We start from the raw sequence: 98064 nt of genomic DNA on the forward strand, positions 1-98064 counted from the left end.
CGTGCCGCCGTATGTGCCGCATCAGGAGATCAATGCGAGTACGGATGAGCCGCTGGAGTGTGTGCTCGTGCGGAGTGGGAGTGAGGCTGTTGTCGTGAATCTGGATATTGAGCCGGTGGAGCGGCCGGACACCGTTTACTGGGTCGATCCGCTCCACCGGGATCCCACCGGGGATCAGTGAGAACGTTGCCTCTGCCCGGTGGATCAGACCGCCGTGGCGGACTTCGTCGCCTCGACTGCTTCGCCGATCCAGGGCAGGACTGCGTCGCGAACTTGAATCACCTGGGGCAGTAGGCCATTCGCCGCCAGAAGGTCCGCGGCGTGCTGTTGTTCGTCTAGGAAATCCTCGGTGACCGCGTTGATGCCGAAGGGGCGGCCGCGGAGGGCGGCTTCCCAGGCGTCGAGGTCTGCCTTGCCGCCGCGGGCGATGACGTCGGCTACGAAGTACTGGGCTGCTTCGCGGGGGTTGGCGGTGATCCAGGCGTCGGATTCCTGCAGCGACGCGATGATCGCTTCCAGTGCGGGGCGGTTGTTTTCGGCTACGTCACGGCGGGTGAACCATAGGGACGGGTGGCTGAAGACGGATTCGGTGTCGACCAGGGTGTGCAGGTCGGTGGTTGCTTCGATGGCGGTCAGGCCGGGGTAGGCGCCGACCCAGGCGTCGAGGTCGCCGGCCAGGAGGGCGTCGCCGCCGTCGCGGACGTCGGTGTCGATGGGCTCGACGTCGGACCAGGTGAGGCCGGCCTTCTCCAGGGCGAAGAGCAGGAGGGTGGTCTGCCAGGAGCCGTGGGCGATGCCTACGCGCTTGCCCTTCAGGTCGGCGGCGGTGCGAATTCCGCTGTCGGACTTGGTGACCAGGCGGCCGTTCTCCACGCGCGGGCCCGAGATGCCGACGTAGACCAGGTCGCGGCCGTTCGCGAGACCGGTGACCGGCGGGGTGAAGCCGGTGCCGATGAAGTCGTAACCGCCCTCGGTGAACAGCCAATCCGAGTGCAGCGAAGGCAAACCCGTCTTGGGGTCGACCCGCTCGGTTTGCGGGAGGGCGCGCAGGTCGACCCATTCCACATCGGGCAGCCGGGTTTCCAGAATGCCACGGTGGCGCAGGACGAACAGGGAGTTGTTGTGCGGGAAGTAGCCGACACGAAGGGACATGAATGCTCCTGGGATCGAGGGGGTCAACGGGAGAAGGACAGTGCTGCTTCGGAAGTCGGCACGGTGAGCCGGGAGCGGCCCAGTAGCGGCAGGACCTCCTCGCCGACTCGATACGCCTCCTCGAGGTGCGGGTTGCCCGCGAGAATGAAGGCGTCGACGCCGAGGTCGATCAGTTCGTCGAGGCGCTCGGCGACCTGCTCGTAACTGCCGACCAGGCCGAAGGCGGGGCCACCGCGAATGAGGCTGAAGCCGCACCACATATTCGGCTGCACTTCGAGATCGCGGTAGCCGGTGATGGTTTCGGGCACCCAGCCCTTGATACGGGCCGCACCGACGGAGTCGCCCTGGGCGGCCCGATTCGCGGCGTCCCGGTCGACGAAGGCCCAGCCCTTTTCGATTTCCGCCCAGGCCGCTTCCTCGGTGTGCCGGGCGACGATATCGATGCGCACCGCGAACTTCGGTGTGCGGCCCGAGGTTTCGGCATGGGCACGGACACCGTCGAATTTCGCGCGCAGATCGGCATAGGGTTCGAGCCAGGACAGGTAGTAGTCGGAGTGGCGGCCCGCAGCCTGCACGGCGGCACCCGACGAGCCGGAGAAGTACACCTCGGGGAACGGCTGACCGGCCAATCCCGGTGGGAGCGCCGCGCCTTCGGTATGGAAGAACCGGCCGTCGTAGTCGTACGGTTCGCCGTCCCACACGCCGCGCAACACATCCAGGAACTCACTGGTACGCGCATACCGGTCATCGTGGGAAACCTTGTCGCCCCACCACAATTGGGCAGGACCGCCGCCCCCGCTGATGATGTTGTAGACCAACCTGCCCCCGGTGGCCCGCTGCAGGCTCGCCGACATGCGCGCCGCCTGCACCGGATGCAGGAAGCCGGGCTGGAACGCGACCATGAACCGGTAGGTGGTGGTTTCCCGCGCCAGCGCGGCGGCCACCGCCCACGGGTCGTCGGTGACCGGGAACGACGGCAGCAAACCGCCGAGAAATCCCGCAGACTCCGAAGCCTTTGCGACAGCGGCCATATGGTCGATATAGCCGTACCCGTCGAGTTCGCCGTCACGGATGGCCGGGGCGATATTGCCGGGGCCGTAACCGCCTGCATGGCCGCGGTTGGCACGGCGCGGGGTGCGCAGCGACGCGTGGTCGCCCTCCATGCCGATGCGCCAGTAGATATCGATGGTCATGCCGTGGCCTCCTGGGCGGCCAGGGTGCGCCCGGCCGGGTCGACGAGATACAGCAGGTGTTCGCCGGTGCGGTGTACTTCCTCGATATGCGGGTGACCGACGAGCACGAAGGATTCGATTCCGGCGTCGATGTAGGCCGAGAGCCGCTGCGCCACTTGCTCATAGCTCCCGACCAGACCCACCGGCTGGGAGTAGCCGAGCTCGGCGAATCCCGCCCAGCGGCCGTCGCCGAGATCCAAGGCGTTCGAAGGGTCTTCTGGGTGCACCTCGCGCCACTGGCGGTGCGCTCGCGCCCACGCTTCCTGCTCGGTTTCCCTGGCTATGATCGGGATCTCGAGCCCCGCCCGCACGGTCCGGCCCGCAGCCACCGCACGTTCACGCAGCTCTGTCACCGATGCCGTGATGCCGTCCGGTGTTTCGGTGAACACGTGAACGTCACCGTGCCGAGCCGAGAGTTCCAGCGCCTGCGCCGAAGTGCCGGAGAGATACACCGTGGGGAACGGCAGCCCGGACAGAATGCCGCGGAAGCCACCGTCGATCACGTCATAGTGTTCGCCGTCGAATTCGAAGCCGGTGCCCTTGAATCCTGCTCCGGGGACAGGCGTTTCGTTCCACACGCCCCGCGCCACGGTCAGAAACTCCGCGGCGCGTGCGTAGCGCTCGTCGCCGGTGACCCGATCGCCCCGCGCGCGGGCATCGGCTTCGCCGGTCTCCACAGCGATCCGCCACGACAACCTCCCCCGGGAAATCTGCTGCAACGTCGCCGATACCTTCGCCGCATAGACCGGAGTCCCGAAGGCAGGCTGGAATTCGACGATCACTCGAGCGTGCCGGGTGGCGCGCAGGGCCCCGCCCGCCACGATCCACGATTCCTCGCCGAGCGGATCATAGGGAGCCAGCACGCCGTCGAGTCCGGAAAGCTCTGCGGCATTGACGATCTGGTGCAGGTCATCGAACGGCCCGAACTGCCCCGGCCGCACATCGGTGGCCGGGGTGACCCGCGATGGCCCACCGAAACCGCCGCGATTACGCGCCGCCGGCCCGGCATGCCTGCCATCACCCTGGGTGGGCAGCCGCCACAGGAACTCGGTCACGCCGGCGCCTTCCCCGACTCGACGAGCTCACGAGCCCGTTCCAAAGGTTCACGGGCGACCCAGGATTCGAGATCGAAGCCTGTGGCCAGGAATCCGTGGGTGTACAGGAACTGCTGCTGGATCCCGATCAGCTCGACGCGTTCATCCGACAGTGACGGATGCAGGTCCTTGTGGAAGTTCTCGCCATAGGCCGCAACGACCCCTTCGGGCCCGGAAAGAGTTTCGCGCTGCAGCACCTCACGGACAGCATCGAGATTGCCCGCTGCCCAATCGGCCGCGCGCAAGCTCTGCGCGAGGAATCCGATCACGACCTCGGGTCGCGACTCCAGCAGGTCCGCGTGCACGGTAATGGGGCGCGGAGTGCCATTGTTGACCCGCAGCCGCTTGCTCTCGGTAGCGTCCAGATCCACCGCGACCCGGAGCCCGTGCTCCCGCGCGACCTCCTGTGCCCGTGCGCCCTTGACGTAGATGGCGTCCACCTCACCGCGCAGCAGTTCCTCGACGCCCCACGTCGTGATGCGGCCCTCGGCGCGGGCTTGGGTGCGCACCTGCGGGTTCCGCTCGGTACCGACCTCCACGGCGGTCACATCGGCGAGGGTGAGCCCGCCGAGTCGCAGCGCGCTGGAAAAACCGTGCAGTGCCATCGCGCGTGGAAAGCTGCGGGCCTGATCCTGTGCCCACGCGGGGATTCCCACGCGCAGCCCGGCGAGTTCGGCCGGACCGGCGACCTCCGCATCGGGTCCGACGAGAATGGCCTGCGCCTCGTCGATCCAGGTCAGTCCGATCAGCCGGGTCGGTGAGCCCTGCGCGCGAGCCGCGAGTGCGGGCACATTGCCGCCCTCCCGGACCAGGCCGGACAGATCGTGCAGAAAGTGGTGCGCGGCCAGTTCCGGCCCGGTGTCCTGCAGGACACCGAACTCCAGCCCGGCCGCACTGGCGGTCTCACCCAGCCAGCCGAGGCTGTTCGCGAGACCGCTGGCCGTGGGGACGGGGCAGCGGGTGTACCAAAGGGTTTCGGTCATGAGCGCTCCTGATGAGGCGAAGGTGTCAGCGGCCGGTCTCAGTGGACGCCGAGCTGATCGAGGAATTCGGTTCGGTAGCGGATGGTTTCGGCCGCTGCGCGGTCCCGGGGATGCGGGAGATCGATGGTGACATCGACGGCGAAGCGACCACGGTCGAGAATCAGCACCCGGTCGGCCAGGCGAATTGCCTCGTCGACATCGTGAGTCACCATCAGCACCGCCGGACGGTGCCGGGCGACCAGGTCACCCACGAGGTCCTGCATCTGCAATCGCGTGAGTGCGTCCAGCGCCGCGAAAGGCTCGTCCAGCAGCAGCAATTCGGGTTCACGGACCAGCGCGCGGGCCAGGGCTGCGCGCTGCGCCTCACCGCCCGAGAGGGTGGCAGGCCACTGCCGGGCCTTGCCGTCGAGATTCACCTCGGCAAGCGCCCGCAGCCCCGCTTCACGATTCTCGCGAGAATGACGTTGGCCGACAACAACATTGGCCAGCACCCGCTTCGACGGGATGAGACGCGGCTCCTGATAGACGGTGGTGCGCCGCGCCGGCACCAGCACCTCCCCCGCATCCGGGACTTCGAGTCCGGTGAGCAGGCGCAGCAGTGTCGTCTTACCGGTGCCGCTGGGCCCCAGCAGCACCACGAACTCACCGCTATGAATGGTGAGATCGACACTGTCGAGAACGGTCTTGTCGCCGAACGACTTCCGCAGCCCGGTGATCGATACGGCGGTGGTCATCGAATCGCCACCTGCTTGCGCCACGGCATCGAGAACTTCTCGATGACCCGCACCACAACATCGAAGATCAAGCCCAGCACCGCGTAGAGCACCACGCACAGCACCATGTAGTCGGTGCGGTTGTACTCCTGCGCCAGGGTCACCAGGTAGCCGACACCCTCCCGGGTACCGACCTGTTCGGCCGCGATGAGCCCGGTAATGCTGATGGACAAGCACACGCGCAGCGCCATCAGAATGCCCGGCAGCGCCGATGGCAGGATCACCTCGAGCACCAGCCGCGGCCCGCGCAAGCCGAAACTCCGTGCCGCCTCGACCATTTTGCGATCCACATTGCGGACCCCGAGATAGGTATAGGCGTACATCGGCGCGATGGTGGCGACCGCGATCAGCAGCACCTTGTACAGCTCGTCGATGCCGAACCAGGCGATGAACAGCGGCGCCAGCGCCAGGAAGGGCACGGCCCGCACAATCTGCATGGTCGAATCGACCAATTCCTCACCGAGACTGGCCAATCCGGCCAGCAGGCCGAGCACCAGCCCGGCGGTAACCCCGATTCCGACCCCGGCGGCCGCGCGAACAAGTGAGGCCATCGCGAAGTCCACCAGTTGACCGCTGGAGGCCAACTCGGTGAAGGCCGTCCACACCTTGGGCGGTCCGGCGAGAACCTGCGGCGAGACCGTGCCGGTCGCCGAGGCGATCCACCAGGCGGCGAAGATCAGCGCGGGCAGTAGGAATCGCAGCGGTACGGAAAGCCATGCGGGCCTGCGCCGTTCGACCCGGCTACGGGGCGGGGCCAGGACCGGATCGGTGAGGACGGGCTCAGCGCGCACGGGGTCGGTGACCACTCCCGAGATCACTGCCATATCAGCTGCCCACCTTGACCGCCGCCAGTTGCTCCGGCGTCAGCTTGGCCTTCAGGTCGTAGAAGATATCGCCGGCGGTGATCTGGCGGGTGATGACACCATTGCCGAAGAACGTATTCACCACATCGCCCAGATCCGTCGCATCGGCGGCGGACGGCAGTCGCGGCACGGTCGCCTCACTACCGACACGCACGGCATCCGCCAGCCGCGCACCGGAGAGCGCGGTCGGGCCGGTCTTCTCGAAGACGTTCTCGAAGTCGGCCGGATTGGCCCGCTGCTTGGCTGTAAGTCCCTGCAGCACTTCGAGATACTTGGCCGCGATCTCGGGATGCTGGTCCAGCACCTCGGTGCGGAACACCACGACGCTATTGTCCTTCGAGCCGATGCTCTTCTCGGTCGCGATCTCGACGCCGCCGTTGGCCTTGGCCTCCTGGTACGGAATCAGGAACGACGCCCAGGCGTCGATCTTCCCGGAAGCGAAGGCGGACGCGGCATCCTTCTGCTGCAACGGAACTCGCGTCACCTTGTCGGCCGGAATGCCCGCCTGCGCCAACGCCTCGAGCAGGATGTACTCGCCCTTGGCGGCAGGATTCACCGCTACCCGCTTACCAACCAGATCGGCGACCGAGTGAATCCCGGAGCCCGGCGAGGCGATAATGCCGCTCTGATCCTGACCGGCCGGGTCCTGCACCGCCACGATCCGAACGCCGACATCCTTGGACAACGCGCCGACCACCGGGCTGAAGGCCGCCCCGGACACGTCAAGTTCCTTGGTATTGAACAACTTCAGCATGGAGCTGAAACCCGGTGTGGTGGGCACCCATTGGATCTTCACGCCGAGCGGAGCGAGCGCGGCATCGAAGGTGCCGTCCCGCTTTCCGACCGCGATCGGCCCCTCGTTGCCCGGGTCGACCACCTTGAGCACGATGGACGAATTGCCGCCACCACCGGAACCGGAGCTACACCCGGCGACGAGTGCGGCGATGGGGACGATCGCGATTGCGATACGCATGAGGGCTCGCCTGCGGGACATCGTGGAGGCTCCTGTTCCGGATTGTCGATCAATGCCTCCGCAGAGTAGGGACGACGGTGGGGTGACGGCCAGGTAATGCTTTCCGTGGATTGGAAGGCTTGACAGCGCGATAAACCCTGCTATTGGCCCGCTCGGCGAATAGCTTTCCATCTATCGGAAAGCTCAACAGCCGCTGCGGGTCCGCCGCTGTGTTAGCGTCGGCCCTGTGGAAGCTTCCGGCGTACAGACCGTCGCCCGCGCCCTGTCCGTCCTGGACTGTTTCCGAGGGGGCGAGGAGCGCGGCGTCTCGGAGATCGCACGGCAGCAGGGGCTCGCCGTCAGCACCACCCATCGTCTGCTGGCCGCACTGGTGCAGGCCGGCTTTCTGGAGAAGGACACCGTTTCCAGCCGCTACCGCATGGGCGGCGCGCTCGCCGAGTACGGGCAGATCGCCTACCGCCAGCACCGCATCTATCTGGCGGAGCCGCATCTCGAACAGCTCGCGAACACCACCGGAGCCAGTGCGTCGGTGGCGACGCGGCACAATATCCACGCCGTACTGCTCGGCACCAGCCACTGGCGGGAAACCGACGGCCACGCACTACAGGGCGTGCGATTGCCCCTGCACGCGAGCGCCCTCGGCAAGGCGCTGCTCGCCTGGTCGGCGACCACCGATGACGAATTGCGCAGCCTTCCTTATGAAGAAGGCACCGAGCGATCCGTCTCCGGACCCGCCGAACTCCGCCGCGAACTGATCACCACCCGCGAACGCGGATACGCCTACAACGACGAGGAACTCGATCCCGGGTTCCGCACCATCGGGCTGCCCATCCTCGATCCCCGCGACAGCGCCGCCCCGTGCCGCTTCGCGCTCGGGCTGCGCGGTCCGACCACGCTGATGATTCCCGAACGAGTGCCGTTCTTCGTCGAGCTGGCGAAGGTGACCGCACAGGAGATCGCGGCCAAGTTCGCCACCGCGCACAGCTGACCGGGCCGTATCCCACAGGGTTCGGATCACGCTGACGCCAACCGTGGCGGCGGCCGCCAAGTTCGACGATCGTCGAACTTATGGCCAGCGAAAGCGCAGTCCGGAAGAGCCTGTTCGCGTTGGGAATCGAGCTCGACGGCGAGGGATACCACCCGAGAGCGTGGCGTCGCGCCGGGCACGAACCCACCCGGTTCCTCAGTCCGCGCAGGCTGCGCGCGCAGGTGGCCGCGGCCGAGAACGCGGGATTCACCTTCGCGACCTTCGACGATTCCATCGTCCCCGCCGGTGAGATCGCGGGCCGGATCGACGCGATCGGCCGCGCCTCGTTCGTGGCGGCCACCACCAGCACCCTCGGGCTGGTGCCCGTTGTCGCCGCCACGTATGCCGAACCGTTCCATATCTCCTCGCAGCTGGCGACTTTGGACTACGCCTCACGAGGCCGCGCGGGCTGGCTGGCCGCCGATGACCCGGAGACCGCGCGCACCTGGGGTGCGACGCCGCGGGTCACCGAAACCGAAATTCGGCGCGAGCGTGACGATTCCGTCGAGGTCGCACGGCGGCTGTGGGACTCGTGGGAAGACGACGCGGTGGTCCGGGACTATGCCGCCGGCAAGTTCCTGAACCGGGATCGGCTGCACCACATCGATTTCATCGGAGAGACATTCTCGGTGAAGGGGCCGTCCATCGTGCCGCGCCCACCACAGGGTCAGGTGGTGGTATTCGGTTACGGCACAGCGCAATCCGGTATCGATGTGGCGCTGGTCAGTGGGGCGCACACGCCGGATGCGGTGGCGGCGGTACAGCGCGCGAGGGAGTCCGGCGCGGCGCGCGGGCTCGTCGATCTGACGGTCGCGCTGGATACACCCACCGAGACCGCGGCAGAGCGACTCGCCGATCTCGGCGCCGACGCCCTCCCGAATCACCCCGAACGGCTGCACTTTTCGGGCAGTCCCGACAACCTCGTCGCCTTGCTGACCGATCTTTCCGCACATGCCGACGGCGTCCGCCTGCACCCCGCGGTCCTCGACGAGGACCTCACCGTTCTCGCCCGCTACGTCCTGCCCGCCCTGCTGCGTGCGGGCATCGCACACCGCCCCGTTCCCGGTTCGACGCTCCGCGCGAATCTCGGACTGTCCCGGCCTGCCGACCGTTACGCCAAGGAGCTCACGCGATGACCGAGGTCCCGTTCCCCGATGCCCGAGTGCATTTCGGAGTCTTCTTCCAGGGCGTCAACCACAGCACCGTCTGGTCCGATCCGAGCAGCGGCTCGCAGATCGACTTCGAGACCTTCCGCCGGGTGGCCACCACCGCCGAGCGCGGGCTCTTCGACGCCTTCTTCCTCGGTGAGGGCCTGCGCCTGCGCGAACAGGACGGGCAATTGCTCGACACCGATATCGCGGGACGCCCGGACGCGATCGCCCAACTGGCGGCGCTGGCGGGGATCACCGATCGAATCGGCCTGGTAGCCACGCAGAACACCACCTACAACGAGCCCGCAGACCTGGCGCGGCGACTGTCCGGGCTCGATCTGCTCTCCGAAGGCCGGGCGGGCTGGAATGTCGTCACCACCGACAATGCGTGGACCGGCGAGAACTTCCGGCGCGGCGGCTTTCTCGACCACGCGCACCGCTACGAGCGCGCCACCGAATTCCTGACGATCGCCCGCGAGATCTGGGATTCCTGGTCCGACAAGGCGATTGCCCCGTCCCGGCGCAGCTCGTCCTGGCTGACACCGGGCGCGGTGCAGGCTGTGGAGCGCGATACCGAGCATTTCCAGGTTGCCATCACGCCCACCCTGCCGCGCAGTCCGCAGGGTCATCCGGTGATCTTCCAGGCCGGCGTCTCCCCGCAGGGCCGCGATTTCGCGGCAGGCCATGCCGAAGTCATCTTCTCCCCCTTCGGAACCAACTTCGACCCGGCCCGCGAATTCGCCGACGATATTCGGGCCCGACTGGTCGCGGCGGGCCGCCCGGCCGACGATATTCGCATTCTGCCGGGCACCCAGATCGTGCTGGCCGAACGGGAATCGGAGGTCGAGGAGAAGAAGCGCTGGGTACTCGAGCAGCAGATCACCGGTGCGACCGCGTTGTCACTGGTCGGTCAGGTCTGGGGCAAAGACCTCTCGCACCTGGATCCCGACGGCCCGCTTCCTGCGGAAGACCCTGAGCAGTCGGTGATTTCGGGTACTCGCGGCTCCCAGCGCGACGGCCAGGACCCGGTCGCCATTGCCGGGCAATGGCGCGCACTGGCCGAATCGCGCGGCCTCAGCCTGCGTCAGGTGGCCATCGAGACCACCGCGCGCTTCGGTTTCGCGGGCACTCCCGGACAGGTCGCGGATGAGCTGACCCACTGGGTGCGGCACGGTGCGAGCCACGGCTTCAATATCACTCCGTATCTGGTGCCGACCGGCTTGGACGACATTGTCGACTGGCTGGTTCCGGAACTGCAGGAACGCGGCTCCTATCCCACCGCCTATGCGGGCACCACGCTCCGCGAACACCTCGGCCTGCGCCCGCCGCTCACCCGACGCTGACCGCCCGGCACCGCGAAACCAGCGCGCTGCCGGGCAAATCCCCAGGTCACAGCGCCCGATTCGGCTCGGATGCCCGCGTAACTGGAGATTAACGCCAACTCCTTGTCGCGTAACATGCCGCGCGGGCACAGTACAGACATGCAGCCCAGTGACCAGCGGCCCAGCCGAGTCGACAGCAACGATCTCGCACTGGAACGCACCCGATTCCGCGTTCAGGTGCAGGAGTGTCTCCCGGGCTCCGCACAGCTGCTTGCCCGGCGGTTGCACGATCTGCTGCGCGCCGCCCTGCGCGACGGCACCTTCGGCTCGGGCAAACTGCCGAGCGAGGCCGAACTGATGAATCAGTACCAGGCCTCGCGTGATGTCGTCCGCGAGGCACTGGACCTGCTGCGCAATGACGGACTCATCGAGCGACGGCGCGGAGTGGGCACCGTACCGGTCCGCGCCGAACGCCTCGTCTCGGGAGCGCTTCCACCGGAAGGCCGTTCGCTCGAGGAGCACCTCGCGCTGGGACGTATCTCGCCGCGACTGCTGCACTGGGCGTGGGTTCCGGCGCCACAGGTGATCGCCGACCATCTCGACGGTATCGCCCTCGGCGACGATTGCCTGTGCATCGAGTACGTCCTGCTGCTCGATCAGCGGCCGATGGCCCTGTTCACCAACTACTTACGCACTCCCGAAGCAGCTCGAGTCGATCTGAGCACATTCCGGGACGACTTCTACTCACTGCTGCACGCGGGCGGCATCAACTTCACGTCCTTCGATGTGGGCCTGCAGGCGGCGCTGGCCGACGAGTATGCGGCGGCACTGCTGCATGTGCTGCCCGGCGAGCCGGTGCTGCTGATGGAACAGACCATTCGCGATCGCGACGGCCAGGCGATCGACTACGCGCTGGGCACCTGCCGCAGCGAAATGCAACTGCGCATCGGCGCGATCCCACGCATCGATCTGACCGGCACGCTCCCCCGCTGACCGAGGAATAATCATGACAACAACAGTCCCCGTTGCCTTTTCGACTCTCATCGACGCTGCCGCCGCACTTCGATCCGGCGCGGTATCCGCGGTCGAGTTGGTCGGCCAGGCCCTTGCCACCGCCGACGCAGTCGACAGCACCCTCGGCGTCTTCCTGGCCCGATTCGACGAACGCGCGCGAGCGCAAGCCGAACACGTCGACGCCAAGATCGCAGCCGGTCAGGAATTAGCGCCGCTGGACGGAATACCGTTGGGCGTCAAGGATATTCTCGCCCACGCCCATGCTTCCACCACCGCGCAGAGTCTTGTGCTCGCGCCGGAATGGGGTACCGCCACCGGCGACTGCGCCGTGGTATCCCGGTTGGAACAGGCCGGGGCGATTGTCACCGGCAAGACCACCACCATGGAATTCGCGATCGGTGTTCCCGATCCGGAGAAGCCGTTCCCGGTGCCGCGCAATGCCTGGGACCCCGAACGCTGGGCCGGCGGTTCCAGTTCCGGATCCGGCAGCGGCGTGGCGGCGGGCCTGTTCCTGGGCGCCATCGGCACCGATACCGCGGGCAGTATCCGAATTCCCGCCGCGTTCAACGGAATCACCGGTTTGAAGCCCACCTTCGGCCGGGTGCCCAAATCGGGTGTTGTCCCCCTGGGTTATACCCTCGACCATGTCGGGCCGATGGCTCGTTCGGCGGCGGATTGCGCCCTGCTGCTCTCGGTGATCGCCGGGCACGAGGCCGCCGACCCGTACAGCTCGTCCGTCGCAGTCGACGATTACTCCGGTGCACTCACCGGCGATCTGCGCGGAATCACCATCGGCGTAGACGATCTCGACCGCTACGCCAATGCGGGCATCGACCCGGCCCAGCCGCAACTGTTCACCGAGGCGCTCGACGCGCTGCGCGAGGCCGGAGCAACCATCGTTCCGGTGGAGATCCCGATGTATCCGGAGGTGACCGCGATCGATGTCGTGGTCATGCTCGCCGAGGCGCACACCTACCATCGGGACGACCTGCGTACCCGCTGGACCGACTACGGTCGCGGCACCCGCATCATCCTCGCCGCCGGAGATGCGCTCAGCGCCTCGGATTACATTCAGGCCCAGCGGGTTCGGCGCATCGCCCAGCAGCAGATGGCCGAACTGTTCACCGAGGTCGACCTCGTCCTCACTCCGACCGGCCACCTCGGCGCCCCGCCGCTGTCCGCCATCGACCAGATGCAACCGCTGAATGTGCTTGCCTCCCTGCACACTCCGTACTGGAATCCGCTCGGCAATCCGACCCTCGCCGTCCCGATCGGCTTGTCGAGCGAGCACACACCGCTCTCGATGTCCCTCAGCGGCAGACCCTTCGCCGAAGCCACCGTGCTGCGGGCCGGCGATGCCTATCAGCGCCTGACCGACCACCACCTCCGCACACCCACCACCCTGAAAGGGCTGTCATGACCGAATCCTGGTCCACCGATCCGGCGGAGAACGCCGCCGTCACCGCTCTCGGTCAAGTGCTGCAAGCCATGGCGGCCATGCTGCACGGTGTCGAGGACACCCACCACACCAATCCCAGCGGCGGATTCGTCCTCGGCTGAGGGGTGTAGAGAGTACTGGAACAGCGGCCGCATCACCATCCATCGCACCGATCAGTGGGACGACCATCCGCTGTGAGGGCGGTCACCGTTAACTTCGAGAGGCACCTCGCCGCTTGGCGGGGTTGGTTCTCGCTAGTGGTTCGGAGGTGCGGGCATGTCGCACAGCGTTGTTCATCGGGTGGCAGAGATTTCCGGGCAGTTGGCGGAGACCGCGGCGGAGACCGAGCAGGCGGGCAAGCTCTCCGATAAGAGTGTCGCGCTGATCCGGCAGGCCGGGGTGATGCGCATGCTGCAGCCCACCGACTTCGGCGGATTCGCGGCGCATCCGAGGGACTTCGCCGAGGCGGTCATGGCGGTATCCGCGGCCTGCGGGTCGACGGGATGGGTATGCGGTGTTGGCGGAGTGCATCCGTGGGAGATGGCGCTCATGGATCGCCGTCTGCAGGAGGAGGTTTGGGGCGCGGATCCGGATACCTGGATCGCCTCGCCCTATGCGCCGCAGGGTATCGCCACGCCAGCCGACGGCGGTTACATCCTGAAGGGCCGGTGGAGTTTCTCCTCCGGGACCGACCACTGCGACTGGATCTTCCTGGGCGCCTTGGTCGGCGACGCCGAGGGTAAGCCCGTGATGCCGCCCCGGACCATGCACGTGGTGCTGCCGCGCGCGGACTACACCATTGTCGACGACTCCTGGGATGTCATCGGACTGTGCGGCACCGGCAGCAAGGATGTGATCGTCGACGGTGCGTTCATCCCCGCGTATCGCACCATCGATTCGGAGGAGGTCGCCTCCGGGACCATTGCCGCCGACCGGGCCGGGCGCACCGAAACCGTGTACCGGCTGCCGTTCTGGGCCATGTTCCCGCTCGGCATCACCGCGGCGGTCATCGGTATCGCGGAGGGTGCGCTGGCCGCGCATCTGGACTATCAGCGCGGCCGGATCACCGCCATGGGCACCGCGATCAAGGATGATCCGTACGTGCTGTACGCCATCTCGGAGGCGGCCTCCGAGATCGCGGCATCGCGAGCCCAGCTGCTGGACGGCATCAGCCGGCTCTACGATCTGGCCGACGCGGGCTCGCCGATCACCTTCGCGGATCGATCCGTGGTGCGCCGCAACCAAGTTCGCTCCGCCTGGCGCGCGGTAGCGGCGGTCGACGAGATCTTCGCCCGGTCCGGTGGCAATGCCGTGCGCAAGGGTCATGTGCTGCAACGCTTCTGGCGGGACGCGCACGTGGGCTTGCAGCACGCCATTCACATTCCGGGATCGATCTACCATTCCGACGCCCTGACCTCGATGGGCATCGAACCGGAGGGCATGCTGCGGGCACTCATCTGAACGACCCCCCGGTCCGTCTCGAAATATGCGGTACGGCGTGTCGTGCTGCTCGGGAATCCGCCGTGCGCAACGGTGAGCATCGGATTCGGGATCGACCAGACGGAGGTTTGACGATGAGCGCCGACGATGCGGGCGTCGACCGTGCCACCGAGAAGAGGTATGAGCGGCTCAGTCCGTTCGAACTGAAGAACGAGCTCATCGATCTGGCCGATGACACCCTGAAGAAGACCGCACACTCGATGATCGATGCGGGACGCGGAAATCCGAATTGGACCTCCCTCGTTCCGCGAGAGGCGTTCTATCTGCTCGGGCAGTTCGCAGTCACCGAGGCCAGACGGGATTGGAGCGAATTCGCCGAGCTCGCCGGTATGCCGCAGCAGGACGGCAGCGCCGGTCGACTCGACCGATTCCTCACCGCGCACCAGGAGAGCCCCGCCGTGGCACTGCTGCGTGGCGCCGTCGAATACGGCGTCACCCGGCTGGGTTTCGACGCGGATTCCTGGGTGGGCGAGCTCGCCGATGCCATCCATGGCGACCACTACCCGCTTCCGGACCGCATGCTGACCCGTATCGAGCGGGTCGTGCACGACTATCTGGATCTCGCCATGGGCGGAGCGCCGGAAGGCGGCTGGGATCTGTTCGCCACCGAGGGTGGCACCGCGGCCATGTGCTATCTGTTCGACAGCTGTGTGCTCAACGGCCTGCTGTCGCCGGGTGATCGGATCGCGATCATGACGCCGATCTTCACGCCGTACCTGGAGATTCCCCAGCTGGATCGCTTCCATTTCGATGTTGTCGAACTGGAAGCAGTCACCGAGACCAGTACAGGTGTGCACACCTGGCAGTACCCCGCCGCGGAAATCGAGAAGCTGACCGATCCTGCGATCAAGGCGCTGTTCCTGGTCAATCCGTCGAACCCGCCCTCGGTGATGTTGGACCACAGCACGATCGAGCGCGTTGCGGCAATCGCCGAGCACGAGAATCCGAACCTCACGATCATTACCGATGATGTGTACGGGACCTTCGTCGAGGGCTTTCGATCATTGATGTCCATCGCAGCCGCCAACACCATCGGCGTGTATTCGTTCAGCAAGTATTTCGGGTGCACCGGCTGGCGGTTGGGGGTCATCGCCGTCGCGAAGGACAATGTCTTCGACAGGCGACTCGCGGCCTTGCCCGAGGCGGAAAGGGATCGGCTGGCACAGCGATACTCCGCAATCGCTGTGGACCCGGCGCGGCTCACCTTCATCGATCGCATGGTCGCCGACTCACGAGATGTGGCGCTCAACCACACTGCGGGATTGTCTACACCGCAGCAGGTGCAGATGGCGCTGTTCGCGCTAGCAGATCTGCTGGACACCAACTTCCAGCACCGCAAGGACTGCGAGACGATCGTCGCCCGCAGGCTGAAGGCGCTGTGCGACGGTTTCGGTATACCGATACCGGTCGATCCGAACGCCGCCAACTACTACGCCGAGGTCGATCTCATCTTCTGGGTGAAACAGCGGTGGAGCGACGGGTTCGCCGAGTGGTTGCAAACCGCGTACGAGCCTGTCGACCCGGTATTCCGATTGGCCGAGCAGGGGTCGGTGGTGTTGCTCAATGGTGGCGGATTCGGCGGACCCGAATGGTCGGTACGGGTGTCACTGGCCAATCTCGCCGAGGACAGCTATCGCAAGATCGGTCAGTGGCTGACCGAAATCATGGACGAATACCACCGGGAGTTCCAGCGCCGCACGGTGTGACGGCTCGGGGCAGTTCGACAGTGAAAGTGCCACTGCGACCGGGCTCCTGATCAACCCACACCGCACCGGCGTGCTCGGCGACTATCGACTGAACCACGGCCAGCCCCAGGCCGGCATCAACCCTGTCCGCCGTAGTCGCCGGACCATTCGTCGTGACTTCGACACGAACCACGCGGTCGTCGGCAATGATTCGCACCGAGAACGCGGCGCCTGGCTCAGCGGCGGCCACCGCGCACGCGATCAGGTTCGACAGTGCCAGCCGGAGGCGGATTCGGTCCCCCACCACCTCGATGGCATCGGAACCCTCGATTGTCAACGCCGCCAGGCGATTATGCGCCTCCGGGACATGGACGTCGCGCAGCACCAGATCGGCCAGGACGCCCATATCCACGGGCTGCCACTCGAATGGATACAGCACATCCATTCTAGTGAGGGTCAGTAACTCGTCGAGCATCCGGCGCATGCGCACCGACTCCTGCGCGATCCGGTCGATCACCAGATCGCCGTCGGATTCCGCGCCCTGCCGATACCGATCGACGAGGTCGCCGATCTCGGTCAGCGGCGCGCGCAGGTCATCGTTCGCCTCGATCAGCAACTGACCCATTCGGTTCTCGGTTCGAATGATGCCGGGCATAAATCGCCCGGGTCGAAGGGAGAAAATCGGGTCCGTCGCATTCATGATGCGCTGTCCCTTCTGACCGAGGGTCGAGGTGCGGCCGAGCCGAAATAATACGGAACCATGGCGTCTCGCAACGGCCCAACCATATGACTCCAGATATCTGCTGGCAACCGCAGGCAGTGTGATCCGAACCACTCGGTCTGCTTTAAAAGCGCCGTAGACCGGCACTCAGTGATTGCGGTGCGTAATCAGATCCGCGAGCAGGCGCAGATCCTGAGCGCCTTCGGAATCCGCGCCCGCGCGTTGCAGGCACGCCAGCGCGGCGGCAATCTCACGCTCCGCCTCGACGCTCGCCCATCTGCGCGCACCCGCCCGCTCGATCAGCTCGGTGAAACGAACGACCGCGGGATCGTCCACCGGCTCGTCGCGGTAGTACAGGCGGCCGAGTTGCGCACCGGCCGCTGTGCCGGACGACAGCGCCGCCATGACCGGGAGCGACTTCTTGTGACTGCGCAGATCCGAACCGACGGGCTTTCCGGTCGCCTTCGGGTCACCCCAGATGCCGAGCAGATCATCCACCAGTTGGAAGGCGGTGCCGAGATGCCTTCCGAAGGAGCGCATCTCACCGATCTGCCGCGGTGCCGCGCCGACCGCGATCGCACCGAGTTCGCACGCACAGCCCAGCAGCGCAGCGGTTTTGCCCGCCGCCATGGTCAGGCATTCGTCCAGGGTGACGTCGGTGCGGCCCTCGAACGAGATATCGGCGGACTGGCCGGCACACAGTTCCAGCACCGTCGCGGTGAGTACGCGCAATGCGGGACCCGGCGTCGCCAGTTCGGCCAGCACGTCAATCGATAACGCCTGCAGGGCATCACCGGCCAGAATCGCCTGGCCGACGCCGAATACCGACCATGCCGACGGGCGGTGCCTGCGGGTCAGGTCGTGGTCCATGACGTCGTCGTGCAGCAGCGAAAAGTCGTGCACGAGTTCGACAGCCACCGCGGCAGGCACCGCAGCCTCTACGAGCAGATCGCCCAGTGAGCCGCCGACCGCCCGCGCAGCAGCCAGCACCAACGCCGGTCGCACCGCCTTGCCCGTTTCCGCGCAGGCGGTGCCGTCGGCATTCCACCAGCCGGCGTGATACCCGGCGATGTGCCGCAAGGATTCGGGCAGCCGGTCCACCGCGGCGCGATGCGCTGGTTCCACCAGTTCCCGGGTATGCGCCAGTACCTGTGCGACGGTTTTGGTTCCAGGCGCGAACGGACCAGCAGTCATTCGACCTCCAGGCTCAAAGGATGTAGCGCGAGGGGTACCGCAGGATGACGCGGGGGAAATGACCTGGGATGCAATCCAATTGCGCACTGTAGCGGACGATTCCGACAAAATCCCTTGTGCGGCAACCTTGTCGCTATCAAAGTTCTATATCGATTCGAACCCAGGTTATTGAGCAAGCGTCCACTTGATCCAGGTACGCCGCACAGAACACCTTTCACGCAAGTCCGACACAAATGGGTTGCAGGCCTTGGATTCAATCGATTCGCCTGCTGAATCGTCTTCTGGCAGATATCGTCTCGCAACGGCCGCCACGTACTACACCCGAAAAGATGAGATGCCGGTTCCACCGCAGCACAGGGCGGCACGAACTCAGCGACCAAGGCCGCCGGCTTCGGCTACGTAAAACAATCCACCACAACCGACCTCACCCCCACCTCGGCAGTCTCCCTCACCGCCTCGGTAGTAACCGCAGCAGAACAACCCGACGGCCGCTGGCTCGTCAGCGACGTAAAACTCATCTCCACCTAACGGATCGAGTACGCCGTGGACTCAATGACAGGGTGCGGCTCAGAGGTCTTGGGAGAGGATCGAATTGCACCAGATTCGGATGCGGTCGACGGGCATGTCGTCGGATTGGTCGCAGTATCTGGAGAATTCGCGGCGGCCGGTGATGGCGGGCTGTTCGGTGAGGTTGAGGGCGTCGGCCCATTGGAGGGCTAGGAGTTCGGCGGCGACCGAGTCGTAGTCGGCGGGGACTGCGCCGAGGGCCTCGGTGAGGATGCCGAGGCCGCATTCGTCGGCTGGTTCGGTGTGCAGGCTCCACTCCAGCGGTTCCAGATTCATCCAGTCGAGGATGCTGGCGATTCGGGCCGACATCCGGTCGATCTCCGTCTGGTGGTGCGGGTCCACCCCCATTGGTGGCCCTCCTTCCCGTGGATTCCCATTTCCCCGAGCACTGATACTTCACCTCGACAACGCAAATCACCAGCGAACTATCTGCGCTGGAAGCATACGATGCCCCACTCAGTGTGCCCTCACCAGGTGCTTTTCGTCGCGCATCGGCAGGACTCGGCTACGAGGGCACCGCCGAACGCCCTGCGCCCCAGACCTGACCGAAACTCGGAAAGCTCTGGGGCGCAGGGGAATACACAGCTGAGAAGCACCGCCGATCAGGAGATCGGAAGTATTACCGCAGCCGCACCTCGATAGCCTCGATGATGCGGGGGCGCAGTTCGGCGGCGCGGACGATGGCATCGACCGAACCGACCTCGACGGCACGCGGAATATTGTGCACGCGGTCGAATTCCGCTGCGACATCACCGAGCTTCTCCACGCGCACCGAGGCCCGGATCTCGTCGCGTTCCGCGATCAGAGCCGCGCGATCCATGCCGGTGGAATTCGCGGCGCGCTCCTCCAGGTCCCGCACCCGCGCATCCGCGGCCGTGCGTGCATTGACCTCATTCGAGAACACCACTGCCGCAGCGGGAGCCCCACCGAGCACCGAGGCGAACGATCCTTCGATCGCCAGCACCGTCATATTCGGGTTCAGCGCCTTCGAGAACACGACGAACGCGCCACCGTGATACCGGGAGATCACGCAGAACACAATGGGCCCTTGGAAGTTCACGATCGCACGGCCGATCTCGGCGCCGTACTCGAGCTGCAACTTCCGCATGGACTCCGGCGAACCGTCGAAGCCGGACAGGTTCGCCAGCACGACCAGCGGCCGATTGCCACTGGCAGCGTTGATCGCCCGCGCGGCCTTCTTCGACGACCTCGGGAAGAACGTGCCGGCCGTATAGGTATCCGGCCCGTCGGTGGACGGGAAGCCGCGGCGCGGCACCCCCCGCGACTCGATACCCAGCAGGCACACCGGAATACCGCCCAGGTGCGCGTCCTGCACCACGGCGGTCTCGGCATCGGCCATACCCGCCCAGCGCTCCAGCACCGGGTGGTCCTGATCCGACACCGCCCGCATCACCGTTCGAATATCGAAGGGCTTCTTGCGATCCGGATTCGCGGCGGCGGAGAAGATCTCCCCGACGGTGGTGAAATCGCTGTCCGCCACCACATGCGGGTAGTCGGAGACGTCGCGGTCGATCGGGTCAGTGGTCTGCGCCCGCCGCGGCGACTGCTCGCCCGGCGCCACATAGGTGTGGTCGTAGTGCGCCATCAGCACATCCCGCGCGGCCTGCAGGTCCGGCGCCCAATACTGCGCCTGGCCATTGGGACCCATCACCCGGTCGTAGCCGCCGATACCGAAATTGTCCTCGGCCGACACACCACCGGAGAAGTCCAGCGCCTGCTTGCCGGTGAGCACCATCGCCGAATCCGGTGTCATGACCAGAATGCCCTTGGTGTGCATGAGCATGGTCGCCTCGGCGTTCCAGTACGGCTGCGCACCGACATTGATGCCCGCGACGACAATATTGATCTCGCCGCCGTCCTGGGTGAACTCGACGATCCGCTTGAGCGCCGCGGCCACCCAGTCCATATTCTCGGTGCCCGACTCCATCGAGATCCGGGCGCCGGAGGACAGTGCGAACCACTCCAGCGGCACCTGCATCCGCTCGGCCAGATCCAGTGCGCCGATCACCCGGCGGCATTCCGGTTCCGACAGTGCGCCAAGCGATTTTGTCGGATCACCGAGCAGCACCACGCGGGTGACACCCTCCGGATACTGCGTGGTCGGCGTGCTGACCACACCCGCCACGATCGCGGCCTTGTTCCGGCCCTTGGGCCGGTCCACGGGCACCAGCGCGTGGTTCGCGTCGAGGTCGTACTCGGCGAAATCGCCGAGCATGCCGGTCAATTCGTAGGGGTACACGGTATTGCGGCTGCTGGCCCGCAGCACCTTCTGCCGGTACTCGTCCAGCGGCTCCACCGGATCATCGGACCGCTCACCGATAATGACCTCGGTGCCGCCGGTGGCGCCGAAGAGGACGCGCACCGCGACCTTCTTCAGCTCATCGGTCTTCGGATCCCGATGCCGCGCAATGATCAGGATCTCCTCCAACCCCGCGCCTGCGGTGGTCGGCTGCACGCGGGCGGCGATCGTCTCCAGCTCGGCGCGGGTGATATCGACCGGCGGCCAGATGTACATGACAATGCGGTTGGTGTGCAGGCGTTTTGCCGACGGCCGCAGGGTCTGCGCCCGGCGGATCGAATCGAGGCAGGTGGCGATGGTGATCTCGGCGGTCGGCAGCGCGAGCAACCGGCCGTCGTGCTCCCGCAGTGCCGCCAGGTCACGTACCTGCGCGAACGCGACGAGTCGCTCGTCCGACGGGTTTTCCTTTGCCACACACCGGAACAGGTAGATCTCCTCGTCATCCGAGGACGGCAGCCGAGTGAGGTCGAACTTGTGCAGCCGCTTCATCTGCATCCGCTGCGCGATGTACGGGTGCAGACCGCGGATCAGCCGCTCCTCGGCCAGACCGGTAGCGGACGGGCGGAACGTGAAGTGGTGGTGCATGACCGCACCGCCGCTGCCCGCGACCGTGGCGGTGATCCGGTGCACCTGGTGCGGCAGCGGTTGCGCATTGAGCGCTTCCTGCAGGGCCGCCGCCATGGCGTCGAAGTCCTCGGGCTGCTTCTCCCAGCTGAGATAGATATCGGCTTCGATAGAGGCAGCGCCACTGGCCAATTCGCTCAGACCGCGCAGCACGGTGTCGAGCGCGTCGAAACTCACCGCGGCCGATACCAGGGTCAGACCCCGGCGCTCGGCGATGACGAAGGTGCAGTCGTCCGCCTCATGGGTGCGAACATCGACCAGCCCCTTGTTGCCGTAGTACCGGCGGGTCAGCACCTCCAGCATGGCCGTGTTGTCGGCATGGCCGCGCACCAGCCGCTGGCCCAGCAGTCGCACCAGCGGCTCGGTGCTGCGCACCATATCGGAGATGTGCTCGGCGCGATCGGGGGTATCCGGATGCGTATCGAGGTGGCGCAGGTACTTGCGGACATTGGTGTAGACGCGAGCACGGTTGCGCCGCAACAGCGGCTGGCCGTACCAGGCGTACACCACGCCGCGGGTGAGGTCCGCGATCGCGGGGAAGCGCACCTGCGTCGCCGCCACCAGGCGCTCCAGCGCCAGACCGGCCGGCTCGCGCAGCGCACGGTCCGGCACCGACTCGCGCAGCCACTCACGCAGGAGCGTGGTGATCACCGTGATGGTGTCGGCCGGACGCTGCTGGGCCAGGAAGATACGGAAGACCGCGCCTTCGAGATCGGGAGTCCGATCCAGATCGGTGACGCCGTAGTGCCCGAGCGCCTTGGCGAGCTTGGCCCGGTAGGTCTCCGGCAGCCCGGCCCGCTCGACATCGAGGCTCTGCAAATAGGTGTGGAAATGCTCACGGGCACTGTGGACGTGGCTGTGACCGCCGTCCTCGTCCCACGAGCGGTTGTGCGTCAGCTCGGCGAGATCGGCGAACACCTCGATGAGTTCGAGCTCCTCGGCCAGCGGCCGGCGGTTGTCCAGGATGGCTTCCCGGCGCGAGACCAGGTAGTCCTCGACCACCCGGCGCTCGTCGTGCGGATCGACATCGAAGCCGAGCAGCATGCCGCGCAGGTCCTGCTGACCGCGGGCCAGCCGCTCGTGCGGCAGCACCGCCGTGAATTCGACGGGCAGATCCAGCTCGCCCACCGTGACCGCCGCGGCCTCCGCGTCGTCATCGGCGAGCGGCTCCAGCCGCATCAGCGGCGCGCCGGTCTCCACCTGGGAGCCGACGGAAACAGTGCATTCCTTCAATCGCGCCCGGAACGGCGCGCGCAGCACCGTTTCCATCTTCATGCTCTCGAGCACCAGCAGCGGCGCGCCCGCCTCGACCTCGGCGCCGATCTCCAGCGGCGTGGCGACCACCAGCGCGGGAGCCGGTGAGCGAACCACACCGCCCTCGTCACGACTGATGCGATGGGTGACACCGTCGACATCGACCACGTGAATCGGGCCGTGCGTGCCGGTCGTCAATCGGTACCGGGTGCCGTTGACGACGATCTGCCCGGTGTGGTGATCGAAACGCTCGAGATCGACATCGGCGGTGCGAATATCGCTGCCCGCCTCGACCGCGATACGGAACCGGTGCGCACCGATGCGCGCGACGCGCACCCGGTAGCCGGCGCCGCGCAGCTTGAGATCGCGCGGGCGGCCACTCTCGTGCTGCACCTGCGGGCGTCCGCCGGAAGCCGTGGACAGCAACCGGTTTCGCTCGACCCGCTCTTCCTCTTCATAGGCATCGATCGCGGCGGCGGCCAAGGCGACCGTGGAGTTGAGGTGCGAGACCAGCCGGCCCTCACCGCGCACGCGGTCGATCCAGCCGGTGTCGGCGCTGCCGTCGATCACCTCGGGCTGGATCAGCAGGTCGAGCACAAAGCTCTTGTTCGTGGCGCCACCCTCGATGACCACGCGGGTCTGCGCCACGGCCCGGCGCAACCGGCCCAGCGCCTCGTCGCGGTTACGGCCGTAGGCAATGATCTTGGCGATCATCGAGTCGAAGTCGGCGGGAATCGTATCGCCCTCGCTGACACCGGTATCCACGCGAATTCCGGGTCCGGCCGGCAGGTCCAGTCGCGCGATGCGGCCCGGGGCGGGCGCGAAGTCGCGATCGGGGTCTTCGGCATTGAGCCGAGCCTCGATGGCGTGGCCGCGCTCGGCCGGGGGCTCGCCCTCGAGCCGGCCGCCGGAGGCCACCAGCAGCTGCGCCCGCACCAGATCGAAACCGGTGGTGGACTCGGTGATCGGATGTTCCACCTGCAGGCGGGTGTTCACCTCGAGGAAGGCGAAAAGCCGCTCACCCGGGTGGTAGAGGAATTCGACGGTCGCCGCGCCGCAGTACCCGACCGCAACCGCGAGCCGCTCGGCCGAGGCCTTGAGCTCGGCTGCCTGCTCGGGGCTCAGCACCGGTGAGGCCGACTCCTCGATGACCTTCTGATTGCGCCGCTGCACCGAGCAGTCGCGCACACCCAGCGCCCACGCGGTCCCGTGACTGTCGGCGATCACCTGGACCTCGACGTGCCGGGCGCCCGTGACCAGACGCTCCAGGAAGACCACACCACTGCCGAAGGCACGCGCGGCTTCCTGACGAGTGCGTTCATAGGCATCGACAAGTTCGGCGTCGTTCGACACCATCCGGATGCCGCGCCCGCCGCCGCCGGCGGTGGCCTTCAGCATGAGCGGATAACCGATATCGGCCGCGGCCGACAGGGCGTCGTCGGCGGTCTCGACCGCCCCGCGGCTCCACGGCGCGACCGGCACACCGACTTCCTCGGCGATCAGCTTCGCGCCGATCTTGTCGCCGAGCTTGCGCATGGCGTCCGGGCTGGGCCCGATGAAGGTGACGCCGATCTGCTCGCACAGCTCCGCGAATGCCGGGTCCTCTGCGACGAAACCCCAACCGACCCAAGCGGAATCGGCTCCGGTTGCGAGCAGGGCGCGCTCGAGCACCTTCAGATCGAGATACGGGCGGGCGGAGGCCGGACCCAGGTCGTAGGCGATGTCAGCCTCGCGCACGAATGTCGCATTACGGTCGACATCGGTGTGCAGAGCGACGGTTTCGATCGGTATTCCGGTCTCCGCGGCCAGATCTCGGGCGGCATGGATGAGGCGCATAGCGGCCTCTCCCCGGTTCACGATGGCGATGCGGCTGAACAACTCGCCGACTCCTTTCCACAGCACTGGCCCGGTAGGGCAATGGTGATTACTCCCGGTTCCGCTTAGTGTGCACTCCGCTTCGAGCAGATGCACAGCGTCACGGGGTTACCCGTCCGTATTGCGGGACTCGGCCCCTGACGCGGGTAGAACCCGCCGCGATAGCGGAGATCGACAGTGATGTCGGTGCCCGCTGCCAGACTCGGGGATATGAGATGGGCGGTGGCGGAAACTGGCGAGGGGGGTGCGCGGCTGTGCCCATTGGGTCCGGACGGCCGCCCGGCCGGGCCGGTGCTGCACGAGCCCTCGCTCGCCGAGGCGGTGCGCTCACGTCCGGAGGTCGAGCGGTGGGTCTGGCGCTCGACCTCCGAGATATATCGGCATCTGCTTGCAGCGGGAGTGCGGGTCGAGCGCTGCTACGACGTGGAGGCCGCCGAATCGCTGTTGATCGGTCATGAGCAGGGCCAGTCGGGGCAGGCTCGCTCATTGGCCGCGTCCTGGGCGCGATTGCACAATCTGCCGGTCCCGCCGGACGCGCCCGCACGGGCCGCCGAGACCCAGCCGTCTCTGTTCGAGTCGGGTCCGGTGCCGCTACCGCCCGGTACGGACGAGTTCACCGCACTGCTGGAGGTTTACGCGGCACAGGTGGCCCGCACGGCCGAGACCGAATATCCCGAACGCATGCGCCTGCTGCTCGCCGCCGAATCAGCGGGCATGCTGGTGGCCGCGGAAATGTACCGAGCCGGAATTCCCTGGCACGCGGACGTGCACCGGGAGTTACTCGAAAGCCTGCTGGGGGAACGTATTTCGGGCGGGACGGAACCGCGCCGGATGGCAGAGCTGGCCGAGGAGGTGTCGCGGGCCTTCGGGGCGGGCGTGCGGGTCCGGCCCGACCTGCCGCAGGACATCATCAGGGCCTTCGGCCGCGTCGGGATCCTGTTGTCCTCCACCCGGAAATGGGAACTGCAGGAGGTCGATCACCCCGCGGTGGCGCCGCTGCTGGCCTACAAATCGCTCTACCGCCTGTACACCGCCCACGGCTGGTCCTGGCTCGAGCAGTGGGTGCACGACGGCCGGTTTCGTCCCGAATATGTGCCGGGCGGCACGGTGACCGGCCGGTGGACCACCAATGGCGGTGGCGCCCTGCAGATTCCGAAGGTGATCCGGCAAGCGATACGGGCCGACCCGGGATGGCGGCTGGTGGTCGCCGACGCCGACCAGATGGAACCACGGGTGCTGGCCGCGATCTCGCGCGATCCGGGGCTGATGGAGGTGGCCGGTCGCGGTGAAGATCTCTATGCGGATCTGGCGGCCCGGGCCTTCGGCGGCGATCGCGCCCAGGCCAAAATCGCGATGCTGGGGGCTATTTACGGCCAGACCTCCGGAGATGCCCTCACCCATATGGCCGAACTCCGCCGCCGCTATCCGGCCGCGGTGGCGTATGTCGACAATGCGGCCAGTGCCGGCGAGGAAGGCCGTCTGGTGCGCACCTGGTTCGGCCGCACCTGTACGCCGGTCGCCGCGGCCTCCGATCAGGTAGATCACTCGCAGGACAATCCCGGGCGGTTCGGCAGTACACCCAGCGCGCGTGCGCGAGGCCGCTTCACCCGAAACTTCGTGGTGCAGGGCAGCGCCGCCGACTGGACACTGCTGGTGTTGGCGGGGCTGCGTCATGCGCTGACCCACGCGGGACTGCGCGCCGAATTGGTCTTCTTCCAGCACGATGAGGTCATCGTGCATTGTCCGGAGGACGAGGCCGAGACGGTCGCCGCGGCAATCGCCACCGCAGCGGCGAACGCAGGCCGAATCGCCTTCGGGCCCACACCGGTTCGGTTCCCCTTCACGACGGCGGTGGTGGAGTGCTATGGGGACGCGAAGTAGCCTCGGCAACTGAGATATGTGCGGGGTTTACGTTCGGAGTGACCGGCACATCCGTGGGAAGGAAAGTTCGCCATGCATGACGACGATCTGCGGAACGCTCTGCAGCGCCACTGGGCTGCATCCGACGCCAACGATTTCGCGACGGAGCACGAAATCTACCGAGCCGACGCAGTTCTCGAATATCCGCAATCAGGCGAGCGTATCCGCGGCCGGGACAATATTCAGGCATCGCGGACCGCCCAGCCGAACGCGAAACGCTTCACCGTGCGCCGCATCCTCGGCGGCGGAGCTCTGTGGATCACCGAACTCGTCATCCAGTACGACGGGCAACCCTCGTACGTCGTCAGCATCATGGAATTCGAAGGGGCCGAAGTAGTCCGCGAGGCTCAGTACTTCGGCGACGCATTCGCGCCGGGGCCATCGCGCGCTCAGTGGGCCGAACCAATGCCACATGACGGAGAAGGGCTCGCGGACAAGGACATCGAACGAATCGAAGTGTCCCGCCTGATTCCCGCCCCCGCCGATGCCATCTTCGCGGTCCTCACCGACCCGAAGGGCCACGTCGATATCGACGCGTCAGGAATGCTCCTCGATGCCGAAGGCAAAACGGTCGAACAGGCCGGTGATCGGTTCCTGGTCCACATGGACCGCGAAGCGCTCGGGGACGTACCCCTGGGCAAGTACGACGTCGAGGTCGTCATCACGAAGCTCACCCCGAACGAGGAGATCGCCTGGACCGTCGAGGGCCGGTTCCGCCCTCATGTCCGCCACGCCTACGGCTACCGCCTGGAGCCGGCCGAAAACGGCACCCTCGTCACGTCCTACTACGACTGGTCCGAGGTCGGCGAGAAGTGGCGGAACCGCATCGTCTTCCCGGTAGTCCCCGAGTCGGCCCTCAAATCCACCCTCGGAATCCTCGAGCGCACCGTCCGCCGCAGGACCACCTGAACTCTCGCCGGGATCGATTCCCTGCGTCACGCGACGGGCAACGGTAACGTCAAACGGCACGACATGAAGGAGGCGTCGTGCCCGAATCGATTGAACACGATGACTTGGAAATGCCGGATGGGGTCGAGAAGTCCGCTGCCGAAGCGCATCTCGGAAAACCTGTGGCGACCTACCCGTGGCGAATGCCGCCGATTCCCTGGCGCGGCTACTTGGCTTGGGGCGCCGTCGTACTCGTTCTCTGCGGAGCGTGGGGATATCTGGCCGGAGCCGCCGCGGGCGTGGGCTGGGCGGCATTGTGGATCCTCGTTCTGGCCATACCGCCCGTGCTTCGCCGACGGTCGCGCTTCATCGACAAGAATGCACACTTGGCGCTCTACGAGCACGGGCTCGTCGCGGTGGGCGCCGATGGGATGATCCGAATCGCGCGCTATGACAGCACGCTCGCATACCTGTACGCCGGCCAATACCAGGCTGATGCCTTCCGGCGCAAGGACGGTCGGCCGAAGGAGTACACCGGCGGCCTCACCGATATTGCGGGACAACGCTTTCCGCTCAACGGATACTTCGAGACCGACTTCTGGCAACGCGGCGGGTACACCGACCCGCAACAGTGGGCTCCAACAATCCATGACCGCATCGTCGCCGCCCGCTTCGAGGCCGCCGCGGCAGCACTCGACGCGGGCGAAACCCTCGACTTCGGCCCGATCCACATCTCCGCCACCGATATTTCCGCCAGCGGCGCTGCCGTCGCATGGCCCGCCGTCGAGGAGATCAGTGTCGACGACGGGCGGGTCGGCATAACGGTCGGCGGAGTACGGCAGACACTGAAAGGCGCAGAGCTCGTATTGATTCCGAACTACCGGCTGTTCGACGCACTCACGAACCGGTGCCGCCGACCGAAGCCGGTTGAACCGGAGACCGACAGGGCGGGCGGGCCGGAGACCGACTGAGCGGGCCGGGATTCCACCACGAACTCCCGGTTCAGCACGCGGCACAGCAGCGGAACGAACAGACCGGCGCATCGCCGAGGACGTCCAGACATTGCGGGCAACAAGCATCGCCGATGCGATCGCGGTCTTCGCGACGGTGCACCGCGTATTCGCCGTAGCGATCGCCATCGTCGAGGGCACCATCGAGGAGGCCTATCGCAATGCCCCGCGCAATGAATGGATCGTCAGCCAGGGACGCATGATCCTGCAGCTCTACCTCGAAGCCCACTGCGGCTGAGCCCGTTCGAGTCGTATGGTCGGTTAGTGACCACCGACACGAAGATCTCGCTGTCCGCTGGAGACGCCGGACTGACCATCGATCCCGAGAACGGCTGCCGTGTGACGAGCCTTCGGCTCTGGGACACCGAACTACTCCGGCAGGGGGCCAAATTCGGCATGTTTCCCATGGTGCCCTGGTGCGGCCGGATCGCATTGGGGCAGTTGCGCTCTGGCGGGGAGCGCTATCAGATGCCCATCAACAGTGCCCCGCATGCCATCCACGGGACCGGTCGCAATACCGCGTGGACCGTCGTCCGCAGCGACAAACGTTCCGCCGCATTGACTTACGACCTCGTCGAGCCCTGGCCGTTCCCCGGTCGTGTCACGCAGACGATCGAGCTGGACGAGAACTCCCTGACCCTCACCATGGGGGTCGAGGCCACCGCGGACTCGTTCCCGGCACAGGCCGGCTGGCATCCGTGGTTCCAGCGAAACCTCGCCCGCGGCAAGGATGTCGAGCTTGCCTTCGAACCCGCATGGCAGGAGGAGCGCGGTGCGGACTATCTGCCCACCGGCCGGCGCATCACCCCGCTACCGGGCCCGTGGGATGACTGCTTCGGCATGCCCGACGGCGTGGACGTCACCCTCACCTGGCCGGGTGCGGTGGAACTGCGGATCACCAGCCGGGCCGAATGGGCAGTGATCTACGACGAGCAGGCAGAAGCGGTCTGTGTGGAGGCGCAGTCCGGTCCACCGAACGGACTCAACACATTGCCGCGCCTGGTCACGCCGACAGATCCGCTGGAGATCTCCGCGACATGGACCTGGCAGCCTTTGGCTTAGCTGCCGCCGGATTCGCTCAATCGCCGGCTGATGCGCCCGAGGCCATCGGCAATCGCAGTGAGTTGCGCCGGAGTCAGCATGTCGATGAACAGCTCCCGAACGGCCGCGACATGCCCCGGCGCGGCTTGTTCGAGTTTCTCCCGGCCCACATCGGTGAGCACGGCATAGACCGCCCGCATATCGGCCGGACACGAGCGGCGGCGCACGAGACCGGCCTTCTCCAACTGGTCGATCTGATACGAGAGCTTGCTCTTCGAATTGAACATGGCCGTGGCGAGTTCGCTCATACGCAGCTCGTTCCCGGGTGCGTCATCGAGCCGGACGAGGATCTCGTACTGCGGATGCGAGAGCCCGGCATCGTGCTCGAGCTGCTGATCCAGCCGCCGATTCAGCAGGGTCGCGGTGGTGACAAAAGCGAGCCAGACCCGGCGTTCCTCGCCGTTCAGCCACCGCGAATGACCCATAGTCCCAGGTTACAGCGATCGTTCGAATTGGAATAAGCAGCTGACCACCGAGGTTCAAATTTGAACAGAACAGGTCCTCGGAACACCGGAGCAGTTATGGACACCACCACCGCAGTGGGTGCGAGTATTCGCACCCGAGTGACGATCCCGCTGACCTTCGGGGACGGGTACTCGACCGTCGCGGAGGCCGTCACCTTTGACGGCCTCGCCGACGGCAAGGAACACCTCGCCCTGGTGCTCGGCGACCAGCGGTCGGCGCGGACCCCACTGGTCCGCCTGCACTCGGAATGCCTGACCGGAGACGTCTTCGGCTCGGCGCGCTGCGATTGCGGACCTCAGCTGCGCGAGGCCGCCGAACGCATTACCGACGCCGGCGGAGTGCTGCTCTACCTGCGTCAAGAGGGCCGCGATATCGGCCTGTACAACAAGCTCGACGCCTACGCGCTGCAGGATCTGGGCCTGGACACCTACGCGGCCAATACCGCGCTCGGACTGCCCGAGGACGCCCGGGACTACACCGCCGCCGCGCAGATGCTCGCCGCACTGGGCATTACGGAAGTGGATCTGCTGACCAATAATCCGGACAAGTCACGCCAACTCGGTGCGCTCGGAGTGGGTGTGCGGACCCTCGTGCCGACGGCCGTCCACGCCACCTCGAGCAACCTGCACTACCTGCGCGCCAAGGTCGAGCACACCGGCCACACCATCAGCCTGAGCTGAGTGCGGTGTCGCCGACCCCGAGCCCGCTGCCGAGTCCGGTCCGGGCCAATTGCGCGAGGGGCAACTGAATTCCGAGCCGGTCGCCTAGTTCCAGGGCGAGACTCAGATCCTTCTCCCCGAGGTCGCGGACATGCCCGAGGATGGGGTACCAGAAGTCGGCGGGGTCGATCTGTGCCGTGGTGTCGCGCAACATGATCGCGCCCGGTCCGCCGGTAATGGCATCGGAATGCCGGACGACTTTGCCGAGCGCGGCGATATCGAGCCCGGCAGCCTCCGCCAGGCGCTGCGCCTCGGCGGCGGCGGTGAAGGCGACGAAGTGCAACAGGTTGCGCGCCAGCTTCATTCGCGTGCCCGCGCCCACCGCGCCCGCGTGCACGATCAGGTCGGAAAAGCAGCCGAACGGCGCGCGAATGCGTTCCACCGCAGCAGCACTGCCACCGACCATGACCGCGAGCGCACCTCGTGCGGCGCCGGGCGCGCCACCGCTCACCGGCGCATCGACGAACTCGACCTCGTGCTCGGCGCACACCGCCGCGAGCTGCTCCGCCGTCTCATCGCTGATCGTCGAGTGCACGGCGACAACGGTTCCCGGAGCCGCGGTACGCAGAATGCCCGCCGGGCCGGTGAGCACGTCGCGTACCTGTTCGTCATTGACGACGGTCACGCAGATCACCGCCGACTCGGCTGCCAAAGCCGCGGGATCGGTTGCCGCCCGCGCGCCCGCCTCGGTGAACGGCAGGGTCGCGGCCGAATTCACATCGCACACCGTGAGCCCGCCCGGCCAATCCAGCAGCCGTTTCGCCATGGGCGCGCCCATATTGCCCAGGCCGATGAAACCGACAGGGACACTGGAGGATTCGACGCTCATCGGATGATCTGCCCGCCGTCGACATTGAGAATATGGCCGGTGACCCAGCTCGCCTCATCGGAGAGCAGGTAGAGGCAGGCGCCCACCAGATCCTGCGGCGTACCCATCCGCTTGATCGGAAGGCGCGAGACCATATCCTTCACAATGCTTCCCGGTGTCACCGTCAAGGTGGCCTCGGTATCGATGGGCCCCGGAGCGATGGCATTCACCCGGATCTTTGAGCCACCGAGCTCGACCGCGAGTTGCTGGGTCAGGCCATTGATACCGACCTTGGCCAGACCGTAGAAGCCGGAGTACACCCACGCCGCGGTGGAGGACTGATTGACGATGGAACCGCCGCCGCCCGCGGCCATCTGCTGCCACACCGCACGCGTCACGTTCAGTGCGCCATCGAGATTCACGCCCATGAATTTCTTGTAGTAGTCCCACGGCACGGTGAGCAGCAGATCCAGCTTCATCTCGCCGTAGATGGCGGCATTGTTGACCAGGTGGTCGATGCCGCCGAACTGCGCGACGGTGAATTCCGCCAGCGCGGCGGCGGATTCGGGATCCGCGACATCGACTCGGCAGAAGGCAGCGGTGCCGCCGTCGGCCGTGATCTGCTTCGCGACTTCCTCGCCGCGCTCGACATTCAGGTCGGCGACAACAACTTTCGCACCTTCGGCGGCAAGTGCGCGGGCGTAGACCTCGCCGATGCCCTGTGCGGCGCCGGTGACAATTGCCGACCGATCGGTAAAACGGGCCATGGAAGCTCCTAAATATTGTGCGGTACAGCGTGTTTCAAAATGCTTGATCAGGCGGGAGTGGCGATCAGCTTGGTCTCCAGGTATTCCTCGAACCCGGCCACGCCCATTTCGCGGCCGATGCCGGACTGCTTGTAGCCGCCGAACGGTGCATCGGCGGCGTACCAGAGACCGCCGTTCACGCTCAGCGTCCCGGTGCGCACTCCGGCGACCACGGCACCGATCCGATCGGGGTCACTCCCCCAGACCGAACCCGAAAGGCCGTAGGGCGATTCATTGGCCAGCCGGACCGCATCGGCGTCACCGTCGTGCGGAATGATCACCAGCACCGGACCGAAGATCTCCTCCTGGGCGATGGTCGCGGTATTGGGGACATCGGCAATGAGCGTCGGCTCGACGAAGAACCCGCGTTCCTGAGCGGCGGGCCGACCGCCGCCGACCACAATGCGGCCGCCCTCGGCGCGCGCGATATCGAGATAGCGTTGGACACGGTCCCGCTGGCGTGCGGAAATCAGTGGGCCGCAGACGGTTCCGGCCTTCGCCGGGTCTCCCGGGCGAATTCCACGCAGGGTGGCGGCGGTCGCAGCAACGGCCTCGTCGTAGGAGGCACGCGGCACCAGCAGCCGGGTGGTCAAGGCGCAGCCCTGCCCGGCGTGCACGGTCACCGAGAATGCGGTGTAGCTGCACGCGGTCGCGATATCGGCGTCGTCGAGCACGATGGCTGCCGATTTGCCGCCGAGTTCGAGGAAGGTGCGCTTGAGGGTGGCGGACGCACCGGCCATGACCGATCGGCCCGTCTGTGTGGATCCGGTGAAGGTGATCATGTCGACCCGCGGATCGGCGACCAGCCGGGCGCCGAGTTCGTGATCGTCGGAGGTGACGATATTGACTGCGCCCGCCGGGATATCGGTGTGCTCGGCGATGAGCGAGCCGAGTACGGCGGCGCACCACGGGGTGTCCGGAGCGGGCTTGAGCACCACCGTATTTCCCGCCGCCAGCGCCGGGCCGAGCTTGGCCAGATTGATCTGATGCGGGAAGTTCCACGGGGTGATGGCGCCGACAACCCCGACCGCCTCGCGCTGAATCCGCCGCCGGCTGGTGATCCCCATGGTCACCCCGAGCCCGAGATCGGTGTCCCAGCCGTAGTTTTCGGCCAGATCGGCAGCGAACCCGAGATCGGTGATCGGACCTTCCAATTGCGGCCCGCTCGTCAGCATGCGCGGCGCACCCGCTTCGGCAATGGTGATCTCGCGCAGTTCGTCGAGATGATCGCGCAGGACCTCGCGCAGCTGGCGCAGGCAGTGTGCGCGGAAGGTGTGATCGCGGGACCAGTCGGTGTCGTCGAAGGCGCTGCGGGCCGCACCGATCGCGGCGTCCATATCCTCGGCCGACGCATTGGCGGCATGGCCGAGCACCTCCTCGGTGGCGGGATTGATCGTCGCGAAGACGCCGGCCCCGCCGGGGACCAATTTGCCGCCAATCAGCAGGGGCGTGCCGCCGACGGGAACAAGGCCGTTCATGGGTGGCTCCGATACATGTCTGGACAGGTGCTCGGAATATAGTTCGAAGATTCGGCCGGGCACAAGGATGGAATGCCGGTGCGCAGGTCCGGGCCTTCTCCAATCTCATAATGCCGCAATCGGATACCTGTTCACGTCCGATTCGAGTCTTGTCGCGAGACTGCAATCGTAGTACCGTCCGGACACGTGTCCGGCACGTGTCCGGGCAGCTATTCCGGGAAGGACTTCCAATGACACTGGTCAAGCCGCGACGGGTCTCGGGAGGCGAACACGAACACGGCCATCTCGAGGAGTTCCGGACCGATCCGATCGCCCTGATGCATCGTGTCCGCGCCGAATGCGGCGATGTCGGAGCCTTCGAGCTCGCGGGGCGCGATGTGATCATGCTGTCCGGCGCTCAGGCCAATGAGTTCTTCTTCCGCTCCGGCGACGAGGACCTCGACCAGAGCGCGGCCTACCCGTTCATGAAGCCGATTTTCGGCGAGGGCGTGGTGTTCGACGCCAGTCCGGAACGCCGTCGCGAAATGCTGCACAATCAGGCGCTGCGCGCGGACTACATGCGCGGGCATGCCGCCACCATCGCGCACGAGGTGGACCGGATGGCCGCCCGCCTGGACGACGAGGGCGAGATCGATCTGCTCGATTTCTTCGCCGAGCTGACCATCTACACCTCGTCCGCCTGCCTGATCGGCGTGAAGTTCCGCAATCAACTCGACGGGCGGTTCGCGCACCTCTACCACGAACTCGAGCAGGGCACCGATGCCCTCGCCTACGTGGATCCGTACGCACCGATCGACAGCTTCCGGCGACGCGACGAGGCGCGCGTCCAGCTGGTCGAACTGGTGCAGGACATCATGATTCAGCGCGAGGCCACGCCCGCCGGCAAGGACGACCGCGATATGCTCGACATCCTGATCTCGGTCAAGGATGAGCACGGCGGACCGCGATTCTCGGCCAGCGAGATCACCGGGATGTTCATCTCCATGATGTTCGCCGGGCACCACACCACCTCCGGCACCGCGGCATGGACGGTCATCGAACTGCTGCGGCATCCGGAGCTGCTGCAGACCGTCATCGCCGAATTGGACGAGCTGTACGCGGACGGCTCCGACGTCAGTCACAATGCGCTGCGCCAGATTCCGAATCTGGAGGCGACGCTGAAGGAGACGCTGCGGCTGCATCCGCCGCTCATCATTCTGATGCGGGTGGCGCGCGACGAGTTCGAGGTGTGCGGAAACCGGATTGCCCCGGGCGATCTCGTGGCCGCGACCCCGGCCATCTCCAATCGGATTCCGGAGGACTTCCCGAATCCCGATGCCTTCGATCCGGACCGCTACCTGGATCCGCGCCAGGAGGACATTCTCAACCGCTGGACCTGGATTCCCTTCGGCGCCGGACGGCATCGCTGCGTCGGGGCCGCGTTCGCGCTCATGCAGCTGAAGGCGATCTTCTCGATTCTGCTGCGGGACTGGGAATTCGAGATGGTGCAGCCGTCGGATACCTACCGCAATGATCATTCCAAGATGGTGGTGCAGCTGCAGCAGCCGTGCCGTGTCCGCTACCGCCGCCGCCAGCGGTGACTCCGGACCACAACGACGTGACTTTCCAGGAGGCAGCTGTGCCGTCCATGCCCGCCGGATTCGACTTCACCAATCCGGCACTGTGGGAAACCCGTAATCCGGTAACGGAATTCGCTGAATTACGCCGCACGGCCCCGGTGTGGTGGAACGCGCAATCGGACGAGACCTCCGGCGGCTTCCGCGACGGCGGTTACTGGGTGGTGAGCAAGCTCGAGGACATCAAGGAGATCTCCCGCAAACCGGAGCTCTTCTCCTCACAGCAGAAGGGCTCCATCATCCGGCTGCCCGGCGAGGTCACGCCCGAGCAGATCGAACTCACCGGCGCCCTGCTGGTGAATATGGATCCGCCCAAGCACACCAAGACCCGCCGCATCATCTCGAAAGGCTTCAGCCCCCGCGCGATCGAGGGGCTGCGCGCGGCGCTGACGGAGCGCGCGGCGGCCGTCGTGCACGCCGCCAAACAGCAGGGCAGCGGCGATTTTGTCGAACAGGTGGCCTGCGAGCTGCCGCTGCAGGCCATAGCGGAACTGATCGGCGTGCCGCAGGCCGATCGCCGCAAGCTCTTCGACTGGTCCAATCAGATGCTCAACTATGACGACCCGGAATTCGGTGATGCGACGACCACCGATTCCTCAACCAATGCCTCGGTCGAAATCCTCGGCTACGCCTGGAATTTGGCGGAGCAGCGGCGCGCCTGCCCGGTGGATGACATCGTCTCGCAGTTGGTGACCGCCGATCTCGACGGTGAGGCGCTGGGCTCGGACGAGTTCGGCTTCTTCGTCATTCTGCTCGCGGTCGCCGGTAACGAGACCACTCGCAATGCCATCACCCACGGCATGAAGGCGTTCATCGACAATCCGGAGCAGTGGGAGCGCTACAAGCGGCAGCGCCCGCGCACCGCACCCGACGAGATCGTGCGCTGGGCTACGCCGGTCACCGCCTTCCAGCGCACGGCGACCGCGGATACCGAGGTCGGCGGACAGCTCATCCGCAAGGGTGATCGGGTCGGATTGTTCTACAGCTCAGCCAATTTCGACGAGGAGGCCTTCGAGGACCCGTTCACCTTCGACGTGTTCCGCGAGGTCAATCCGCACGTCGGATTCGGCGGCACCGGTACGCACTACTGTGTCGGCGCGAATCTGGCTCGGCTGGAGATCGACCTGATGTTCAATGCCATCGCCGACGTCATGCCCGACCTGTCCCAGGTATCCGAGCCGGAGCGGCTGCGGTCGGGCTGGATCAATGGGATCAAACGCTGGCAGGTCCGGTACGAGTAGCCGCCCTTCGACCATGAGCCGCCTGGACAATACCTCTGAAGCAGAGGTATTGTCGGGTTATGCCAGCTCCTTCCCCTGATGCCGAACCAGGCCTCCGCCCGGTCCAGCACGACGGTGTCGAGCCCGCACAGATGTTCTCCCTGCTGTTCGGCGCGATGGGCCGCCTGCGCCGGCAGCTCGGCAGGATCGCCGGGCGGTCGTTCGACGGGCCCGACCTCTCCGCCGCACAGGCGGAATTCCTGCGCCTGGTCGGCCGCCAGCCCGGCGTTTCCGTGAAGGCTGCGGCGGCCGAACTGGGTTTGGCCGCCAATAGCGTGTCCACCTTTGTCACCGCCCTGGTCAAGGCCGGACTTGTGGTGCGCGAACCCGATCTGCTCGATCGCCGGATGATGCGCCTGTCACTGACCGCCGATGCCCAGCAGCTCGCCGACAGCACCCGGCTGCGCAGGCAGGAACTGGTCTCGTGGGCCGTCGATCAATTGACCGCCGACCAGCGCGCCGATCTGCGACGCGGCCTGGATGTCATAACCACGCTGACCGATCTGCTCCATGAGCACGAGCAGCGGGAGAAGGGCGAAACTCGATGAATCCATCGCCACCTGCCGTCGAATGCCGCGATCTCACGCACCGCTACGGCGCGAATACCGTGGTCGACAGCCTGAACCTGACCATCGACCGGGGCGAGATCTTCGGCCTGCTCGGTCCCAACGGCGCGGGCAAGTCCACCACGATCCGGCTCATCAATACGCTGATTCCGGTGCAGCACGGCACCGTTCGGGTGCTCGGACTCGATGTCACCAAACAGGCCACCGATGTCCGCTACAACCTCGGCTATGTGCCGCAACAACTCTCGATCGAGGCCGGACTCACCGCCCGGCAGAACGTGACCTGGTTCGCGCGACTGTTCGATGTGCCGCGCCGCGAACGCACGGAACGGGTCGATGAGGCGCTCGAGGCAATGCATCTGCTCGATGTCGCCGAACAGATGGCAGGCACCTTCTCCGGCGGCATGATTCGCCGTCTCGAGCTGGCGCAGGCGCTGGTGAACCGGCCCGCGATTCTGGTGCTCGACGAGCCGACCGTGGGCCTGGATCCGATCGCCCGCGACAGCGTGTGGGAGCGGGTCGCGGAAATGCGGCGGGCCTACGGCATGACGGTGCTGCTCACCACGCACTACATGATCGAGGCCGATGAACTGTGCGACCGAGTTGCCTTGCTGCACAAGGGTGTACTGCGAGCCGTCGGCTCACCGACCGCGCTGAAGAACGAGATCGGCCCCGCCGCGACTCTCGAAGATGTGTTCCGGCACTACGCCGGCGAAAGTCTCGACGACGACAAGACGGAAGCGGGGATGCGCAGTGTCCGAACTACTCGCCGTTCAGCCCAACGAATGGGCTGAACCCACCCGAGCCCCACAGGGCTGGGCCCGCATTCCCGCGCTGATCTCTCGCATCGGGACCTTCGCCCTGGTCGAGATTCAGAAGCTGCGGCACGATCAGACCGAAATCCTCACCAGGGCAGTACAACCCGTGCTCTGGATGGTGATATTCGGTTCCACCTTCTCGCGGCTGCGCTCGATTCCGACCGGCAAGGTGCCGTATCTGGATTTCCTGGCGCCCGGCATCATTGCGCAGTCTGCACTGTTCATTTCGATCTTCTACGGCATTCAGATCATCTGGGATCGTGACGCCGGCATCCTCAATAAGCTGCTGGTGACTCCGACGCCGCGGTCCGCGCTGATCGCCGGAAAGTGCTTCGCCGCGGGTGTGCGCGCCATTGCGCAGATTGTCGTGGTTGTCATCGTCTCGCTGCTCATGGGTGTCGGGATGACGATGAACCCGCTGCGGATCGCGGCGACCATACCGGCGGTGTTCCTCGGCACGGCGTTCTTCGCCTGCCTGTCGATGACCATCGCGGGGATCGTGCAGGCCCGGGACCGGCTGATGGGCATCGGCCAAGCCATCACGATGCCACTGTTTTTCGCGTCCAATGCGCTCTATCCGATCGATCTGATGCCCGGGTGGCTTCAGGTGATCAGTCGCATCAATCCACTCAGTTATGAAGTCGACGCACTCCGCGGCCTACTGGTAGGCACCCCCGCCAATCTGTGGCTCGACTTCCTGGTCCTCACCGGTGCGGCCATCCTCGGCGTCATCTCGGCATCGTCCTTGCTCGGCCGATTGGTCCGCTAGGTACGGGCAAGTTCCGCAGCGCTCAGTCGACTACCCACCGGCCCAGCTGCGGCACCGCCTCGCCCGGATGTTTGGCCTGGAAGCCGTCGCCGAGCGCCTGCATCTTCCAATCGCCGTCGGCCCGGTACAGCTTGGCCATGGCCAAGGCGGTGAAAGCCATACCGCCGGAGAGCGTGAAGCGCGCCAGCTCGGTGCCGGTGGTGCCATCCACCAAGCGGCAGAAGGCATTCCGCACCTGTTCGAAGGTGTGCCCCTGGTAGGACGTCACGACGAACAGCAGCGTGTCGACGCGCGGCGATACCCGGGTGAGGTCGACCTGGATCACCTCGTCGTCACCCTGGCCGCCGCCGACCAGATTGTCGCCCTGGTGCCGGATCGAGCCGTCCTTGGAAGTCAGCTGCCCGTAGTAGGCGACATCAACAAGATTGCGGCCCGCGAACATGGCGACCCAGGCGTCGAGATCGATATCGACGGCACGGCTGCCGAAGAAGCCCTTCTTGACCGGATCCCAGCCCAAACCCATTCGCACAGCGGTCAATGCGACGCCGCCGTCCTTGCGGAGGGTGACACGCTGCCCCTTCGCCAGGCTGACCGGACGGTCCTTGGACAGGCTGACCTCGCCCGAGGAGTGCGGGGCCGGGGGTGGAGGCGGGGTTGCCCAAGATTGAGGGGCGGGCGGAGCAGCGGGATAGGAGGCTGCCGGCGGGGCGATCGGCGGCCGCGAGGGGACAAAAGGCGGCGGGGGCGGAGCAACGGGGGACTGTGTCGGGGCAACGGGCGACTGGGGCGGAGCAGCGGGCGGCAGCGGTGCGGGCGGAGGCTGCGTGGGATACGGCGACGCGGCGGGCATGCTCGTGCGCGGCGCATCGTCCACTGACACACCATGATCGGTGACCAGCGCCGCGAATCCGCCCGCATACCCCTGCCCGACCGCACGCACCTTCCAGCTGCCCTGACGGCGGTACAACTCGACGGCGACCACAATCGACTCAGCGCTCAAATCAGCGATCTGATACTCGTACAACCGATTCCCGGCCGCATCCGAGACGATCGCGGTCGGCGGAGCGATCTGCCCGAAATTGCTACCCGCATTCTCGAGGGTGATCACCGCTCGAATCTGCGCGATCTCGGCGGGGACCTGCACGAACGACACCGCCACGGAAGGCGGTTGCCCGGGTTGCAACCGCACCCCCGGACCCGAAGGCTGGTTGTAGAACACGAAATCCGCGTCCGAACGCACCTTGCCCTGCTCGGTCACCAGCAGTGCGGACAACTCCGCAGGCGCCGCGACCTGTACGGATACCACGACATCATGGGCAGTCAGCGCCGCGTTCTGCCCCTTCACCAGTGTCGCCACCACACGCACCCCTCGAGTCGGTAATCCTCCCCCGCCACTCTACGACCGGGCACCGTCGCCGACATGCTTCCCGGGTATCGCGATTGTCGGCTGTGCGAATTCAGCCGAGGAAGCCGACGAGGGCGTCGACAACCGCCTGCGGCTGCTCTTCCGGGATGTAGTGACCACACTCGGCCACTTCGACCACGCGGACATCACTCCCCTTGGCGGGCATCAGGTTTCGCAGGTACTCGTAGTTGCTTCGATCCCCGCCCAGCGCCAGAATCGGCGCGGCGACCTTGCCGTAGGCGCGTTCATCGAGGATGTCCTGATTGAAGGTGCGGTACCAGGCATTACCTGCTCGGATGGCATCCGGCGTCGAGTACGCCTCGGCGTACACGCAGCGCGAGAACTCGTCGATGCTACCCGGATCAGCGGCCTGCCGACCGAACAACCAGTCCACCAGTAGCCGAATCCTGCCCTCCAGCAATAGCTCCGGCAGCTCCGCGACCTGGTTGAAGGCGAACCACCACAGATATGAACGGGCGCCGGACTCGATAACCGAGTCGGCATGCTGGTCGGGCTCGGGCAGCAATCCGAAATCCGACCAACCGCCGTCGGGATGCGGCACATCGAGCAGGCTGATCTTGTCGGTGGCTTCGGGATAGTTCGCCGCATAGGAGTAGGCGACCATCGCGCCGATATCGTGCCCGGCAATGCTGACCGATTCCAGGCCCAATTGCTCGACGAGTTCAAGGATATCGCCGGCCATCGTCTTCTTGTCGTACCCGTCGGAAGGCTTGCCGGACCCGCCCATCCCGCGCAGGTCCACCGCGATCACCCGGTACCGCTCGGCCAGGGCAGGCATCACCTTGTGCCACTGCCACCAGGTCTGCGGCCAGCCGCCCAGCAGGAGTAGCGGCCGCCCGATCCCGCCCTCGACATAGTGCAACCGCGTTCCGTTGACGTCTGCGTATCGGCTGACGAACTCGCCTTCCAGTGAGTCGGCCAGCGCCGCGTCGGACAGGGCTTCGGTCGTGGTGGTGTTCATACGTCCCTCGCTATATCGCCGAGTAGTACGAACATCTCGTACTATTACTGTACGAGATGTTCGTACAGTGAGCGAGTCCCGTCAAGTGTCAGTACGAAATACCCGTACAGTGAGGATCCGTGGACGACCTACCCCACCCCGCGACCGACGAGATCCAACTCGTCAATGTGTTCGCCGCCCTCGGCCACCCGGTCCGCCTCGAAATCATCCGAGCCCTGACCTCCGGCGAGGAGCGCTTCTGCGGCGAAATCCTGCCCGACGAGCCGAAATCCAGCATGACCCACCACTGGCGCGCCCTCCGCGAAAGCGGCCTCATCCATCAGCGCCGCGAAGGCCGGAAGTTCTACCTGACGCTCCGCCGCGACGACCTCGAATCCCGGTTTCCGGGGTTGATCGACATCGCCCTCGCCGACGTCACGTCGACGAGATCGGGTTCGCCTGCGCCACAAGTTGTTCGAAAGCGTCCAGCACCTCGACGTACGCAGTAGGCACGTCGATGCGCATCACCGTTTCGGAGCCGTCCTCGGTGAAGGCGAAGGTGAAGAACGAGCAGCAGCCGCTCTCTCGTGCGGCCAAGTCCCGGGCGGTGGAATCGGCGCCGGCAGCTAGTGCGAGATCCAGTCTGGTTGGTGCCGTACGTGTGGCTGCTTGGACTGACTCGGCAAAGAAGGTCGCGAACTCGGCTACGCGGAACGGCTGCTCTGCCGTCGGCAAGGTGCACGAGTCCGGCACCCAGCCCGCAGGTTCGATATCGATCATGGATCCACGGTATGCCTGCGTGAAGGGGTCCAGGGGTTCAAAGAACAAGAACGCGAAAGAGTCTGGACGGTCCGCCAGTCTGAATATCCTTATATCACAACGTCTTTCGCCTTTCCGGGTCAGTTCTGTGGCGGTAGAATAGAAACATGAATCCGGGGGGAGAAACCACAATCGTATCGAGTGCACACGCACTCGATACCGCGGTCGAATCACTCCTGGACGCCTCCCTCACGCCACTGCTCGACGACGAATTCATCGCAGTGATGCGGGACGTCGAGACCAGCATGCGGAAGCTCGAAGCGGTCAAGCACCGCTTCGTCACCGAAACCAGCACCCGATCTTTGGCGGCGCGCGCCGGATCGGCGTCGCCAGTGAAGTTCCTGGAACAGACCCTGCGGTTGAGCCACGCGGACGCGGCCTCCCGGGTGAACGCGGCGAAGCAGTTGAGCCCGCAACCCGCCCTCGGTGGGGAACTGGACCCGGAACTGGCGTATGTCGCCGAAGCTCAACGCGACGGGGACATTTCGGTCGATCATGTACGCAGGATCGCGCAGATCATCAAGCGGATCCCGTGCGCGATCGATCCGGGTCAGAGGGAACTGGCCGAGGAAGTGCTGACCACCTACGCGCGGACCGGGAGCCCGGACAAGCTGCTCGATCTCGGAGAGACCATCCTGGCGCACATCGACCCGGACGGCACCCTCACCCAGGACACCGACCGCGAACGCATGCGCGGGCTCACCCTCGGACGCAAACGCGCCGACGGCATGTCGGCACTGAACGGAGAACTCACCGCGCCACTGCGGGAAGTGCTCGAGCCGTTGTTCGCCAAGTTCGCCCGCCCCGGCATGTGCAACCCCGAGGACCCGGACAGCCCGAAGGTCGCCGACCGGACCCTCAACCTGAAGAAGCTGCAAGCGGCGGCCGAGCGTGACACCCGTAGTGTGGCGCAACGCAATCATGATGCGCTGCTGGCAGTGCTGCGTTTCGAGATCGACCGCAAAAAGCTCGGCTCGCACCGGGGGTTGCCGGTCGAGGCGATCATCACCATGCGCTTGGAAGACGTCGAACGCGGCACCGGGATCGCCACGACCGCTACCGGTGGCACCTTGTCCATCCCGGAAGCCCTCGCGCTCGCGGCCGGAACCCGCCCGCTGCTCGCGGTGCTCAATAGGGCGGGGATGCCGTTGTATCTGGGTCGGGGTCGGCACCGGTTGGCCAGCCCTGCACAGCGACTGGCGTTGATCGCCTCGGAGAAGGGGTGCACCCGACCCGGGTGCAGTGCCCCGGCGTCGGTGTCGGCGGTACACCATGTCACCGAATGGGCGAACGACGGGCGCACCGATATCGACAACCTCACCCTCGCCTGCGACGGCTGCCACGCCATGATCCACGACGGGCCCGGCGGCTGGAAAACCGTTGTGATGGGGGACGATTCGCCTTACCCGGGCCGGATCGGGTGGATCGCCCCGACGCATATCGATCCGACCGGGACCCCGCAGGTCAATCACCTGCACCACACCGATGAGCTGATGGCCGACACCATCACCACGATCCGGGCGCGCGACCGATCGCAGCGTGAGCAGCGGCAAGCGTGGCTCGATGCCCGCAAAACCACCCGCTCCTCGACCCCCACCCGCCAATAGCGGGTCCACCCCCTGTAGACACCGTCAGGCTGGTCCTGACGGTGCTACAAGGCGTTGCCCACCGAGGTTTTCGTGGCCGTCGACACCGATCAACCAGATCCGAGCCCAGCCCCAGGCCCAGCGACCACAACGGCAGGCGTGCCTCGATGCCCGCAAACCGACCACACCTCGACCCCGACCCCGACCCGCGAATAGCGAGTCCCACCCCTGTAGACACCGTCAGGTTGATCCTGGCGGTGCCACAGGCCGTTGCCCGACTTGGTGTTTCAGGTCTTGGTCTTTGAATCTTTGTCTTTTCGTGTTGTATCTCTGAAACCGGACCACAGCCGGTCTTCCGGCTGGTACCGCAGGTCAGCTCCTGACCGCGGAAGGTAAATCGGGTACCCCACCCGACGCCACCAGCACGGCCATCTCGAGCCTTGCTCGCACCCGGAACCCCGACACCTTCTTTCGACGCAAGGAACCCAGGTGCACCGGCTTCTCGCGGCCTCGAAACCACCCCGAAGCGGGCACCACACAGCACTTCTCCCGGACCGCACAGCCCGTATCCGCACCGTACAGACCCGATAACCGTTGTGCCGCCGAGACACCCGCTGTGCGATCCCCGACGCCCGACGGGTTCTATGCCGAAACGGTCGGTGCACCGGGGTTTCTTGCATCCCGAGCGGTTTTGCGCCCCCGGGTGCGAGCAGAGCTCGAGATGGCCGTGCTGGGCACGTCGGGAGAGGTATCCGATCCTTCCGCAGTTGGGAGAGATTACCTGCGGTACCAGCACGGTCGACCGGCTGTGGTCCGGTTCTCGAGAACAAGACCCCAAAGACAAAGACTTGCTTTCGCTCTTATGGGGGTCTTCCCTGAGTTGCGTGTGCCGGTCTTTCGGTAACTTCGGAATGGTGCAGCAGCCGCCGACAACTCGTGCCTTGACCAGATTCGGACTCCCGGGCCATCGATGTGCGATGCGGGTGTCCGCAGTGAGCAGCTACGCCTGAGATGCGCTGGCTCCGGATTGCGGTAGTGGTGCTCGGCGGTTGGCTGTGCATGATCGGGCTCGTCGGCGGGGCGGTGGCGCACGCCGATGGCGGGGTGGCTGGAAGCGATCTCATGGTGGCTCAGTCGCTGGGCGACCGAGAGTTGACGGTTGTCATCCGGCGAGCGGAACCGGTGCCGGGGCCGCTGCGGGTGGACATCATTACGCATACCGGTTCTGCGGCAGGCACTCTCGCGCTGGGTGTCACGCCTTCGGATCGAGGCGGGGACGGGTCATCCGGCAACGTTGTTCTGGGCGATCGGGCCGGTGTCTATTCGGCGACGCTGCACGTGGACCATGCGGGGCCGTGGGAGCTGGTGGTCGGGGATGGCGATCAGGTGGCGCATATACCGTTTCTGGTGGCGGCTACGGTCGTAACACCGTGGGAGCGAGCGGCTTACGGCGGATTCTTCGGGGCCGGTGTGCTGCTGCTCGTTTCGATCGGCACGGCGATGGTGTCCAAGCGCGGGTGGCCGACGCTATTGCCCGCGGGCGCGATGATTGCGGCGCTGGCGGTCGGCATTACCGGGGCGACGCTGTCCGCGAGTGCGCCGCTGCCGCGACCGGCGGGCAGTCTGCTCGATCCCACCTCGGATTCGATCGGCGATCCATATCCGGAGCGGCAGTTGCCGATGACGACGAATTACTCACGGCCGCCGGTGAATCTGACCTTGACCACGCGTGGGGTGGCGGAGACGAGTCATCCCACCGAGCTGATCCTGTCGCTCACCGATGCGGCCACCGGGCGGCCCGTGGACGATCTGCTGGTCAATGATGACGCCCTACTGCACCTGATGATCGTCGGCCCGAACGGCAGTTTCTGGCATCGGCACCCGATTCGTACCGGACCGGGTGAGTATCGGATTCGCCTCACTCTCAACCAGTCCGGCGATTACGGGGTTGCGGCGGAGATCGCACGCCGCGGTGGCGGAGTGCAGCTACTGCGGTCCGCGCTGCATGTTTCCGGCGACTCCACCCCGGTCTCCGCTCCCACTCCCGCCGGGGCCGAGTTCGTGCCCACCGCGCTGGTTGCGGGCGAACCCGGCACGCTCACTACACATTTCGGCGGATCCTTGGATCTGCAACCCTGGCTCGGCATGGTCGGTCATCTCATTGCCGTCGGCCCACTGCCCGATGGGATACCCACCGGCTCGGCCGCCGCAGCCGCTCCGATCTGGGCGCATGCGCACGCCATGGCACCGATGCTCGCCCCCGGCGCGCAATTGCCGGACGAGACTGTCGCCGCGTACGGCCCGGATGTCTCGTTCACCTTCACTTTCCCACTGCCTGGCCGATATCTGGTCTGGGCGCAGGCCGAACGTGGATATTCCGTGCTGACCGTGCCCACTACGGTCGATGTCCGGGCGAAGGAGCCACAATGACCACTCGCAGGGGATTGCTGTTGGTCGCCGCCGCAGTGATCGTGGCGCTGGCGACCTGGTGGCTGTGGCCGAGCGATTCCGCACCGGCGCAGCGGATGACCGCCGGGCCGTACCGCGTCCAGCTGACCGTCAGCGACGGCTCGGCGCATACCGGCGATAATTCGGCCGAGCTGGAGATCACCGATCAGCAAGGCAAACCCGCTGCACCGGACCGGGTTTCGGTACAGCCCGCCATGCCGCAGATGGGCCATGCGGTGCCACCGGCCACCGCCGCCACCGTCACACCCGGCCACTACCGCGCCACCGTGAATCTGCCGATGCCGGGGCAGTGGGAGATCACGGTGGACCTGTCCGGCCCGCAGGGCACCGGGCGGGCCACCTTTTCGGTCCGAACCAACTGAGCCGTCGAACAACTGAGCCGTCCGAACCACTTGAACCGTCCGAGCCAACTGACCCGATCAGGAGCAGCACATGGACCTCACCGCATCCGGGCGCGGGATAACCACCTCGGTGGCCTCCCCCGCCACCTCCCTCCGCCCCTGGCTACCCGCGTCGATCCTGTTCGCCGCCACCATGACCTGGGCGGTCGGCGCCACCTGGGATATCCAGTGGCACAGCGACGTCGGCCCGGACACCTTCTTCACCCTGCCGCACCTGTTCATCTACGCCAGCGCGGCCATGGCCGGATTCACCAGTCTCGCAGTCATTCTTACTACCACGGCGGCGGGGCGCGCGGGCAGGAGCGTCGACGCGACCCTCGGCGGACCGGGCATCGGCGTCTTCGGCCGGACCTTCACCGCACCGCTCGGCTATCTGGTGACAAGCCTGGGCGCGGCGTCCTTCCTGTTGTACGGACTGTGGGATCTGTGGTGGCACAGCCTGTACGGCTTCGACGCGATCATCGATTCACCGCCGCACATCGGACTCTTCCTGTCCAGCACCGTCACCTCGGTGGGCACGGTCATCGTCTTCGCCGCAGCGCGCGAACAGCGGTGGGGGCAACTCGGTGCGCTCGTGTGCCTCGGGAATCTGCTGGTCTCCAGCACGATCACCGCGCTGGCCGTGCAGCGGCTCAGCGGCGGCACGATTCGATGGACCGTCGTGGTGACCGCATTCATGGCGCTGATTCTGCTGGTCACCGGCGCCTCGTTCCGCAAGGGCGGCGCGACGATCACCGCCCTCGCGGCGGCCGCCATGCAGGGCTTGTTCTGGTGGTTCGCGCCGTGGGCCGCACGGGCCTACGCGGATTTCGTGGGACTGCCTATGCGCGAGCATATTCGGGGAATTCCGGCGACCCCGGCATTGATTCCGCTGTGCCTGATCCCGGTGGGCATTGTCGTCGATCTGCTGTTGCGTCGTACCGGGCGCACCATCCGGCTGCTTCCGGTGCTGGCCGGCGCGCTCAGCGGCGCCATTGTCGCACTGTGCGCGCCCTGGCAGAACATCCTCATCTACGGCGGTTCCCTGCCCGTGACCGCGACCATTATCGGCACCACCGTCTTCGGCGCGATCTTCGGCGCCATCGCCGGTTTCCTCGGCCAGGGTTTCGGCGACATGCTGCGCCTCGCCGCCCCGACCATCGGAGCCCGCGCATGATCGCCCGACTGTTGTCCACCGCCGCAACACTTTTCGCCGTCCTGGGACTGCTGGCGACCGCTACCGGGACCGCCGCCGCCTATCAGCCGGTCGATATCGTGCACAGCGAGCACGTCCAAGCGGGTCCGTACAGCCTCACCATCGGATTCAGCCAGTGGCCGCTGCGGGCATTGCAATCACTGGATTTCACCTTCGATCCGGAAGGCGGCATCGCCGATAAGTCAGGCACCCTGACCACGATCCGGCCCAACGGCCAAATCAGCAAATCCCAGCCCCTCTCCCGCCACCCTCGTAAACACGAGGTCTGGGGTCTGGACGTCAGATCGCTTGATCAACAGGGCAATTGGACCTTTCGCTTCACCATCGACGGCCCGCAGGGCCAAGGTGTCGGCGAACTCCGTGACCTCACGGTCCTGCAGCAACCCGGTCCCCCGCTGTCCATCAGCTGGGCCGTGAGTTCCCTCCCGCTCCTGGGCCTGATCATCTTCCTGACCTACGCCTGGCGCCGCACCCGCCGCACAACAGCCGACAAGCGCGAATTGGTCGGTACCACCTGAGCATGAGGGCGGGGGTCGATTTGGTTGTCACTCAACGACTTCGACCACCGCTCGCATTGTCGCGTGTAATGATGGCCGATATGCCGCTCTACGTGCACGAGGCAGGCGATCGGGGAGCTCCCGCCGTGATTCTGCGCTGCCGCATTCACCTCAGGTCTGGCGCGGCTGGTGCCTGGGGTCGGACATGCCTGGAACGGCGAGCAGCCCGAACTCTTCACCGCCCTGATCCGCGCCCGCGTCACGGGCGGACCGCTGCTCACCGAGCTCCGCATTCCGTGATCCGGACCGCTCAGACCGACTTGTATCCGGGGTGTATGCCCGGTGTGAGGCCCTGATCGGCGGCGATGCGGCCGAGTAGTTCGGCGAGTTGCTGATGCTCTTCGTCGGTGAGGGAACGGCACAGCTGTGCCTCATTTTTAATGGCGACCGCGCCCAGTTCCCCCAGTGTCGCTTGACCTTTCGGGGTCAGATACAGGGCATGCAGGCGGCGGTCGTCCGGATTGCGCTTGCGTTCGATCAGGCCGCGCTCTTCGAGCTTGTCGGCGAACTGCACGAAGCGGCTGGGCGGCATACCCAGATCATCGGCGAGTTCGCGCTGACTGCGGCCGGGCCGGAAGACGAGCGCGCGCAGTAGGCCCGCCTGCGCCGGTGTCAGGTCCAGCGCTGCCGTGCCCTCGGCGAATCTACTGGCGGCATGGGCTCCGACCTGGGCAAGCAGGAATCCGACTGCCCTGGGTGTGCGGTGTCCGCCCGATCCTTCTTTCGTATCCACGACGCAATGGTAGCAGCGAAGATACGATTCCCCATTGACAATCGTTACAGTTTGTAATCATTATTGAGTAAGTACGGTTCACCCGAGCTTGAGGATCGCCGCCATGAGCACCACTACCGCCGCTCGCACCACCACCGCTCGTATCAACCCTGCAGTTCTCGCCCCCGTCCTCGCCTTCGCGGCGTTCACCATCGCCTACGTGGCCACCAATGCCGGCGTCCCGCACCCCGATGCCAGCGGCGCCGATGTGCTCGCCTACACGACCTCGCACACCGGACTGATCAATGCCGGAGCAGTGCTGATGCTGGTGTCGGCCACCCCGCTGGCCATAGCGGGCGCACTGCTGCAGCGCACGCTGCGCGCCCCGGCCATCGCCACCGTCGGCGCCGGGCTCGCTGCCGCCGCGCTCACCCTCAGCGCGCTGTTCGCCTGGGCCGGCGGACACCTCGCCGGCAGCAGCGCACCGGAATTGGCCCGCGCGATCGCCGACCTGGGTTATCTGACCGGTGGGCCCGCCTACTCCGCCGGGTTCGGACTGCTGATCATCGGGATTTCGATTCCGGCACTGCTGAATCGGCAGCTGCCGCGCGTACTGGTGTGGATCGGCTTCGCCATTGCCGCGGCCGCCGCGCTGTCCACGCTGGCCCTGGTTGCCTCGGGATTCGGTTACCTGCTGCCGGTGGTCCGGTTCGGCGGCCTGCTCTGGCTGATCGCCACCTCCGTAGTGCTGTCCCGGCGCTGAATTCACCTCCTTCCCTTTACTACTCATCGAAAGGCTCGATCTCATGTCCCTCAGCAGCTACACCGACCTCTCCGGCAAGACCGCGGTCATCACCGGCGGCTCCCGCGGCATCGGCGCACAGACCGCCCGCATGCTGGCCGCCCAGGGTGTGCAGGTCTGCGTTGTCGGCCGGGATGAGAAGGCGCTCGACGAGGTGGTAGCGCAGATCGGCGAGGCAGGCGGCACGGCGCTCGCGGCCGTCGCCGATGTCACCGATACGACTGCACTGGAACAGGTCCGGGATCTCGTGACGAGCCGGCTCGGCCACGTCGATATCCTCGCCGCCTTCGCCGGCGGTATGGGCGAGCCGGTGCCGACCCCGAATCTGACCGAACAGCGCTGGCGTCAGGTGCTGGACTCGGATCTGACCTCGGCGTTCCTGACCATCCAGGCCTTTCTCCCCGGCATGATCGCCCAGGGTTCCGGCAGCATCATCACCATGGCCTCGGCTGCGGGCCGCCAGCCCAGCCAGGCGAATCTGGCCTATGGCGTCGCCAATGCCGGACTGATCATGCTGACCCGGCATCTCGCTAATGAGCTCGGGCCCAACGGTATTCGTGTCAATGCCCTGGCTCCGTCCTCGATCCGCACCGAAAAGGTGGCCGCCCGCATGCCCGACGCCGTACAGCAGCAGGTCGCGGCCGCCCATCCGCTGCGCCGGCTCGGCCTGACCACCGATGTCGGCGAGGCCGCACTCTTCCTGGCCTCCGATGCCTCTTCTTACCTCTCCGGCATCACCATCGACGTGGCCGGCGGGCGGATCACAAACTGATTTGCACGCGAGGCTCATTCATCACACCGCAGATATCAGCCCCGAGTCCTGTGACCCGGGGCCGATGCGCGCCGCACTGCCACTGTCGGCGATCGTCGTCATACTCGGAGCCGACCCGGCCACCGCCCCCGCGTGGCTTCGACAGGAAGGGGTAGGGGTTTGGCGACCCGCTATCACCGCATTGCCGCCCAGGATCTGGGACGGCTCGCCGCGCTGAGCGACGGAATATTCGCTGTCGCAATGACTTTGCTGGTCCTGGATCTGCGCGTACCGGCCGCGCAGACCTGGCACGAGCGGCTGCTGTGGTCGACCGGTGCGGTATCGGACGAGGAACAGGTGTGGCATGCGCTCACCGACACCGGCCCGAAGTTCGCCATCTGCCTGCTGGGGTTCCTCACCCTGGGCATGTTCTGGATCGGACAGCAGACCCAGCTGAACCTGCTGACCCGCGCCGACCGTTCGCTGGCGTGGATCCACATCATGTTCCTGTTCGGAATCTGCCTGGTGCCCTTCGCGACCGCACTGCTGGCCGCGTTTCCGCAGTCCCGACTGGCGCTGCTGGTCTACTGGGTGGACCTGCTCTACCTCGGCCTGGTGCAGCTCGCGGGGCTGCGATACGCCCGGCGAGCAGAACTCTTCGCGGACACCACCACACCTGAAGACGTCACGGCGATTCGGCGTCGCATCGGCATCGTGCAATTGCTGTACGCCGTGAGCGTGGCGCTGTGCCCCATCAGCACCTACCTGAGCATCGGCGTGATCATCGCGCTACAGGTGAATTCGGCCGTATCCCCGCCGATTCGCCCCTTGAACAAATTCTGAAGCGGCGCCCCACCCGGCCGAACGTTGCGAAATCGGAGCCGCCACACTCCATTAGTGAGTTTCGTTACAGGACAACGCTATTCGCTCACTCCGAACACATACGGTTCATCGTTCAGTAACACGTTCTAGTTATGGTGGCCGGTGTGATCTTACGACGTGATCGTCCCGGCCTATCCGAGTTGCCGCGCGATCCGCGCGCCGACCAATATCCGATGCCCAGCGTGCCCGACGGCTGGTACGCGGTCCTGCGCAGCGCACATCTGCGCCGCGGCAAAGTTGTCAGCCTGCATTACTTCGGCCGTGCGCTTGTCGCCTTCCGCGGCAGCGACGGCGAAGTCGCCGTGCGTGATGCGCACTGCCCGCACTACGGCGCTCATCTGGGAGCCGGGGGGCGGGTGGTGGACGGCAAGCTCGAATGCCCGTTCCACGGCTGGCAATTCGACACCGACGGCTCCTGCGCCTCCGCGCCGTTCGCGGCCCGCGCACCCCGCGTGGCGCTGGGCGGGTTCCCGGTCCGGGAACACAGCGGGCTGATCTTCGTCTATACCGGGCCGGAGGAACCGACCTGGGAGGTACCCGTCGTCCCGGAGGCCACCGCCCGCGACTACGCCCGCCCGATCGACGATGTGCTGCAGGCCCGAATCCACGTGCAGGAGATGCGGGAGAACATCGTCGACGAATCCCACTTCCACCACATTCACGGTCAGAGCGAACCGCCCGTGCAGGAGCTGCACCCCGACGGGCCGTTCGCCGAGATCCACAGCCGGTTCCGCAAATCCGTGCTGGGGTACTGGCTCGACAACAGCTTCGATGTCTTCATGTACGGCCCCGGTGTCATGGTGGTGCGGACCAGCGGGCTGCTGATCACCATGACCGCGATCGCGCTCACCACGCCGATCGACGACACCACCAGCGAGCTGCGGATGCTGTACTACATCCAGCGTCCGGCCCGGGTACCATACGCCACTCCCCTGCTCAAACTGGCCTTCCGCATGGTGGCCCTGGACGAGGTGCGGGAGGAACTCGAAATCTGGGATCACAAGATCCATCGGCCCCGACCTGTTCTGCTGCCGCACGAGAAGGGCATCAAGGCGCTGCGGCGCTGGTACGCCCAGTTCTACTCCCCCGAATCACCTCAGGCACTCTCGAATACGCTACCGCAGAACGACTCCCGCGAATTGGAGACGTCCAGTTAGGTCACCGACGAAGAAGATACGGCCCGTGAGTCACCTCGCGGGCCGTACACAGACCGCCGACAGCCCCGGCGAGGTGGCGTGAACCAGCGCTAAGCGGCAGTGGCGAACTCGCAGTATCAGGCAGAGATTCCGACCGGCCGATCGCCCACGATCGACATGCGGTCCATGACGCGCCGCGCCGGGAAGTAGTCACTCGCGGCGTAGTGCTGGCAGGTCCGATTGTCCCAGATCGCAACGGTATTCGGCTGCCAGCGCAGCCGCACCTGGAACTCGGGACGCTGGATGTGGCGGAAAAGCAGGGCGCTCTGGGCCTGCAACTCGTCGAGCAGGCCGTCGCGTGATCCGAAGTGATACTTCGCCGCCGATCGGTTGGACTGACCAGCGGCGTTCTGCACATCCTGCAGGGTTACCGCGGCCAGTCCGCGTTCGGCGATGAGCCGCTCGGCAGCATCGATCATTGCCTTTCTTGCACCGCCCTGAGTCATGTTCCCGACATTAATACTGGAGTATTAATGCATCAAGCATAACGGGCGTATAACAACTCCTACTTAGTACTCAGTAAGTGGCGGCGCAGTCTGCATGCTCTGTGGGCGTGAAAGGAATCCCCATGGCCCGCACACTGACCCGCACGCTGGCAGCGCTGGCTGCCGCGACCTGCCTCGCGACCGCCGCGGCAGCCACCGCGACCGCCGCCCCGAGCGAACAGGCGGCCGGCACGACCGAATCCGTCTACAGCGCGCCCGGGCCGTGGCAGGTGACCGCGCAGCACGCCTTCGCGTGCTGTGACACGACCGGCGCGGCCTACGACGTGTGGTATCCAACCGACCTGGGCGCCAACGGTTTCCGGCATCCGATCATCGCCTGGGGCGATGGCACCCTGGCACTGCCGCACCAGTACACGTATCTGCTGCAGCATCTGGCCTCGTGGGGTTTCGTCGTGATCGCCCCCGAGAACGAGGCCACCGGGACCGGCGCCGACATCACGGCCGCCGCGAACTATCTGGTGCAGCAGAACTCGACCCCCTCCAGCATGTTCTTCCAGAAGTTGAACCCCGATGAGATCGGCGCGGTCGGCCACTCGCAGGGCGCTGTCGGCGCACTCAATGCCCTGATCAACTCGGGTGGTGCGATCAAGACCGCAGTCCCGATCGAGCTACCCGTGCAGCTGTCCTGCCTGCCCGGCATCTGCGCCGACACCCGCCGGATCGGCGCGGGCTCGGTGTTCTTCGTGAACGGTGCGCAGGACGGTGTCATCTCACCCTCCACACAGCAGCAGCCGTGGCAGACGAGCGGACTGCAGTCCGATCAGGCCTACTACGAGGCGACTCCGCCGACGGTGACCAAGGCCTGGGCCACGGTGAACGGCGCTGACCACAATGACGTGCAAGGTCAGCCCGACTGCGCGGCAGCGAGCTTCCCCTGTGCGCACGGGGTGTACAGCTATCTGGGCTACCCGACGGCCTGGCTGCTGGATCAGCTGACCGGTGACGCCCGGGCGCACAGCGTGTTCGTTTCAGGTACCGGCGAGCTCTTCGACCAGACTGCGAGCTGGAGCAATCAGATCAGCAATATCACCTCCTGACCACGGTGCGGGCTGTTGCCATCGCGACGTATCGCCTCGCCGGGCACAGCCCGCACCAGCGCTGCCCGATAGGCTCGTGCCGTGAGGCAGCGACAGCGTGGCGGGCGAGCCGCCCAGGCGGAAGACCGGCGGGAATCCATCCTGCAGGCCGCGATGGAGGTCATCGCGGAACGTGGCTATCGCGGCGCATCGCTGGCCGCGGTAGCCGAACGGGTCGGGCTGACCCAGCCCGGACTGCTGCACTACTTCCCCAGCAAGGAATTGCTGCTGATCGGCGTGCTCGAAGCCCGCGACCGCTGGGATATCGCCGCCTTCCCCGCGAAGTCCGAAAGCTCTTGGCGCGTAGCCGATGTCGAGCAGCTGGTGGATTACAACGCCATGCGCCGCGGCCTCGTACAGACCTTCTCCGCCCTCGCAGGCGAGAGCGTCACCGACGACCATCCGGCACGGGAGTTCTTCAAAGACCGCTACGTGGACGCCCGCGCGGCACTCGCGGACGTCCTGCGCAATGAATTCGGCGACCGCCTACCCGGCGGATTGACACCGGAACAGGCTGCGCCACTGCTGGTTGCGGTCATGGACGGCCTGCAGACACAGTGGCTACTGGATCCGGAGGCCGTCGACATGGCTGCCGTATTCCGGGACTTCACACCCCTACTGGGCGTACGGGACCAGATCGCCGGGCCCGATGAGTCCGACGAGGACAAGCCCGTGCTCACGGTGTCCGTGCAGCATCCGAGCTAGCGGCGGAATTCAGCCGCGGCCGAACAGGGTTCCGCCATTGATCTGCAGGATTTGGCCGGTGGTCCAGCCTGCCTCGGGGGAAGCGAGATGGGCTATGCCTGCGGCGATTTCGTCGGGGGTGCCGGGACGGCCGAGGGGAATCTGTGAGACTCGGTCGGCTTCCAGTTCCGCGGTGAGGCGCTCGGCCCAGAATTCGGTGGCGGGGACGAAGCCGGGCGCGACGAGGTTGACGGTAATGCCTTGTGGGGCAAGCTGTTGCGCGAGACCCATCGTCCAGCCGTGCAACGCGGCCTTGGCTGCGCCGTAGGGGCCCGCACCGCGCAGTGCGGCGATGGAGCTGACCGAAACGATTCGACCGCCCGGGGCGGTGAAATGGGGAATGAGGGCCTCGGTCAACAGGACTGCCGTGATGACGTTCAAGCGGAAGGTGTCGGCATAAGCGTCAGCGAGGGCAGCCAGCCCGTCCGGCTGCTGCGCGGGATTGCCGCCCGCATTGTTGACCAGTACGTCGACGGAGCCGCCCGCCGCGATCTGCGCGTCGCGGAGTTCGGGCTGGAAGATCGCGGAGGCGCGCAATTCGCCCCAGGCCGTGCTGTTCTCGACAACCACCGGGGTATCCTGCAATTCCCGCAGCAGGGTCTGCTTGAGGTGCCCGCGCGGATCGACTTCGGGATCGGCGTCCACCTCGGTGTACTGCTCGGCCCGCGTACTGATGAACTCCAGCGTGCTCGACACCACACCCGCTCGACCACGGAAGTGGTAGTAGATCAGCGCGGTCTATACGCCGGCCTCCGCCGCAAGCTCCTCGACCCGCAGCCCGCGAATGCCACGCTGTGCGACAACCCGGACGGCGGCCTCCAGAATGCCGGTACGACGAGACATTCGCTCACTTTCCACGGGGCTCAGGGTTCGACGACAATCCACCTAGCGCAGAATTCTGACCAATTGTTCAGTCAGCAAGCTCATCGTCGAGCCCTGGTACCGCGCCGCCGCTCAGGCGCGGCGGTCGACGGCCGCCCAGGCCGTGAGTGCGACGACGCTCGAGACGACCGCTACCGCCGGCCACGCGCCGATCTTCTTCGCCAGCGGATGCGAGGCGCCCATCGCACCGATCGACAGGCCGGTCAGTGCCGCAGCGCCGCCCGTTCCGACCGTCTTGCGCCACCGCGGGAATGCCGCCGCCGTACCCGCCGCGAACACCGCCCCGCCCAACTGCCGCTGCTTGGTGGCCTGCGCGAGCGCGAAGCCGCCGGTGAGACCACCGGCAGCCAGCAGGGATGTCGGTAACGCGGAAATCCGAGCCATGTCACTACCTCCGAAAGACAGTAATTCGAACGAACACCATCGACGGTAACCGGAGGACAAACCGCCGGTTCAGCCGGGAGGGCCGGGACCCGCGCCGGAGTCAGATTTCCGAGTTATTGCCGCGAGCGCGGTCCTCGTACGCCTTTCGCTTGTCCGTGTCCACGCCCTCGAGAAACACGTGGTCCATTCCGAGCAGTCGGCTTGTGTACTCGGCCAAGGGTTTCGGAATGAACCTCATCGAAGTCACCAGCAGGCCCGCCACTCTGGTGACCGCTACCCGCGGCTTCGGGGCCGCGATGAGGGCGACGATCGCCGCGGCGATGTCCTCGGGTTCGGCGTTCCTGAGCACCTTCGGCCCGGTGGTGCCCGCGGTGAGTTCGGTATTGGTGAAGGTGGGCAGCACCACGGAGAACTGAACACCCGTGCCGCGGTGCTCCATTCGAGCGGAGTCGGTGAAACCCAGGACGGCGTACTTGCTGGCGCAGTACGTCGCCAGGCCGGGGGTCGGGCTTTCGGCAGCGAGCGAAGCGATATTGATGATGTGGCCGGTGCCGCGCCGGACCATGCGCTGCGCGGCCAGCTTGCTGCCGAGAATCACACCGTAGACATTGATGTCGAGGATGCGCCGGGTCAGCTGGTCCGGCTCTTCGATCAGCTTGCCGGCGGGCATGATTCCGGCATTGTTGATCAGCACGTCGATGGGACCGAGCTCCTGCTCGACGCGGTCGAGAAACGCCTCGAACGAGTCGGGCGCGGTCACATCCAGCTTGCCGTACACGTCCAGGCCGAGGGCGGTGCCGGACTCCTTCAGCTTGGCTTCGTCGACATCGCCGATCGCGACCTTGGCACCGAGCTGATGCAGCGCGGTGGCGGTCGCGAAGCCGATTCCTCGTGCGCCGCCGGTGATGACGATGATTTTGCCGCGAATGACGGATATTCCGGTCATGCTTTTTCTCCGTACAGCTTGTCGATCTCCGTGGCGTACCTGGCAACGATCGGCTTGCGCTTGAGCTTCATGGTGGGAGTCACGGTGTCGCTGCCGGGTTCCCAGATGTCGGGCAGGATCGTGTAGTTCTTGATCTGCTCGACGCGCGCCAGAGTGCTGTTGGCTGCCGTGATGCCTGCGGCGACCTCGGCCACCACCTGCGGATGTGAGTGCAGTTCGGCCACCGATGTGGTTGGCAGTCCGTGCTTTCCGGCGAATGCGGCGATGGCCTCGGGATCGAGCGCCACCAGGGCGACGATGTACGGGCGCTGGTCACCGATGGCGATCACCGAGCCGATCAGCGGGCAGGCGACCGCTACCGCGTTCTCGATATGCGTCGGGGACATGTTCTTGCCCGACGAATTGATGATCAGTTCCTTCTTGCGATCGACGATCTTCACAAAACCGTCGGCGTCGATGGTGCCGATATCGCCGGTATGCATCCAGCCCTCGGAATCGATTGCCTCGGCGGTCTTTTCGGGATCGTTGCGGTAGCCCTTCATGAGCATCGGGCCGCGCACCAGCAATTCGCCGTCCGCGGCGACCTTGATCTCCGCGCCCGGCACCGCGCGACCGACGGTTCCGACTCGAATGTCATCGGGGCGGTTCACCGTTGCCGCAGCGGTCAGCTCGGACATACCCCACGCCTCGCATACCGTGATTCCGAGACCCAGCATGAACCGATGCACCTCGGGTGGAATCGGCGCGGCGCCGGACACACCGATGCGCACCTGGTCCAGCCCGAGCTTCTCCCGCACCTTCGACAGCACCAGTTTGTCGGCGACCAGGTACTGCGCCTGTAGCGCCGGCGAAATCGGCAGGCGGTCCGTGCTCCGCCGCGCCCGCTCCCGGCCGGTACTCAGGCCCCAGCCCGCCAGTGCGCGTTTGATCGGGCTGGACTCGGCGGCCACCGACCCCTCCAGTGCGGCCTTGACCTTCATCCACATCTGCGGGACGCCGACGAACAGGGTCGGCCGTGCGTCGCTCAGCGCCTCGAGCACCTGCTTGCGATCGGCGACGGTCGTAATCTGCACGCCGCGAAGCAGATTCGCGTAGTGCGCGATCCACCGGTTCGCGGCATGCGCATCGGGCAGATACGACACCACGCGGTCGCCCGGGCCACAGCTGCCGAGCTCATCGATCAACTGCGCATTCGCCATGAAGTTCGCGTGGGTGAGCTCGACGCCCTTCGGCATACCGGTGGTGCCGGAGGTGTAGACGATGGTCAGGACATCGCCCGCTGCGACCGCGCGCCAGGTGGCGTCGAAATCGAAATCCGTTGCGGGCGCGGCCTCGACGGCGGCGAGGCCGATGGTGCCCTCCGGCTCTCCATCGACGCAGATCACGTGCTCGACCTTGCCTCCGAGCGCGGCGGCCGCGAGAACAGCTGGCACGAACTGCTTTTCGCAGATGACCACGCGATTCTCGGCATTCCCGAACAGATATGCCAGCATTTCCGGCGGGTTGGTGTTGTACATGGAGAACGGCGTCGCCCCGGCGTGCAGCACGGCGGTATCGCAGACGTGGAACTCCGGTCTATTGGTCAGCATCAATGCGACGGTGTCCCCCGGCCGCACGCCGAGTCCCGCCAATCCTGCTGCGACACTGCGGACTTGCTCGCCGTACGCACGCCAGGTGACCCGGACCAGGTCACCCGGAGTGCGCAGCGCGACGCGGTCCGCATACCGCGTCACATTCTGTTGGAATGCTTCGCAGAGAGTGCGCGGCGTGCTCGGTCCGGTCGTTTCTTCCACTTCGAATCTCCCACTCATCCTGCTTGGTGGTTCCGGCCGCCGAGCGTCGCATCGAGGAACGGCAGCATGTACCCGGCCAGTCCCGCCGGATCGTCGAGCTGCGGGCAGTGCCCGGATTCCGGCATGACTACGAGCGTGCTGCCGGGCACGGACGCGTGCAGTCGTCTACTGGCGTGCACCGGGATGATCCGGTCTCTTCTGCCGTGCACGACCAGCAGCGGGCACGCCAACCGCGTCGTGTCGTACCCCGCGGCGGTCTCCACCGCGACCTGCTGCGCCTGTACCAGCAGCTCACGCACATGCGCCAGATCCGGGGCCTGATCGGCGAAACGAGCAACGACGACGGGATCGGCGGCCTTCGGATGGCGGTACAGCAGATAGGCGAAACCGGCACGCACCGCCCGGTTGTGTAGTGCCCCCGGCGTGCGCAGCCGAGTCGGCAGCAGCCGAAGTGGATCTCTACCGCGACGCGCCACACGAATCAGCCAGTGCGAGGCGAGGATCGGCTCGTCGATCGCGACAACACCGCGAATGGCCCGGGACCCGCGCGAGGCAGCTCGCACCGAGGCGCACGCCCCGAGCGAATTGCCCGCCAGCACACAGTCACCGAGCTCGGTGACCAGCGCATCGACGAAGGCATCGAGCTGCGGCAGAATCTCCCCCGGCGCCCGAGCATCGGCCTCGCCGAAGCCGGGCATATCGACAGCGAGGGTGGCGCGCCCCGCCATCGCCGGTTGCCCCATGAGCTCACGCCAGGTCTCGGCGCTGTCCATGAAGCCGTGCAGCAGCACGATCGGCACTCCACTGCCCGCAGTGGAAAGCACACGGGTATGCACGCCGTTGTAGCACGCCCGTGATTCGGTGATCATCGTCCGAGTAGCCCCTTCGCGATGTGGGTGACTTGGACCTCATTGCTGCCGGCGTAGATCATCAGCGATTTCGCGTCCCGCGCAAGCTGTTCCACGCGGTACTCGCTCATATAGCCATTGCCGCCGAACAGCTGCACCGCGTCCATCGCCACGTCGGTGGCCGCCTCGGAGCTGTAGAGCTTGATGGCCGAGGCCTCGGCGAGGCTGAGCGGTGTGCCCGCCGCGCCCATCTCCAGTGCGCGGAAGACCATGTTCTGCACATTGATTCGCGCGATCTCCATCTTCGCCAGCTTGAGCTGGATCAGCTGGAAGTCGCCGATTCGCTTGCCCCACAACTCCCGTGACTTCGCATAGTCGATGCTCAGCCGCTGACACTCCTCGATAATGCCCAGCGACATGGCGCCCACGCCGACCCGTTCGAAGACGAAGTTCGCACGGGCGCTGTCGCGACCGTCACCGCCCTTGTTCTCCTCGGTCTCCCCGAGCAGGCGATCCTTACCGACACGCACATTGTCGAAGAACAGCTGCCCGGTCGGCGAGGAGTGCATGCCCATCTTGCGGAACGGCTTGGACTGGGTCAGTCCCTCCATGCCCTGGTCCAGTACGAAGGTCAGGACCGGACGGGTGCGCTTATCGGCATCGGTGCCGTCGTCGAGCTTGGCGTAGACCACGAGGGTGTCGGCGTACGGCCCATTGGTGATGAAGGTCTTCTGACCGTTGAGGATGTAGTCCGCGCCGTCACGCTTGACGCTGGTTCGCATGCCGCCGAAGGCATCCGAGCCCGCATCGGGTTCGGTGATCGCCCACGATCCGACCTTGTCGAAGGTCAGCAGGTCCAGCGCCCACCGCTCCTTCTGTGCGGTGGTGCCGCGACTCATAATGGTGGTCGCGGCCATGCCGACGCTGACCCCGGCTGCGGTGGAGACGCCCATGGCGACCTTGCAGATCTCGGCGAAGGCCACGAAGGCCATCGACATCGGCATACCGCCACCGGACTTCTTCTTACGTGGCGGCAATTCCTCACCCGCGGCGAGCGCGGCGGCCTTCGCCTTCTCCCGGGCAATCGTCTTGAAGAAGCTGTCGCGCGCCATATCGGCAATGCCGAAGGCGGTGAACATCTTTCGAATGATCTCGTAGGGCGGAAGATCGCCGTGCTCGAGCTCATCGATAGTGGGACGAATCTCCTGATCGATGAAACCTTTGATGCTGTCGCGAATCATCAGATCGGTCTCGGACCACTCGATCATGATGTACTCCTTTGTACGAGAAGCTGATTCAGTTGGGCAGGCGGTCGGCGATATCGTCGATCAGCCACGGACCTTCGGCCTCGATGGTCTTGATGTCGTGCCAGCCCGCGAGGGTGGAGATGGCGCCGCCCTGCACCGCGAACATCTGCCCGGTCAGCGGGCACTTCTCGGTAGCGAGGTAGGCCACGACCGGCGAGATATTGGCCGGGCTGAAGTAGTCGAACTCGCCCTCCTCCACCTCTGCGGAGAAGATCGCGCCCATGCCCGGGGTCGCCTCGGTGAGCCGGGTGCGGGCAATCGGGGCGATGGCATTGACCCGCACGCCGTAGCGCTCGAGCTCATCGGCGGCGACCAGGGTCAGTGCGGCGATCCCCGCCTTGGCCGCACCGTAATTGGTCTGACCCGCCTGCGGCACCGTGGTTCCCGAGGCGGAGGCGGTATTGATGACCGCCGCATTGGGCTGATTCCCGGCTTTGGACTGCGCCTTCCAATAGGCGGCCGCATGGTGCAGTACCGCGGCGTGGCCCTTGAGATGCACCGCGAGCACCGAATCCCACTGCGACTCCGTCATGGCGGCAATGAAGCTGTCGCGCAGAATGCCCGCATTGTTGACGACGACATCGAGGCCGCCGAACGTGCTGATCGCCTGCGCGACAAGCGCTTCCGCACCAGCCCACGTCGCGACATTGTCGGTATTGGCGACGGCCTTGCCACCCGCGGCGATGATCTCGTCGACAACCTGCTGTGCGGGCCCGATATCGGAGCCCTCACCGGAGTTGCTGCCGCCGAGGTCGTTCACCACGACCGACGCGCCCTCCTTCGCGAAAAGGAGCGCATGCTCACGGCCGATGCCGCGGCCCGCGCCGGTAATGACGGCGACGCGTCCTGCCAGTGCACCCATGGTCTTCACTCCTCATTCACTTTCGCCGCAGCGAGTTTCAGTCGGCGATTTCGGCCAGGCCGTCGGTGATGACGAAGTCGTCACCGCGGGCGGTCTCGAAGGCGTAGGTCGTCACGCCGTTCTCGGAGCCCTTGCGCCAGATCCGGGTCTCCAGATCGTCCCCGGGGATCACCATCTTCGAGAAGCGCACCGCAAATCGCTTGAGCCGGTGCACATCCGACCCGCCGACCTGGGTCAGCACCGCCCAGGAGGTGAAGGCCATGGTGCACAGGCCGTGCGCGATGATGCCGGGCAGACCGGCGTCCTTCGCGACTTCCTCGTCCAGGTGGATCGGCATCGGATCGCCCGAGGCGGGCGAATACCGGAACGTCTGATCCGCATCGACATGCTGCACGAGCGTGGCCAGTGGCGCGGACTCTCGCAGGCTCGGATCGAATTTGTGACCCGGGGTGAGCTCACCCTCGATCTTGCCCGCATCGAAGCCGCGGAAGAACATCGTCACGTACTGCTCATTGACGAGTTCGCCCGATTCCGTGCGGCATTCGATGAAGACCGCCGCACGGGTGCCGTTCGGCAGACCCTCGTAGCCGGTCATCTTGGCCCGCGAGATCAGCGTATCCCCCGGCCGGATCGGCCGATGGAAGCGGAAGTCCTGCTCGCCGTGCACACCTCGCGCGATCAGCTCCAGCGGCACCACCTCGAGCGCGGGGGTGAGCAGCGAGTCGAAGACCGGGACGATGGCGAAGACCGGCGGCGCGAGTTCGCCGCTCAGATGCGCCTCGATCGGATCATTGGTGGCCTGCGCGTAGGCGATGAGGCGGTCGCGGTCGACCTCGAACTTCTCCTCGTCGCTCCAGACCTGCAGACCGGCATCGTCGAATACCGGTGCGTCGTCGGACATTTCGCTATCCCTTTCGACCGGCGAATCAGGCCGCTACGCCGACGGCGAGCTGGTCCAGCTGCGCGACGGACTTGTCCAGCTGCTTGCCGAAGTCCTTCTCGACCGCCTTGCCGAGCGCGCCCTTGATCAGCGCGCCTTCGAAATCGCCGATGACGGAGAACTTGGAGCCGCCCGCGGCGGGCTCGACGATGAAGGAGAACTCCACCTTGACGCCCGCCATGCCGGTGCCCGCGAGCGTGATCTTCGAGCCCTCGTCGAACGCGGTGACGTCCCACTCGAGCTTATTGGCCATGCCGAGCATGACGATCTTCTCGACCAGCTTGGTGCCGACCGACAGACCGACCGGAGGCTGCTCGAGCCAGCCGTCATGGATGGTGAACCACTTGTCCCACGTCTGCGGGTCGGAGATGACGCTCCAGACGGCGGCAGGGGTGGCGGCAAGATCCTTGGTGGCTTCGACGTGTCCCATTGCTGTTCTCCTCGTTAGGTTTTCGGAAGTTCTCAGTGCAGTCGCGAATGACGCTTCGCGAGCTCAGCGTTCTGCGCGCTGATAGGCCGTGACGACGGCAGCGCCGCCGAGACCGATGTTGTGCTGCAGGGCAGCGGTGACGCCTGCGACCTGGCGCTTGTCGGCGTTGCCGCGCAGCTGCCAGGTGAGCTCGGCGCACTGCGCCAAACCCGTTGCGCCCAAAGGGTGTCCCTTCGAGATGAGCCCGCCGGACGGGTTGACAACCCAGCGCCCGCCGTAGGTGGTGTCCCCCGCGTCGATCAGGGCCCCGGCTTCACCCGTGCCGCACAGCCCCAGGGCTTCGTACAGCAGCAGCTCATTGGCGGAGAAGCAGTCGTGCAGCTCGATGACCTGGAAATCCTGTGCGCCGAGCCCGGATTGCTCGTACACCGACTGCGCGGCCTGCACATTCATGTCGTAGCCGATGATGTTCTTCGCGGTGCCGTCGAAGCTGGATTCGAAGTCGGTGGTCATGGCCTGGCCGACGATCTCCACCGCCTGGCCGGCGAGCCCGTGCTTGTCGACAAACGCCTCGCTGGCCAGAATGGCCGCGCCGGAACCGTCCGAGGTGGGCGAGCACTGCAGCTTGGTCAGCGGGTCGTAGATCATCCGCGAGCCGAGGATTTCGTCGAGCGAGTACTCGTCCTGGAACTGCGCGTACGGATTGTTCACCGAATGCATGTGGTTCTTGTGGCCGATCTTGGCGAAATGCTCTGCGGTGGTGCCGAATTCCTTCATATGCTCGCGGCCGGCCGCGCCGAACATCCAGGGCGCGGGCGGGAAGAGCACCTCGGAGATCTGCGCCAGCTTCTCCATATGGTTGGCCAGCGGCTGCTCGCGGTCCTCGTACATGGTGCCGAGCGAGCCCGGATTCATCTTCTCGAAGCCGAGCGCCAGCGTGCAGTCCGCGAGGCCGCCCTTGATGGCCCGCGCGGCGAGGTAGAGCGCGGTGGAGCCGGTCGAACAGTTGTTGTTGACATTGGCGACCGGGATGCCGGTCATGCCCAGCTCGTACACCGCGCGCTGCCCGGAGGTCGATTCGCCGTAGACGTAGCCGACGTAGGCCTCCTGCACCTCGCGGTAGTCGATGCCCGCATCCGCGAGTGCCTTGGTACCCGACTCGCGGGCCATCTGCGGGTAGTCCCAGCCGCTGCCGTCCTCGTTCTTCCGCCGCCCCGGCTTCTCGAACTTCGTCATCCCGACCCCGACGACATAGACCTTGTTCGCCATTGCACACCTCCTGTTGCGGTACCCGGACGCGCTGCCGACGCAGGGTCTCTGGATTTAGAATTAACGTACATCTCTGTATGTAACTTGGCAATAGCGCATTCCCAGTCATTCTTGTTGATATGATGTGAATCAGAATTAGTCATATGCTGGCGCAGGTAGCGGCACTGCGCCAGCCTCGGAACCAGCAAGACGGCCGGGTACGACACAGCCGATCCGGGTCGAGGTAACATCACACGCTCGCCATCGGGCGAGGAATCGGAGGCGATGGCGCGGTGAGCGGGTCGAACGAGCGAACCCTCGGTGACCCCATTCGCGGCACGCGGCCCGCGAATCGGCGGCAGATGATCTTGCGGGCGGCAGCGGATCTGTTCTACGAGAACGGCTATGCCAAGGTCGGCATGGGCGATGTCGCGGAGGCGGTGTCCATCGGCCCCTCGGCGCTGTACCGGCACTTCCGCGGGAAGCAGGATCTGCTCGTCACCGTTGTCGGCGAAGCGCTGGGCACCATGGAATCGGTCCTGCGCACCGCGACCGCCGCGGATCTGCCGGCCACCATCGCGGTCGCGACCCTGCAGCACCGCAGGGTCGGCGTGCTGGTGCGGCGCGAATCCCGGCAGCTGTCCAAGGACGATCGCGCCTCGATCAGGGTGTCCACCAAGCGAATCGGCGCGCGCTTCGCCGAACTGATCAGCGAGCGCCGGCCCGGCCTCGCCCCCGCCGAGGCCGATCTGCTGGCCTGGTCCGCCCTGGCGACCGCGAACAGCTTTTCGTTCCACAGTCTTGCACTGCCCGAGCCCGCATTCATCGCGCTGATCGAAGAGCTCATCGCGACCGTCGTCGATGCGCCGATCGTGCTGCCGATCGAGCCCGCCGACCACATCCCACATGCCGGTCTGGCCCGGCAGTCCCGCCGCGAGGCCATTCTCGCCGAGGCCACCCGGCTCTTCGCCAGGAACGGATTCGCGGGCGTGAGCCTGGAGGAAATCGGCGCCGGCGTGGGCATTTCGGGGCCGAGCGTCTACAACCACTTCCCGGCCAAATCCGACATCCTGATGGCCGCGGTCTTCCGCGGCGACGAGTGGCTGCAGATGGAGATGAATCGCGCGTTCGCGCGGGCGACGGATCCGCGCGACGGCATGCTGCGCCTGCTGCACAGCTACAGCGCATTCGCCTTCGAGAGCCCCGATCTGATCCAGCTGCTCATCTCCGAATCCATGCACCTGCCCGAGGCCGAACGGCATCGAGCCAGGTCCACGCAGCACGCCTACATCGCGGAGTGGGTGCACCTGCTCATCCAGGTGCACCCGGGCCTGGATGCGGTCACCGCGCGAATCCGGGTGCAGGCGGCGCAAACCATGATGAACGACATCGCGGTCATGCCCCATCTACAGGCCCAGCCCGGGATCGACAAGGCGCTGCTGGAACTGGGCGCACGACTGCTGGGGCTCGCGGGCGCCGGACTTCGGAATGCGCCGGTGGCTCAGGCGACTCGGTAGGGCGTCCCGTACTCCGGAACGATCACTTTGCTCGAGGGGCTGGCGGCGCGGACGGCGGCGACAAACGCATCACGGCGCTGCAGATCCCGGTCGCCGATGGGCGGCGGGTTCTGCAGTGGGGATTCGAAATCGTCCCAGTGCACCGGAACCACCGTTGCGGGATGGTTCAGTGCCCGCAGGAGACGGCCGATGTAGTCGTGGGTGACATCGGCGGCATTGACCGCGATCATCGCCACATCGGGGTTCAGGCCCCGCACATTGCGCTCCACGAAATCGCTTGCGCCCATGAAGAAGATCGACGGGCCGTCGCGCAGTGACAGCTGGAAGTTCAGGGTGTCGCCTTCGGGGAGATCGGCGATCGTCGCGGGCGGGTCGGTGCGGCCGGTGCGGACACCGGGGAACGGAATCCCGTAGGTGGCGGTCCGGCTGTGCAGTGATCCGACGACTTCCATTGTGTAATCACCGAAGTCGAGAATCTCGCCGCCCTTCAGAGTGCTCAGCTGACCCGGCGGCACGCCGCAGGCCGTCGCCAGGTTGTAGGTGGTGAGGGTGCCGTGGACGCGCGCTCCGGTGCGGGTCGCGATATACGGGACATCGTTGAAATGGTCCCAGTGGGTGTGCGTGACGAAAACGTGTTTCGGCGCCCCGACGTGCGGATCGATGGCGGCCGGGTCGACGCGCAGCGGGGTGGCGGGGTCGAATGCGCCGGTGGCCAGACCGACCGGGAAACGGGTCAGATAGGGGTCGATCAGCAGGGTGTCCGCGCCGATGTCGATGCGCCAGCCCGAGACGCCGAGCCAGCGTAATTCCGCTGTGGCAGCGCCGCTTTCCGGTCCGTGCCGGTTCGAGTCGTCGCGGCGCAGCAGGGTTACCGCGCCGACGGTCCCGGCGGCGGTCGCGCCGACTCCGGCGGTGGCCGCCATGCGGAAGAAGCGCCGGCGATCGATACGAGAGTTCATGGCACGACCAAAGCAGTCGCGGCCCGGGCCTGTCCAAGATCAAAAGGCGAATTACCTGATATGCGAATCGATATCAGAGCACTTCAGCGGGCATGCGAAGCTGATCTACCGCCGTCCGGGCAGCGCGGCTCATAGCCAGATCCACATCGATCCGCCGCGAACCAAGCTCCTCGGTGCGGGCGAATACCGCGACCGCATAGCGACCGCCGTCCGGGTACTCGACCACCCCGGCCTCCATATGCAGTCCGGGGAGCGTCCCGGTCTTGGAGGCCACCTGCACCTCGTCCGGGAAACCGGCGGCCAAGCGGGTCCAGAACAATTGCCGCCGAAGCAGATCCCTGGTGGCCGCGCAGGCGGCGGCCGCACCGGCCTCGTCCCGCCAGATCTGGCCGAGCAGGCCGGTGATCTCACGCGGTGTGCTCGAGGTGGTGTGGTCGGGCTGGAAGACCCGCATGGTCGCCACCTGCGCCCGGGTGAGCGCCGGATAGATCCGGGCGAATTCGCCGCCGTCGGCCGCGCCCACATCCGCGAGCATGGATTCCAGCAATTCGCGCGGCCCGCCGATCACGCGGGTGCGGTCCAGGCCGAGTTCGGCGGCCAGCAGGGCGGGCGTCTCCACGCCGATGCGGCGCAGGAGGAGGTCTGCGGCGGTATTGTCGCTCACCGACATGGCGAAGAACGCCAGGTCACGCAGCGATATCTCGATATCGTCCTGACAACCCGCGGTACCCCAGCCGCCCAGCCGATCGCCCGCTCGCACCAGCACTCGCTCGGTCGGATCCAGCTGTCCGGCCGCGCACTGCCGGCAGAACTCGAGTACCAGCAGGATCTTGAAGATCGATGCGATCACCACCTGGTCACCGGCGTCCACCTCGATCTCGCGGCCGCTGTCGATATCGACGGCATGCAGCCACCCCCGGACCGGGATCGCCGCGAAGGTTTCTCGAATCCGTTCCGCTGTCGCCACCCGATCACGGTAGCCGCAGGCGCGACTCATATCGGATGCCATATCGTTGCCGGGTGGATTTGGCCCGGCACCTGCACTACTTCCTGGTTGTCGCGGAGGAGCTGCATTTCGGCCGCGCCGCCGAGCTGCTCGGGATGGCACAGCCGCCGCTGAGCCAATCGATTCAGCGGCTCGAACGGGAGCTCGGGGTGCCGCTGTTCGACCGTTCGCGCCGCCGGGTGGAACTCACCGTCGCGGGCAGCCTACTGATCGACGAGGCGCAGCGGTTGCTCGCCGCCGAGGAACGATTGCGCACTGTCATGCGCAAGGCGCGGGCGGGCGATCTCGGCACGCTGCGCGCCGGGGTGCCGCCGGATCTCTCCGCTCCCGTACTGCACGCGCTACTGAGCCGAATCGACGCCGAAATACCCGGTCTCACAGTGGATCTACTGGAATTGACCACCGCGGAACAACTTCGAATGCTCGATACCTCGAGCCTGGATGTGGGGATGGTGGATCAGCCGATCGACCGCCCCGACCTGCACTGCGGTTCCGGCGTCGAATTACCGCTCGGCGTGGTGCTGCCGCGCACGTCACCGCTGGCTCGGTCGGCCGAGGTCGATCTCGCCGACCTCAGCGGGCACGATCTGGTGCTCTTCCCCCGCGAAACCGCACCCGATTGGCACGATCTGCTGTTGGAGCACTGCCGTGAACACGGTTTTGTACCGGCCGGCATTCGGCACGCCCGGAATCCGGAATTTCTGCTCGGCCTGGTGCTGGCCGGGCATGGGGTAGCTCTCGATCAGGAATCGACCGCACGCCGCGAGCCCAGAGTGGCATGGCGGCCGCTCAGGGGCCGCCCGCTGCGCCGTCGCCTGTCGATGGTGTGGCCGGGCACCGGCACCCATCCGGCGGCTACTCGATTCGCCGAGATCGCCACCCGGGTGGTCGCCGGGGATATGGCGCGTACGCCACTGGCCGCGCCGGGTGCGGCAGCTCCGTGGTCCGTCGTCTACACGCCGCACCCACGGAACTGATCACCCCGGTGAAATTACTGCCGGCTGAACAGGCCCCGGCTGGTAGACCCCGACACCGGGTTCGAGCACGAACAACGCTGCGCGACAGGCACATCGCCGAGTACTTCCTCGACATGCTCGCCGCAGCCCTGGAAGGAGGGCTTACCGCAGCTCTGGCAGACGATCCGCTGACACACGCGATCTCCTATGACATCGTTGGTGATTAATACCTAGACGGGGTATTGCCCGGAGGAGGGTATCAACGGCGCATGTCAGCGCTGTCACCCGTCACCGAGAAGTGCACGGATATCCCCGTCCCTGACTACCAGGGTAGCCTCCGTCCACGAAGCGGCGGACAGCGCCCGACCGTCGGCGCGGCGCGGACGCATCCACCCCGGGGCGGAACGCGGGTGGGAATGGGACTCGCCGCCCCGGCCCGTGGGTGGTTCCGCGGCCGTATTCACCTGGTGCACCGTGGGATACATGATGCGGATGGGTACCGGTATTCGAGTGGGGGCAGTACTCACCGGTGTGTTGCTGGTGACGGCGGGATGTTCGGCTACCGATGGGGACGGAGCACCGGCGCTGACGTGGGGATCGTGCCCACCGCCCGCCCCATCCACGACCACCGCGCCCGTGGTGGTGGACCCCGGCCAGCAGTGCGCGAAAATGACTGTGCCGGTGGATTATTCCCACCCCCGCGCGGATACGCTGCAACTGACCGTTTCCCGCCTGCGGACCAGCAAACCGGGCGAGCGTCTCGGGGATCTGATCATCGGTCAGGGCGGGCCCGGTGAACCCGGTCTGGACCTGCCCAGCGAGGCGCTGACCACATTGCCGGCGGCCGTCCGCGATCACTTCGATCTGTACGGACTGGACTATCGCGGGATGGCCGATAGCTCGCCGATTCAGTGCGGTATCGACGAATCCGATCGGCGGGCGCTGGTGGGTGTGCCGTATCCGGCGCCGAACGGGGATATCACCGAGGATATCGCCCGCGCGCACCGCATTGCCGAGGCCTGCCTACAGCACGGCGGGACGGTGCTGCCGCACCTCACCACCGCCGATATCGCGCGCGATATCGACCGTTTCCGTGACGCATTGGGTGATGAGAAGATCTCGTACACCGGAATCTCGTACGGCACCTATGTCGGCGCGGTCTACGTCAGCCTGTTCCCTGATCACGCCGATCGAGTGCTGCTCAATAGCGTGGACCCGCCGGGCGGGGTGCGCGACGGTATCGAAAACAAAGGTCTCGCAGTCGATCAAGCCTTCCCCTGGTTCGCGCGGTGGGCCGCCGAGCGCGACGGTGACTATCACCTCGGCACCACTGCCGACGAGGTCCGTGACGCGACCCTCGCGGCGAGCCGTGATTTGAACACCACACCGCTGACGGTCGGCGACCACACCCTCACCGGTAACGCCTTGCTACTGGGCGTGCAGTCATTGCTCGAACAGCCGCAATACTTTCCGGTGATGGCCGGATTGATCAGCGGTGCGGCCAGCCGGAACCTGCCTGCGGCTGCACTGTCCGGACTGCCCGTGGCGCGGGTGTTCCCGGATAATTTCGTGAGCAGTCAGGATGCGGTGCTCTGCGGCGATACCGCCTGGCCTGCCGATCCGGCGCACTACGCCGCTGCGGTGACCGACAATCTGCGACGCTATCCCCTCACCGGCGGCTCCCCGGTCGATATCTGGCCGTGCGCATACTGGTCGCCGCCGCTCGAACCGCCGGTGGCGATCAGTTCGACCGGACCGGCAAAGGTATTGCTGGTCAATAACACCGGCGACCCGTCCACCGCCTATGCCGGAGCACAGGCGATGCACAGTGCGCTCGGCTCACGGTCAGCCTTGATCACCGTCGAAGGGGTCGGGCACGGTGTGCCGATCACGGGAGACTGTGTGGGGCGCACTGTCGAGAACTACTTCGTCAGTGGTGTTCTACCGCCAGATACCCACTGCGGCTGATCCGGTCACCTGGCCGCTACGGCGGCCAGGAATTCCTCGAGCACTGCGGTGACGGCGGCGGGTTGTTCGAGAGTGCTTGTGTGGCCACAGTCTTCGACGATGTGCAGGCGGGCGTCCGGTATGCGGTCGGCGATCTGGCGGGCGCGCAGCGGTGGAGTGGCACGGTCGTCGGCGCCGACCACCACGAGGGTGGGATGAGCGATGGCCGAGAGCTCGTGTTCGACGGACTTGCGATCGGCCACGGCGAGAACCGCTTTGCTGATGGCCGCACGATCGTGACGGCGCAGGCGGGCAGACCAGTCTCGAATGATCGGCCCGCTCAGCGGTCCCGCACGGAAAACGGAGCCGAACATGTGCGGTTCGACCTGGCTCTGGATCGCCCGGAATCCGACCAGGCGCAAGGCCATGGCGAGTCGCTTGTACTCGCCGACCTTGGCCGGATCCTCCTGGCCCGCACTGGTATCCAGCAGAATCAGCGAGCGGAGCAGTTCGGGGTGGCGGGCAGCCAGACGCTGGCCGATGAAACCGCCCATGGACAGGCCGACCCAGTGCACCGGTGCGATTGCGAGCAGGCCGATCAGGCCAGCGGCATCCGCAGTGAGGGTGTCCATATCGTAATCGCCTGTGGTGGCGGGTGTTTCACCCTGACCACGCCAGTCCAGGGTGATGCAGCGGTACTGGTGCCGCAGCACCTGGATCTGCGGTTCGAACATCCAGCCGCCGAACAGCAGTCCGTGCCCGAAGACAAGAGTCTGGGCATCCGGGTTGCCGGGTGGAATCCCGGTGTCGGAGTAAGCAATCGGGACGCCGTCGATGAGGGCGGTCGGCATGGGTCGGCTCCTCGGTTAAACCGTGACAATCAGTTGCGCGGGCCCGCGCACATTGATGCGGCCGTTCCACCGCACTTCCTCGACCACGGCCCGTGGGAAGCGCCGCACGAACGCGGTGAACGCGGTGCTGCCCTCCAGACGGACCAGTGCCGCACCCAGGCAGTGGTGGGCGCCGGCGCCGAAGGAGCCGTGCTGCGCCGCATTCGGACGATTGATACGGAGTTCGTCCGCATCCGCGCCCCAGAATCCGGCGTCCCGATTGGCGGCGGCGATGCAGGCGAGCACCCAGCTGCCGGCGGGGATTTCGATATCACCGACGATCAGCGGCTCGATGGTGATGCGGCGCATGAGGTGGACCGGGGAGTCGTAGCGCAGCAGCTCGTCCACCGCGTTCACCGCCAGGGCGGGCTCGGAGCGCAGGAGCTGGGCTTGTTCGGGATGGCGCAGCAGGGCGAGCAGGCCGCCCGACAGGTGGTTGACGGTCGTTTCGTGCCCCGCCACATAGAGCAGCATGACCTGCGCGATCAGTTCGTCCTCGGTCAGCGCGTCACCGTCGTGCTCCGCACTGATCAGCGCGGTCAGCAGATCGTCGCCGGGGTGGGTGCGCTTCCATCGGACCAGCTCGCCGATCATGGCGCGCAATTCCTCGCTGGCGGCCCGAATGCGCGTCTGCAGTTCGGGATCGGCGAGCGGTTCGAGTGCGAGCACCAGGAGCGCGGTCAGTTCGCGCACCCGGGTGTCCTCCCGCACCGGAATGCCGAGCATTTCCGAGATGATCGCAAAGGGCAGTGGGAAGGCGAGTTCGGTGACGATATCGGCGCTGCCCGCCGCCGCTATACGGTCCAGCGCGGCGTTCACGTACGCCACGATGCCCGGCTGCCGGTCCGCCACCGCGCGGCGGGTGAACGCCTTGGCGACCAGACGGCGCAGGCGGGTGTGATCGGGCGGATCCTGATCCAGGATGGACTGCCCGCGCATGATCCGGTTCGCCTTGCCGAGCTCGGCGCTGTCGCTCTTCCAGGCGGGCAGCCGGGTCAGGTTGGCCTCGTCGACCGAATGCGAAGAACGTTGTAGTGCAGCCACATCCGCATGCTTGGACAGGATCCAGAAGCCGAGTGGATGCTCGTACACCGGGGCCTCGGCGCGCAGCCGGGCATAGTCCGGATAGGGGTCCTCCGCGAAACCGGGCGCGAAGAGATCGAAGGCGAAGGGCGCGGCGCTCACGGCTACCCCAGCTTTACATTGCGCATGGTGACCAGTGCTGTGGCGCAGAGGATTTCGACCTCGTCCTCGACCGAGTAGACGTCCGCGGCGGCGGAGGTGATGAGTGCGCCCGGCTTGAGGACGCGGCCACGGGCCAGGATCTGCTTGCCCTTGGCGGGGGCGAGGATCTTCACCGTGTAATCGATGGTCATATTCACCCAGCCCGGCTGCAGCAGGGTGCCTGCGGCCGATCCCGCGGCGAAGTCGGCGAGCGAGCCGAGCACGCCACCCTGGAAATAGCCATTGTGCTGGGTGAGTTCCACCCGGAACGGCTGCACGATCTCGACCTCGCCGGGGACCACGCGGCCGAACTCGAAACCGAGATGCTGCGCCGCGGGCATGCTGAGCACAGCGCCCTCCACTGCCTGCGCGAAATGCGGATTCGGTGCCTGCCAGTTCGACATGCTCAGCTCCTCGGTGTGTCGATGAGTGCTTCGATCTGCGGGGTCCACAGCTCGAATTCCTTGGCCAGATAGCGATTTCGGGCGGCGGATCGCATGATCTTGCCGCTGCTGGTGCGCTGCACCTCGTCCGGCGCGGTCAGCACCACATCGGCGAGTGCGAGTTCGTGTTCACGCAGTACGGCGGCCTTGATCTCGGCGGCGATATCGCCGGGATCGGCGGCGGCGGTGCGGCGGATCTCCTGGATCACCACCAGCTTTTCGCCCTCCGGCCCGGAGATCGAGAATGCGGCGCCCGCGCCGGCCCGCAGCGCCGGATGGGCGGCCTGCACGGTCTGCTCGATGTCCTGGGGGTAGTAATTGCGGCCGCGAATGATGACAAGATCCTTGGATCTGCCGACCACGTACAGCTCACCGTCCAGCAGCAGGCCGAGATCACCGGTGCGCAAGTACTTTCCGGCGGCGCGAAAGGTCCGCTCGGTGGCCGTCTCGTTCTGCCAGTACCCCTGCGCGACATGGCCTCCCGCGACCCAGATCTCACCTATCCGATCGGGCGGACACGGCTCGCCGGTCTCGGAGTCGATAATGCGCACCTCTTCGCCTGGCAGCACGTGTCCCGATCCGACCAGCGTCTTGGTCCGTGCCCCGGTGGCGCCGACGTACCGACGGTCACCCAGCGCCTCGACATCCACCTCGAGCAGTCGGCGACCGCGGCCCGGTGTGCTGCCACTGACGAGCAATGTCGCCTCGGCCAACCCGTAGCACGGGTACCACGCGCCGGTGCTGAATCCGTGCGGCGCAAAGGTTTCCTCGAATCGCCGCAGCGTGTCCGGCCGGATCGGCTCCGCGCCGTTGAATGCGACCTTCCAGCTGCTCAGGTCCAGTTCCGGGATCGGTGCTGCGGCGGCGCGTCCGACACAGGCCTCGAAGGCGAAGTTCGGGCCGCCGCTGGTGTGCGCGCGATACCGGGAGATGGTGGTCAGCCACAGCAGCGGGCGGCGGATGAAGGTGGCCGGCGACATCACAATGCTGGTGGCCCCGACGTACAGGGGTTGCAGCACATTGCCGATCAGGCCCTGATCGTGGAAGAACGGCGCCCAGCCGACCACGGTGGAATCGCGATCGTGGCCGAAGCCCTGCCGGATCATCTCCTCATTGGCCACCAGATTGCCGTGCGTGACCATGACGCCCTTGGGCGATGCGGTCGAACCGGAGGTGTACTGCAGGAATGCCACATCGTCCGGGGTGGCCGCGATCGGCTCGAATTCCGTTGCCGCCTTGGGCATCCGGTCGACCGCAAGCCAGTGGGTGGCCGCGCACAGCGGCTCCAACGCGGCCCGCAGTGGCGCCACGAACAGCTTCAGACTCAGCACTGCGGTCGGCTCGCAGTCCTGCACGACCGACCGGGTGGCATCCTGAATCCGATTGCGGCGCGGCGGATTCAGTGGCACCGCGATGACGCCCGCATAGAGACAGCCGAAATACGCGACGATGAATTCGAGACACTGCGGAAAGACCAGCAGTGCGCGATCACCCGGTGCACACCGTGAGGCGAGCTCCTGCGCCACGCCCAGCGCGGCGGTGTGCAGTCCGCCGTAGGTCAGTGTGGCGGTCTCCTCCCCCGTGTCGTCGAGGAGGATGTAGGCCGTGCGGTCCGGCTCGGTGGCGGCGCGCTCGCGCAGGATGTCGGGAAGCAGTGTGGGCTGCGGCATCTCGGTTCCTTACTGCACGGCCTCGGCCATGCGCGCCGCGAGGGCGGCGCGATGCCGATGATGGAAGAGGTGGTCGCCCGGGAATTCGTGGAGCGCGAACGGGCCGTCGGTCAGCTGTTGCCAGGCGACGGCCTCGGCGATATCGAGCATCGGGTCCTCGGTGCCGTGGAAGACGGTGATCGGGCAGGTCAGTCGTGGCCGCGCGTGGTGGCTGTATTCCTCGGACAGTTCGAGATCTGCCCGGGTGAGGGGCAGGGCGTAGCGCAGGAAGGCCGAGCTGCGACCGGCCTCGCCCCAGGCGTTCATTGCCGCGAGGGCGGCGGCGAACTCGGCTTCCGGCAGGTCGTGGATCGGCGGGCGGCTCGCACTCAATTGCGGTGCGCGGCGGCCGGAGACGAACAAATGCACAACCGGTGTTCCGGCGGCGGCCAGTGCCCGGGCCAGTTCGTAGGCGACCAGCGCGCCCATGCTGTGGCCGTAGACGGCCAGCGGAGACTGCTCGAAAACGGTCAGCTGGTCCAGCAATCCGGCGACAGCCTCGGGCACCCGGCGCAGGGCCGGTTCGCGTGCCGCGTCCTCCCGGCCCGGCAATTGCACCCGGATCGGTGCGATCTCCGCCGGGAACAACTCCAGCCATCGATTGAACGACGATGCCCCCGCACCGGCGTGCGGCAGGCAGATCAATCGCACGGCTGCGGTATCGGAGTTGTAGCGCAGCCAGTTTCGGGTGCCCGGCTCGGTATGGGTCATGCCACGTCCCGGATCGCCACGGGCAGGTTCTTCAGGCCGCGGACGATGAAACTGTGTTCCTGCCAGTCGAATTCATCGGCAAGCGGCTCGAATTCGACAGTGCCCAGGTGTGCGAAGGCGACCTCGGCCACCAGTTCGGCCAGCTGGCCGCCGAGGCAGCCGTGCATACCGTGGCCGAAGGCGAGGTGATCGGAGGAATCGCGGGTGAGGTCGAATTCGTCCGGCCGCTCGAAGATTTCGGGATCGCGATTGGCTGCGCCCAGGCACACCAGCACCTGGTCGCCCGTGCGGATGATCCGGTCGCCGATCTCGACGTCCCGGGTAGCGAGGCGTTTGGTCAGTTGCAGCGGACTGTCGTAGCGAAGTGCTTCCATTACAACGGCTTTCGCCGCTCCGGGTGCACTCCGGAGCCGCGCTGCCTGCGCTGGATGCCGCAGCAGTGCCAGAGTCCCATTGCCGATCAAGGATTTTGTGGTCTCATTGCCCGCGACAAAACACATGAGGCAGACGAAAACCAGTTCCTCGTCGCTCAATACGTCACCGCCGGCGGTGCGCGCGGCGAGCAGCCGGCTGATCAGGTCGGAGCCGGGATGCCTACGGCGCTGCACCAGCACCTCGTCCAGTGCGGCCGCGAACTCCTCGACCACCTCACGCACCCGTGCGAAATCGGCGGCCTTCATCAATCCCGGCTCCAGCAGGAATCGAATGTCGTGTGTCCACGGCCCTACTCGCTCACGCAGCTCCTCGGGCAGCGCCATCCATTCGCACAGCACCGAAACGGGAAGCGGGCCAGCAAAATCAGCGATCACGTCCATGCCACCGGCGGCGCGGGCCGAAGTCATCAGCTTGCCTGCGATATCGGTCGCCACCGGCCGCAGCTCGGCCACCGCCGCCGCTGTGAACACCCGATTCACCAGCCCGCGCAGACGCGCGTGATCCGGATTGTCGGTGAATACCAGCGACTTTCGGCCCAGCCGCTCGATACGCGCCACATCGCCCTGGCCGAGCCGTTCGGCCTGCTCGCTGACCAGCTGCGGGATCAGCCCGGCGCTGAAGGTGCGGTCGAGCAGCACCGTCTTCACATCGGCGTGCCGGGTCAGCACCCACATGCCGAGCGTCTTGTGCACCGGCTTGTGCGCGCGCAGCTCCCGATACATCGGGTAGGGGTCGCGGCGGAATTCGGCGCTGAACGGATTGAACCGGACGCGCGGCCGGGCCGGATCGGAGGCCGCGACCGTCATGCGACCCGATCTCCCCGGGCGGCGAAGTACTCGCTCCGATACGGGCGCAGCACCAGCCGGTACAGGGTGATCTTGCCCATCCGAAAACCCATGGCGGACAACTTGAGATAGCGCTCGTAGCGGGCTACCGCCTCGGCGCCGACAAGTTCGGTGGCCGCCGGACGCTCAGCCTTCAACCGGCGCGCCCATTCCGCGCAGGTCCAGGCATAGTCCAGGCGGCCGTTGCTGATCGCGCAGACTTCGAACAGTCCGTCCGCCGCGGCCGTGATCTCACCCAGGGTCGGCAGTTCGGCGTCGGGGAAGATCTCCTGCTTCATGAAGGTATTCGCCTGTGCGGCATTCATATTCGCGTAGGCGATAGTTTGCAGCGAGAGTGCGCCGTCGGGGGTCAGCCACTCCCGGCAGCGGGTGAAGAACTCCCGGTAGACGCGGACCTTTTCCTCGGCGGAGTCATCGGGCCTGGCGAAGTGCTCGAAGGCGCCGATGGAGATGATTCCGTCGAACTTCTCCTCGGGCCGATAGTGCAGCCAGTCCTCGACCCGCACCTCGACGCCGGAGTACTCCTGCGCCCGAACATATTCCGCCTGTTCGTCGCTGAGGGTGAGGCCGACCGATCTGGCCACCCCGTGCCGCCCGGAGAGCCGCTCCAGCACCGCGCCCCACCCGCAGCCGATATCGAGCACCGAGCGGGCCTTGTCGGCATCGATCGCATTCAGGTGATGGCGCAGCTTGTGCTCCTGCGCGAGTTCCAGTGTGTCGTCAGCTGTTTCGCGCAATGCGCACGAGTAGCTCAGCGACCGGTCCAGCCAGAGCCGATAGAATTCGTTGCCGATATCGTAGTGGTGGCGGATCGCGGCGGCCGCGGCATCGGTTCGCCCGGCATCGATCGTGACCATGCTCAGGCCACGTTTCTCGAGGTCTGCTCGTGCAGGTAGTCGGCGACCGCATCGAGGGTCGGGTTCTCGTACAGGTCCTCCGGCGACAGGTCGACGCCGTAGCGCTCCTCGACCTCGATCAGCAGGGCCACGGCGAGGGCCGAATCGACACCGAGACGATCGAAGTCGGTGGCCGGGTCGATCGAGGCCGCGGGTACCTCCAGCAGATTCGCCAGGTACTCCTGGCACCAGCCGACGATCGCTTCTTTACTCGTATCCACTGTGCGCCTCTCTCGGGCGTAACGTTCTAGGCAAGTGCGTTATCAGGCAACACGTTTGGCGGACATGCGCGCCGTGGTCGGCACCTTCAGATCCCAGGCGAGACCGGCCGCGGCGAGCGTTCTGATGAGCCAGTAGCCGGGGTCGAGCCGGTACCAGTCCAGGCCGAACGAGGGTGAATCCGGGAAGGCGTGGTGATTGTTGTGCCACGACTCCCCCAGCGTCACGAGGGCGAAGACGCCGCCGTTGTGGCTGTTCTCCCGGGACTCGTACGGGCGGGTGCCGAACATGTGCAGGAGTGAATTGATCGCCCACACAATGTGTTCCAGCAGGAATATGCGAACGAAGCCGCCCCAGAGCAGACCGCTCACGGCGCCGGTCCAGCTCATGGTGACCAACCCGCCGATGACCGTCGGAATCAGCAGCCCGAGCGCCACCCAGTAGTAGTACAGCCGGGCCACGCGCACCAGCTTGCGATCTTTGATCAGATCGGGGGCGTAGTGCACGATATTCGGGTATTCGTGGCGGCGCATCCAGAGGAAGTGCGAATGGGCCAGCCCGCGCACCGCTCCGGTGAAGCCGCCTCCGGAAAGGTTGGGAGAGTGCGGATCTCCCTCCCGGTCACTGAATTCGTGATGGCGCCGGTGCAGTGCGACCCACGACACCACGCCGCCCTGCCCGGCCATCGATCCCAGGATCGCCAGAAGCGCTGCTACCCGAGGCGTTGCCTTGAAGGTGCGATGCGTGAAGAGCCGGTGATACCCGACCGTCACGCCGAGGCCGGTGACCAGCCACATGGCGAACAGCAGCGCGAATTCCGCGACACCGAACGGGCGCACCGCCAGGAAGGCGAAGGCCGCGATCGTGCCGACGATAGGAAGCACATCGAACAGCAGAAAATGCCGACGCTGCAATCGGTGAATATAGGGATTGCTGATCGTCTTCCTGCGCGGTGTGGGACTCTCGTCAACCTCAGTCATCGCACCCGTCCAAACCCTGATGAGTACCGGCTACCCGGCCGACGGACCGAACGTAACAGCGCCCTCAGCCGCGGCACCGGGTCGCGCAATGCTGTCGATCGCAGCATCGAAATCATTGATCGAGGGGCCGGACGCAATGTGGCCGGGCCGATTTTCGGCGCACTGTCGTATTCGCGGTCGCCCGTTCGTGTAGAGGGTGCAGCCCGGTGGCGTGCCGGGCACCTCGGAAGGAGCGAATATGGGCAAGATCGTCGCGGTCGTCAGTGTCACCCTGGACGGCGTCATGCAGGCGCCGGGACGGGCCGACGAGGACACGCGGGACGGATTCACACACGGTGGCTGGGCAATCCCGTATGCCGATCCGGAGCAGGGGCGGGCAGTCGCCGCGCACTGGGCCACGCACAGCGGGGCATTGCTCTTCGGCCGCCGCACCTATCAGGACTTCTATGGGGTCTGGCCGGGACGGACCGACAATCCGTTCAGCGAGATTCTCGACAAGACCGAGAAGTTCGTGGCCTCCCGCACGCTCACCGAACCGCTGCCGTGGCATAACTCGACGCTGCTGGCCGGTGATGCGGTGAGTGCCGTGCGGCAGCTGCGCACCGAGCGGCCGGAGCTGGATCTGGTGATACTCGGCAGTGGCGATCTGCTGCGTTCGCTCATGCGCGCGGGCATGATCGACGAGTACCTATTGCAGATCCACCCGCTGGTGCTCGGGACCGGACGCCGGCTGTTCGATGGCGTGGAGCTGGGGCAATTGCAGGTGACGGACAGTGTCACCACCACGGCCGGGGTCAATATCGCGACTTATCGGCCCACCGGAGAGGAGCAGCGTTGAAGCGGTACCTGCTCACTATCTATCAGCCGGTCGATACCGATCCGCCGGACAATCTGGACGAGATCATGCGTGATCTCGCGGTGCTCAATGATGAGATGCGCGCGGCCGGGGCATGGGTGTTCACGGCCGGATTGCATCCGCCAAGCACCGCCACCGTGCTGCGGGCCAGCGGGTCGGAGGTGCTCATTACCGACGGCCCGTATGCCGAGGGCAAGGAGCAGATCGGCGGGTTCACAGTGATCCAGGCGGCCGATCTCGATGCGGCGCTGGAGTGGGGACGGCGGCTGGCCCGCGTCGTCACGCTGCCGATCGAGGTGCGGCCCGTGCAGGATCGCTGATATGCCCGGCTGGCTGAAATGACTTCCAGCACAACCGATGCTGAGGCGATAGCAGAAGTCTTCGCCGAGCATTACGGTCGCGCCGTCGCCACCCTGATCCGTGTCTTCGGCGATGTCGGCATGGCCGAAGACGCGGTTCAGGACGCCTTCGCCACCGCACTGCAGCGCTGGCCCGAGAACGGACTGCCGCCGAGTCCGCCCGGCTGGATCATCACCACGGCGCGCCATCGGGCGGTGGATCGCCTGCGCCGCGAGGCGGCCCGGCAGGACAAGTACGCCCAGGCCGCGCTGCTGCATGCCCGCGACGAGCCGGTGGAGGAGGACGCCATGCGCGATGACCGACTGCGATTGATATTCACCTGCTGCCACCCCGCGCTCGCACGCAATGCGCAAGTGGCGCTGACCCTCCGGCTCCTGGGCGGACTGTCGACCGAGGAGATAGCGCGCGCCTTCCTGGTGCCGGAATCAACTTTGGCGCAGCGAATTACGCGTGCCAAGGGCAAGATTCGTGACGCGCGGATCCCGTATCGAGTGCCGTCCCAGGCCGAGCTACCCGCCCGGCTGGATGCCGCGCTGACGGTGGTCTACCTCATCTTCACCGAAGGCCATACGGCCACCGCGGGCGATCAACTGGTCCGTGCGGACCTGTGCGCTGAAGGCATTCGCCTGGGCCGCGCACTGACCGAGTTGATGCCCGATGAGCCAGAAGTCTGGGGGCTGCTGGCCCTCATGCTGCTCACCGAATCCCGTCGCACCGCGCGCACTACGCCCGATGGCCTGCTCATACCGCTTCCTGAGCAGGATCGCCGCCTGTGGAATCGCGCACTGATCGAGGAAGGGCAGGCACTGGTGCGAAAGTGCCTGCGCCGCAACCAACCTGGGCCGTATCAAATACAAGCCGCGATCAATGCGGTCCATGCCGATGCCCTCGATGCCGCCGATACCGACTGGCAGCAGATCCTCGATCTGTACGACCACCTCATGACCCTCACACCCAGCCCGATCGTGGCACTCAATCGCGCGGTGGCACTGGCCGAGGTATCCGGCCCGGAGTCGGCGTTGATCGAAGTGGACAACCTCGATCTCCGAAACCACTACCTCTTCCACGCGATCCGGGCCGATCTCCTACGCAGACTGGAACGACCCGCCGAGGCCGCAGACGCCTACGACTCCGCCGCAGACCTGGCCCGCAACCGAGCCGAACACGACTTCCTCATAGATCGGCGAGCAACCCTGAGCTGAGTGGCTACGTCGAGCGGGTACGACGTCGTTCATCGGTACGAGGATCAGTGGTGGAATAGCCGTACCCCGGTGCGAGCCAGCGTGATTCGATATTCGCGGCACGCTTCAGCGATGGTATCCGCTTGCAGCGCACCGCCCGGCTCGACGACAGTCCTGACTCCGAATTCGGCGGCGGCGTCGATATTGTCCCGGAATGGGAGGTAACCGTCGGAGACGAGCGTGATGTCCTCGAATCGTTGTGCCCACGAACTCCGTTCACGATCGTCTGGCAAGTCGTGCGCTCCGGCCAGCAGTGCGTTGAGCTCGCCGGATTGAGCAGGGGTGAGGGTGCCCGCGGCGGCAGCGATCTGCCAGTTCAACCGCTGCTGACGCGGGGTGCTGTCAGGCAGGGGCAGGTCGGCGATGGCGGGATGGCGCCGCAGCCACCAGGTGCGGGCCTTGGTTCCGGCGAGCAGCGTGCAGTCGATACGCGACTGCTGACCCGCACCGATACCGACGCTCATGCCGCCACGAACGTAGACAACGGTATTGGATTGGGTATAGCGGGCAGTGACCATTCCGAGCACCGCGTCGATCACCACGCTCGGGCTGATCGGTCCGCCTTCGACCGGGCGCAGCAGGTCCGCGGTGATCGGCAATCGGTCGGTGTCCTGCTCGAAGGTGATGCCGAAAACAGTGCGCAGCTCCGTCTTCGGTGGCTGATAGCCGGGATCGATGTCGAGTACCAGGTATCGCCCGCCCTTTTTGCGGCCAAGCAGGGCAACAACTCCGGGTTCGTAGCCGGGCGCGATGATGCCGTCGGAGACGACGGTGGTCAGCAGTTCCGCCAGTTCGCGGTCGACCGGCTCGGACACCGCGATCATGTCCCCATACGACGAACGCGGATCGGCGTCGCGGGCACGCACATAGGCGGCGGTCAGCGAACCGATAGAACCGTTGCCCAAACCCCAACTCCGGCGCATGGTTTCATCAAGATCGCCGACCACGGCCGCTCCGGCCGGGGAGACGTGTTTGAACGATGCCGCCGCCGTCAGGCCGGTCGCACGCCTGGCTTCGGCCACCAGTTGCCAGGCGTTCAGCGCATCCAGGTAGTTGATCACCGATGGCGAACCGTGCAAAACCCGCACATGATCACCACTACCGTCCGTGATCCGGGCCTTCTGATGCGGATTCATCCCGTACCGCAAATCCATTGCCGCGCTCCTCATCTCGCTACGAGATCAGGAGCGCCCAGGCGAACGACGCTCCGTGCTGCGCTTCCTCGTGGTGAATCCACGTATCGCCAGTCGCGGTACCCAAACCCTAGCCCACGAGGCCATCGAGGATGGCCGCCAGTTCACGAGCTTGGAGTACGACACCCACATGTCCGGCCGGCAGACTGTGCACGTCGAAGGGATTGTCCGGGGTGAGACGGTCGGCATCGTCGATCATTTTTGTGGTCAGGGCCGCCGAAATCACATTGTCCCGGGTGAGGCGGATGTAGCTGTGGGGTATCCGTCCCCAGGTGTCGGCCTCGACCCGGGCATCGGCAAAGCTGGTTTGGGCACCGTCCTCGGGTTGCATGCCGAAGTTGATGACGGTGAGCATCTGTTCCAGAGTGGCCTCGGGCATATTGGTCAACCGGAAATCCTCGAGGGCTTCGGGATCGGCCGAACGCAGATTGAAGCGAATGAGGCCGCGGGACACCGGTTCCATTCCCAGGAACAGCGAGTGATCCGGGTTCGGGATCGGAACGTCCTTCACCGCTTCGGGAGTCTGGCTCAGCGCCATGGCACTGGGAGCGTCCGGGGTGGACGGACAGAACGCGGACAGATAGACGATGCGGTGAATTGCCTCGGGTATTGCATTACCGACCAGACCGATCGTAATGCCCCCGAGGCTGTGCCCGACCAGAATGACCGGACCGTGCGAGCGGACACTCTGCACCACTTCGATAACGTGGGCAACGTTGTCCTGCACCGTTATTCCAGCCATCGCAGACGGTCCCGCAGCGAATGTGGCAATTTCCTGCGCCTGGTAGGACAGCGGTATCGAGGCATCCAGCCCGTGCCCCGGCAGATCCACCGGCAGACTGCGGTGCCCGAGCAACGCCAGCTCACGGACCACGGGAGTCCAGTAGAAGCTGTTACCCGTCAGCCCGTGCACAAACACGAATGTCGGAGCGGTAGTAGCAATTTCAGAATCTCGACGAGCAGTTTCGAGCACAAATCCCCCAGTGCGAATCAACGACAGATGCTGAGTTCAGTACCCACACAGGACTTCCCCCAACCCTTCCCCCAGCAACCGAGCGCCACAGTCTGCGCGGCCCCGCGCCCCGACCGCAGCACCGGCCGCACAAGCGGGGATGACGGCGGCCGCGCCGGTCGCAGCCACACCTGCTGCAAACCCTGTTGCGGCGCCTGCGGGTTCGTCGTCGGCAGACGTGTTCTGTGCCGTCATTATGTTCCTGAAGGGCGGCTGGGCCGGGCGGCAGACCGATTGCTCGTTCTGATCTAGTACTACAGCCGTAAACTGGAGCGTCCCGGCATATTTCGACCGTACATCGCGGTCGCCGGGGCCTCCTTCAGTGTTCGCGAAGGGCGTGGCATCAAGCGAGTTCCGGAACTGACTCGGGTGCCGCGAAGGTTCAGATTCGGTCAACGGCTACGCGCTTCGCCGCCGAATCAAATCTCATGGAGGAGGCAACGTCGAACGCCAAGGTCCGACAGGACGTTGCCGCCGAAATCACCGCGGCCCCTTAATCTTCCGATGCCCTACGCTGACGGCTCACCGTCGCAAGCGTAGGCGCAGAAGGGGTCGGAACACGCCGCTGTCAGTACCAACTGCGTCTCGCGCACGTTGTGGGGTTGGCGGAATACCACCTCACTGCCGAACTCGTCCTCGTAAATCTCTGATTCGGAACCGGCGATCGGAAGCGTTTCGAGGCGGCGGCGGTCGGTAGCGGATCCCAGTACACCGACCTACCGTATCGATCGTATTTGCCTACTGCAGTGCCATTTCGATCGACCCTCGGTCGCAGACAGGACTTACCATCCACAATTGTCAATTCCCAACTCTATAACTACCGCAGTGTGGTTACGCACCTCCGCGAGTTGCTCATCTGAGAGGATGGAGACCCACTCGTTACGCTTGGTGCCATGGGCCGATGATGTTGGATTCGAAACGAACCACGCAGATGCCTCGCATCCATCCGGGCGTTGCCCGTTCACGACAGCGAAATCAATATCGGGATTTCTTCGCTCGTCTTCCGCTGAAGGCGAATCGGCAGCCTTCAGCTGGATCGTCGGCACTGAAACGACCCCCAATAGATCCGGCTTAGGGTCGGGACCGATGAAATACGCATCTGCGTACGGTGGGTTGTCACCGTCATCCATGTCGACAATCGCCGTACGGGCAAACCCCGCGACGGTTGCTGCGTCGGCGATCCGCCTGGCCTCACTCGGGCGGTTATGCCGATCTTCTAGACGATGGTGGCCGAAAGTCAGAAGGCCCACAGCAATCGATAGTGCGCCGACGATAACTATCAACAGCGCCAGGAGAGCAATCCCCCACCGAAACCATCGACTCTCACGAATCCTCACTTATACGCTCCACTGCCGTACAGGATCTGATCTGCGACCTGGACAACGCCCAGCGTGCTACGGCCGTGCTCCGTTTCCCCCGTGTTGTCATTTTCTCCCGAAAAGTGACCGTGTCCCGAGGCCACATCCTGTGAACGTTCCAACTTTCCACCGGCGTTGTAGCCGGATCCCAGGAACTGATCCAGCGGCGTCGCGCGGACCCCCGAGGTGGCTTGGGTTGCTGCACCCTCGTAGAGCATCTTCAGGTTGTAGGCGGTCACTTTCATTGCCAGATCATCATTGCCGATCAAATCCCCTAGTGCACGTTCCCCTTGCGGGAATTCGTCGGGATACTTGTTGATGACCTCCTTGAACGGACCTACTTTCATGTTAGTCAGTCCGATCGAGTTCCCCGAGTCGTCATCATGTTTGGTAACGCCGAGCAGCGCGGCCGCCAGGCGCGCCCTGTCGTAGGCTTCCCCCGCTTCCTCGCCGTACGGGGCCAGACCGGCTGGATAGGTCGACGGATTGTTCAGGGCTACCAGGAGATTTCGGTCTGTGCCACGCGCACCCCGGTAGCCGGTGCGAAGCGGCGCGCCCTCCTGCAGCGCCATGGCGAGCACCAAATCCGGATCGACGTGCGCCTCGTTTCCGTACTTGACCGCCGCCTCTGCCCATCCCTTCATCTGCGAACCATACTGGTCCAACTTGCCGAGATTCACGGTAGTCGTAACAGTCGGCGGGGTGTCCCACGTGGCATTGGTGTGCGGTAGCGATGGGTTCATCGGGGGATCAGGCAGGGGAACAGGAAGGCGAAATGGCTGGCCGAGTTGCGGCGCCAGCCCCATGGATGCATTGTTCAGGTGCGGTACGAGCCCACCGAAGTTGCGGGTAGTCACGGCATTCCTTTCAGGACCGTCTTACAGCGATGTGCAGAAGTTGCACCCTGGTCGAAGTCGCATACGATCGGACCAGACTGGACGTCGATCCGCGAATGACGGCCAATCTTCCCCGACGAACATAACCCTGCGCCTGAAATGCGCAGTCCGGCAACATGAACCGCTGACGGCCCAGTCTAGGCGGCCCCTATGTGACGATCAGCCGATCAACCAACAACCTTCGTGAACCCGGGCATCAGACGGCGAGTGAATACCTTTGCTGCACAAGCCATTTATTGGCGGTAGCGCACAAGTTCTGCATCGCGCGCACAGCGCCGCCAACGCGTCTTGTTCGTGTAGACGTTGGCGCTGGGGCCAGGCGATGTCGCAATCGGTTCGCGGTCTTGAAGCGCTGCTGACGGCGGTTGGATGGCAAGTAGCGTGCTGAGACTATTCGGCTTCGTGGCCGGATGGCAGCACCGAGTGTCAGCCGGCGCCCGGCAAGTGCGGCGAGATGTAGGCGGACGCTGTTGGCGAGTGACGATGGCCGCGACCCCGGGCCGGACAGCGATCTCCTGGAACCTCCAGCCCGGCTTGGCCTTTGCCGCAACGCATGCCTGTCCTGGCGTGGAACTCCGGGTAGCATGTGGTGACACGATTCCGGAGGGGGACATCATGTCGTCGAACAGTCACCTAAAGCAGGTCGATGATCCACGCGCCCGCTGGCGCCGCCTGCCCGCCGAACCCGCCCGATACGTCGAGGAGACCCATGTCGACGGGAGTTCGTCGAGCTACACGGTGCCCGCCGTCGACCCGACCCAGGACTTCATTCGCCTCTACGGCGGCTAGTGCCGTGTCCGGCAACCTTCGGTAGGCAATCCGGGATCTGGGCGGCATCTCGGAATTCAGAACAGCCGATCGCTCATAGGTGGCGCGGGTGGAGTCCGGGTGCGTGCGACCTCGTCGTTGCTGATGGCATCCTGGATTGCGTCGATCTGGTCTTGAATCACTTCTGCGCGCGCCACCAGTTCGGTGCTGTCGGGCTCGGTTAGGCTCTCGGCGTCGAGCTTCTCGTAAACGCACGACAGCGCGGATCGTAAGCCCTCGAGCTCGGTACCTGATTCCACAAGAGCTCACCCTACGGAACGAACTCCGTGGCGCGCACCAGGATGCGGGCATCTGGTCCTGCTCAGCGACTGGGCGGCGGTGCGTTCGAGTAGGTTATCCCGCACGCAATCGGTCCAGTGCCGACTGGCTCTCATCGTCTGCGGCGCGGTAGATGACCAGCTGCTGGTCCTGATCCTGCAGGGGCATCAGCACTTCGAAATGCACGGCGATCTCACCGACGGCGGGATGCCGCATCAGCTTGTGCCCGCGGGCGTTGAGTTTGACGTCTCGCTCGGCCCACAATCGCGCGAATTCTTCGTCTTGCGTCATGAATTCGGCGATGCGGCCGGCCAGCACCTGATCCTCCGGATGCGCGGCCCACGCGGCGCGCAGATGGGCGATTCCCTCCCGTACGACGCGTTCACGGTCGGCGTAGAACTCGCGTGCCTCCGGATGCATCAGGCACAGCCACATCAGATTGCGCCGCGACGGCGGGAGGGTGTCGAAATCCATTAGTAGCCGCGCGATTTCGGCGTTCCAGGACAGGATGTCGTAGCGGTGGTTCAGCACCATGGCGGGCAGCGGCGACAGGTCGGCGACCAGCCTGGCCAGCGCCGGCGCCACGGTGGTGGCGGGGTTGCCGGTGTTGGGGAGGCGCTGCCGGGCCAGGTCGAAGAGGTAGACGCGTTCGTCGGGGGCCAGCCGCAGCGCCTCCGCCAGGGCCTCCACCACGTCCGCCGAGGGGCGTAGTCCGCGGCCCTGTTCCAGACGCACGATGTAGTCGATGCTGATGCCGGCCAGCTCGGCGACCTCTTCGCGGCGCAAACCCGGGGTCCGCCGGGATTGCCGGCGCGACAGCAGGCCGAAATCGTTCGGGTCCAGGCGTTCGCGCCGGATCCGCAGGAATGCGGCCAGCTCCTGTGTCGTGTCCACGGTGCGGGTCATGTCCGGTCCAACAACGAGGGTAGGACTGGCGTTCCCAGGAAGTTCCTTCCCTTATCCCCGGCTCGTCGCGGTCACAAGCTTGTATCCGACAACGGATCACATGCACAGGAGGACACGATGTCGCTCACTCTCGACACCTATCGGCTGCTGGGCCGTTCCGGGCTCCGAGTTTCACCGCTGGCACTGGGCGCGGCGACCTTCGGCACCGAGTGGGGCTGGGGCGCCGAGCCGGACGAGGCGCGCAAGCTGTTCGACCTCTACGTCGAGCGCGGCGGAAATTTCATCGATACCGCCGGCACCTATACCGACGGCACCTCCGAGCGCCTGCTTGGCGAATTCACCCGCCACAATCGCGAAAGCCTGGTCCTGGCAACGAAATACACGACACTGCGGCGGCCCGGCGATCCGAATTCCGGGGGTCCGCACCGCAAGAATCTGTTCGCGTCGGTGGAAGCCAGTCTGCGACAGCTGAATACGGACTACATCGATCTGTTCTATCTGCACGTGTGGGATTTCACGACGCCGGTCGAGGAGATCCTGCGCGGCATGGACGATCTGGTCCGGCAGGGCAAGATTCTGTACGTGGCGATCTCCAACGCCCCGGCCTGGCAGGTGTCGCGCATGCAGACGATCGCCGATCTACGCGGCTGGTCTCCGCTGGTCGGGCTGCAGATCGAGTACAACCTGATCGAGCGGACCGGGGAACGCGACCTGATCCCCATGGCACGCGAGATGGGGTTGGGGGTGATGCCGTATTCACCGCTGGCAGGTGGGGTGCTCACCGGAAAGTACAGCCGCGACGACGTGCACGCGGCGAACAGCGCCTCCGGCGACGGCACCCGCAAGACCGTCACCCTCGCCAACGGCGCGCTCACCGAACGAAACCTCGATGTCGTTGACGTCGTGAAAGAGGTCGCCACGGAGCTGGGCCGCACACCCGCCCAGGTCGGGCTGGCCTGGACGTTGCAGAACCCGGGCGTGACGGCACCGATCATCGGCGCCCGCACGCCCGCGCAGCTGGAGGACAATCTGGGCGCCCTGGAGGTCGACTTCACCGCTTCACAACTGACCCGCCTCGACAAGGCCAGCGCGATCGAATTCGGCTATCCGCACGCCTTTCTCGCCGGCGACTTCGGGCGCACGCTGACCCGCGGCGACCTGAAACTCGAAACCCGCCGCTGAGAACGGATCAAGCGCCGGCTCTACCGGTGCGAGAACACTGCCACCAGAAAGTCGGACTCGTCGGTGAATGGGCGCAGATCCCATGTCGAAAGCCGCAAATCCACTGCGAGCCCGGCATTCTCGGCGTCAGCCAGGTACTGCGGGAACTCGTACCCCCGATCGGCACCGAACCCCGTAACCACCCGGCCGGTGGGGGCGAGATGGCGAGCGAACCCGGCCAGCACCGCTTCCCGGGTGGACGGCGCCAAAAATGTCATCACGTTTCCCGCACACACGATGACATCGAAGTCAGCGACGATCCCACTACCCGGCAGATCCAATTCGGCGAGATCACCAACGATCCAAGTCGGCCCCGGATAGTCCTGCTCTGCCGCGGCGATCAACACCGGATCGACATCGACTCCGACCACAACGTGCCCGGCCCGATGCAAGTAACCGCCCACCCGCCCCGGACCACACCCCGCATCCAGAACTCGACTGCCAGGGTCGAGCATCGCATCGACCAGCCGCGCCTCCCCGGCAATATCCTTACCCTCGGCCGCCATCGCCCGAAACCGCTCCACGTACCACGTCGAATGCGCAGGATCAGCAGCAGTGAGCTCCTCCCACTGACTGGGGATACGTCCGCTCATCATCTGCTCCTCACTCGGCCCACCCCGGTTCACTCTGCCATCGCCCTGCCGATGCTCAGCAGGCGCCTGCGTCGCACAGCAGCGGCTGGCCTGGAGCTATGACAGGTTCGATGGCCTCTTGAGCCCGCAGGCAGTTCCGAACAGTCGCCGATGATCGGCAACAGGAAATATCGCCTATCCGATGCCGATGGCGAGCCCTCGCGACGTCCGCCACCAATGATTCCCGGTCGAGGTCGTTCCAGTTGCGCGAGAGAGGCTTTCGGATGCCGGTCGACCCCGAGCGGTCACAAACCCCACCTGGACAGCAAGAAATGCTGCCCGGGTATGAACTTTGACCGCTGAGGCCGATTCCTCCAGCCGAACCCGCACGATCATCGGCAGTTCGGGCAGTCAGCCGGCGCGAGATGCGTGTGACCCGTTGACCTTCCACGGTCCCGCACTGGCCGATTCGGTCAACGCGGGCCGCGGCATGAGAGCTCACTTGCATGTGCCGCGGCTAGCATGTGTGAGGGGCCGGCTTGCGCCACTCAACAGATAACGTTGGCTTATCGGTCACGCCGAAGACCGATATTGATCTATACACGCTGCCGGTGAGATCATCTGGGAAGCAAGATCTTCCAGCATTGCCGACAGGAACTTGATGACAGAGTCGTTGCCAACAACTGCCGTCGTCCGCGTCGGGCGCGTCACCTTCGATCCGAGCCTGTACGACGCGGTCGTCGCTGCCGACAAGGAGACCGCGGAGTACCTGATCCCGGCAATCCTGGCTCTGCCAGGCCTTCTTCACTGGTACGCGGGCGTCTCCCCTGAAGGCTCGCTCTCCCAAGTCAGCATTTGGGACTCCGAAAAGCATGCGGCGCAGATGGACGAATTGAAGGAGATGAGGGTCCGAGCGCGCGACGACCTCAGGGCAGTAGGCGTGACGTTCACAGCAGAGACCGCGGCGTACGCCAATTACCCGATCACCTGGACCATCTGACCCGAGTGCCGAAGGGGAACGCCAACCGCAACCGGTCGGTACAGGAGCCTCGGAACGCCCGCTCATCGGCATGTGGTGCGTTGGCTGGTCGCGGACCAACGAAATATGTCTCGCCGTCGCCAACTGTGGCGGATGTCTTGGAGGCCGAGATCGGGCGGGCGCGTACTGTCTGGGCGGTGAAGCGTGCTACCCAGTGGACGATTCTCGGCGAGCGCCTGGTCGATGAGAACAGGCATATTCGACTTTCGACGGTGGATATCGAGCTGCCGGACGGGGTGGAGTTCACTCAGTACGTCGCACGGATGCCACGGTGTGCAATGACGTTGGTAATCAACGAGAACCGCGAGGTTCTGCTGATGTACCGGCACCGTTTCATCATCGACCAGTGGGTGTGGGAGTTGCCGGGCGGATATGTCGACCACGCCGAGGATGTCGCCACGGCTGCGGCCCGCGAGGTGGAAGAAGAAACCGGCTGGCGCCCAAGGACTATGGAGCACCTCGTGACGTATCAGCCCGCGATCGGCACCCTGGATCAGCCGCAAGAGATCTATCTCGCTCACGGCGCCGATCTGACCGACACCGCACCGGATATCAACGAGGCCGAGGATATTCGCTGGTTTTCGCTCGACGAGGCAATGGCCATGATCGGGCGCGGTGAGATCATCGGTGCGGCAACGGTAGTCGGGATCTACCGGGCTCTCAGCCTCGCCGAGTGAGTTCGAGAATCTGCTGGCGGAACTCGGCAACCTCGACCAAGCCGTCGAATGGTCGCAACCGGTAGCGCAGATCGCGCAGATACGACAGGCTCCGGCGCGAGGCGAGATCGGCTGCGATGTCCAAAGCACCACGGCCGATACGGACGGCCTCACGAGGGTCGGTAGGCACCAGAGCCGACGCGAGCAGACTCAGGTTGAACGCGCGCCCCCGCTGGTATCCGACCGACATCGTCAGCGATTGCTCGGCGAAGTGCGCTGTGCGCGCGTTGTCGCCGAGTTCGCGGAAGCAATGCGCGGTCTTCGCCGACAAGTACGACTGATCGAAGTAGGCGAGCCACACCGGCTGCTCGCCCGCCACGGCGTGGTCGAAAGCGCGTTCCGCGGCGTTCATGGCCGCCGCGGTGGATGTCTGGTCCTGGCGGGCGGCGTGCCCGTGCGCCTCGACCATGTGACATTCGGATTCGAGTGCGGCCAGGCCGGCTCCTCTGGCTGCGATTCGCGCCGCGCGCGCGAGGTCGACGGCGTCGCCGGGTCGGCCGACGTAGGTGGCCTGGTGGCTCATGGCAGCCATGATCTCCGCGCTGAGGGCGGCGTCGCCGGCGGCGCGGGCGAGCCGCAAGCTTTGGATGAGGTAGCGCTGAGCAAGGCCGTGGTCTTCCTGGTCGTAGGCGGCCCAACCCGCCAAACGCACGAGTTCGGCTGTCGAGCCGAATAATTGGCGTCCGATGTGCTCGTTGAAGCTGCCGCGCAGTAGGGGCGCGACGGAACTGTGCAGGTATTGGACGATAGTCGAGCGCACCTTGCCACCGCCGACCTTATTGTCGAGGTCGCGGAATGCAGAGGCCATCGTCTGCACGGCGTCGACATCGGTCTGCCCCACTCTCCGCGATCCTGTCGACACCGGATGCTCAGGGCCTGGCAGCGTCAGCCACCGCATGGTCGCGGCCGGGTAGACCGCGACCGCATATGAGGTGTCCCGGAGGAACCGGCGTTGTTCAACGTCATTGCGCCACAGAGCAGTAGCGGCGTCGACTGCGCCGGAAAGGCTGAGCGAGAACTCGAGGCCGAGTTCGGCGGAGGCGTCCTGCCCCTTGCTCATGCCACACATCGCAGGTGTGACCTTACGGCCGAGCAACTCGGTGAGGACTTCCGCAATCAGCTCGGGCCCTGGTCGTTGCGGCTGCTCACCGGCGAGCCAGCGCCCGACCGAACTGTGGTCATACCTGAGCTCGATGCCGTGGCCGCGGCCTCGATCGACGACACGGCGCGCCAGCGGCTTTCGCATTCCGCCGGCCTCCTCGATCAGCTCCTCGAGCTGGCGATTGGGCTGTTTCGGGCGGCGTCCCATATCGCGAGTCTGGCAGCTGTAAGAGGGACACGCTATGAATCGGCGATCGTGCACGCCCCCTGTGCACACACCCGCCCACGCTGCGCACCTTCCAGCGGAGCCACACATGCAGTGGACTTGAAGTCAGGACAACTGCCGAGGATCGGAGTCGCCGAACATGGAAGCCATCATGATCGCCATTGCCGCAGTGCTTTTCGCGGTACTGTGCGCGCCCACCCGAACCAGCACTGCGGCACGCCACCACAACGGGCTGCCGTTCGCCGATCTCGAGGCGCGACTCACACGCGAACGCACACCAGTCTCGAATCGGAGGTGGTGACGGTGACACTGCCCTCCGCGATCGGATACCTGCGCAGCGATGTCTCGGGGGCGCGGCAGGTCTGGGATGAGAATCAAATCCGCAGCCTCGCCAAGAAATTCGGCTACGACCTGCGAAAGACGATCGTATTCAACGCAACAACGGACCGGCCCGCGCACCGACTGCGCGTCGTCGTGAGCCGTCTCGGCGTTGATGCAGTGTTCGTTCCGAGCCTCGCGCATTTCGACGGCAACGAGGTACCGGTGGAAGTGGTAGCCGTAGCCGCAGTGATTACCGTGTCACCGCAAAACACTCATACGCGTCGCGCCGCACCCGCGGACAACACCCGGAGGTGATCGGAAATGACCACCCCGACAATACCGTTCGAATGCACGCCTGCTCTGGGGCGACTGCTCGACGCCGCAAAGGAAATGGCAGACGCTGCCGGAGCCGTCAGCACCGGCACCGAACACATCCTGCTGGCAATGCTTCGAGACCTCAGCGCTGTGCCTGTTGCGGAACTTGAGGCAATGGGGCTGGAACCAGTCAACACCCTGACCCAACTCGCGATCCTTGTCCACCGGCAGAACACATCAGCTGCAGGACAGGCTATCTCGGTACAGCGTCGGGCCTGAATGGAAGCAGGCCACAGAAACCGCCGTACCCTACGACGTTCGGAGTAGCGCGATCAGCGGCAATAGCCATACGACCACAAGGTGAAAGCGCGGACTCTCGGACTGGTTCACTGGCGTTGCCAATTTGGTATCCGTTCGGCTGGGGAGGGTTCAGTTCAGTTGCTGCTCCCAGTTGGCGGCCCAGTCTGTTAGTGGTTCGAGGCGGTGGACGAGGGTGCGGCCGGTTGGGGTCAGGGTGTAGGCGGTGGTGTGTTCGACGATTCGGGCCTCGGTGAGTTCGTGTAGGCGGCGGGTCAGGACGCTGGAGGAGATGTCGCCGCAGGCGGTGCGTAGTTCGCGGAAGGTCAGGGGGGTGGGGGCTTGGTCTAGTTCCCAGATCACTCGGAGTATCCAGCGGCGGCCGATCAGGTCGAATAGGGCCATGATCGGGCGGCCGGTGGCGGATCCGCGGACGGGGCGGCCGGGGCGTGGGGTGCTGGTCGGCATGGTTACACCGGTTCCGGGGGTGGCGGTGAAAGCTCCAGTCGCTGGGCCATTTCCGCGATCGCCGCGCGCAGGGCTCGGTACGGGCGCAGAAATAGTGTGACGTGCTCGAGGCTGCCGGTTTCGGATAGTTCCTCTCGTAGCACGCCCTGCAACTCCTGATCGGCGAAGTGGGCGGTGAAGGTGTACAGCGACTGCTGGTCGTCGCTCCACTGATGGGTCTGGTCGACGGTTTCGAGCACGGTCGCGATCACACCCAGTAGGTGTGCCGCGCGTTCGCGGCCGCGGTAGTCGGCAACCGGGCTGGAGAAGACCGCGTCTTGCGCGAGCAGGGTTGGCAGCTGCCCGACATTTCCCGACTTCCATACAGGTAGGACAAGGCTATTGGTTATGCCTCTATTTTAGAGGCATAACTCAGCCGGAAGCCAGGGCCTTGTCATCACGCCGGATCAGGCGGGACGCCAGCCAGGCCAGTACGGCGGGGATGAGGAAGACCGCGAACAGCCAGCGGGCGGCGTGTGCGGTGGCGGCGGGGTCGGTGAAACCGGCTAGGTTCGCGACCGTGCCGGCCAGGGCCGAGCCGAAAGCTGTTGCGGTGAGCTGGACAATGGTCGCGGAGGAGCCGGCCAGGTCCTGGTCGCGGTCGCCCGCCAGTTGGAAGACGTCGGTGAGCAGGTGCGGGAAGACCGCGCCGATACCGCCGCCCAGCAGGACCAGACCCGTGACGATGATCAGGAGGATCGCGGGCGAATGCGTGGTTGTGGGGCCTGCGGCGATCAGAATGGCCAGGCCCAGAACACAACTCACGGGGGCGAGGCCGATCAGTAGACCTCGGCGGGCCGAGACGCCGCTGAACAGGAGTGATCCCGCGGTCCAGCCCGCCGCCATCGCCGCGCCGAAATATCCGGCCTCCAATGGGCTGAGCCCCTGCAGGTGCTGACCGAAGTATGGGACGAACACCTCTACGCTGGAGGCGATTACGAGCACCGACATGGTGATGTAGACCAGACGCAGGCGGCGATCCGGCCCGAACGCGGCGGCGGGTAGCACTCGCACGGTAGCGGTGCGCTCATAACGCAGCCACAGGACCAGCAGGGCCGCCGCGCCCACCAAGCCCACGGCATTCACGAGCAGCGAATCCGACACGCTCGCGACCGAGATCACCAGTGCCGAAGCGGTGAGCAGACCAACTGCTACCCAAGGGATTTGGACACTCCCCTGCCTTTCGGAGGCAGGCGGCAGGCGGCCCGCGCCCCAGACCAGAAACAGCAGCAGCACCGGAATGAGCATCCAGAAAGCACCGCGCCACATATCGAGTTGCGCCCATACGCCACCCAGAGCGGGACCGATCAGGGTCGCGACGCCCCACATGGCCGACACCAGCGCCATGGCCCGCGGCCAGAGCGATTCGTCCAGGGCCACCCGCACGATCGAATAGCACAGCGCGAAAAGCAGTCCGCCGCCGAAACCCTGTGCGGCACGGCCGATCAGCAGCACGATCATGGTCGGGGACAATGCACAGATCACTGTCCCGGCGACCAACACCAGCGCCGACCAGCGGTAGGCCCAGCGCGGTCCGGAGCGGGCCAGCAACGCCCCGGCCGTGGCCGAACCCAGCACCGAGGCGACGACGAAAACCGTAGTGGCCCAGGCATACAGCCGAGCTCCGCCGATATCGGCGACCACGGACGGCATGACCGTCGTAGCGAGGTACACATTCGTCGCATGCAGCCCGACGCCGCCGGCCAGCGTGATGACGACCGCGCCGTGTGCGCGGCCGAGTAGCGTCCGCCAGCCCGGTGGCGCGGCGTCTACAGGAACAGAAGTCATGGCATCTCCACTTTCATTACGGTCCGTACCGTAATAGATACGGTAGAGTGGCCGCATGGCAGAAGGCAAGACCCGCACCGGCCGACCTCGCGATCTGAGCATCGATCACGCCGTGCGCGAGGCAGCGCTCACTTCACTCGCCGAGGTCGGATATCGCGGGCTCGCCATGGAAGCCATTGCCCGCCAGGCCGGTACCAACAAGCCCGCGGTCTACCGGCGCTGGCCCAGCCTGGCCGCCCTGGTGCTCGACGGCCTCGCGGCGCGACTGGGCGATGTCCGGCCGCCCGATACCGGCTGCACCATCTGCGATCTCTCCGATGCAATCAAGCTGCACCTCAACGTTTTCCGGCGCATGCCCCCCGATGCGCTGGCCGCTCTGCTCGCCGATTGCAATGCCGATCCGGCACTGCGGGAGACCTTCATGGCGACCCTGTTCCGCCCACCCCGGGACGCGGTCGCCCAGGTGCTCGACACCGCCATCGGGCGTGGCGACCTGCGTGCCGATGCCGACCGCGAACTCCTGCTGGATCTGCTGGCCTCGCTGGTGCACTACCGTGCCCTGTTCGGCCATGCCGCAACCACCGACGCCCAGGTGGAGGAGGCCGTTCACACGCTATTGCGCGGCGTCGCCAACGATTACGACCATCTGGTGGCGATCAGTCGGGCCGAGGCCGGCGATCCACTGTTCCATCCGCACGTCGCCGCCGAGAAATCCTGATCCGCTACCGCTACCCGTTGTGAATTGATAGCCTGGCCGCTCAGAGCGCCTCTCCGCGATTCCAGGGCAGGCAGTTTTCCCGATTCGGGTCGAATCAGGGGTGTCCTTTTGTACACTCCCCGCTGAAGTGAACAGATGGCACTTCAATTTCTGATTCGAGGTACCGATGAAATCTGTTACACCAGGTGCGTTCGCACTACGCGCCGCTGCGGCCGTGATCGGTGGGTCGCTGCTGCTCGCAGGAGTGACCGCGTGCGGCAGCGATAAGGCCCCCGACGGGTCGCCGGGCACCGCCACCAGCGCGGTTGTCGCACCGGCGGCCGCCCCGAGCAGCGCGGTCGCACCCGCGCCGCCGACCGAGGCGCCGGCACCGACCACCGAAGCGCCCGCACCGCAACCCGCGGCCTCGGAACCGGCGGCGCCGGAGCCTGTCGCGCCCCAGCCCGTCGTGACCGAACCGGTCGCGCCGAAGCCCGCACCGCAAACCCAGCAGCCGCAGAAGCCCGCGCCCCCGACCTTGGACGCGCCCGGGTTCGAACCGCGCGCAGGCTACTGAAAAGGCTAGGTAATTCAGGTGTTCGGCAATAGTGGACGGTGGCTGTGTGCCGCCGCAGTGGCGCTCTCGGCCTCGGTGACGGGAGCAGGGGTTGCGGGGGCGGATTCCGCTCCCGAGGGGAAAGAGCTTGTAGTACTGGGAGATTCGTTCACCGCGAACGCATGGGACTTCACCGACCCCGACAACAGCTGTCTGCGCCACGGAAAGACGGCGTGGCCGGCGCAACTGGGCACCCTGATGGGCGTCTACGGGACCGACGCGATGGTCGATCCGTCCTGCCCGGGCGCCTCGATCGACAGCGGGCCGGGCTGGACGCTGGGCGTGGAGACGTCGA

Annotated in this window: 99 protein-coding genes, 3 pseudogenes and 1 riboswitch; of the genes and pseudogenes, 48 read left to right on the forward strand and 54 right to left on the reverse strand. The window is 65.8% G+C overall.

All coding sequences use genetic code 11. From position 1 onward, the window contains the following. Nucleotides 1-181: pseudogene (locus JWN03_RS00435) on the forward strand (cupin domain-containing protein); the annotation flags it as partial. 23 nt (nt 182-204) lie between these two features. On the opposite strand, the gene JWN03_RS00440 reads toward JWN03_RS00435, so the two are convergent. The 7 genes from JWN03_RS00440 to JWN03_RS00470 are packed head-to-tail and all read right to left on the reverse strand — an operon-like array spanning nt 205 to nt 7091. Further along, on the reverse strand, nt 205-1152 hold the full coding sequence (locus JWN03_RS00440) for an ABC transporter substrate-binding protein (protein ID WP_297607909.1): 948 nt from the start codon (nt 1150-1152) through the stop codon (nt 205-207). A 23-nt stretch (nt 1153-1175) separates the two neighbouring features. Beyond that, nucleotides 1176-2345, reverse strand: coding sequence for an LLM class flavin-dependent oxidoreductase (locus JWN03_RS00445; protein ID WP_297607912.1), 1170 nt, complete (start codon nt 2343-2345; stop codon nt 1176-1178). Beyond that, a complete protein-coding gene (locus JWN03_RS00450; protein WP_297607915.1) occupies nt 2342-3439 on the reverse strand; it encodes an LLM class flavin-dependent oxidoreductase in 1098 nt (365 codons plus the stop codon). Before JWN03_RS00450 ends, JWN03_RS00445 begins: the two co-directional genes overlap by 4 nt. Next, on the reverse strand, nt 3436-4461 hold the full coding sequence (locus JWN03_RS00455; RefSeq protein WP_297607917.1) for an ABC transporter substrate-binding protein: 1026 nt from the start codon (nt 4459-4461) through the stop codon (nt 3436-3438). Before JWN03_RS00455 ends, JWN03_RS00450 begins: the two co-directional genes overlap by 4 nt. 38 nt (nt 4462-4499) lie before the next feature. Beyond that, complete coding sequence (locus JWN03_RS00460) at nt 4500-5195, reverse strand: ABC transporter ATP-binding protein (RefSeq protein WP_297607919.1); 696 nt, start codon at nt 5193-5195, stop codon at nt 4500-4502. Further along, nucleotides 5192-6058 (reverse strand): ABC transporter permease, encoded by an 867-nt coding sequence (locus tag JWN03_RS00465; protein ID WP_297607921.1) that lies wholly within the window; start codon nt 6056-6058, stop codon nt 5192-5194. The genes JWN03_RS00460 and JWN03_RS00465 overlap by 4 nt, the downstream gene beginning before the upstream one ends. Before the next feature lies 1 nt (nt 6059). Continuing rightward, a complete protein-coding gene (locus tag JWN03_RS00470; protein ID WP_297607923.1) occupies nt 6060-7091 on the reverse strand; it encodes an NrtA/SsuA/CpmA family ABC transporter substrate-binding protein in 1032 nt (343 codons plus the stop codon). Nucleotides 7092-7296: 205 nt separating this feature from the next. Between JWN03_RS00470 and JWN03_RS00475 the strand changes: the two genes are divergently transcribed. The 8 genes from JWN03_RS00475 to JWN03_RS00510 all read left to right on the forward strand — a co-directional run bounded on the left by JWN03_RS00475 (nt 7297) and on the right by JWN03_RS00510 (nt 16228). Then, complete coding sequence (locus JWN03_RS00475) at nt 7297-8058, forward strand: IclR family transcriptional regulator (RefSeq protein ID WP_297607926.1); 762 nt, start codon at nt 7297-7299, stop codon at nt 8056-8058. Nucleotides 8059-8138: 80 nt separating this feature from the next. Next, nucleotides 8139-9233, forward strand: coding sequence for an LLM class flavin-dependent oxidoreductase (locus JWN03_RS00480; RefSeq protein WP_297607929.1), 1095 nt, complete (start codon nt 8139-8141; stop codon nt 9231-9233). Further along, nucleotides 9230-10591 (forward strand): NtaA/DmoA family FMN-dependent monooxygenase, encoded by a 1362-nt coding sequence (locus tag JWN03_RS00485; protein ID WP_297607932.1) that lies wholly within the window; start codon nt 9230-9232, stop codon nt 10589-10591. The genes JWN03_RS00480 and JWN03_RS00485 overlap by 4 nt, the downstream gene beginning before the upstream one ends. Before the next feature lie 138 nt (nt 10592-10729). Then, nucleotides 10730-11563, forward strand: coding sequence for a GntR family transcriptional regulator (locus JWN03_RS00490; RefSeq protein WP_297607935.1), 834 nt, complete (start codon nt 10730-10732; stop codon nt 11561-11563). 13 nt (nt 11564-11576) lie between these two features. Beyond that, nucleotides 11577-13004, forward strand: a complete 1428-nt coding sequence (locus JWN03_RS00495; protein ID WP_297607938.1) for an amidase — start codon at nt 11577-11579, stop codon at nt 13002-13004. Then, on the forward strand, nt 13001-13144 hold the full coding sequence (locus tag JWN03_RS00500; protein ID WP_297607941.1) for a hypothetical protein: 144 nt from the start codon (nt 13001-13003) through the stop codon (nt 13142-13144). Before JWN03_RS00495 ends, JWN03_RS00500 begins: the two co-directional genes overlap by 4 nt. Nucleotides 13145-13298: 154 nt before the next feature. Next, entirely contained in the window at nt 13299-14483 is a 1185-nt protein-coding gene (locus tag JWN03_RS00505) for a hydroxylase (RefSeq protein ID WP_297607944.1), read from the forward strand. 113 nt (nt 14484-14596) lie between these two features. Beyond that, complete coding sequence (locus JWN03_RS00510) at nt 14597-16228, forward strand: bifunctional aspartate transaminase/aspartate 4-decarboxylase (RefSeq protein WP_297607947.1); 1632 nt, start codon at nt 14597-14599, stop codon at nt 16226-16228. On the opposite strand, the gene JWN03_RS00515 is transcribed toward JWN03_RS00510, so the two are convergent. From JWN03_RS00515 to JWN03_RS00530, 4 genes are all read right to left on the reverse strand, one after another. After that, on the reverse strand, nt 16185-16832 hold the full coding sequence (locus JWN03_RS00515; protein ID WP_297607950.1) for a sensor histidine kinase: 648 nt from the start codon (nt 16830-16832) through the stop codon (nt 16185-16187). The two genes, JWN03_RS00510 and JWN03_RS00515, sit on opposite strands and share 44 nt — an antisense overlap. A gap of 243 nt (nt 16833-17075) precedes the next feature. Beyond that, a complete protein-coding gene (locus JWN03_RS00520; RefSeq protein WP_297607953.1) occupies nt 17076-18122 on the reverse strand; it encodes a polyprenyl synthetase family protein in 1047 nt (348 codons plus the stop codon). A 567-nt stretch (nt 18123-18689) separates the two neighbouring features. Then, nucleotides 18690-19037 (reverse strand): hypothetical protein, encoded by a 348-nt coding sequence (locus JWN03_RS00525; protein ID WP_297607955.1) that lies wholly within the window; start codon nt 19035-19037, stop codon nt 18690-18692. 271 nt (nt 19038-19308) lie between these two features. Beyond that, nucleotides 19309-24765, reverse strand: a complete 5457-nt coding sequence (locus JWN03_RS00530) for an ATP-binding protein (protein WP_297607958.1) — start codon at nt 24763-24765, stop codon at nt 19309-19311. 207 nt (nt 24766-24972) lie between these two features. Between JWN03_RS00530 and JWN03_RS00535 the strand changes: the two genes are divergently transcribed. The 5 genes from JWN03_RS00535 (at nt 24973) to JWN03_RS00555 (ending at nt 29642) form a co-directional block, all read left to right on the forward strand. Next, nucleotides 24973-26643, forward strand: a complete 1671-nt coding sequence (locus JWN03_RS00535) for a bifunctional 3'-5' exonuclease/DNA polymerase (protein ID WP_297607961.1) — start codon at nt 24973-24975, stop codon at nt 26641-26643. Between the two features lie 72 nt (nt 26644-26715). Beyond that, complete coding sequence (locus JWN03_RS45740) at nt 26716-27591, forward strand: SRPBCC family protein (RefSeq protein ID WP_441342918.1); 876 nt, start codon at nt 26716-26718, stop codon at nt 27589-27591. A 77-nt stretch (nt 27592-27668) separates the two neighbouring features. Next, nucleotides 27669-28541 carry a DUF6585 family protein gene (locus tag JWN03_RS00545; protein ID WP_297607964.1) on the forward strand — a complete coding sequence of 291 codons (873 nt, stop codon included), beginning with the start codon at nt 27669-27671 and terminating at the stop codon, nt 28539-28541. Between the two features lie 91 nt (nt 28542-28632). Continuing rightward, complete coding sequence (locus JWN03_RS00550) at nt 28633-28818, forward strand: hypothetical protein (protein ID WP_297607967.1); 186 nt, start codon at nt 28633-28635, stop codon at nt 28816-28818. Nucleotides 28819-28844: 26 nt separating this feature from the next. After that, nucleotides 28845-29642, forward strand: coding sequence for an aldose epimerase family protein (locus JWN03_RS00555; RefSeq protein ID WP_297607971.1), 798 nt, complete (start codon nt 28845-28847; stop codon nt 29640-29642). On the opposite strand, the gene JWN03_RS00560 is transcribed toward JWN03_RS00555, so the two are convergent. Then, a complete protein-coding gene (locus tag JWN03_RS00560; RefSeq protein ID WP_297607974.1) occupies nt 29639-30106 on the reverse strand; it encodes a MarR family winged helix-turn-helix transcriptional regulator in 468 nt (155 codons plus the stop codon). The two genes, JWN03_RS00555 and JWN03_RS00560, sit on opposite strands and share 4 nt — an antisense overlap. A 96-nt stretch (nt 30107-30202) precedes the next feature. On the opposite strand from JWN03_RS00560, the gene JWN03_RS00565 reads away from it, so the two are divergent. Next, complete coding sequence (locus JWN03_RS00565; RefSeq protein ID WP_297607977.1) at nt 30203-30826, forward strand: GTP cyclohydrolase II; 624 nt, start codon at nt 30203-30205, stop codon at nt 30824-30826. Here the strand turns inward: JWN03_RS00565 and JWN03_RS00570 are convergent. The 3 genes from JWN03_RS00570 to JWN03_RS00580 are packed head-to-tail and all read right to left on the reverse strand — an operon-like array spanning nt 30813 to nt 33957. Further along, complete coding sequence (locus tag JWN03_RS00570; protein ID WP_297607980.1) at nt 30813-31694, reverse strand: NAD(P)-dependent oxidoreductase; 882 nt, start codon at nt 31692-31694, stop codon at nt 30813-30815. The two genes, JWN03_RS00565 and JWN03_RS00570, sit on opposite strands and share 14 nt — an antisense overlap. Then, nucleotides 31691-32440: an SDR family oxidoreductase gene (locus JWN03_RS00575; protein WP_297607983.1), complete on the reverse strand. Its 750-nt coding sequence runs from the start codon at nt 32438-32440 to the stop codon at nt 31691-31693. The genes JWN03_RS00570 and JWN03_RS00575 overlap by 4 nt, the downstream gene beginning before the upstream one ends. A 47-nt stretch (nt 32441-32487) precedes the next feature. Then, complete coding sequence (locus JWN03_RS00580) at nt 32488-33957, reverse strand: aldehyde dehydrogenase (RefSeq protein ID WP_297607986.1); 1470 nt, start codon at nt 33955-33957, stop codon at nt 32488-32490. A gap of 230 nt (nt 33958-34187) precedes the next feature. Between JWN03_RS00580 and JWN03_RS00585 the strand changes: the two genes are divergently transcribed. The 5 genes from JWN03_RS00585 to JWN03_RS00605 are packed head-to-tail and all read left to right on the forward strand — an operon-like array spanning nt 34188 to nt 39006. Further along, entirely contained in the window at nt 34188-35537 is a 1350-nt protein-coding gene (locus tag JWN03_RS00585) for a cytochrome P450 (RefSeq protein ID WP_297607989.1), read from the forward strand. A 47-nt stretch (nt 35538-35584) separates the two neighbouring features. Further along, nucleotides 35585-36814, forward strand: a complete 1230-nt coding sequence (locus JWN03_RS00590) for a cytochrome P450 (RefSeq protein WP_297608187.1) — start codon at nt 35585-35587, stop codon at nt 36812-36814. 59 nt (nt 36815-36873) lie between these two features. Continuing rightward, a complete protein-coding gene (locus JWN03_RS00595; protein WP_297607992.1) occupies nt 36874-37401 on the forward strand; it encodes a MarR family winged helix-turn-helix transcriptional regulator in 528 nt (175 codons plus the stop codon). Next, nucleotides 37398-38213, forward strand: coding sequence for an ABC transporter ATP-binding protein (locus JWN03_RS00600; RefSeq protein WP_297607995.1), 816 nt, complete (start codon nt 37398-37400; stop codon nt 38211-38213). Before JWN03_RS00595 ends, JWN03_RS00600 begins: the two co-directional genes overlap by 4 nt. Continuing rightward, nucleotides 38173-39006 (forward strand): ABC transporter permease, encoded by an 834-nt coding sequence (locus JWN03_RS00605; protein WP_441342919.1) that lies wholly within the window; start codon nt 38173-38175, stop codon nt 39004-39006. Before JWN03_RS00600 ends, JWN03_RS00605 begins: the two co-directional genes overlap by 41 nt. A 22-nt stretch (nt 39007-39028) precedes the next feature. Here JWN03_RS00605 and JWN03_RS00610 read toward each other — a convergent pair whose 3' ends face one another. Both JWN03_RS00610 and JWN03_RS00615 read right to left on the reverse strand, forming a co-directional pair. Then, nucleotides 39029-40366 (reverse strand): TerD family protein, encoded by a 1338-nt coding sequence (locus tag JWN03_RS00610; protein WP_297607998.1) that lies wholly within the window; start codon nt 40364-40366, stop codon nt 39029-39031. A gap of 97 nt (nt 40367-40463) precedes the next feature. Next, on the reverse strand, nt 40464-41393 hold the full coding sequence (locus JWN03_RS00615; RefSeq protein WP_297608001.1) for an alpha/beta fold hydrolase: 930 nt from the start codon (nt 41391-41393) through the stop codon (nt 40464-40466). A gap of 119 nt (nt 41394-41512) precedes the next feature. Between JWN03_RS00615 and JWN03_RS00620 the strand changes: the two genes are divergently transcribed. Next, nucleotides 41513-41881: an ArsR/SmtB family transcription factor gene (locus JWN03_RS00620; RefSeq protein ID WP_297608004.1), complete on the forward strand. Its 369-nt coding sequence runs from the start codon at nt 41513-41515 to the stop codon at nt 41879-41881. On the opposite strand, the gene JWN03_RS00625 is transcribed toward JWN03_RS00620, so the two are convergent. Beyond that, nucleotides 41808-42152: a hypothetical protein gene (locus JWN03_RS00625; protein ID WP_297608007.1), complete on the reverse strand. Its 345-nt coding sequence runs from the start codon at nt 42150-42152 to the stop codon at nt 41808-41810. The genes JWN03_RS00620 and JWN03_RS00625 overlap by 74 nt on opposite strands. A gap of 146 nt (nt 42153-42298) precedes the next feature. Between JWN03_RS00625 and JWN03_RS00630 the strand changes: the two genes are divergently transcribed. From JWN03_RS00630 to JWN03_RS00650, 5 genes are all read left to right on the forward strand, one after another. Further along, entirely contained in the window at nt 42299-43798 is a 1500-nt protein-coding gene (locus tag JWN03_RS00630) for an HNH endonuclease signature motif containing protein (protein ID WP_297608010.1), read from the forward strand. Nucleotides 43799-44788: 990 nt separating this feature from the next. Beyond that, nucleotides 44789-46207: a hypothetical protein gene (locus JWN03_RS00635; protein ID WP_297608013.1), complete on the forward strand. Its 1419-nt coding sequence runs from the start codon at nt 44789-44791 to the stop codon at nt 46205-46207. Beyond that, the gene (locus tag JWN03_RS00640) at nt 46204-46608 is read left to right on the forward strand and encodes a FixH family protein (protein ID WP_297608015.1); all 405 of its coding nucleotides are present in this window, start codon (nt 46204-46206) and stop codon (nt 46606-46608) included. The genes JWN03_RS00635 and JWN03_RS00640 overlap by 4 nt, the downstream gene beginning before the upstream one ends. A gap of 70 nt (nt 46609-46678) precedes the next feature. Then, entirely contained in the window at nt 46679-47803 is a 1125-nt protein-coding gene (locus JWN03_RS00645; protein ID WP_297608018.1) for a hypothetical protein, read from the forward strand. Next, nucleotides 47800-48360, forward strand: coding sequence for a hypothetical protein (locus JWN03_RS00650; protein WP_297608021.1), 561 nt, complete (start codon nt 47800-47802; stop codon nt 48358-48360). Before JWN03_RS00645 ends, JWN03_RS00650 begins: the two co-directional genes overlap by 4 nt. 289 nt (nt 48361-48649) lie before the next feature. Here JWN03_RS00650 and JWN03_RS00655 read toward each other — a convergent pair whose 3' ends face one another. Beyond that, nucleotides 48650-49132, reverse strand: coding sequence for a MarR family winged helix-turn-helix transcriptional regulator (locus tag JWN03_RS00655; protein WP_297608024.1), 483 nt, complete (start codon nt 49130-49132; stop codon nt 48650-48652). A gap of 103 nt (nt 49133-49235) precedes the next feature. Here JWN03_RS00655 and JWN03_RS00660 point away from each other — a divergent pair, with 103 nt between their 5' ends. From JWN03_RS00660 to JWN03_RS00675, 4 genes are all read left to right on the forward strand, one after another. Continuing rightward, nucleotides 49236-49874 (forward strand): DUF4386 domain-containing protein, encoded by a 639-nt coding sequence (locus tag JWN03_RS00660; protein WP_297608027.1) that lies wholly within the window; start codon nt 49236-49238, stop codon nt 49872-49874. A 43-nt stretch (nt 49875-49917) separates the two neighbouring features. Then, nucleotides 49918-50685, forward strand: a complete 768-nt coding sequence (locus JWN03_RS00665) for an SDR family NAD(P)-dependent oxidoreductase (RefSeq protein WP_297608030.1) — start codon at nt 49918-49920, stop codon at nt 50683-50685. A 159-nt stretch (nt 50686-50844) separates the two neighbouring features. Beyond that, nucleotides 50845-51507, forward strand: a complete 663-nt coding sequence (locus tag JWN03_RS00670; protein ID WP_297608034.1) for a TMEM175 family protein — start codon at nt 50845-50847, stop codon at nt 51505-51507. A 143-nt stretch (nt 51508-51650) separates the two neighbouring features. Further along, nucleotides 51651-52703 (forward strand): Rieske 2Fe-2S domain-containing protein, encoded by a 1053-nt coding sequence (locus tag JWN03_RS00675; RefSeq protein WP_297608037.1) that lies wholly within the window; start codon nt 51651-51653, stop codon nt 52701-52703. Between the two features lie 116 nt (nt 52704-52819). Here the strand turns inward: JWN03_RS00675 and JWN03_RS45745 are convergent, their stop codons facing one another. Together JWN03_RS45745 and JWN03_RS45750 are read right to left on the reverse strand one after the other, a co-directional pair. Beyond that, nucleotides 52820-53032, reverse strand: coding sequence for a TauD/TfdA family dioxygenase (locus JWN03_RS45745; protein ID WP_441342920.1), 213 nt, complete (start codon nt 53030-53032; stop codon nt 52820-52822). After that, nucleotides 53030-53188 (reverse strand): annotated as a pseudogene (locus tag JWN03_RS45750) (helix-turn-helix domain-containing protein); the annotation flags it as partial. The gene JWN03_RS45745 and the pseudogene JWN03_RS45750, both read right to left, overlap by 3 nt. A 122-nt stretch (nt 53189-53310) precedes the next feature. Between JWN03_RS45750 and JWN03_RS00685 the strand changes: the two are divergent. Together JWN03_RS00685 and JWN03_RS00690 are read left to right on the forward strand one after the other, a co-directional pair. Further along, the gene (locus JWN03_RS00685) at nt 53311-54285 is read left to right on the forward strand and encodes a poly(ethylene terephthalate) hydrolase family protein (RefSeq protein WP_297608042.1); all 975 of its coding nucleotides are present in this window, start codon (nt 53311-53313) and stop codon (nt 54283-54285) included. Between the two features lie 81 nt (nt 54286-54366). Then, nucleotides 54367-55029 carry a TetR/AcrR family transcriptional regulator gene (locus JWN03_RS00690; RefSeq protein WP_297608045.1) on the forward strand — a complete coding sequence of 221 codons (663 nt, stop codon included), beginning with the start codon at nt 54367-54369 and terminating at the stop codon, nt 55027-55029. A gap of 9 nt (nt 55030-55038) precedes the next feature. Here the strand turns inward: JWN03_RS00690 and JWN03_RS00695 are convergent, their stop codons facing one another. The 11 genes from JWN03_RS00695 to JWN03_RS00745 all read right to left on the reverse strand — a co-directional run bounded on the left by JWN03_RS00695 (nt 55039) and on the right by JWN03_RS00745 (nt 64729). Continuing rightward, the gene (locus JWN03_RS00695; RefSeq protein WP_297608048.1) at nt 55039-55764 is read right to left on the reverse strand and encodes an SDR family NAD(P)-dependent oxidoreductase; all 726 of its coding nucleotides are present in this window, start codon (nt 55762-55764) and stop codon (nt 55039-55041) included. 42 nt (nt 55765-55806) lie between these two features. Next, entirely contained in the window at nt 55807-55911 is a 105-nt protein-coding gene (locus tag JWN03_RS00700) for a TetR family transcriptional regulator (RefSeq protein WP_297608051.1), read from the reverse strand. Nucleotides 55912-56022: 111 nt separating this feature from the next. Continuing rightward, the gene (locus JWN03_RS00705) at nt 56023-56334 is read right to left on the reverse strand and encodes a hypothetical protein (RefSeq protein WP_297608054.1); all 312 of its coding nucleotides are present in this window, start codon (nt 56332-56334) and stop codon (nt 56023-56025) included. Between the two features lie 100 nt (nt 56335-56434). Continuing rightward, nucleotides 56435-57280 carry an SDR family oxidoreductase gene (locus JWN03_RS00710; RefSeq protein ID WP_297608057.1) on the reverse strand — a complete coding sequence of 282 codons (846 nt, stop codon included), beginning with the start codon at nt 57278-57280 and terminating at the stop codon, nt 56435-56437. After that, complete coding sequence (locus JWN03_RS00715; RefSeq protein WP_297608060.1) at nt 57277-59091, reverse strand: AMP-dependent synthetase/ligase; 1815 nt, start codon at nt 59089-59091, stop codon at nt 57277-57279. The genes JWN03_RS00710 and JWN03_RS00715 overlap by 4 nt, the downstream gene beginning before the upstream one ends. Further along, complete coding sequence (locus tag JWN03_RS00720; RefSeq protein ID WP_297608063.1) at nt 59088-59942, reverse strand: alpha/beta fold hydrolase; 855 nt, start codon at nt 59940-59942, stop codon at nt 59088-59090. Before JWN03_RS00720 ends, JWN03_RS00715 begins: the two co-directional genes overlap by 4 nt. After that, the gene (locus JWN03_RS00725) at nt 59939-61189 is read right to left on the reverse strand and encodes an acyl-CoA dehydrogenase family protein (RefSeq protein WP_297608065.1); all 1251 of its coding nucleotides are present in this window, start codon (nt 61187-61189) and stop codon (nt 59939-59941) included. The genes JWN03_RS00720 and JWN03_RS00725 overlap by 4 nt, the downstream gene beginning before the upstream one ends. 28 nt (nt 61190-61217) lie before the next feature. Further along, complete coding sequence (locus JWN03_RS00730) at nt 61218-62090, reverse strand: SDR family oxidoreductase (RefSeq protein WP_297608068.1); 873 nt, start codon at nt 62088-62090, stop codon at nt 61218-61220. 37 nt (nt 62091-62127) lie between these two features. Then, complete coding sequence (locus JWN03_RS00735) at nt 62128-62991, reverse strand: MaoC/PaaZ C-terminal domain-containing protein (protein ID WP_297608071.1); 864 nt, start codon at nt 62989-62991, stop codon at nt 62128-62130. 25 nt (nt 62992-63016) lie between these two features. Then, complete coding sequence (locus JWN03_RS00740; protein WP_297608074.1) at nt 63017-63460, reverse strand: type II toxin-antitoxin system Rv0910 family toxin; 444 nt, start codon at nt 63458-63460, stop codon at nt 63017-63019. Nucleotides 63461-63523: 63 nt separating this feature from the next. Then, nucleotides 63524-64729: a lipid-transfer protein gene (locus JWN03_RS00745; protein WP_297608077.1), complete on the reverse strand. Its 1206-nt coding sequence runs from the start codon at nt 64727-64729 to the stop codon at nt 63524-63526. Between the two features lie 272 nt (nt 64730-65001). Here JWN03_RS00745 and JWN03_RS00750 point away from each other — a divergent pair, with 272 nt between their 5' ends. Continuing rightward, complete coding sequence (locus JWN03_RS00750) at nt 65002-66225, forward strand: TetR/AcrR family transcriptional regulator (protein WP_297608080.1); 1224 nt, start codon at nt 65002-65004, stop codon at nt 66223-66225. On the opposite strand, the gene JWN03_RS00755 is transcribed toward JWN03_RS00750, so the two are convergent. Continuing rightward, on the reverse strand, nt 66210-67184 hold the full coding sequence (locus tag JWN03_RS00755) for an MBL fold metallo-hydrolase (RefSeq protein WP_297608083.1): 975 nt from the start codon (nt 67182-67184) through the stop codon (nt 66210-66212). The genes JWN03_RS00750 and JWN03_RS00755 overlap by 16 nt on opposite strands. A gap of 73 nt (nt 67185-67257) precedes the next feature. Next, nucleotides 67258-68151, reverse strand: coding sequence for a serine hydrolase (locus JWN03_RS00760; RefSeq protein WP_297608086.1), 894 nt, complete (start codon nt 68149-68151; stop codon nt 67258-67260). 53 nt (nt 68152-68204) lie between these two features. On the opposite strand from JWN03_RS00760, the gene JWN03_RS00765 reads away from it, so the two are divergent. Beyond that, nucleotides 68205-69167: a LysR family transcriptional regulator gene (locus JWN03_RS00765; protein ID WP_297608089.1), complete on the forward strand. Its 963-nt coding sequence runs from the start codon at nt 68205-68207 to the stop codon at nt 69165-69167. A 462-nt stretch (nt 69168-69629) separates the two neighbouring features. Then, nucleotides 69630-71114 (forward strand): alpha/beta hydrolase, encoded by a 1485-nt coding sequence (locus tag JWN03_RS00770; RefSeq protein WP_297608093.1) that lies wholly within the window; start codon nt 69630-69632, stop codon nt 71112-71114. Nucleotides 71115-71119: 5 nt separating this feature from the next. On the opposite strand, the gene JWN03_RS00775 is transcribed toward JWN03_RS00770, so the two are convergent. Genes JWN03_RS00775 through JWN03_RS00815 form a run of 9 tightly spaced genes read right to left on the reverse strand, consistent with a single transcriptional unit; the run spans nt 71120 to nt 79445 of the window. Further along, nucleotides 71120-71944 (reverse strand): alpha/beta fold hydrolase, encoded by an 825-nt coding sequence (locus tag JWN03_RS00775; protein ID WP_297608096.1) that lies wholly within the window; start codon nt 71942-71944, stop codon nt 71120-71122. Nucleotides 71945-71959: 15 nt separating this feature from the next. After that, nucleotides 71960-73168 (reverse strand): cytochrome P450, encoded by a 1209-nt coding sequence (locus JWN03_RS00780; RefSeq protein WP_297608099.1) that lies wholly within the window; start codon nt 73166-73168, stop codon nt 71960-71962. Between the two features lie 2 nt (nt 73169-73170). Further along, the gene (locus JWN03_RS00785) at nt 73171-73611 is read right to left on the reverse strand and encodes a PaaI family thioesterase (RefSeq protein ID WP_297608102.1); all 441 of its coding nucleotides are present in this window, start codon (nt 73609-73611) and stop codon (nt 73171-73173) included. 2 nt (nt 73612-73613) lie between these two features. Continuing rightward, nucleotides 73614-75320, reverse strand: coding sequence for a fatty acyl-AMP ligase (locus JWN03_RS00790; RefSeq protein ID WP_297608105.1), 1707 nt, complete (start codon nt 75318-75320; stop codon nt 73614-73616). A gap of 9 nt (nt 75321-75329) precedes the next feature. After that, nucleotides 75330-76070 carry a thioesterase II family protein gene (locus JWN03_RS00795; protein ID WP_297608108.1) on the reverse strand — a complete coding sequence of 247 codons (741 nt, stop codon included), beginning with the start codon at nt 76068-76070 and terminating at the stop codon, nt 75330-75332. Continuing rightward, nucleotides 76067-77311: a cytochrome P450 gene (locus tag JWN03_RS00800; protein WP_297608111.1), complete on the reverse strand. Its 1245-nt coding sequence runs from the start codon at nt 77309-77311 to the stop codon at nt 76067-76069. The genes JWN03_RS00795 and JWN03_RS00800 overlap by 4 nt, the downstream gene beginning before the upstream one ends. Further along, entirely contained in the window at nt 77308-78207 is a 900-nt protein-coding gene (locus JWN03_RS00805; RefSeq protein WP_297608114.1) for an SAM-dependent methyltransferase, read from the reverse strand. The genes JWN03_RS00800 and JWN03_RS00805 overlap by 4 nt, the downstream gene beginning before the upstream one ends. A gap of 2 nt (nt 78208-78209) precedes the next feature. Beyond that, on the reverse strand, nt 78210-78467 hold the full coding sequence (locus JWN03_RS00810) for an acyl carrier protein (RefSeq protein ID WP_297608117.1): 258 nt from the start codon (nt 78465-78467) through the stop codon (nt 78210-78212). 42 nt (nt 78468-78509) lie between these two features. Next, complete coding sequence (locus tag JWN03_RS00815) at nt 78510-79445, reverse strand: acyl-CoA desaturase (RefSeq protein ID WP_297608120.1); 936 nt, start codon at nt 79443-79445, stop codon at nt 78510-78512. Between the two features lie 238 nt (nt 79446-79683). Between JWN03_RS00815 and JWN03_RS00820 the strand changes: the two genes are divergently transcribed. From JWN03_RS00820 to JWN03_RS00830, 3 genes are read left to right on the forward strand one after another with little or no spacing between them, the layout of a single operon-like run. Continuing rightward, nucleotides 79684-80283 carry a dihydrofolate reductase family protein gene (locus JWN03_RS00820; RefSeq protein ID WP_297608122.1) on the forward strand — a complete coding sequence of 200 codons (600 nt, stop codon included), beginning with the start codon at nt 79684-79686 and terminating at the stop codon, nt 80281-80283. Then, the gene (locus JWN03_RS00825) at nt 80280-80621 is read left to right on the forward strand and encodes a YciI family protein (RefSeq protein WP_297608124.1); all 342 of its coding nucleotides are present in this window, start codon (nt 80280-80282) and stop codon (nt 80619-80621) included. Before JWN03_RS00820 ends, JWN03_RS00825 begins: the two co-directional genes overlap by 4 nt. A gap of 18 nt (nt 80622-80639) precedes the next feature. Next, nucleotides 80640-81863, forward strand: coding sequence for an RNA polymerase sigma factor (locus tag JWN03_RS00830; protein ID WP_297608127.1), 1224 nt, complete (start codon nt 80640-80642; stop codon nt 81861-81863). A gap of 44 nt (nt 81864-81907) precedes the next feature. Here JWN03_RS00830 and JWN03_RS00835 read toward each other — a convergent pair whose 3' ends face one another. The 4 genes from JWN03_RS00835 to JWN03_RS00850 all read right to left on the reverse strand — a co-directional run bounded on the left by JWN03_RS00835 (nt 81908) and on the right by JWN03_RS00850 (nt 86322). Beyond that, nucleotides 81908-83056 (reverse strand): phosphoribosylaminoimidazolecarboxamide formyltransferase, encoded by a 1149-nt coding sequence (locus tag JWN03_RS00835; RefSeq protein ID WP_297608130.1) that lies wholly within the window; start codon nt 83054-83056, stop codon nt 81908-81910. Nucleotides 83057-83084: 28 nt separating this feature from the next. Further along, nucleotides 83085-83163, reverse strand: a riboswitch (ZMP/ZTP riboswitch). A gap of 2 nt (nt 83164-83165) precedes the next feature. Continuing rightward, complete coding sequence (locus JWN03_RS00840; protein ID WP_366914354.1) at nt 83166-84068, reverse strand: alpha/beta fold hydrolase; 903 nt, start codon at nt 84066-84068, stop codon at nt 83166-83168. A gap of 821 nt (nt 84069-84889) precedes the next feature. Continuing rightward, the gene (locus JWN03_RS00845) at nt 84890-85444 is read right to left on the reverse strand and encodes a hypothetical protein (RefSeq protein ID WP_297608135.1); all 555 of its coding nucleotides are present in this window, start codon (nt 85442-85444) and stop codon (nt 84890-84892) included. After that, nucleotides 85441-86322, reverse strand: coding sequence for a hypothetical protein (locus JWN03_RS00850; RefSeq protein ID WP_297608138.1), 882 nt, complete (start codon nt 86320-86322; stop codon nt 85441-85443). The genes JWN03_RS00845 and JWN03_RS00850 overlap by 4 nt, the downstream gene beginning before the upstream one ends. Nucleotides 86323-86976: 654 nt before the next feature. Here JWN03_RS00850 and JWN03_RS00855 point away from each other — a divergent pair. After that, complete coding sequence (locus JWN03_RS00855) at nt 86977-87150, forward strand: hypothetical protein (protein WP_297608141.1); 174 nt, start codon at nt 86977-86979, stop codon at nt 87148-87150. A 56-nt stretch (nt 87151-87206) separates the two neighbouring features. Here the strand turns inward: JWN03_RS00855 and JWN03_RS00860 are convergent, their stop codons facing one another. Together JWN03_RS00860 and JWN03_RS00865 are read right to left on the reverse strand one after the other, a co-directional pair. Next, nucleotides 87207-87428: a hypothetical protein gene (locus JWN03_RS00860; RefSeq protein WP_297608144.1), complete on the reverse strand. Its 222-nt coding sequence runs from the start codon at nt 87426-87428 to the stop codon at nt 87207-87209. Between the two features lie 94 nt (nt 87429-87522). Beyond that, nucleotides 87523-88353, reverse strand: coding sequence for a helix-turn-helix transcriptional regulator (locus tag JWN03_RS00865; RefSeq protein WP_297608147.1), 831 nt, complete (start codon nt 88351-88353; stop codon nt 87523-87525). Between the two features lie 117 nt (nt 88354-88470). Here JWN03_RS00865 and JWN03_RS00870 point away from each other — a divergent pair, with 117 nt between their 5' ends. Beyond that, complete coding sequence (locus JWN03_RS00870; protein ID WP_297608149.1) at nt 88471-89535, forward strand: aldo/keto reductase; 1065 nt, start codon at nt 88471-88473, stop codon at nt 89533-89535. A 20-nt stretch (nt 89536-89555) separates the two neighbouring features. Here JWN03_RS00870 and JWN03_RS00875 read toward each other — a convergent pair whose 3' ends face one another. Then, a complete protein-coding gene (locus JWN03_RS00875) occupies nt 89556-90167 on the reverse strand; it encodes a class I SAM-dependent methyltransferase (protein WP_297608152.1) in 612 nt (203 codons plus the stop codon). A gap of 640 nt (nt 90168-90807) precedes the next feature. Here JWN03_RS00875 and JWN03_RS00880 point away from each other — a divergent pair. Beyond that, complete coding sequence (locus JWN03_RS00880) at nt 90808-91146, forward strand: hypothetical protein (RefSeq protein ID WP_297608155.1); 339 nt, start codon at nt 90808-90810, stop codon at nt 91144-91146. A 176-nt stretch (nt 91147-91322) separates the two neighbouring features. Next, nucleotides 91323-91862, forward strand: coding sequence for an NUDIX hydrolase (locus JWN03_RS00885; protein ID WP_297608158.1), 540 nt, complete (start codon nt 91323-91325; stop codon nt 91860-91862). Here JWN03_RS00885 and JWN03_RS00890 read toward each other — a convergent pair. Beyond that, nucleotides 91846-93210, reverse strand: coding sequence for a hypothetical protein (locus JWN03_RS00890; RefSeq protein WP_297608161.1), 1365 nt, complete (start codon nt 93208-93210; stop codon nt 91846-91848). The two genes, JWN03_RS00885 and JWN03_RS00890, sit on opposite strands and share 17 nt — an antisense overlap. A 157-nt stretch (nt 93211-93367) precedes the next feature. On the opposite strand from JWN03_RS00890, the gene JWN03_RS00895 reads away from it, so the two are divergent. From JWN03_RS00895 to JWN03_RS00905, 3 genes are read left to right on the forward strand one after another with little or no spacing between them, the layout of a single operon-like run. Further along, nucleotides 93368-93529 carry a hypothetical protein gene (locus JWN03_RS00895; RefSeq protein ID WP_297608164.1) on the forward strand — a complete coding sequence of 54 codons (162 nt, stop codon included), beginning with the start codon at nt 93368-93370 and terminating at the stop codon, nt 93527-93529. A 2-nt stretch (nt 93530-93531) separates the two neighbouring features. Beyond that, entirely contained in the window at nt 93532-93864 is a 333-nt protein-coding gene (locus tag JWN03_RS00900; RefSeq protein WP_297608167.1) for a hypothetical protein, read from the forward strand. A 6-nt stretch (nt 93865-93870) separates the two neighbouring features. After that, nucleotides 93871-94143 carry a hypothetical protein gene (locus JWN03_RS00905; RefSeq protein ID WP_297608170.1) on the forward strand — a complete coding sequence of 91 codons (273 nt, stop codon included), beginning with the start codon at nt 93871-93873 and terminating at the stop codon, nt 94141-94143. 150 nt (nt 94144-94293) lie between these two features. Here the strand turns inward: JWN03_RS00905 and JWN03_RS00910 are convergent, their stop codons facing one another. The 3 genes from JWN03_RS00910 to JWN03_RS00920 form a co-directional block, all read right to left on the reverse strand. Beyond that, nucleotides 94294-94629, reverse strand: a complete 336-nt coding sequence (locus JWN03_RS00910; protein ID WP_297608172.1) for a winged helix-turn-helix transcriptional regulator — start codon at nt 94627-94629, stop codon at nt 94294-94296. A gap of 2 nt (nt 94630-94631) precedes the next feature. Beyond that, nucleotides 94632-94880, reverse strand: a complete 249-nt coding sequence (locus JWN03_RS00915) for a hypothetical protein (RefSeq protein ID WP_297608175.1) — start codon at nt 94878-94880, stop codon at nt 94632-94634. 160 nt (nt 94881-95040) lie between these two features. Continuing rightward, the gene (locus JWN03_RS00920) at nt 95041-96456 is read right to left on the reverse strand and encodes an MFS transporter (protein ID WP_297608177.1); all 1416 of its coding nucleotides are present in this window, start codon (nt 96454-96456) and stop codon (nt 95041-95043) included. Between the two features lie 55 nt (nt 96457-96511). Here JWN03_RS00920 and JWN03_RS00925 point away from each other — a divergent pair, with 55 nt between their 5' ends. The 3 genes and pseudogenes from JWN03_RS00925 to JWN03_RS00935 form a co-directional block, all read left to right on the forward strand. After that, the gene (locus JWN03_RS00925) at nt 96512-97174 is read left to right on the forward strand and encodes a TetR/AcrR family transcriptional regulator (protein WP_297608180.1); all 663 of its coding nucleotides are present in this window, start codon (nt 96512-96514) and stop codon (nt 97172-97174) included. A 166-nt stretch (nt 97175-97340) separates the two neighbouring features. Next, nucleotides 97341-97730 (forward strand): hypothetical protein, encoded by a 390-nt coding sequence (locus tag JWN03_RS00930; protein ID WP_297608183.1) that lies wholly within the window; start codon nt 97341-97343, stop codon nt 97728-97730. A gap of 18 nt (nt 97731-97748) precedes the next feature. Further along, a pseudogene (locus JWN03_RS00935) lies at nt 97749-98064 on the forward strand (hypothetical protein); the annotation flags it as partial.

The organism is Nocardia sp. (assembly GCF_025465275.1).
Taxonomy (GTDB): Bacteria; Actinomycetota; Actinomycetes; order Mycobacteriales; family Mycobacteriaceae; genus Nocardia.

What these genes read in the sequence shown, in the direction of transcription:
- JWN03_RS00720 (WP_297608063.1), bottom strand. Translation starts at nt 59,942, where the DNA reads ATGATCACCGAATCACGGGCGTGCTACAACGGCGTGCATACCCGTGTG.
- JWN03_RS00580 (WP_297607986.1), bottom strand. Translation starts at nt 33,957, where the DNA reads ATGAACGGCCTTGTTCCCGTCGGCGGCACGCCCCTGCTGATTGGCGGC.
- JWN03_RS00890 (WP_297608161.1), bottom strand. Translation starts at nt 93,210, where the DNA reads ATGGGACGCCGCCCGAAACAGCCCAATCGCCAGCTCGAGGAGCTGATC.
- JWN03_RS00645 (WP_297608018.1), top strand. Translation starts at nt 46,679, where the DNA reads ATGGACCTCACCGCATCCGGGCGCGGGATAACCACCTCGGTGGCCTCC.
- JWN03_RS00775 (WP_297608096.1), bottom strand. Translation starts at nt 71,944, where the DNA reads ATGCCGACCGCCCTCATCGACGGCGTCCCGATTGCTTACTCCGACACC.
- JWN03_RS00440 (WP_297607909.1), bottom strand. Translation starts at nt 1,152, where the DNA reads ATGTCCCTTCGTGTCGGCTACTTCCCGCACAACAACTCCCTGTTCGTC.
- JWN03_RS00565 (WP_297607977.1), top strand. Translation starts at nt 30,203, where the DNA reads ATGGACACCACCACCGCAGTGGGTGCGAGTATTCGCACCCGAGTGACG.
- JWN03_RS00625 (WP_297608007.1), bottom strand. Translation starts at nt 42,152, where the DNA reads ATGATCGATATCGAACCTGCGGGCTGGGTGCCGGACTCGTGCACCTTG.
- JWN03_RS00635 (WP_297608013.1), top strand. Translation starts at nt 44,789, where the DNA reads ATGCGCTGGCTCCGGATTGCGGTAGTGGTGCTCGGCGGTTGGCTGTGC.
- JWN03_RS00735 (WP_297608071.1), bottom strand. Translation starts at nt 62,991, where the DNA reads ATGTCCGACGACGCACCGGTATTCGACGATGCCGGTCTGCAGGTCTGG.
- JWN03_RS00895 (WP_297608164.1), top strand. Translation starts at nt 93,368, where the DNA reads ATGGAAGCCATCATGATCGCCATTGCCGCAGTGCTTTTCGCGGTACTG.
- JWN03_RS00700 (WP_297608051.1), bottom strand. Translation starts at nt 55,911, where the DNA reads ATGTCTCGTCGTACCGGCATTCTGGAGGCCGCCGTCCGGGTTGTCGCA.
- JWN03_RS00585 (WP_297607989.1), top strand. Translation starts at nt 34,188, where the DNA reads ATGACACTGGTCAAGCCGCGACGGGTCTCGGGAGGCGAACACGAACAC.
- JWN03_RS00505 (WP_297607944.1), top strand. Translation starts at nt 13,299, where the DNA reads ATGTCGCACAGCGTTGTTCATCGGGTGGCAGAGATTTCCGGGCAGTTG.
- JWN03_RS00740 (WP_297608074.1), bottom strand. Translation starts at nt 63,460, where the DNA reads ATGGGACACGTCGAAGCCACCAAGGATCTTGCCGCCACCCCTGCCGCC.
- JWN03_RS00495 (WP_297607938.1), top strand. Translation starts at nt 11,577, where the DNA reads ATGACAACAACAGTCCCCGTTGCCTTTTCGACTCTCATCGACGCTGCC.
- JWN03_RS00445 (WP_297607912.1), bottom strand. Translation starts at nt 2,345, where the DNA reads ATGACCATCGATATCTACTGGCGCATCGGCATGGAGGGCGACCACGCG.
- JWN03_RS00785 (WP_297608102.1), bottom strand. Translation starts at nt 73,611, where the DNA reads ATGTCGAACTGGCAGGCACCGAATCCGCATTTCGCGCAGGCAGTGGAG.
- JWN03_RS00500 (WP_297607941.1), top strand. Translation starts at nt 13,001, where the DNA reads ATGACCGAATCCTGGTCCACCGATCCGGCGGAGAACGCCGCCGTCACC.
- JWN03_RS00510 (WP_297607947.1), top strand. Translation starts at nt 14,597, where the DNA reads ATGAGCGCCGACGATGCGGGCGTCGACCGTGCCACCGAGAAGAGGTAT.
- JWN03_RS00920 (WP_297608177.1), bottom strand. Translation starts at nt 96,456, where the DNA reads ATGACTTCTGTTCCTGTAGACGCCGCGCCACCGGGCTGGCGGACGCTA.
- JWN03_RS00465 (WP_297607921.1), bottom strand. Translation starts at nt 6,058, where the DNA reads ATGGCAGTGATCTCGGGAGTGGTCACCGACCCCGTGCGCGCTGAGCCC.
- JWN03_RS00575 (WP_297607983.1), bottom strand. Translation starts at nt 32,440, where the DNA reads ATGGCCCGTTTTACCGATCGGTCGGCAATTGTCACCGGCGCCGCACAG.
- JWN03_RS00470 (WP_297607923.1), bottom strand. Translation starts at nt 7,091, where the DNA reads ATGTCCCGCAGGCGAGCCCTCATGCGTATCGCAATCGCGATCGTCCCC.
- JWN03_RS00455 (WP_297607917.1), bottom strand. Translation starts at nt 4,461, where the DNA reads ATGACCGAAACCCTTTGGTACACCCGCTGCCCCGTCCCCACGGCCAGC.
- JWN03_RS00905 (WP_297608170.1), top strand. Translation starts at nt 93,871, where the DNA reads ATGACCACCCCGACAATACCGTTCGAATGCACGCCTGCTCTGGGGCGA.
- JWN03_RS00805 (WP_297608114.1), bottom strand. Translation starts at nt 78,207, where the DNA reads ATGGTCACGATCGATGCCGGGCGAACCGATGCCGCGGCCGCCGCGATC.
- JWN03_RS00870 (WP_297608149.1), top strand. Translation starts at nt 88,471, where the DNA reads ATGTCGCTCACTCTCGACACCTATCGGCTGCTGGGCCGTTCCGGGCTC.
- JWN03_RS00650 (WP_297608021.1), top strand. Translation starts at nt 47,800, where the DNA reads ATGATCGCCCGACTGTTGTCCACCGCCGCAACACTTTTCGCCGTCCTG.
- JWN03_RS00640 (WP_297608015.1), top strand. Translation starts at nt 46,204, where the DNA reads ATGACCACTCGCAGGGGATTGCTGTTGGTCGCCGCCGCAGTGATCGTG.
- JWN03_RS00910 (WP_297608172.1), bottom strand. Translation starts at nt 94,629, where the DNA reads ATGCCGACCAGCACCCCACGCCCCGGCCGCCCCGTCCGCGGATCCGCC.
- JWN03_RS00590 (WP_297608187.1), top strand. Translation starts at nt 35,585, where the DNA reads ATGCCCGCCGGATTCGACTTCACCAATCCGGCACTGTGGGAAACCCGT.
- JWN03_RS45740 (WP_441342918.1), top strand. Translation starts at nt 26,716, where the DNA reads ATGCATGACGACGATCTGCGGAACGCTCTGCAGCGCCACTGGGCTGCA.
- JWN03_RS00660 (WP_297608027.1), top strand. Translation starts at nt 49,236, where the DNA reads ATGAGCACCACTACCGCCGCTCGCACCACCACCGCTCGTATCAACCCT.
- JWN03_RS00525 (WP_297607955.1), bottom strand. Translation starts at nt 19,037, where the DNA reads ATGGGGGTGGACCCGCACCACCAGACGGAGATCGACCGGATGTCGGCC.
- JWN03_RS00520 (WP_297607953.1), bottom strand. Translation starts at nt 18,122, where the DNA reads ATGACTGCTGGTCCGTTCGCGCCTGGAACCAAAACCGTCGCACAGGTA.
- JWN03_RS00745 (WP_297608077.1), bottom strand. Translation starts at nt 64,729, where the DNA reads ATGGCGAACAAGGTCTATGTCGTCGGGGTCGGGATGACGAAGTTCGAG.
- JWN03_RS00755 (WP_297608083.1), bottom strand. Translation starts at nt 67,184, where the DNA reads ATGAACTCTCGTATCGATCGCCGGCGCTTCTTCCGCATGGCGGCCACC.
- JWN03_RS00560 (WP_297607974.1), bottom strand. Translation starts at nt 30,106, where the DNA reads ATGGGTCATTCGCGGTGGCTGAACGGCGAGGAACGCCGGGTCTGGCTC.
- JWN03_RS00800 (WP_297608111.1), bottom strand. Translation starts at nt 77,311, where the DNA reads ATGACGGTCGCGGCCTCCGATCCGGCCCGGCCGCGCGTCCGGTTCAAT.
- JWN03_RS00460 (WP_297607919.1), bottom strand. Translation starts at nt 5,195, where the DNA reads ATGACCACCGCCGTATCGATCACCGGGCTGCGGAAGTCGTTCGGCGAC.
- JWN03_RS00820 (WP_297608122.1), top strand. Translation starts at nt 79,684, where the DNA reads ATGGGCAAGATCGTCGCGGTCGTCAGTGTCACCCTGGACGGCGTCATG.
- JWN03_RS00710 (WP_297608057.1), bottom strand. Translation starts at nt 57,280, where the DNA reads ATGACCGGAATATCCGTCATTCGCGGCAAAATCATCGTCATCACCGGC.
- JWN03_RS00485 (WP_297607932.1), top strand. Translation starts at nt 9,230, where the DNA reads ATGACCGAGGTCCCGTTCCCCGATGCCCGAGTGCATTTCGGAGTCTTC.
- JWN03_RS00875 (WP_297608152.1), bottom strand. Translation starts at nt 90,167, where the DNA reads ATGAGCGGACGTATCCCCAGTCAGTGGGAGGAGCTCACTGCTGCTGAT.
- JWN03_RS00830 (WP_297608127.1), top strand. Translation starts at nt 80,640, where the DNA reads ATGACTTCCAGCACAACCGATGCTGAGGCGATAGCAGAAGTCTTCGCC.
- JWN03_RS00925 (WP_297608180.1), top strand. Translation starts at nt 96,512, where the DNA reads ATGGCAGAAGGCAAGACCCGCACCGGCCGACCTCGCGATCTGAGCATC.
- JWN03_RS00790 (WP_297608105.1), bottom strand. Translation starts at nt 75,320, where the DNA reads ATGCCGCAGCCCACACTGCTTCCCGACATCCTGCGCGAGCGCGCCGCC.
- JWN03_RS00815 (WP_297608120.1), bottom strand. Translation starts at nt 79,445, where the DNA reads ATGACTGAGGTTGACGAGAGTCCCACACCGCGCAGGAAGACGATCAGC.
- JWN03_RS00685 (WP_297608042.1), top strand. Translation starts at nt 53,311, where the DNA reads ATGGCCCGCACACTGACCCGCACGCTGGCAGCGCTGGCTGCCGCGACC.
- JWN03_RS00930 (WP_297608183.1), top strand. Translation starts at nt 97,341, where the DNA reads ATGAAATCTGTTACACCAGGTGCGTTCGCACTACGCGCCGCTGCGGCC.
- JWN03_RS00570 (WP_297607980.1), bottom strand. Translation starts at nt 31,694, where the DNA reads ATGAGCGTCGAATCCTCCAGTGTCCCTGTCGGTTTCATCGGCCTGGGC.
- JWN03_RS00865 (WP_297608147.1), bottom strand. Translation starts at nt 88,353, where the DNA reads ATGACCCGCACCGTGGACACGACACAGGAGCTGGCCGCATTCCTGCGG.
- JWN03_RS00795 (WP_297608108.1), bottom strand. Translation starts at nt 76,070, where the DNA reads ATGACCCATACCGAGCCGGGCACCCGAAACTGGCTGCGCTACAACTCC.
- JWN03_RS00770 (WP_297608093.1), top strand. Translation starts at nt 69,630, where the DNA reads ATGATGCGGATGGGTACCGGTATTCGAGTGGGGGCAGTACTCACCGGT.
- JWN03_RS00630 (WP_297608010.1), top strand. Translation starts at nt 42,299, where the DNA reads ATGAATCCGGGGGGAGAAACCACAATCGTATCGAGTGCACACGCACTC.
- JWN03_RS00880 (WP_297608155.1), top strand. Translation starts at nt 90,808, where the DNA reads ATGACAGAGTCGTTGCCAACAACTGCCGTCGTCCGCGTCGGGCGCGTC.
- JWN03_RS00535 (WP_297607961.1), top strand. Translation starts at nt 24,973, where the DNA reads ATGAGATGGGCGGTGGCGGAAACTGGCGAGGGGGGTGCGCGGCTGTGC.
- JWN03_RS00855 (WP_297608141.1), top strand. Translation starts at nt 86,977, where the DNA reads ATGTCGTCGAACAGTCACCTAAAGCAGGTCGATGATCCACGCGCCCGC.
- JWN03_RS00725 (WP_297608065.1), bottom strand. Translation starts at nt 61,189, where the DNA reads ATGATCGAGTGGTCCGAGACCGATCTGATGATTCGCGACAGCATCAAA.
- JWN03_RS00705 (WP_297608054.1), bottom strand. Translation starts at nt 56,334, where the DNA reads ATGGCTCGGATTTCCGCGTTACCGACATCCCTGCTGGCTGCCGGTGGT.
- JWN03_RS00835 (WP_297608130.1), bottom strand. Translation starts at nt 83,056, where the DNA reads ATGGATTTGCGGTACGGGATGAATCCGCATCAGAAGGCCCGGATCACG.
- JWN03_RS00715 (WP_297608060.1), bottom strand. Translation starts at nt 59,091, where the DNA reads ATGAGTGGGAGATTCGAAGTGGAAGAAACGACCGGACCGAGCACGCCG.
- JWN03_RS00515 (WP_297607950.1), bottom strand. Translation starts at nt 16,832, where the DNA reads ATGGGTCAGTTGCTGATCGAGGCGAACGATGACCTGCGCGCGCCGCTG.
- JWN03_RS00480 (WP_297607929.1), top strand. Translation starts at nt 8,139, where the DNA reads ATGGCCAGCGAAAGCGCAGTCCGGAAGAGCCTGTTCGCGTTGGGAATC.
- JWN03_RS00490 (WP_297607935.1), top strand. Translation starts at nt 10,730, where the DNA reads ATGCAGCCCAGTGACCAGCGGCCCAGCCGAGTCGACAGCAACGATCTC.
- JWN03_RS00730 (WP_297608068.1), bottom strand. Translation starts at nt 62,090, where the DNA reads ATGGGTGCACTGGCAGGACGCGTCGCCGTCATTACCGGCGCGGGCCGC.
- JWN03_RS00615 (WP_297608001.1), bottom strand. Translation starts at nt 41,393, where the DNA reads ATGAACACCACCACGACCGAAGCCCTGTCCGACGCGGCGCTGGCCGAC.
- JWN03_RS00595 (WP_297607992.1), top strand. Translation starts at nt 36,874, where the DNA reads ATGCCAGCTCCTTCCCCTGATGCCGAACCAGGCCTCCGCCCGGTCCAG.
- JWN03_RS00600 (WP_297607995.1), top strand. Translation starts at nt 37,398, where the DNA reads ATGAATCCATCGCCACCTGCCGTCGAATGCCGCGATCTCACGCACCGC.
- JWN03_RS00665 (WP_297608030.1), top strand. Translation starts at nt 49,918, where the DNA reads ATGTCCCTCAGCAGCTACACCGACCTCTCCGGCAAGACCGCGGTCATC.